The organism is Flavobacterium cheniae, from assembly GCF_004363695.1.
Lineage (GTDB): Bacteria > Bacteroidota > Bacteroidia > Flavobacteriales > Flavobacteriaceae > Flavobacterium > Flavobacterium cheniae.
The window spans coordinates 230,685-346,027 of the sequence record NZ_SNZC01000002.1; the positions used below are offsets into that span (position 1 = coordinate 230,685).

The 115,343-nt window shown below is 32.6% G+C and carries 108 protein-coding genes and 2 tRNA genes (2 of these 110 cut by a window edge); 34 read left to right on the plus strand and 76 right to left on the minus strand.

Annotated elements, in window-relative coordinates:
• The 20 genes from C8D80_RS06000 to C8D80_RS06095 form a co-directional block, all read right to left on the minus strand.
• A protein-coding gene (locus C8D80_RS06000; protein WP_133608401.1) for a gliding motility protein RemB crosses the window boundary here: on the minus strand, positions 1–1,542 show its 5' portion. 561 nt of this gene lie to the left of the window's left edge; 1,542 of the gene's 2,103 nt are visible here — the first part of the coding sequence; it begins with the start codon at positions 1,540–1,542; the stop codon falls past the left edge of the window.
• A gap of 9 nt (positions 1,543–1,551) precedes the next feature.
• Positions 1,552–2,295 (minus strand): deoxyribose-phosphate aldolase, encoded by a 744-nt coding sequence (gene deoC, locus C8D80_RS06005; RefSeq protein ID WP_133608403.1) that lies wholly within the window; start codon positions 2,293–2,295, stop codon positions 1,552–1,554.
• Between the two features lie 75 nt (positions 2,296–2,370).
• A complete protein-coding gene (locus tag C8D80_RS06010; protein ID WP_133608405.1) occupies positions 2,371–3,129 on the minus strand; it encodes an energy transducer TonB in 759 nt (252 codons plus the stop codon).
• Positions 3,130–3,219: 90 nt separating this feature from the next.
• A complete protein-coding gene (locus tag C8D80_RS06015) occupies positions 3,220–3,957 on the minus strand; it encodes an energy transducer TonB (protein WP_133608407.1) in 738 nt (245 codons plus the stop codon).
• Positions 3,958–4,001: 44 nt separating this feature from the next.
• Positions 4,002–4,394 carry a VanZ family protein gene (locus tag C8D80_RS06020; RefSeq protein WP_133608409.1) on the minus strand — a complete coding sequence of 131 codons (393 nt, stop codon included), beginning with the start codon at positions 4,392–4,394 and terminating at the stop codon, positions 4,002–4,004.
• Complete coding sequence (gene gcvH, locus C8D80_RS06025) at positions 4,363–4,743, minus strand: glycine cleavage system protein GcvH (protein ID WP_133608411.1); 381 nt, start codon at positions 4,741–4,743, stop codon at positions 4,363–4,365. The genes C8D80_RS06020 and gcvH overlap by 32 nt, the downstream gene beginning before the upstream one ends.
• A gap of 139 nt (positions 4,744–4,882) precedes the next feature.
• Complete coding sequence (gene sov, locus C8D80_RS06030; protein WP_394364577.1) at positions 4,883–12,097, minus strand: T9SS outer membrane translocon Sov/SprA; 7,215 nt, start codon at positions 12,095–12,097, stop codon at positions 4,883–4,885.
• Positions 12,098–12,100: 3 nt separating this feature from the next.
• Complete coding sequence (gene ruvA, locus C8D80_RS06035; protein WP_133608413.1) at positions 12,101–12,682, minus strand: Holliday junction branch migration protein RuvA; 582 nt, start codon at positions 12,680–12,682, stop codon at positions 12,101–12,103.
• A gap of 7 nt (positions 12,683–12,689) precedes the next feature.
• The gene (locus tag C8D80_RS06040; protein WP_133608415.1) at positions 12,690–14,972 is read right to left on the minus strand and encodes an NADP-dependent malic enzyme; all 2,283 of its coding nucleotides are present in this window, start codon (positions 14,970–14,972) and stop codon (positions 12,690–12,692) included.
• 108 nt (positions 14,973–15,080) lie between these two features.
• The gene (locus tag C8D80_RS06045; RefSeq protein ID WP_133608417.1) at positions 15,081–15,962 is read right to left on the minus strand and encodes a DUF808 domain-containing protein; all 882 of its coding nucleotides are present in this window, start codon (positions 15,960–15,962) and stop codon (positions 15,081–15,083) included.
• Between the two features lie 88 nt (positions 15,963–16,050).
• On the minus strand, positions 16,051–16,977 hold the full coding sequence (queG, locus tag C8D80_RS06050; RefSeq protein WP_133608419.1) for a tRNA epoxyqueuosine(34) reductase QueG: 927 nt from the start codon (positions 16,975–16,977) through the stop codon (positions 16,051–16,053).
• A 1-nt stretch (position 16,978) separates the two neighbouring features.
• Positions 16,979–18,001 (minus strand): Holliday junction branch migration DNA helicase RuvB, encoded by a 1,023-nt coding sequence (gene ruvB / locus C8D80_RS06055; protein WP_133608421.1) that lies wholly within the window; start codon positions 17,999–18,001, stop codon positions 16,979–16,981.
• A gap of 74 nt (positions 18,002–18,075) precedes the next feature.
• On the minus strand, positions 18,076–19,842 hold the full coding sequence (locus C8D80_RS06060) for a cytochrome c oxidase subunit I (RefSeq protein ID WP_133608423.1): 1,767 nt from the start codon (positions 19,840–19,842) through the stop codon (positions 18,076–18,078).
• A 31-nt stretch (positions 19,843–19,873) separates the two neighbouring features.
• Positions 19,874–21,034 carry a cytochrome c oxidase subunit II gene (locus tag C8D80_RS06065; protein WP_133608425.1) on the minus strand — a complete coding sequence of 387 codons (1,161 nt, stop codon included), beginning with the start codon at positions 21,032–21,034 and terminating at the stop codon, positions 19,874–19,876.
• 19 nt (positions 21,035–21,053) lie between these two features.
• Complete coding sequence (locus C8D80_RS06070; protein ID WP_133608427.1) at positions 21,054–22,562, minus strand: quinol:cytochrome C oxidoreductase; 1,509 nt, start codon at positions 22,560–22,562, stop codon at positions 21,054–21,056.
• A gap of 27 nt (positions 22,563–22,589) precedes the next feature.
• On the minus strand, positions 22,590–23,135 hold the full coding sequence (locus C8D80_RS06075; RefSeq protein WP_133608429.1) for a c-type cytochrome: 546 nt from the start codon (positions 23,133–23,135) through the stop codon (positions 22,590–22,592).
• A gap of 9 nt (positions 23,136–23,144) precedes the next feature.
• Positions 23,145–23,669, minus strand: a complete 525-nt coding sequence (locus C8D80_RS06080; RefSeq protein ID WP_133608431.1) for a DUF3341 domain-containing protein — start codon at positions 23,667–23,669, stop codon at positions 23,145–23,147.
• A 4-nt stretch (positions 23,670–23,673) separates the two neighbouring features.
• A complete protein-coding gene (gene nrfD / locus C8D80_RS06085) occupies positions 23,674–25,083 on the minus strand; it encodes an NrfD/PsrC family molybdoenzyme membrane anchor subunit (protein WP_133608433.1) in 1,410 nt (469 codons plus the stop codon).
• A gap of 31 nt (positions 25,084–25,114) precedes the next feature.
• Positions 25,115–28,150 carry a TAT-variant-translocated molybdopterin oxidoreductase gene (locus C8D80_RS06090; protein WP_133608436.1) on the minus strand — a complete coding sequence of 1,012 codons (3,036 nt, stop codon included), beginning with the start codon at positions 28,148–28,150 and terminating at the stop codon, positions 25,115–25,117.
• Between the two features lie 32 nt (positions 28,151–28,182).
• On the minus strand, positions 28,183–29,454 hold the full coding sequence (locus C8D80_RS06095; protein WP_133608438.1) for a c-type cytochrome: 1,272 nt from the start codon (positions 29,452–29,454) through the stop codon (positions 28,183–28,185).
• A 216-nt stretch (positions 29,455–29,670) separates the two neighbouring features.
• Here C8D80_RS06095 and C8D80_RS06100 point away from each other — a divergent pair, with 216 nt between their 5' ends.
• Positions 29,671–30,060, plus strand: coding sequence for an SPOR domain-containing protein (locus C8D80_RS06100; RefSeq protein ID WP_133608440.1), 390 nt, complete (start codon positions 29,671–29,673; stop codon positions 30,058–30,060).
• A 62-nt stretch (positions 30,061–30,122) separates the two neighbouring features.
• On the opposite strand, the gene infB is transcribed toward C8D80_RS06100, so the two are convergent.
• The 3 genes from infB to rimP are packed head-to-tail and all read right to left on the minus strand — an operon-like array spanning position 30,123 to position 34,726.
• Complete coding sequence (infB, locus tag C8D80_RS06105; RefSeq protein WP_133608442.1) at positions 30,123–32,954, minus strand: translation initiation factor IF-2; 2,832 nt, start codon at positions 32,952–32,954, stop codon at positions 30,123–30,125.
• Between the two features lie 48 nt (positions 32,955–33,002).
• A complete protein-coding gene (gene nusA / locus C8D80_RS06110; protein WP_133608444.1) occupies positions 33,003–34,244 on the minus strand; it encodes a transcription termination factor NusA in 1,242 nt (413 codons plus the stop codon).
• Between the two features lie 14 nt (positions 34,245–34,258).
• Positions 34,259–34,726: a ribosome assembly cofactor RimP gene (gene rimP / locus C8D80_RS06115; RefSeq protein ID WP_133609438.1), complete on the minus strand. Its 468-nt coding sequence runs from the start codon at positions 34,724–34,726 to the stop codon at positions 34,259–34,261.
• 169 nt (positions 34,727–34,895) lie between these two features.
• Between rimP and C8D80_RS06120 the strand changes: the two genes are divergently transcribed.
• Positions 34,896–35,720, plus strand: a complete 825-nt coding sequence (locus C8D80_RS06120; protein ID WP_133608446.1) for a universal stress protein — start codon at positions 34,896–34,898, stop codon at positions 35,718–35,720.
• Between the two features lie 122 nt (positions 35,721–35,842).
• On the opposite strand, the gene C8D80_RS06125 is transcribed toward C8D80_RS06120, so the two are convergent.
• A tRNA-Gln gene (locus tag C8D80_RS06125) sits at positions 35,843–35,913 on the minus strand.
• A gap of 156 nt (positions 35,914–36,069) precedes the next feature.
• Between C8D80_RS06125 and C8D80_RS06130 the strand changes: the two genes are divergently transcribed.
• On the plus strand, positions 36,070–39,270 hold the full coding sequence (locus tag C8D80_RS06130) for a glycosyltransferase family 117 protein (RefSeq protein WP_133608448.1): 3,201 nt from the start codon (positions 36,070–36,072) through the stop codon (positions 39,268–39,270).
• Positions 39,271–39,346: 76 nt separating this feature from the next.
• The gene (locus C8D80_RS06135; protein WP_133608450.1) at positions 39,347–39,985 is read left to right on the plus strand and encodes a polysaccharide deacetylase family protein; all 639 of its coding nucleotides are present in this window, start codon (positions 39,347–39,349) and stop codon (positions 39,983–39,985) included.
• Here C8D80_RS06135 and C8D80_RS06140 read toward each other — a convergent pair.
• The gene (locus tag C8D80_RS06140; RefSeq protein WP_026724375.1) at positions 39,982–40,278 is read right to left on the minus strand and encodes a thioredoxin family protein; all 297 of its coding nucleotides are present in this window, start codon (positions 40,276–40,278) and stop codon (positions 39,982–39,984) included. The genes C8D80_RS06135 and C8D80_RS06140 overlap by 4 nt on opposite strands.
• Before the next feature lie 73 nt (positions 40,279–40,351).
• On the minus strand, positions 40,352–41,581 hold the full coding sequence (locus tag C8D80_RS06145; protein ID WP_133608452.1) for a metallophosphoesterase: 1,230 nt from the start codon (positions 41,579–41,581) through the stop codon (positions 40,352–40,354).
• 124 nt (positions 41,582–41,705) lie between these two features.
• Here C8D80_RS06145 and polA point away from each other — a divergent pair, with 124 nt between their 5' ends.
• The 6 genes from polA to C8D80_RS06175 all read left to right on the plus strand — a co-directional run bounded on the left by polA (position 41,706) and on the right by C8D80_RS06175 (position 48,189).
• Positions 41,706–44,558 carry a DNA polymerase I gene (polA, locus tag C8D80_RS06150; RefSeq protein ID WP_133608454.1) on the plus strand — a complete coding sequence of 951 codons (2,853 nt, stop codon included), beginning with the start codon at positions 41,706–41,708 and terminating at the stop codon, positions 44,556–44,558.
• A 65-nt stretch (positions 44,559–44,623) separates the two neighbouring features.
• Positions 44,624–45,046 carry a hypothetical protein gene (locus tag C8D80_RS06155; protein WP_133608456.1) on the plus strand — a complete coding sequence of 141 codons (423 nt, stop codon included), beginning with the start codon at positions 44,624–44,626 and terminating at the stop codon, positions 45,044–45,046.
• 118 nt (positions 45,047–45,164) lie between these two features.
• Positions 45,165–45,419 carry an autorepressor SdpR family transcription factor gene (locus C8D80_RS06160; protein ID WP_008256034.1) on the plus strand — a complete coding sequence of 85 codons (255 nt, stop codon included), beginning with the start codon at positions 45,165–45,167 and terminating at the stop codon, positions 45,417–45,419.
• 3 nt (positions 45,420–45,422) lie between these two features.
• Complete coding sequence (locus tag C8D80_RS06165) at positions 45,423–46,064, plus strand: SdpI family protein (RefSeq protein WP_133608458.1); 642 nt, start codon at positions 45,423–45,425, stop codon at positions 46,062–46,064.
• 42 nt (positions 46,065–46,106) lie between these two features.
• Positions 46,107–47,477, plus strand: coding sequence for a serine hydrolase domain-containing protein (locus tag C8D80_RS06170; protein ID WP_133608460.1), 1,371 nt, complete (start codon positions 46,107–46,109; stop codon positions 47,475–47,477).
• A 1-nt stretch (position 47,478) separates the two neighbouring features.
• Positions 47,479–48,189, plus strand: coding sequence for a nicotinamide mononucleotide transporter family protein (locus C8D80_RS06175; protein ID WP_133608462.1), 711 nt, complete (start codon positions 47,479–47,481; stop codon positions 48,187–48,189).
• Here the strand turns inward: C8D80_RS06175 and C8D80_RS06180 are convergent.
• On the minus strand, positions 48,184–49,206 hold the full coding sequence (locus C8D80_RS06180) for a LacI family DNA-binding transcriptional regulator (protein ID WP_133608464.1): 1,023 nt from the start codon (positions 49,204–49,206) through the stop codon (positions 48,184–48,186). The two genes, C8D80_RS06175 and C8D80_RS06180, sit on opposite strands and share 6 nt — an antisense overlap.
• A 197-nt stretch (positions 49,207–49,403) precedes the next feature.
• Between C8D80_RS06180 and rplM the strand changes: the two genes are divergently transcribed.
• The 7 genes from rplM to C8D80_RS06215 all read left to right on the plus strand — a co-directional run bounded on the left by rplM (position 49,404) and on the right by C8D80_RS06215 (position 53,658).
• Positions 49,404–49,859, plus strand: coding sequence for a 50S ribosomal protein L13 (gene rplM, locus C8D80_RS06185; protein WP_133608466.1), 456 nt, complete (start codon positions 49,404–49,406; stop codon positions 49,857–49,859).
• Positions 49,859–50,245, plus strand: coding sequence for a 30S ribosomal protein S9 (rpsI, locus tag C8D80_RS06190; RefSeq protein ID WP_008256015.1), 387 nt, complete (start codon positions 49,859–49,861; stop codon positions 50,243–50,245). The genes rplM and rpsI overlap by 1 nt, the downstream gene beginning before the upstream one ends.
• Positions 50,246–50,420: 175 nt before the next feature.
• Positions 50,421–51,182, plus strand: coding sequence for a 30S ribosomal protein S2 (gene rpsB, locus C8D80_RS06195; protein ID WP_041124303.1), 762 nt, complete (start codon positions 50,421–50,423; stop codon positions 51,180–51,182).
• Between the two features lie 136 nt (positions 51,183–51,318).
• Positions 51,319–52,140: a translation elongation factor Ts gene (gene tsf / locus C8D80_RS06200; protein WP_133608468.1), complete on the plus strand. Its 822-nt coding sequence runs from the start codon at positions 51,319–51,321 to the stop codon at positions 52,138–52,140.
• 91 nt (positions 52,141–52,231) lie between these two features.
• Complete coding sequence (locus C8D80_RS06205; RefSeq protein WP_133608470.1) at positions 52,232–52,891, plus strand: queuosine precursor transporter; 660 nt, start codon at positions 52,232–52,234, stop codon at positions 52,889–52,891.
• Positions 52,881–53,441, plus strand: coding sequence for a DNA-3-methyladenine glycosylase I (locus C8D80_RS06210; RefSeq protein WP_133608472.1), 561 nt, complete (start codon positions 52,881–52,883; stop codon positions 53,439–53,441). The genes C8D80_RS06205 and C8D80_RS06210 overlap by 11 nt, the downstream gene beginning before the upstream one ends.
• A gap of 4 nt (positions 53,442–53,445) precedes the next feature.
• Positions 53,446–53,658 (plus strand): VF530 family protein, encoded by a 213-nt coding sequence (locus tag C8D80_RS06215; RefSeq protein ID WP_133608474.1) that lies wholly within the window; start codon positions 53,446–53,448, stop codon positions 53,656–53,658.
• Between the two features lie 125 nt (positions 53,659–53,783).
• On the opposite strand, the gene C8D80_RS06220 is transcribed toward C8D80_RS06215, so the two are convergent.
• From C8D80_RS06220 to C8D80_RS06245, 6 genes are all read right to left on the minus strand, one after another.
• Positions 53,784–57,599 (minus strand): LamG-like jellyroll fold domain-containing protein, encoded by a 3,816-nt coding sequence (locus C8D80_RS06220; RefSeq protein WP_133608476.1) that lies wholly within the window; start codon positions 57,597–57,599, stop codon positions 53,784–53,786.
• Between the two features lie 158 nt (positions 57,600–57,757).
• Positions 57,758–58,408 (minus strand): LytR/AlgR family response regulator transcription factor, encoded by a 651-nt coding sequence (locus C8D80_RS06225; protein WP_133608478.1) that lies wholly within the window; start codon positions 58,406–58,408, stop codon positions 57,758–57,760.
• Position 58,409: 1 nt separating this feature from the next.
• Entirely contained in the window at positions 58,410–60,074 is a 1,665-nt protein-coding gene (locus tag C8D80_RS06230) for a sensor histidine kinase (protein WP_133608480.1), read from the minus strand.
• 51 nt (positions 60,075–60,125) lie between these two features.
• Positions 60,126–60,767 carry a leucyl/phenylalanyl-tRNA--protein transferase gene (gene aat, locus C8D80_RS06235; protein WP_133608482.1) on the minus strand — a complete coding sequence of 214 codons (642 nt, stop codon included), beginning with the start codon at positions 60,765–60,767 and terminating at the stop codon, positions 60,126–60,128.
• Between the two features lie 103 nt (positions 60,768–60,870).
• Positions 60,871–61,248, minus strand: coding sequence for a DUF3127 domain-containing protein (locus tag C8D80_RS06240; RefSeq protein WP_133608484.1), 378 nt, complete (start codon positions 61,246–61,248; stop codon positions 60,871–60,873).
• Positions 61,249–61,259: 11 nt separating this feature from the next.
• The gene (locus tag C8D80_RS06245) at positions 61,260–62,135 is read right to left on the minus strand and encodes a flavin reductase family protein (protein ID WP_133608486.1); all 876 of its coding nucleotides are present in this window, start codon (positions 62,133–62,135) and stop codon (positions 61,260–61,262) included.
• A gap of 105 nt (positions 62,136–62,240) precedes the next feature.
• Between C8D80_RS06245 and C8D80_RS06250 the strand changes: the two genes are divergently transcribed.
• Positions 62,241–63,389, plus strand: coding sequence for a sensor histidine kinase (locus tag C8D80_RS06250; RefSeq protein ID WP_133608488.1), 1,149 nt, complete (start codon positions 62,241–62,243; stop codon positions 63,387–63,389).
• Between the two features lie 30 nt (positions 63,390–63,419).
• Here C8D80_RS06250 and C8D80_RS06255 read toward each other — a convergent pair whose 3' ends face one another.
• Together C8D80_RS06255 and greA are read right to left on the minus strand one after the other, a co-directional pair.
• Positions 63,420–63,809, minus strand: coding sequence for an HIT family protein (locus C8D80_RS06255; RefSeq protein WP_133608490.1), 390 nt, complete (start codon positions 63,807–63,809; stop codon positions 63,420–63,422).
• A 13-nt stretch (positions 63,810–63,822) separates the two neighbouring features.
• Positions 63,823–64,299, minus strand: a complete 477-nt coding sequence (greA, locus tag C8D80_RS06260) for a transcription elongation factor GreA (protein ID WP_008255985.1) — start codon at positions 64,297–64,299, stop codon at positions 63,823–63,825.
• A 153-nt stretch (positions 64,300–64,452) separates the two neighbouring features.
• Here greA and C8D80_RS06265 point away from each other — a divergent pair, with 153 nt between their 5' ends.
• Entirely contained in the window at positions 64,453–64,875 is a 423-nt protein-coding gene (locus C8D80_RS06265) for a Rieske (2Fe-2S) protein (RefSeq protein WP_133608492.1), read from the plus strand.
• Between the two features lie 55 nt (positions 64,876–64,930).
• On the opposite strand, the gene C8D80_RS06270 is transcribed toward C8D80_RS06265, so the two are convergent.
• The 6 genes from C8D80_RS06270 to C8D80_RS06295 all read right to left on the minus strand — a co-directional run bounded on the left by C8D80_RS06270 (position 64,931) and on the right by C8D80_RS06295 (position 71,193).
• Entirely contained in the window at positions 64,931–67,114 is a 2,184-nt protein-coding gene (locus C8D80_RS06270) for a TonB-dependent receptor (RefSeq protein ID WP_133608494.1), read from the minus strand.
• 221 nt (positions 67,115–67,335) lie between these two features.
• Entirely contained in the window at positions 67,336–67,737 is a 402-nt protein-coding gene (gene arfB / locus C8D80_RS06275) for an alternative ribosome rescue aminoacyl-tRNA hydrolase ArfB (RefSeq protein WP_133608496.1), read from the minus strand.
• Positions 67,730–69,265: a DUF4301 family protein gene (locus tag C8D80_RS06280; RefSeq protein ID WP_133608498.1), complete on the minus strand. Its 1,536-nt coding sequence runs from the start codon at positions 69,263–69,265 to the stop codon at positions 67,730–67,732. The genes arfB and C8D80_RS06280 overlap by 8 nt, the downstream gene beginning before the upstream one ends.
• On the minus strand, positions 69,235–69,849 hold the full coding sequence (gene pnuC, locus C8D80_RS06285) for a nicotinamide riboside transporter PnuC (protein ID WP_133608500.1): 615 nt from the start codon (positions 69,847–69,849) through the stop codon (positions 69,235–69,237). Before pnuC ends, C8D80_RS06280 begins: the two co-directional genes overlap by 31 nt.
• Positions 69,846–70,562, minus strand: a complete 717-nt coding sequence (locus C8D80_RS06290) for a phosphoglycerol geranylgeranyltransferase (RefSeq protein ID WP_133608502.1) — start codon at positions 70,560–70,562, stop codon at positions 69,846–69,848. The genes pnuC and C8D80_RS06290 overlap by 4 nt, the downstream gene beginning before the upstream one ends.
• A 1-nt stretch (position 70,563) precedes the next feature.
• Complete coding sequence (locus C8D80_RS06295; RefSeq protein ID WP_133608504.1) at positions 70,564–71,193, minus strand: 4'-phosphopantetheinyl transferase family protein; 630 nt, start codon at positions 71,191–71,193, stop codon at positions 70,564–70,566.
• Between the two features lie 130 nt (positions 71,194–71,323).
• Here C8D80_RS06295 and ahcY point away from each other — a divergent pair, with 130 nt between their 5' ends.
• Both ahcY and C8D80_RS06305 read left to right on the plus strand, forming a co-directional pair.
• Positions 71,324–72,640 carry an adenosylhomocysteinase gene (gene ahcY, locus C8D80_RS06300; RefSeq protein ID WP_133608506.1) on the plus strand — a complete coding sequence of 439 codons (1,317 nt, stop codon included), beginning with the start codon at positions 71,324–71,326 and terminating at the stop codon, positions 72,638–72,640.
• 171 nt (positions 72,641–72,811) lie between these two features.
• The gene (locus tag C8D80_RS06305; RefSeq protein WP_133608508.1) at positions 72,812–73,912 is read left to right on the plus strand and encodes a DUF4407 domain-containing protein; all 1,101 of its coding nucleotides are present in this window, start codon (positions 72,812–72,814) and stop codon (positions 73,910–73,912) included.
• Positions 73,913–73,954: 42 nt separating this feature from the next.
• Here C8D80_RS06305 and C8D80_RS06310 read toward each other — a convergent pair whose 3' ends face one another.
• The 5 genes from C8D80_RS06310 to C8D80_RS06330 all read right to left on the minus strand — a co-directional run bounded on the left by C8D80_RS06310 (position 73,955) and on the right by C8D80_RS06330 (position 77,717).
• The gene (locus tag C8D80_RS06310) at positions 73,955–75,157 is read right to left on the minus strand and encodes an NAD(P)/FAD-dependent oxidoreductase (protein WP_133608510.1); all 1,203 of its coding nucleotides are present in this window, start codon (positions 75,155–75,157) and stop codon (positions 73,955–73,957) included.
• A gap of 120 nt (positions 75,158–75,277) precedes the next feature.
• On the minus strand, positions 75,278–75,985 hold the full coding sequence (locus tag C8D80_RS06315) for a PH domain-containing protein (protein WP_133608512.1): 708 nt from the start codon (positions 75,983–75,985) through the stop codon (positions 75,278–75,280).
• Positions 75,986–76,019: 34 nt separating this feature from the next.
• Positions 76,020–76,511 (minus strand): hypothetical protein, encoded by a 492-nt coding sequence (locus C8D80_RS06320; protein WP_133608514.1) that lies wholly within the window; start codon positions 76,509–76,511, stop codon positions 76,020–76,022.
• 46 nt (positions 76,512–76,557) lie between these two features.
• The gene (locus tag C8D80_RS06325) at positions 76,558–76,929 is read right to left on the minus strand and encodes an MmcQ/YjbR family DNA-binding protein (RefSeq protein WP_133608516.1); all 372 of its coding nucleotides are present in this window, start codon (positions 76,927–76,929) and stop codon (positions 76,558–76,560) included.
• A gap of 8 nt (positions 76,930–76,937) precedes the next feature.
• Positions 76,938–77,717, minus strand: a complete 780-nt coding sequence (locus C8D80_RS06330; RefSeq protein ID WP_162845041.1) for a cyclase family protein — start codon at positions 77,715–77,717, stop codon at positions 76,938–76,940.
• Positions 77,718–77,769: 52 nt separating this feature from the next.
• On the opposite strand from C8D80_RS06330, the gene C8D80_RS06335 reads away from it, so the two are divergent.
• Positions 77,770–78,150: a hypothetical protein gene (locus C8D80_RS06335; RefSeq protein WP_133608518.1), complete on the plus strand. Its 381-nt coding sequence runs from the start codon at positions 77,770–77,772 to the stop codon at positions 78,148–78,150.
• 3 nt (positions 78,151–78,153) lie between these two features.
• Here C8D80_RS06335 and hemW read toward each other — a convergent pair whose 3' ends face one another.
• On the minus strand, positions 78,154–79,284 hold the full coding sequence (gene hemW / locus C8D80_RS06340; RefSeq protein ID WP_133608520.1) for a radical SAM family heme chaperone HemW: 1,131 nt from the start codon (positions 79,282–79,284) through the stop codon (positions 78,154–78,156).
• 54 nt (positions 79,285–79,338) lie between these two features.
• Between hemW and C8D80_RS06345 the strand changes: the two genes are divergently transcribed.
• Positions 79,339–79,869, plus strand: coding sequence for a hypothetical protein (locus C8D80_RS06345; RefSeq protein WP_133608522.1), 531 nt, complete (start codon positions 79,339–79,341; stop codon positions 79,867–79,869).
• 63 nt (positions 79,870–79,932) lie between these two features.
• On the opposite strand, the gene C8D80_RS06350 is transcribed toward C8D80_RS06345, so the two are convergent.
• Entirely contained in the window at positions 79,933–80,778 is an 846-nt protein-coding gene (locus C8D80_RS06350) for a hypothetical protein (protein ID WP_133608524.1), read from the minus strand.
• A 66-nt stretch (positions 80,779–80,844) separates the two neighbouring features.
• The gene (ruvC, locus tag C8D80_RS06355; RefSeq protein ID WP_133608526.1) at positions 80,845–81,399 is read right to left on the minus strand and encodes a crossover junction endodeoxyribonuclease RuvC; all 555 of its coding nucleotides are present in this window, start codon (positions 81,397–81,399) and stop codon (positions 80,845–80,847) included.
• Positions 81,400–81,430: 31 nt separating this feature from the next.
• Here ruvC and C8D80_RS06360 point away from each other — a divergent pair, with 31 nt between their 5' ends.
• Together C8D80_RS06360 and C8D80_RS06365 are read left to right on the plus strand one after the other, a co-directional pair.
• Positions 81,431–82,357 (plus strand): hypothetical protein, encoded by a 927-nt coding sequence (locus tag C8D80_RS06360; protein WP_162845057.1) that lies wholly within the window; start codon positions 81,431–81,433, stop codon positions 82,355–82,357.
• A 9-nt stretch (positions 82,358–82,366) separates the two neighbouring features.
• Entirely contained in the window at positions 82,367–83,470 is a 1,104-nt protein-coding gene (locus tag C8D80_RS06365; protein WP_133608531.1) for a glycosyltransferase family 2 protein, read from the plus strand.
• Positions 83,471–83,640: 170 nt separating this feature from the next.
• Here the strand turns inward: C8D80_RS06365 and C8D80_RS06370 are convergent, their stop codons facing one another.
• Together C8D80_RS06370 and C8D80_RS06375 are read right to left on the minus strand one after the other, a co-directional pair.
• Positions 83,641–84,126 carry a hypothetical protein gene (locus tag C8D80_RS06370; RefSeq protein WP_162845042.1) on the minus strand — a complete coding sequence of 162 codons (486 nt, stop codon included), beginning with the start codon at positions 84,124–84,126 and terminating at the stop codon, positions 83,641–83,643.
• 1 nt (position 84,127) lies between these two features.
• Complete coding sequence (locus C8D80_RS06375) at positions 84,128–84,673, minus strand: energy transducer TonB (RefSeq protein WP_158633789.1); 546 nt, start codon at positions 84,671–84,673, stop codon at positions 84,128–84,130.
• 134 nt (positions 84,674–84,807) lie between these two features.
• Between C8D80_RS06375 and C8D80_RS06380 the strand changes: the two genes are divergently transcribed.
• Positions 84,808–85,305 (plus strand): DUF456 domain-containing protein, encoded by a 498-nt coding sequence (locus C8D80_RS06380; protein ID WP_162845043.1) that lies wholly within the window; start codon positions 84,808–84,810, stop codon positions 85,303–85,305.
• Between the two features lie 7 nt (positions 85,306–85,312).
• Here the strand turns inward: C8D80_RS06380 and C8D80_RS06385 are convergent, their stop codons facing one another.
• The 6 genes from C8D80_RS06385 to C8D80_RS06410 form a co-directional block, all read right to left on the minus strand.
• Positions 85,313–85,792, minus strand: a complete 480-nt coding sequence (locus tag C8D80_RS06385) for a hypothetical protein (protein WP_144728176.1) — start codon at positions 85,790–85,792, stop codon at positions 85,313–85,315.
• 243 nt (positions 85,793–86,035) lie between these two features.
• A tRNA-Asp gene (locus C8D80_RS06390) sits at positions 86,036–86,112 on the minus strand.
• Between the two features lie 86 nt (positions 86,113–86,198).
• Positions 86,199–87,125: a DUF58 domain-containing protein gene (locus C8D80_RS06395; RefSeq protein WP_133608537.1), complete on the minus strand. Its 927-nt coding sequence runs from the start codon at positions 87,123–87,125 to the stop codon at positions 86,199–86,201.
• Between the two features lie 122 nt (positions 87,126–87,247).
• Entirely contained in the window at positions 87,248–87,604 is a 357-nt protein-coding gene (trxA, locus tag C8D80_RS06400) for a thioredoxin (RefSeq protein WP_262709737.1), read from the minus strand.
• Positions 87,605–87,677: 73 nt separating this feature from the next.
• Positions 87,678–92,201: a DNA polymerase III subunit alpha gene (dnaE, locus tag C8D80_RS06405; RefSeq protein ID WP_133608541.1), complete on the minus strand. Its 4,524-nt coding sequence runs from the start codon at positions 92,199–92,201 to the stop codon at positions 87,678–87,680.
• A gap of 154 nt (positions 92,202–92,355) precedes the next feature.
• The gene (locus C8D80_RS06410) at positions 92,356–93,051 is read right to left on the minus strand and encodes a DUF6252 family protein (protein ID WP_133608543.1); all 696 of its coding nucleotides are present in this window, start codon (positions 93,049–93,051) and stop codon (positions 92,356–92,358) included.
• A gap of 173 nt (positions 93,052–93,224) precedes the next feature.
• Between C8D80_RS06410 and C8D80_RS06415 the strand changes: the two genes are divergently transcribed.
• From C8D80_RS06415 to C8D80_RS06435, 5 genes are all read left to right on the plus strand, one after another.
• Positions 93,225–93,791 (plus strand): 30S ribosomal protein S16, encoded by a 567-nt coding sequence (locus C8D80_RS06415; RefSeq protein WP_133608545.1) that lies wholly within the window; start codon positions 93,225–93,227, stop codon positions 93,789–93,791.
• A 15-nt stretch (positions 93,792–93,806) separates the two neighbouring features.
• Positions 93,807–94,334, plus strand: coding sequence for a ribosome maturation factor RimM (rimM, locus tag C8D80_RS06420; RefSeq protein WP_133608547.1), 528 nt, complete (start codon positions 93,807–93,809; stop codon positions 94,332–94,334).
• Between the two features lie 53 nt (positions 94,335–94,387).
• Entirely contained in the window at positions 94,388–95,047 is a 660-nt protein-coding gene (locus tag C8D80_RS06425; protein WP_133608549.1) for a tRNA1(Val) (adenine(37)-N6)-methyltransferase, read from the plus strand.
• Between the two features lie 232 nt (positions 95,048–95,279).
• Complete coding sequence (locus C8D80_RS06430) at positions 95,280–96,458, plus strand: acyl-CoA dehydrogenase family protein (protein ID WP_133608551.1); 1,179 nt, start codon at positions 95,280–95,282, stop codon at positions 96,456–96,458.
• A gap of 124 nt (positions 96,459–96,582) precedes the next feature.
• Positions 96,583–97,365, plus strand: coding sequence for a DUF3050 domain-containing protein (locus tag C8D80_RS06435; RefSeq protein ID WP_133608553.1), 783 nt, complete (start codon positions 96,583–96,585; stop codon positions 97,363–97,365).
• 1 nt (position 97,366) lies between these two features.
• Here the strand turns inward: C8D80_RS06435 and C8D80_RS06440 are convergent, their stop codons facing one another.
• From C8D80_RS06440 to trmB, 17 genes are all read right to left on the minus strand, one after another.
• On the minus strand, positions 97,367–98,383 hold the full coding sequence (locus C8D80_RS06440; protein WP_133608555.1) for a hypothetical protein: 1,017 nt from the start codon (positions 98,381–98,383) through the stop codon (positions 97,367–97,369).
• The gene (locus C8D80_RS06445) at positions 98,361–99,989 is read right to left on the minus strand and encodes an FAD-dependent oxidoreductase (protein ID WP_133608557.1); all 1,629 of its coding nucleotides are present in this window, start codon (positions 99,987–99,989) and stop codon (positions 98,361–98,363) included. Before C8D80_RS06445 ends, C8D80_RS06440 begins: the two co-directional genes overlap by 23 nt.
• Complete coding sequence (locus C8D80_RS06450) at positions 99,967–101,481, minus strand: polyamine aminopropyltransferase (protein WP_133608559.1); 1,515 nt, start codon at positions 101,479–101,481, stop codon at positions 99,967–99,969. The genes C8D80_RS06445 and C8D80_RS06450 overlap by 23 nt, the downstream gene beginning before the upstream one ends.
• Positions 101,474–101,689 (minus strand): DUF350 domain-containing protein, encoded by a 216-nt coding sequence (locus C8D80_RS06455; RefSeq protein ID WP_133608561.1) that lies wholly within the window; start codon positions 101,687–101,689, stop codon positions 101,474–101,476. The genes C8D80_RS06450 and C8D80_RS06455 overlap by 8 nt, the downstream gene beginning before the upstream one ends.
• A gap of 6 nt (positions 101,690–101,695) precedes the next feature.
• Positions 101,696–101,872 (minus strand): hypothetical protein, encoded by a 177-nt coding sequence (locus tag C8D80_RS12765; protein ID WP_162845044.1) that lies wholly within the window; start codon positions 101,870–101,872, stop codon positions 101,696–101,698.
• A gap of 4 nt (positions 101,873–101,876) precedes the next feature.
• Positions 101,877–103,103, minus strand: a complete 1,227-nt coding sequence (locus C8D80_RS06460) for a DUF4178 domain-containing protein (RefSeq protein WP_133608563.1) — start codon at positions 103,101–103,103, stop codon at positions 101,877–101,879.
• A gap of 2 nt (positions 103,104–103,105) precedes the next feature.
• On the minus strand, positions 103,106–103,468 hold the full coding sequence (locus tag C8D80_RS06465) for an S-adenosylmethionine decarboxylase family protein (protein WP_133608565.1): 363 nt from the start codon (positions 103,466–103,468) through the stop codon (positions 103,106–103,108).
• A gap of 84 nt (positions 103,469–103,552) precedes the next feature.
• The gene (locus tag C8D80_RS06470; protein WP_133608567.1) at positions 103,553–103,885 is read right to left on the minus strand and encodes a 2Fe-2S iron-sulfur cluster-binding family protein; all 333 of its coding nucleotides are present in this window, start codon (positions 103,883–103,885) and stop codon (positions 103,553–103,555) included.
• A 1-nt stretch (position 103,886) separates the two neighbouring features.
• Positions 103,887–104,945, minus strand: coding sequence for an NAD(P)/FAD-dependent oxidoreductase (locus C8D80_RS06475; RefSeq protein ID WP_133608569.1), 1,059 nt, complete (start codon positions 104,943–104,945; stop codon positions 103,887–103,889).
• 117 nt (positions 104,946–105,062) lie between these two features.
• Positions 105,063–105,302 carry a NifU family protein gene (locus C8D80_RS06480; RefSeq protein ID WP_133608571.1) on the minus strand — a complete coding sequence of 80 codons (240 nt, stop codon included), beginning with the start codon at positions 105,300–105,302 and terminating at the stop codon, positions 105,063–105,065.
• A gap of 1 nt (position 105,303) precedes the next feature.
• Entirely contained in the window at positions 105,304–106,446 is a 1,143-nt protein-coding gene (locus C8D80_RS06485; protein WP_133608573.1) for an Mrp/NBP35 family ATP-binding protein, read from the minus strand.
• A 209-nt stretch (positions 106,447–106,655) separates the two neighbouring features.
• Positions 106,656–107,213 (minus strand): YceI family protein, encoded by a 558-nt coding sequence (locus C8D80_RS06490; RefSeq protein WP_133608575.1) that lies wholly within the window; start codon positions 107,211–107,213, stop codon positions 106,656–106,658.
• 56 nt (positions 107,214–107,269) lie between these two features.
• Positions 107,270–108,559: a hypothetical protein gene (locus C8D80_RS06495; RefSeq protein ID WP_133608577.1), complete on the minus strand. Its 1,290-nt coding sequence runs from the start codon at positions 108,557–108,559 to the stop codon at positions 107,270–107,272.
• A gap of 48 nt (positions 108,560–108,607) precedes the next feature.
• Positions 108,608–109,195 (minus strand): YceI family protein, encoded by a 588-nt coding sequence (locus C8D80_RS06500; RefSeq protein ID WP_133608579.1) that lies wholly within the window; start codon positions 109,193–109,195, stop codon positions 108,608–108,610.
• A 178-nt stretch (positions 109,196–109,373) separates the two neighbouring features.
• Positions 109,374–109,718, minus strand: a complete 345-nt coding sequence (locus tag C8D80_RS06505) for an MGMT family protein (RefSeq protein WP_133608581.1) — start codon at positions 109,716–109,718, stop codon at positions 109,374–109,376.
• 2 nt (positions 109,719–109,720) lie between these two features.
• The gene (locus C8D80_RS06510) at positions 109,721–110,347 is read right to left on the minus strand and encodes a LysE family transporter (RefSeq protein ID WP_133608583.1); all 627 of its coding nucleotides are present in this window, start codon (positions 110,345–110,347) and stop codon (positions 109,721–109,723) included.
• A 57-nt stretch (positions 110,348–110,404) separates the two neighbouring features.
• Positions 110,405–111,079 (minus strand): tRNA (guanosine(46)-N7)-methyltransferase TrmB, encoded by a 675-nt coding sequence (gene trmB, locus C8D80_RS06515; RefSeq protein WP_133608585.1) that lies wholly within the window; start codon positions 111,077–111,079, stop codon positions 110,405–110,407.
• Positions 111,080–111,196: 117 nt separating this feature from the next.
• On the opposite strand from trmB, the gene C8D80_RS06520 reads away from it, so the two are divergent.
• A complete protein-coding gene (locus C8D80_RS06520; protein ID WP_133608587.1) occupies positions 111,197–112,018 on the plus strand; it encodes a UDP-2,3-diacylglucosamine diphosphatase in 822 nt (273 codons plus the stop codon).
• Positions 112,018–113,073, plus strand: a complete 1,056-nt coding sequence (locus C8D80_RS06525) for a glycosyltransferase (RefSeq protein WP_133608589.1) — start codon at positions 112,018–112,020, stop codon at positions 113,071–113,073. The genes C8D80_RS06520 and C8D80_RS06525 overlap by 1 nt, the downstream gene beginning before the upstream one ends.
• Here C8D80_RS06525 and C8D80_RS06530 read toward each other — a convergent pair.
• Positions 113,047–114,090, minus strand: coding sequence for a sensor histidine kinase (locus tag C8D80_RS06530; protein ID WP_133608591.1), 1,044 nt, complete (start codon positions 114,088–114,090; stop codon positions 113,047–113,049). The two genes, C8D80_RS06525 and C8D80_RS06530, sit on opposite strands and share 27 nt — an antisense overlap.
• Positions 114,090–114,779, minus strand: coding sequence for a response regulator transcription factor (locus C8D80_RS06535; protein ID WP_133608593.1), 690 nt, complete (start codon positions 114,777–114,779; stop codon positions 114,090–114,092). The genes C8D80_RS06530 and C8D80_RS06535 overlap by 1 nt, the downstream gene beginning before the upstream one ends.
• Positions 114,780–114,956: 177 nt before the next feature.
• On the opposite strand from C8D80_RS06535, the gene C8D80_RS06540 reads away from it, so the two are divergent.
• Positions 114,957–115,343, plus strand: the beginning of a protein-coding gene (locus tag C8D80_RS06540; protein WP_133608595.1) for a TonB-dependent receptor. 2,376 nt of this gene lie beyond the right edge of the window; 387 of the gene's 2,763 nt are visible here — the first part of the coding sequence; its start codon is at positions 114,957–114,959; the stop codon falls past the right edge of the window.

Here is a 115,343-nt window from a genome sequence, read left to right on the forward strand (position 1 = left end):
ACTTTGATTACTTTCTTTTACATCTCCAATAGCAAATTCATCAATTAAGAACTGACCGTAAAAGTTAATACTGTTATTCCATTTGTACTTTGAAGAAACTCCTAATAAAGCATTTCCTGTTTTAGATGACGAACCAAACTCAACCGTTCTGTAAAAAATTAGTGGATTTACAAAGTTGAAATCGAAACCTCTTTCGTTAGTGTCAGTCCAAACCACATTTTCAAAGAAACCTAAATTCCATTTTTTGGTCACATTCCAACTCAAATAATGACTTGCCATGTATTTTGTAGCGTAAGTACCTTCAACTGTTGCTAAATCACGTACATCTTTTAACCACATGTAGGTATTCGTATATTTAATTTTCCAAAAAGTGGTATTGATTTTAAAATACGGATACGGACTAGCACCATCACTTTGCAATAAAGAACGATAACCATCACCTAAGAAATTTCTACCATAACCTAACTGAAGATTTACAAACTTACTAGGCTGGTATTTGATGTTTGCTTCCGCCAATGGAAAATCATAAGCGTCTTCTTTGAATCGTTTTGCTATTCCAATTCCCGGAATAATTGCCGGATTTCCTCCTGAAGGGCGAATACTTTCGGCATAAGCATTGTAATAATCTGCAAACCTTCCTTGACTTTCATAAATGGAAGTTGTAAAAGTTAATTGCGTTCCTAAACCTCCGTTTACGATTAAACCTCTTGTGTTTACAAATGTATTTGAAGCTTCGCTTTCTGTATCTTTTCCTACTCTAAAATCGAAAATTGGATTTAAAGTAAACCAATATTCCTCACCTTGAATGGCTACTAGATTTTCATTCCATATTTTTCTTCCCCACCAAGATTCTTTTTGCTTTAAAAAAGCTTTGTTTACGGTTTCAAAATCATAATATTTTGCTACTTCGTCATACGAATAAGGTTTTGAAGCAGTATGATTATTAGCTCCAACTTGATTCATTAAAGCATCAAAAACACCATAATTTTGATGTGAAAACGGCACAACTCCAGAACTTTTAAATTGTGGATTTTCGAATGGTTTATAAACTATATCATCATATTCAGATAATTCTTTTTTGTTATCAATTAAAACTGTATTCGTTTTAGCATATTTTGTTGCCAAATCTTCTTGTGCATTTGGCGCTATTAAAGGAATATTGATTTTAATCGAAAACTTTGAATACGTAGGCTTTCCTGAATAAGTAGCAGGTTTTATTTTTGGTAACGATTCAAAAACGCGGTTAGCCTCTTTTTTTAATGATTCGTGTGAAGCATCTGTATAGATAACTTTGAAATTCCCAATAGTATCTACTTCAAAAACTGCAATTACAGTTCCTTTAAAATTTTGCTCTTGAAGTTCTTGTGAAACTTTAAAATTATTGTAAAAATAATTCTGAATCGTATTGTAAAAACACGTCTCTTGTTGTTTTCCGACAGCATTTTCGCATTCTGAAAATACTGGAAATTGTTCGTTAGTTGAACTTTGAGCAAAAGTTGTAAATCCTAAAACTAACAACAGAAAACTATATATTTTTCTCATAAGATATTTTTAATAATCGCTATTTGAAATTTCGCCAGTTGCAATTGCTTTTGCTGCCGATGTACCAATTCTTTTGATACCTAATTGCACCATTTCAACCGCTTCTTCATACGTTCTGACTCCACCAGCTGCTTTTACAGGTAATGGAAATGAATTTTCTAGCATTAATTTTATCGTTGCAACAGTTGCTCCGTTTGGAACACCTTCTGGCGTTTTATAAAAACCTGTTGATGATTTAACAAATACTTTATCATATTCTTTTTCGGCAAAATTAGCAATTACCACATTCTTTATTAATGTAGAAAGCTGCACAATTTGATGATTATCTAAAGCTGCAACTTCAATAATCCATTTTACAATTTTATTATGTGCTAAACCTAATTTTGTTCCTTGTAAAACTTGCTCTTTCACTGCATCAACTTCACCTCTTTTGAATGCTTCATAATCTACCACGAAGTCTAAATCATCAGCACCATTTTCGATAGCTTGTTTGGCTTCAACTAATTTATCTTCTAAAGTTCCGTTTCCTAAAGGGAAATCGATAACTGTTCCAATGGTAACTTTAGATTTTGCATCTTGAATCATTTTTTTTGCCAAAGCTACTTTGTCTGGACGAATCATGATTAATTTAAAGTCATTATCGATGGCTTCTTGAATACAATTCACCACAACTTGGGTGTTCTCTTTTTCAGAAAGATTCGCCTGAGCTGCTGTTTTAAGATAAGTAGAGTCTAAATAGTGCTTAATGTTCATTTTACATTGGATTATGAAAGTGTAAAAATAAAAAAATCCCATCGAAATGGGACTTTTTATAGTAATAATATTTTATTATCTTATTTTGAAGACTACAGGGATTGAATATTTGATTTTTACTGCTTTATCTCCTTGCTTTGCAGGAATTAATTTAGGTATTCTTTTTACCGCTTTTTCCGCTGCTTTTTGCATTTCAATTGTAGCTCTTTTATTGTCTAAAGCTTTTACACTTGTTATAGTTCCTTTCTCATCAATAACAAAATCAACTTGCGCCACACCTTGTTTACCATCTTCTAAATCGCTTTCAGGATAAGTTAAATGTTTTACTATAGCTTTTGATAATTGCTCATCAAAACATGCTTTTTGTTCACTTCTACTTAATCCTTTACAAGCTTCAAACATTGGTAATTGCTCTACTGAAAAAACAGTTGGAGCTTCAGTAGTTCCTCCTCCATTACCACTATCTTTTGGATTATCTACTGGGGTTGTATCTGTTTTAGGGTTATCCGTTGGATTGTCTTGCGTTGCAATTGGCGCTTTATCTTCGTCTTTTTTGGGTTCGTCTTTAGTCGCTTTAAAAACATGAGCTACTTTAGGAACTTTAACCACCACAGGTTTTGTAGCTGACTGAGGTTTAGTTACTGGCGCAGGGTTATAAACAAATGTTGGCTCTGAACTAATTTCAATAGGAGGCACATAACCAATAGATTTTGATGTGTCTTTAAAATTAAATTCAAGAATAAAAAGCACCACTAACATAGTAGCAATTAAACCAACTTGGAAATAGATAAAACTATTTTTTACTCTTTTCGGAAAATCAACATTTGCTTTCATAATATATAGATTAATAGTTAACGCTTTGTTAATTAATCTATACAATTTATATGCCAAAAAAAATCCCAACTAAAAAGTTGGGATTAAATATTATTGTAACTTGAATGTAATTGGCTGACTGTATTTTACTTTTACAGGTTTACCTCTTTGCATACCAGGTTTAAACTTTGGTAATTTTTCGATTACTCTTTTTGCTTCTTTTTCTAAAAGTTCTCCACCTTTAGGACCTCTAACTTGTACATTTGAGATACCACCGTCTTTATCTATTACGAATAAAACAGAAACTCTACCTTGAATACCATCTTCCATGGCTCTTTCAGGATATTGTTGGTTTTTCTTGATGTGTTTAGCCATTTGCTCCATAAAACAATCTAAACGTTTGTTTTTTGCAACACCTTCACATCCAGGGAAAACAGGTACGTCTTCGATAACTGCAAAAGGTACTTCTTCATCAATTTCTTCAGCCGTACCACCTTCTTCACCGTAAGAAGATGCTGTATTAACCACAACTGCTTTATTTTCATCTACTTCAGTAGTTTCAATTTTTTTATCTTCAATAACTTGTTTGTTATCTACAATTTGAATTACTTCAGGAGCTGGTGGTGGTGGTGGTGGTAATTTTTGTACAGGAGGCATAGTTAAAATAACTTCTTCATCCTCTCCCATCATATTATCTGCAATCTCAAGTTTTTCAACTTCAACTCTTGGATCTTCCGATTTTAGCTCTATGCTGACGTAAGTTAACATTAAAACAGCTGTAAGACCTACAAGAAAATATAGAGAACTATTTCTTTTAGGGTCTACACTAGGATTTTTCTTTACTTCCATAATTTTAATTTTGAGGTGCTAATATAGTTAATATTAGAAATGTTTTAAAAAAATTTATTAAAAATTTTATCTTTTACACAGAACAAACCCAAAAATCCTACAATTGCCCCTAACGAATTAGCGACTACATCATAAAAATCAGCTTGTCTGGTTTTGGTCAATACGCCTTGTAAAATCTCAATAATTATGCCAAATACTATTGCTATAACAACAATTAACAAACTATAATTTATTTTAAAATAAGATTGTTTTTTTGCTAAGCTCCAGAATATAACAAATACTAAGTAAAATAAAAAGTGCACTACCTTATCGCTTCCGACTACTTTTACTTTTGGAACCGAATTAAAACTTACCAAACTTGCAACTGTAACAAAAATCGTCCAAGTTATAGCAAGAAATAAAAACTTACGCTCCGATAAGTGCTTTATAATCTTCACTTGATAAAAGTGTTTCTACTTCTGAAGCATCAGAAAATTTTACTTTTACCATCCAACCATCTCCGTAAGGATCAGTGTTTACTTTTTCTGGATCTGACTCTAAAGAATCGTTAAATTCGATAATTTCTCCTGATAATGGTAAAAATAAATCTGAAACTGTTTTAACTGCTTCAACCGTTCCAAACACTTCGTCTTTATCTAAAGTTTGATCTAAAGTTTCAACTTCAACATACACGATGTCACCCAATTCTTTTTGAGCAAAATCTGTAATCCCTACTGTTGCAACATCTCCTTCAATTGAAACCCACTCGTGGTCTTTAGTGTATTTTAAATTAGTTGGTATATTCATTTGGTTATAATTTTTTGACGTACAAATGTAATTGTATTTATTGAATTGAAAAAAAGGTTTTTGTTATTTTTTTGTATAAAAAAAACAACCGTACAATAATTGATTTTGGACGGTTGTTTTTACTTTCTTTTAGTATCTATTAGTTTCCGAAATTGTATCTTAAGGTAAATCCACTTCTAATATTTGTAATAGGGAAAGAAGTTGAAATAACTGCCTGAGAGAATTGATGATCGTAGAAGAAAATAGCAGTTAAATTTTTACTAAACGAATAATCGGCAGTTAATCTAATAGACCATAAATCTTGCCCTCCACCCAATTGATTGTTATCATAATCTAAATAACGTACAATTGTATTGTTTTTTCTAAGAGAAAAATCGGCTTTAATATTAATATCACTCTTTATAACTCCTGATACATTATCTGCTAATGCTGAATTTATAGTTACATCTTTAATTCGATACCCTAAACCAATTATATATTCATTACCACTAACTTCTGTAAGCAAGTTGTTATCAAAACTCATATTTAATGTTCTGTCTTTTTTAATTTCGGCAAGCACTTTAATTGAATTTTTCATTTCAAATTCAACTTTAACTAATGGATTAAACTGCTCAGCAAGATTAACATTTGAAATAATCTTAGAAGCAAAGAAATTTCCATTTGCATCTACAGGCGCTGTATTCAAATTAGAACGGAACGCATTTACGTTGTAACTTGCTCTGTAACCATGTTGTAATGAAAAACGTTTGAAATTATCTTTGAACCATTTATAACGCATAAGTCCAGTATACTTTAATGTCCAGTTTGGCAATGGTACATTTCTAAATACACCTGTTGAAACTTTTTCAGCATCTTGACCTGAATAGGCTGCTAAAAAAGAAGGCAACAATACTTGCTGACTGTTTTTACCAAAACCTACTGGATAACCCTCAGCATCTCTAAGAAATGGTCCTCCATTATAATAACCCTCTGCTAACCTATTAGCAACAAGTAGTCTATTGTCTCTAAAATCTTGAAATGTTTGAGAAAAATTAACATCACTTTGAGCAAATGCTGTTGATATTAAAATAGTTGAAATATTGAAATTGCCAAAATCATAAGGCGCTCTAGAATTATATTGCCCACCCGAAACATCAAATTGCTCAGAGAAATTATAGGCATATGTTCTGTCAGCAGTTAAATCAATTGTTAAATCAGGAAACACTTCAAGTTTAGCAGTTAAATTTAATTTCTTGTTTTCAACTTGAGTGAAATTTTGATTAAATTCCGGGAACGAAGTTAACCAACCATTTCTTGCTGCTTCATATCGAACATCTGACTGGCTTCCGAAAACAAATCCTAAAGTAGGTTTAGAAGAACCGAAGAACCCTAATCCAGGTAAATATCCAGGTAAAACAGTTCCGTTATTTTCTGAATAATTTATCTGAATATTTTTAACACTCGTAATTACTCCTATTAAGCCACTTGCAAAAATACTTCGTTCTGAAGTTATATTATTTTTTGGCGCTGTTATTTGCTGTCCTGGTTTTGGAGCAACACTTTTATCTTTATTTGCAACTGGTTTTTTCTTATTATTTTTTGTTTTGGTTAATCCAATATATTTATAAAACATATCCATATTTAAAGTTGTATTCAACTTATGTGAATTTGCGTTTTGAATTGTATTACCCAAAGCATAAATATTTCCATCTTCTCCTGTAATTGTTGAAAATGCATCTGAAGCACGTTGCCAATTATAATCTCCTGTGTAAGTATAAGTAGATTTTACAAAGCTTAGTATCGGAATTTTATTAATTGGCAAATCGTAATTAACAACTAATTGTTGGTTGTGTTGATTTGATTCTCCAACATTCCAATAATCATCCCAAATATCTAAACCATCAATTGGCAAATCATTTTCATCTAAATAATTACGCACAATATTATTAGACGAAGCCGTATAATTTAAACGAAGTGATTTTGTTAAATTGTAATTAAAGCCATACGTATAGTTAAAGAAATAATTTCTTCTATACAAATCACCTAAGCCAATTCCTTGCACTTCAACCAATCTAAAACGTTGACGATTGAACTGTCTAATAATATTAGAACTAAAGGAAACATTCGTTGGTAAAAAGTTGAAATTAAAATCGCTTAACATTTTATAATAACCACTTTTCTTAAATAATTTGGTGTTTTTAAAAGGCTCAACCGATTTTGGCTTAAATGTATAAGCGTAATCAACCGTTGTTCTGTTTTGTTTGTCAATTAAATTTTCGATTTCATAATCGTGATGTTCAGTTTCGTTTAATGAGTAAGACAACGTTAAATTCTCTACATCATAAAAATGAGTTTTCTTTTCTGGATTTTTTTCTTTTTTAACACCAATTAAATTAAAACTCGTTCTTTTCGTGTAATCGATAGCTCTTTGCTCAATATTTGCTCTTTCTGTAGCGTCAGTTGTAATATCTAATAACTGATCTAACTCGATATCTTGATAAAAAGGATCAAATCTTGGCGTGATAGTTTCTTCACCTACTGCATAGTTAAATGGTAAATTTATACCCCATTTTTTTGGCAATAACTTTCCTAAATTAAGATTAGTTACAATGTCATATTGAAAAACATCTTCTCTACTTCTTTCATTTGGACCTTGTTCTAACGCACCAAAACCAATAGTACTTACTCTTGTTGTCGCAGAAACATTTGCAAAGTCAGCAAAGTTGGTATCTAAATTAGCAACCGCTGCATAACCTCCTTTATTGTCCATGTCTGACATACGAAGTTCGTTAAACCAAACTTCTCCTCGTTGAATATCTCCTGATTTATTTTTAATACCAATCATTAAGGTACGAACCAATCCAAAGTTTGGATTACCTTTAATTCCAAGAGTTAATCTGTTGTCTGAAGAACCAATTGCTTCCTCTTCTACATATCCAATTCCATTTGGTTCAACTGTAATGATAGGGTCGTTTTGAAGATTTAAAATTTTTAACTTCGTTAACAAATCTAACGGAAGTTCAATTTCATTTTCTAAAGGCCATACTTCCTCTGGAGTTGAAGCACCATAAGGTGTAACTTTCAAAGGCATTTCAACTTGGTAAAAGTTATCTGTAAAGTCGTTTCCGAAACGAATGAAAGCAATTAATTCATCGTCTTGTAAATCATTATCTTGAACAGCTTCTGCGTGTAAAAACATACGAAGTTTTTTAAACTGACGCATATCAACATTCACATTTTTGAAAACTGCTCTCGCGTCATCTGACTCTAAACCATTAACTGTTCCACCTAATTTATCATAAACACGCAAAGAAAGTGATTGTTCATTTTGGTTGATTACGGTGTTGTTATTATACAATTGTTCTCTAACAACTCCAGGAGGTGTTACATATCTGATAGGACTTCTTTGTCCATTTTCTTGAATATTTAAAGCTACAACATCAAAACCAGTATTTTCATCATCAGGATCAGTATCTAATTCATCGAAATTACCTGTATAACGTCTCCATTCTCCTCTTACTAAATCTAGTGCTCCAAAACGTAAAGTTACTTCATCTTTAAATCCACTCATGTACATTCTCATGAAACGTATAGAACGAAAATCAGAAATTGGACCTACTTTATTTGCATCGGTAAACTCTAAAATTGGAATTTTATATAATATCCATCTAACCTTTCCAATATCTCCATTAGGTAAATCAACATTATTTACTTCTCTAACATCCGCTATATAATTTTGTCCCACAGGAACTCCGCCATCTGGATAAGGCTGAAATGGTACTTCAAATTTAAAATACGCATTAATGGTGTTCATCGTATTGTCACGATTTACATCTTCTACATCTGGAAAAGTCGTATTTCCTCTGTTATCGTTGGTAACCGTAACAGGTGAATTTCCTTCAAATCCATTATAATTTTTATATCGCGTAACTATATCACCTGAAGTCTCTAAATAGAATCGGTAATTATCAGCAGCAGGGTCAGGATACGATGCAAAATCGGTGAATTTAGCAATTTCTTCCGCATCAGTTAACCCATCAAAACCAGCATCTTGAACTGCTCTGTTTCCTTCGTTTGTATCAAATGCATAAATTAAAGATTGTGATGCTGGAACTTCACCCCAAGCAGTACTGATTGTAGGTTGTACCGAACCAACTTCTGGCAAACCATTTTCATATAATTTTCTACCATCTGGCAATATATCTTCCGATATTTCACCTAAATTGAAAACTAATTTTCCAGTATTGGTAGGATCTGTAACATCACCTGTATTTCCAAAATAGGGATCCATTACCCAAAACTGAATATATTCTACATTTGATTGTTCAAAATTGGTTGAATTAATCGAACGCATGATTCCTCCCCAAGTTTCGGGAGCTTCTAAATCGGAAAACTGATTGGTTGCACTTAGACTTGGATTAAAATTATAAGGACCCCTATCCTTAGGAAAATAACTTAAATCGAGTGTAGAAATAACAGATGTTTCTCCTTGAGCAATATCAGTAACAGGATACAATTCGCGACTAAAAACACGTCTAGTTTTGTTGAATGATAAATCATCATCATCAATTCCAGATGGAGTTTGCGTATAAAAAACAGGGTCAATTGTATACCAAGAAAGTTTACTTCTTTTATTTCCTACATTTAAATCATTCACTGGAGGTTCAACCGCACCAGTTGTTCCATCATAATTATCTTCTAATGGCACACTTGATAATGTCCAAGCTAACGGCGAACGCATATCAATAGTTGTTTGAGAACCTTCAAAATCATCTATATAAGTTGTAGCCTCTCCATTAAATTGATCTGCTTTAGAACTACCTGGTTTTAAATAAGCAATTTCTCCTCTAAATGATAAATTTGAAGGTACGTCAGTATCAATATTTGGTAACTTGTTTACTAATCTTGTAAAGAATGGTACTTCAGTTGAGTAGTTTGTATTAAACCCAAAAATAGTATTATTCACCGATTCCTGACCATAATTTGATTTGGTGGTAAATGGTCTTTCAGACATGTTTAAAATAGTGGCTCCCATTAAAAACTTGTCATTAAATTTATGCTCTACATTTAAACCCCAAAATCTTCTAGTTTGCTGACCAAAAACTGAATTATTTTCAACAGAAACCTCGATTGGAGTATTAGATGCTTGTAATGAAGGATCTAAAATATTCACCTTACCCATTTGGTAATTTACCGTATAATCTACTCCTTCTACTAAAACTCTTCCTCCAGCCGTTACCACAACAGAACCTTGAGGCACATTAAAGGCACCAATAGAAATTCCATCGCCACCCATAGATTTAAAACGTCCTTTTAACTGGAACTTATTTTTAGCGCTTTCTTGTAAAGCAGCCGCTTGGGTATTTTTATATAAGTTTCTAAAAACATATTTTACTTGATTCGTGTTATATGTTAATGGATCATCATAATTTTCTACTAAGGCTGGAACGTCTAATTTTTCAAATAAATGTTTACCAAAAGGTTCAACTTTTGGGAAAATAATTTTTCCACGTTGCGTATCCACTGTTAAACCTGGATAGAAATCAAAGAAACCGTCACCACCTTCTTGTGGGTCATTTGTATAATTTAACTGATCTAAATTAAATACTTTTAGCAAAGGTGTCTGCTCAACATCAGCTGGTAGTGGATCGATGCCTGATTGTGAAATATAGTTTAAAGGAGAAGGATCTGTGTAAAGAATGTTTAATTTAAAATCTTCTTGTTGCAATTGATACCCTCCAGGAATTTGATAAATATTTTTCATCATCAAGTTCCAAGTTGGCATAGTATAATCAACTCCTGCTAATTCATATTCATTAATAGTTAAATTACTTTTCAATAATTTTAATATTAGTGCTTGTGAATTTGGAATACCTGTTCCTCCAACATTTGTTGCATCAACTCCATCAGTACCAAATTCACCCACTTGATACACATCACTTCCAATGGTATATTGATAAGAAACCGCTAAAACTTCATCGTTTGCTAATCTTTGGTTTAACGAAATATATCCTAATTGTGGATGATACGTATATTCTGATGGGGTTAGTTTTCTTGCATTTTCAAGTTTTGCAAAATCAATTCCTTCAGAAGCACCAATAGTAGGACTAAAACCATTTGACGCTAAAGAAACATCTCTAATGGAACTATTTAAAAAATTACTTCCAATACCATTTGGATCATATTTATTGTTGGCATTATTAGAAGGTGTATTGGCCGGAACATTATAAAAGTTAGGATGAGACGTTAAATTTATATGAACCGTTTCTTGTGGTAAAACACCCGTTAATGGTGCTTCTCCTAAATCTTGAAGTGCCACGATGTTTCTAAGATTATTTTCTGTAGAATTTACGCGGTTTTGCTTATTGGTTATCCAAACTTCAATTCTATTAATTTGTACTCGAGAGTTAATGTACGGGAATGTTTCTAAAGCTTTATCATAGTTGTTTCTAAAATATTGCGATAAGAAATAGTGGCGATCAGCATCATAATCCAAAGCAAAAATTTCGAAATCTTGAAGTGTTCCTCCACCTTGAGCTGTTACTGATTTTGTTTGTGATTTTTGCTCCGAAAAAACTCCTGTAAATGTTGTTTTTCCAAACTGTAATTGTGCCTTAACTCCAAATAAACTTTGCGCACCACGAACTAACGAATTTGAAAGCGGAAAACTAACGTTACCAACTTCAATTTTTTGAATTATATCATCTTCTGTTGGTGTATATTCTAATTTTATTAAATTTTGAAACGCAAAAGTAGATTGTGTGTCATAATTTACGTTAACATTCAAACGCGTTCCTACTTTTCCTTGTAAACCAACACTAATTCGCTGATCAAAATCAAAACTGGTGGTTTGTCTGTTTCTTGGAGAAAAAGAAGGATTATCTTGTTTTGTAAAACGAACTCCTAAATCAATTTCTACCGAACCTGTTGGCTTTACATCAATAGTATTACCTCCAAAAACAGTTTCAAAAAACTTAGAATTCACATAATATCTTGGTAATAAATCTTTCTTCGCTTCTTCTGAACCTGCTTTTTTACCGTCCATAGCAGCCGATTTCTCTTGATAATACTTTCGCATTTGCTCACGCAAAACAAGTTCTTGGTACTGTTTTGGCGTAAGTATCAATGGATAATTTATATTAAATCCGTCTACAGAACTGGTATAAATATAACGATCAGAAGCAGCATCGTAGGTATATTTATCTAAAATACTCACAGGATTAGGCATTGTTAACTTACCTAAATCAACACCCGTTTTTACAGAATCTTGTGCTTCTTCATCTACTTGTGCTTGTAGCGAAAAAGAAAAGAGCACACATAATAATGCAAGACTATATTGTAATTTATTAATTGCTTTTATGTTGATATTTTTCAAGTTTTATAAATTTTTTAAAGCTTGTTTTATTAAGTTTTCTACAGAGGCATTTGGGGTTTCTCTAATAATTTTATCGATGACTTTTTCGGCAGCTTTTCTAGCAAAACCTAAAACTTCTAAAGCAGATAACGCTTCATCTTTATTTGTATTGCTTTCAATGACCGAAACTTCATCTAAATTGTACACTTTTAACACTTTTTCTTTTAAATCTAAGATAATTCGTTGGGCTGTTTTGGCTCCAATTCCTTTCATAGATTGCATCGTTCCAACATCATTTGAAGCAATTGCTTGAATAATTTGACTAGGCGCTAACGAAGACAACATAGTTCTAGCAGTACTAGCTCCAACTCCGGAAACCGAAAGTAATAATTTAAACAATTCACGTTCTTGTTTTTCTACAAAACCATACAACGTATGAGCGTCTTCTTTGATTTGTAAAAAAGTGAATAATTTCAGACTTTCAGAATCGGGTAATAATGAATAAGTGTGTAATGAAATATTGATATGATAGCCCACACCATTACAGTCAATAATGACTTCGGTAGGTGTCTTTTCAACTAATCTTCCTTGAATGTGCGCTATCATATTTGTATTATTTGTTAAGCTTTCTTCCTTTTTCTTGAGCGTCTACAACAGCTACTGCTGCCATATTTACCATTTCTTCCACGCTTGCTCCTAATTGAAATACGTGAACTGGTTTGTCTAATCCTAAAATAATTGGACCGATTGATTCAGCCTTATTCAGCTCTTTCAATAATTTGTAAGTAATATTTGCTGAATCTAAGTTTGGAAAAATAAGCGTATTCACTTTTTTATTTACCAATTTTGAAAATGGAAACTTGCTTTTTAGCATGTCTGGATTCAAAGCAAAGTCCGTTTGAATTTCTCCATCCACCACTAAATCTGGGAAATTTTCATGTAAATAGGCTACTGCTTGACTTACTTTACTTGGTCCTTCATTGTGTGATGAACCAAAATTGGAGTAAGACACCATTGCAATTACAGGATCCATTCCAAACATTTTTACGGTTTTAGCTGTCATTAAAGCAATTCTAGCTAAATCATCGGCAGAAGGATTTGGATTTATCGCTGTATCCGATAAGAAAATTGGACCTCTCGCGGTCATCATCATATTGGTTGTAGCAATTTTAGAAACACCTGGCGCTTTATCAATTAATTGAATAACAGGCTTAATCGTTGATGGATAACTCCTTGAATATCCAGTTACCAAAGCATCTGCTTCTCCTGTGTTTACCATCATTAAACCAAAATAGTTACGCTCACGCATCCATTTTTCAGCATCTAATAAGGTAATTCCTTTGCGCTTTCTGGTTTCCCAAAAATGCTTCGCATATTCTAATCTTTTAGCTTCAGATTCTTTAGTTTTTGGATCAAAAACTGGCACTTCAGTATCAAAACCTATTTCTTCTTTTAATTCTTTTATAATTTCTTGGTTTCCTAATAAAATTGGGAACCCAATACCTTCTTCATGTACAATTTGCGCTGCTTTTAACACATCTATTTGATCTGCTTCTGCGAAAATGATACGTTTTGGATTCGTTCTCGCTCTATTGGTTAACAAACGAATCATTTTGTTATCAGAACCCATTCGTTCTAATAATTCGTCTTTATATTTTTCCCAATCGGTAATTGGAGCTGTCGCTACACCTGAATCCATTGCTGCTTTTGCAACTGCTGGTGGTACTTCGGCAATTAATCTTGGGTCAAATGGTTTTGGAATAATATAATCGCGACCAAACGTTAATTTGGTTTCGCCATATGCAATATTTACTTGTTCTGGAACTGATGCTTTTGCCAAATTAGCTAAGGCAACTACAGCAGCTTTCTTCATTTCTTCATTGATTTTAGTCGCTCTAACGTCTAAAGCGCCTCTAAAAATAAACGGGAAACCAAGCACATTATTTACCTGATTAGGATGATCAGAACGGCCTGTTGCCATAATGATATCTTTTCTTGTATCGATAGCTAAATTATAATTGATTTCTGGAGTTGGATTTGCCATCGCAAAAACGATAGGATTATCCGCCATTCCTAACAACATTTCAGGTGTAACGATATCTCCTGATGACAATCCGATAAATACATCGGCACCTTTCATAGCGTGTGCTAAATCATCGTAATGTTTATCTGTTGCGTACACACGTTGCATGTCTGAAACTCTTGGGTCGTCTTTGCGTAATGCCCCTTTACTGTTGAACATCACTACGTTTTCAGGCTTAACCCCGAAAGAAACATATAAATTAGCACAAGCTATGGCAGCCGAACCAGCTCCAGAAATGACCATTTTCACATCTTCCATTTTCTTGCCTGCTAACTCTACTGCGTTCAATAAAGCGGCTGATGAAATAATAGCGGTTCCGTGTTGGTCATCGTGCATTACTGGAATATTCAATTCCTCAACCAAACGTCTTTCAATTTCGAAAGATTCTGGTGCTTTGATGTCTTCTAGGTTAATTCCTCCGAAAGTTGGAGAAATATTTTTTACCGTTGCAATGAATTCTTCAATGTCTTTTGTTCCAACTTCGATATCAAAAACATCAATATCAGCGAAGATTTTGAACAACAAACCTTTACCTTCCATTACAGGTTTTGAAGCTTCTGGACCAATATCTCCTAAACCTAAAACAGCGGTTCCGTTTGTTATTACGGCTACTAAATTTCCTTTTGCGGTATATTTATAAACGTTATTAACGTCTTTTTCAATTTCTAAACAAGGCTCTGCTACTCCTGGAGAATAAGCCAAAGCTAAATCTCTTTGTGTTGCATATTTTTTTGTGGGAACTACCTGAATTTTACCAGGTGTAGGTTTTGCGTGATATAATAAGGCTTCTCTACGTTTACTATCTTTATGCATGGTTTTTTATTTTACTAACTTACAAATATAAGGGTATACGTATAAAATGAGAAATTATTTTGGCATTCTTTTGAAAAAAGTTTTAAGAAATAAAACAGCCAAAAACAGTTAATTTTTAACCAAACCCTTCACCTTCTTAAAACCCGTCATCAATAAAACTGCTACTAATCCAAATGCAATTCCAACTCCAAATTCAGCTACCGTTGATGGAATACTATGAGGCACTAAATGATGAATATATTCGATATTATGAAGAAAAATACCTCCTGAAACTAAGATAAGTGCGATAGTTCCTACGACAGCAAGGAATTTAATAACAAGTGGTAATGCTTTAATCAAAATTCCACCTAAAGAAGATAAGAATCCTTTATCGTTGCCTTTTCTCATTAAATAAAAACCAGCATCGTCCATACGTACAATTAAAGCTACAATTCCGTAAACTCCAACGGTAGCAATAATGGCTACAAAAGTTACACTTAAAATTTGGGTAATCAATGGATGTTCTTTTTCCATTGCTGTTCCTAAAGCGATGATGACAATTTCAAGCGAAAGAATAAAATCGGTTTTAATAGCCGAACTTACTTTTGCTTTTTCAGAATTTTCGTTATCTTCCTCAAGCTTACTTTCTTTGATAACTTCTTCACCTTTTTTAGCACGATGAAAAAGATATTCGATAATTTTCTCCACACCTTCGTAGGCTAAGTAAACTCCTCCAATAATTAAAGCTGCTTTAATGGCTGGCGGATACAACCAATTCAAAACAAAAACTACTGGCAGAATAATTAGTTTATTGATAAACGAGCCTTTTGTAATCGCCCACAACACCGGAATTTCTCTTGAAGCTAAAAATCCAGTTGCTTTTTCGGCATTAACTGCTAAGTCGTCTCCTAAAATTCCTGCTGTTTTTTTGGTTGCTAATTTACTTGTCATTGCCACATCGTCCATCAATGCAGCGATATCGTCTAAGATTGCGAAAAATCCTGATGCCATAATTTTAAATTTTCTTTTTAATAACCCTCAAAGCTACGTCAAAGTTTTCTTTTGGAAAATATTTTTTGACTGAAAAAGTTTTACAATTTTATTTCTTCAAAAAATTGATATTACGAAGTAAGCCTTCGTATTTGGTTCGTTTCACAGCAGAATTTTTAAATACTTTCTGAAAAGTATCCACCGTAATTTCTTCCCAATCCGATTTTGAGAAATTTAAAATATCTGAATTCGCTTGAAAAAGCGGTTCATTATGTGGTTTTGAGAAACGATTCCAAGGACAAACGTCTTGGCAAACATCGCAACCGAACATCCAATCGTCAAATTTACCTTTCATTTCTTGTGGTAAATTATCTTTCAATTCAATGGTGAAATACGAAATACATTTACTTCCATCCACAACATACGGAGCCACAATAGCTTCTGTAGGACAAGCATCTAAACAAGCAGTGCAAGAACCACAATGGTCGGTTGTTGGTGTATCATAATCTAATTCTAAATCGATAATTAATTCGGCAATAAAATAAAACGAACCTACTTTCTGAGTAATAAGATTGCTGTTTTTTCCAATCCAACCCAAGCCACTTTTTGCCGCCCAAGCTTTATCTAAAACTGGTGCCGAATCTACAAACGCTCTGCCTGAAACTTCGCCAATTTCAGTTTGAATGAAATGTAATAATTCCTTTAACTTCTCCTTTATGACGTGATGATAATCTTGTCCATAAGCGTATTTAGAGATTTTATACGAATCTTGATTTTGAAGTTCGGAAGGATAATAATTCAACAACAAAGAAATGACACTTTTAGCATCATCTACCAATAAAGTTGGATTTAAACGTTTGTCAAAATGGTTTTCCATGTAACTCATTTGACCGTTCATTTGATTGTTTAACCAGTTTTCTAAACGAGGCGCTTCTTCTTCAAGAAAACCTGCTTTGGAAATACCACAAGACAAAAAGCCGAGGCGATGGGCTTCGGCTTTTATCAACTGTGTGTATTTTTCTTTATTGTTTATCAAACTAAAATAAACCTCCTTGAATATTATTTTTAATTTTGCCTAAATGTTTATAGGCTTTTTCAGTCACTTCTCGACCGCGAGGTGTTCTCATAATAAATCCTTCTTGAATTAAGAAAGGTTCGTATACCTCTTCAATAGTTTCACCACTTTCGGAAACAGCGGTAGCCAAGGTTGATAATCCAACTGGTCCGCCTTTGAATTTTTCGATTATGGTTAATAGAATTTTATTGTCCATCTCGTCTAAACCGTGTGCATCAACATTAAGTGCTTTTAATGCAAATCTTGCAATTTCAATATCAATTTTACCGTTTCCTTTGATTTGAGCAAAATCTCTAACACGACGCAATAAAGCATTAGCAATACGAGGTGTTCCTCTACTTCTGCCAGCGATTTCTATTGCAGCTTCCATTGTAATTGGCATCTTTAAAATAGATGAACTACGTTGGACAATTGTGGTTAATAATTCTGTGTTATAATATTGTAATCTACTCTGAATTCCGAAACGAGCACGCATTGGAGCCGTCAATAATCCAGAACGAGTGGTTGCCCCAACTAAAGTAAATGGATTTAAATTGATTTGAACCGTTCTTGCATTTGGACCCGATTCTATCATGATATCAATCTTGAAATCTTCCATTGCCGAATACAAATATTCTTCTACAATTGGACTTAAACGGTGAATTTCATCAATAAAAAGAACATCTCTTTCTTCCAAGTTTGTCAACAATCCAGCTAAATCTCCAGGTTTATCTAAAACAGGTCCTGAAGTAATTTTGATTCCCACTCCTAACTCGTTAGCCAAGATATTCGCTAAAGTTGTTTTTCCTAAACCTGGAGGTCCATGAAACAAAGTATGGTCTAAGGCTTCATTTCGTAAATTAGCAGCTTGAACAAAAACAATTAAATTTTCTAACACTTGGTCTTGACCAGCAAAATCATCAAAACTAAGCGGGCGTAATGCCTTTTCGATATCAATATCTTGCGGAGAATAGGATTCTTTATTCGGATTCAAATTATCGTTCATAAAAGCAAAGATAAGTAAAGTTATAAAACAAAAACCTCTCCGATTGGAGAGGTTTGTATATTGTGGAAAAAATCTTAGTGATGTAAAACTTCTTCTCCTTCTTTCATTGGTGTGATTTGAGTAACGAAGTCTTCATCATGACCTGGTTTACTGTAATCATAAGGCCATCTGTGTACTTCAGGAATTTCTCCAGGCCAGTTACCGTGAATATGTTCCACTGGTGTAGTCCATTCTAAAGTATTAGATCTCCATGGGTTTTGAGTTGCTTTCTTACCATAGAAAATACTATAGAAGAAGTTCCAGAAGAATACGATTTGAAATGCAGCTCCAACGATAGCAAAAATCGTAATTAAAACATTCACATCAGCTAATTCATCAAATAATGGGAAAGCTGAGTTTGTGTAGTAACGTCTTGGTAAACCAGCCATTCCAATAAAGTGCATTGGGAAGAAAACTCCGTAAGCACAAACAGCAGTTACCCAGAAGTGAACGTAACCTAAGTTTTTGTTCATCATTCTACCGAACATTTTAGGGAACCAGTGGTAAACACCAGCAAAGAATCCGTAAAGTGCAGAGATACCCATTACTAAGTGGAAGTGAGCTACTACGAAATACGTATCGTGAACGTTAATATCTAAAGTTGAATCTCCAAGAATAATACCTGTTAAACCTCCAGTGATGAAAGTAGATACTAATCCGATAGAGAATAACATTGCAGGATTTAATTGTAAGTTACCTTTCCAAAGTGTTGTAATGTAGTTGAACGCTTTTACAGCAGATGGAATTGCAATTAATAATGTTGTAAAGGTAAATACTGAACCTAAGAAAGGATTCATACCTGAAATAAACATGTGGTGACCCCAAACAATAGTTGATAAGAATGCAATTGCTAAGATAGAAGCAATCATTGCACGGTAACCAAAAATTGGTTTTCTAGAGTTGGTAGCAATAATTTCAGAAGTAATACCTAAAGCTGGTAATAAAACGATGTATACTTCAGGGTGACCTAAGAACCAGAATAAGTGCTCAAATAATACTGGAGAACCACCTTGGTAATGTAAAACTTCACCTTGAATGAAAATATCTGATAAGAAGAATGATGTTCCAAAACTTCTATCGAAAATTAATAATAAAGCAGCAGAGAATAATACTGGGAAAGATACAATACCGATAATAGCTGTTACGAAGAAAGCCCATACTGTTAAAGGCATTCTTGTCATTGTCATACCTTTAGTTCTTAAGTTGATAACTGTAACTACGTAGTTCAATGATCCCATTAATGAAGATGCAATGAAAATAGCCATAGAAGCCAACCATAAGGTCATACCTAAACCTGATCCAGGAATTGCTTGAGGTAATGCACTTAAAGGAGGATAAATTGTCCAACCTGCAGATGCTGGTCCTGATTCTACAAATAAAGAAGCAATCATGATAACACAAGAAATGAAGAACATCCAGAAAGAAAGCATGTTCATAAATCCAGAAGCCATATCACGTGCTCCAATTTGTAATGGAATTAACAAGTTACTAAATGTACCACTCAAACCAGCGGTAAGTACAAAGAATACCATAATTGTTCCGTGAATAGTTACCAAAGCAAGGTAAATATCATTACGCATTACTCCATCTGGCGCGAAATTATCGCCTAAGAATACTTTGAAAATTTCGAAAGATTCTTCTGGCCATGCAATTTGCATACGGAAGAATAAAGATAAAACAACTCCAACAATACCCATCAATAAACCTGAAATAAGGTATTGCTTCGCTATCATTTTGTGATCAAGACTAAAGATGTATTTAGTAATGAAAGTTTCTTTATGATGACCGTGATCGTGTGACATACTAATTCTATTATATTTAATATAAAATAACTTATTTAATAACTTGAGCTACAACTTTAGTTGAATCAACAGCTACTGCTGGAGTAGCTACAGCTGGTGCTACTGCAGGAGCAGGAGCATTAGCTTCTTTCCATTGTTGTGCTAATGTAGGTTTTTCTGCTAACCATGCTTTGAAATCAGCAGGTGTATCAACTACAATTTTCATTTGCATATTGTAGTGAGATGCACCACAAATTTTATTACATAATAATAAATAATCAAATGTATAAGGGTCTAAAGCTACACCACCTTCAGCAACAATTTTCTTACTGTTTTTAGTTCTGATTTTGTTGATTTTATCAACTTTAGCAATAATTGCTTCATCATTTCTCATATCAGCAGTTGTAACTGTTGGGATAAAAGAAAATTGTGTAATCATACCAGGAACACAGTTCATTTGTGCTCTAAAGTGAGGCATATAAGCAGAGTGTAAAACGTCTTGTGAACGCATTTTGAAAATCACTCTTTTTCCTTTAGGGATATGTAATTCAGTAACCACTTTATCATCTTGAGCTGCTGGGTCAGCTAAATCAACACCTAAAGTATTAATACCTTCAATTAATCTTACGTTTGCTTTTCCTAACGTTTTATCATCACCAGCATAACGTGCTTCCCAACCAAATTGTTTAGCATATAATTCGATAACAATAGCATCTTGTTCGTCTTCTTTATCAACAAACATAATGTCGTTCCAAGTATATAAACCATACATAATTAAACCTGCTAAAACGATAACTGGAATAATTGTCCAAATAGCTTCTAACTTATTATTGTCTGCAAAGTATAATGCTTTTTGACCTTCTTTACCTCTATATTTAAAAGCAAAGTAGTGTAATAAGAACTGAGTAATAGTTTGAACGAAGAAAATCAAAGCCATAGAAATAGCCATTAAATTATCTACGTCTTTACCATGCTCAGAAGCAGGAGTACCTAATACTAAATCACCCCAAGCATATAATGAATAAATAGTGAATACATAAATGAAACCAACAAAGGCAAACATTAAGTAACCATTAACACTATTATCTTTGTCATTAGCAATTTCGTCATTGTCTGAAGAACCGCCAATTTGGGTTAAATCAAAAATTTTAGTTAATTGCCAAACTGCAATACCGACTAGAACTAAAATTATAAATACCAAGAAACTTGTCATTTTTATTTCTTTTTAACTATTAATAATGAAAATGTTTACTTTCCTCAATGAAAGGATTTCCTTTTGGAACTAATGGAGCCTTAGTTAAAGCTGTAAATACAACGAAGATAAATAAACCTAAGAAGAACATTAAAGCTCCAATTTCAGGAATACCAATAAACCATTGATCACCAACTGTTGCAGGCATAATCATATTGAAGAAATCAATATAATGTCCAAATAATATTACGATACCTGCCATAACTACAATCCAAGTTAAACGTTTGAAATCTGTGTTGATTAAGATTAACAATGGGAAAATGAAGTTTAAAGCTAACATTCCGAAGAAAGGTAATTTGTAGTGTTCGATACGAGTTACGAAGTAAGTAACCTCTTCTGGGATATTTGAATACCAAATCAACATAAATTGAGAGAACCATAAGTATGTCCAGAAAATACTGATACCAAACATAAATTTAGCTAAATCGTGAATATGACTTGTATTAACATGCTCTAAATATCCTTTAGATTTTAAGTATAAAGTAATCATTGCAATTACAGTAATTCCACTTACGAAGAAACTAGCAAATACATACCATCCAAATAAAGTACTGTACCAGTGTGGATCAACAGACATAATCCAGTCCCAAGACATAATTGACTCAGAAACGATAAAGAATACTAGGAAAAATGCTGCTAACTTGAAGTTTTTCTTGTAAGGTGCATTATCTTCAGCGCTATCTTGTGCTAATGAATTTTGTCTGAATTTGAAACGAACAAAATTCCATACAACTAAAATAATTGCCGCAGTTGCTAAAAATCTTCCAACACTTAACCAACCTTTTTTAAGGAAAATAAGTTTGTCAAATTTAACTGATTCTGGGTTAACAACTTCAGGATCCATCCATACAAACAAATGATTGAAATGCATACCTGCCGCAACTAACAATACAAAGAAAATAATAGAACCTGGTAATAAATACGCAGTAATACCTTCCATAACTCTAAATAAGATTGGAGACCAACCTGCTTGAGCTGCATATTGGATAGCGTAGAAAGCTAAAACCCCAACCGAGATTAACATAAAGAAGATACAAGCAACATACAAGGCAGCCCAAGGCTTGTTTTGTAATTGGTGTAAAACATGTTCTAAATGTTCTTTATGATCATCGTGAGAATGAGCGTCAGCTTTAGCATGAGCATCGTGATTGTCTGCATGAGCAGGAGCTTCAGCAACAGCTACAACAGCAGTAGTATCTTCTGCATGTGCAGTAGAATCAACTGAAGTAGTATGAGCTTCGACATGTGTTGAATCTGCAGCATGAGCCTCAGCAACTTTTACAGTATCAGCTACAACATGAGTATCTGCAACATGTGGAGCAACTTTCTCTACATGAGCAGCTTCATGACCATGATGACTATCTGCTAATAATTTTTCTACATCCTCAATTGTTTTAGGAGCTGCCATGAAACCAATTCCAATACCAATTGCACCTAAAATCATTAGGACGAATGAAAAAGTTTTTAATTTACTTGAAAACGTGTACATATCTATTATTTTCAAAAAGTTTTACTATTATAATCCAGCTTTTAATTTTAAAACGTAGTCTGCGACTACCCAACGCTCTTCTTGAGACAATTGGTTAGCATGAGAACCCATAGAGTTTAATCCATAAGTAACTACGTGAAAAATACTTCCGTCTGTAATTTCTCTATCTTTATAACTTGGTACTCCAAGGAATTTTTCTTTAACCACTAAATTTCCTTTTCCATCACCTTTATCACCGTGGCAAATTGCACAATAAACAGTGTATAATTCTTTAGCTTTATCAGGATTGATTGCTGTAGAATCTAATGGAGATTTTAAAGTTGCTTTAGCTAAAGCATATCCTTCTGGTGTATTTGGAATTTCGTAAGGAACAAATCCTCTTTTAATTGATCCCTTTGCAGGCACTTGAGCTTCCACTCCTCCTTTAAAAACATTATGCTCAGAATAAGTCTCATAAGAAACCGCTTCGTACATATTAGGGAAAAACTGATAGTTTGGTTTTGCTTTATCGAAACATGAAGTTGCCATAAAAGACAAACCTACTACTGCTACTATTTTATATAAACTTTTCATAACTATCTATTAATGCTTTTCTACAACTTTAACTTCAACTGCACCAGTGTTTGTAAAGAAAGAAATTAATTCTTCTTCGTTACCGTGAATACCAACTTCCATTAAAAAATGGTCATCTGTAGTTCTCACATCTGGGTTTTCAGCTTGTTTAAAAGGCCATAATTTACTTCTCATATAAAAGGTAATAACCATTAAGTGAGCTGCAAAGAAAACCGTTAATTCGAACATAATAGGAACGAAAGCTGGCATGTTATCAATATAACTAAAACTTGGTTTACCTCCAATATCTTGCGGCCAATCTTGAATCATAATAAAATTCATCAATGTTGTAGCAACAGACAAACCAATAATTCCATAAATAAAAGCACAAATAGCAATTCTTGTTGGAGCTAATCCCATTGCTTTATCCAATCCGTGAACTGGAAAAGGCGTATAAACTTCTTCGATATGATGATGAGCTGCTCTAGTTTGTTTTACAGCATCCATTAAAACATCATCATCATTATATATAGCGTGTATTACTTTATTACTCATGATATTAATGATTATCTGAATGATTATGACCGTGTTGTTCTCTTTCTCTCTTGTAATTATCTCCAGAACCTTTTAAGATTGTTTTAACCTCTGCCTGAGCAATTACAGGGAAACTTCTAGAATATAATAAGAATAATACAAAGAAGAATCCAATAGTTCCAATATAAATACCAGCATCAACAAAAGTTGGTTGGAACATTGTCCATGAAGATGGTAAATAATCTCTGTGTAATGAAGTTACGATAATTACGAAACGCTCAAACCACATACCTACGTTTACTACGATAGAGATAATGAATGACGCCATAATGTTGGTTCTAATTTTCTTAGACCACATAACTTGCGGAGAAATTACGTTACAAGTCATCATTAACCAGTATGACCACCAGTAAGGGCCAGTTGCTCTGTTTAAGAATGCATATTGTTCGTACTCTACTCCAGAATACCAAGCTACGAATAACTCCGTAATATAAGCACAACCTACGATAGAACCTGTAATCATGATTACGATGTTCATTAATTCGATATGTTGTACTGTGATATAATCTTCTAAGTTAGATACTTTTCTCATAATAATAAGAAGAGTATTTACCATTGCGAATCCTGAGAAAATAGCTCCAGCAACGAAGTATGGAGGTAAGATTGTTGTATGCCATCCTGGGATTACAGAAGTAGCAAAGTCAAAGGATACAATAGTGTGTACAGAAAGTACAAGAGGTGTTGCTAAACCAGCTAATACAAGAGAAACCTCTTCAAAACGTTGCCAGTCTTTAGCTCTTCCAGACCATCCAAAAGAAAGAATAGAATATACTCTTTTAGTAAAAGGAGTTACAGCTCTATCACGTAGCATAGCAAAATCAGGTAATAAACCAGTCCACCAGAAAACTAATGATACTGATAAATATGTAGAAATTGCGAATACGTCCCATAATAATGGAGAGTTAAAGTTAACCCATAATGATCCGAATTGATTTGGAATTGGTAATACCCAGTAACCTAACCATGGACGACCCATGTGGATAATTGGGAATAAACCTGCTTGCATTACCGAGAAAATCGTCATTGCTTCTGCAGAACGGTTAATTGCCATTCTCCATTTTTGACGGAATAATAATAATACTGCAGAGATAAGAGTTCCGGCGTGACCGATACCTACCCACCAAACGAAATTGGTGATATCCCAAGCCCAACCTACTGTTTTATTTAATCCCCATGTTCCAATACCAGTGGTTACTGTATAAATCATACAACCTAATCCCCATAGGAAAGCGGCTAATGCGATTGAAAATACTGTCCACCATTGTTTGTTTGCTCTACCTTCTACAGGTCTAGCCACATCTACCGTTACATCGTGGTAAGATTTACTTCCTACTACTAAAGGTTTTCTAATGGGTGCTTCGTAATGAGACGACATAATCCTTTATATTGTTTCTATTAATTAATACTTATTTATCGTTTCTAACTTTCACGTGGTACATCACGTTTGGTTTTGTTCCGATGTGCTCTAATAAATGATACATTCTGTCTGATTCTACTAATTTAGCAACATCTGATGCTGAATCATTAATATCACCAAATTTCATAGCTCCACTTGAACAAGCAGCAGAACAAGCAGTTTGGAATTCATCCTTACCTACAGCTCTACCTTCACGTTTTGCTTTCAATTTAACAGCTTGAGTCATTTGGATACACATTGAACATTTTTCCATAACTCCACGAGAACGTACATTTACATCTGGATTGATAACCATACGACCTAAATCATCATTCATGTGATAATCAAACTCGCTATTTTTGTTATATAAGAACCAGTTGAAACGTCTTACTTTATATGGACAGTTGTTAGCACAGTAACGAGTACCAACACATCTGTTGTATGCCATGTGGTTTTGACCTTCTCTACCATGAGATGTAGCAGCTACAGGACAAACCGTCTCACAAGGAGCGTGATTACAGTGCTGACACATTACCGGTTGGAAAGCAATTTGAGGATTTTCTGAAGGATCTTCCATACTTGCGAAAGTATCAATAGAACTCATTAATCCACTTGCAGACTCTTTTAATTCAATATCACCAGCAAATGTTTCTTTAGAAGAATAATATCTATCGATACGTAACCAATGCATATCTCTACTTCTTCTAATTTCATCTTTACCTACAACTGGTACGTTGTTTTCTGCGTGACATGCGATAACACACGCTCCACATCCTGTACAAGCATTTAAGTCGATAGATAAATTAAAGTGGTGACCAACACTTCTATCAAATGAATCCCATAAGTCAACTTCTGTAGCAGCTGTTGGCTTGTGATCTAATGATACCATTGGAATTGGATTCCAAACTTTAGCGTCTTTAGTATTGAAAACTTCTAATGTAGTTTCTTTGATAATATCACCTCTACCCATTAATGTTTTTTGTAACTGAACACAAGCAAATTCATGCTCACCGTCAGCAACAGTAATAGTAGCCGATTGATTTGAGTTTAAGTTAGCGTATAAAGCATAAGCATTAACACCTACTTGCATCTCTTCTTTTAATCCTAGTTTTTTACCATATCCAAAAGCTAAACCTAAAGTTCCTTTTGCTTGACCTGGTTGGATAATTGCTGGAACATTCTCTAAAGTAGCATTTCCTACTTTAATTGTAACATAACTTCCGTTTAAACCTCCGTTAGCCACATTCCAGTTTTTAACACCAGCTGCTTCAGCATCTGCTTTTGAAATAGTTACGTAGTTATCCCAAGATACTCTAGTAATAGGATCTGGGAATTCTTGTAACCATGGGTTGTTTGCTTGTTGCCCATCTCCCATTCCAACTTTAGAATATAAAACTAAATCGAAGCTAGAAGATTTTGCTTGTGCTAAAGCTGAAGCTGCCGTAGCATAATCAGCAGAAGCTGCAGTTAACGGACTTGCTACAGAAGCAACAAAACCATCATGCACTGCTTGATTCCATGATTTTCCTGCCAACGATGCAACAGAGAAAGATTTTAAGAAATCGTAATAAGCAACTGTATTGTCTGTCCAAGTTAATAAAGCTTCTTGGAACTGTTTTGTATTGAATAAAGGACGAATCGTTGGTTGCATAATGCTGTAATTACCTCTAGTAATAGCAACATCTCCCCAAGACTCTAAATAATGTGGAGCCGCAGCAGCAATTGTAGTTAAAGTTGAAGTTTCATCTTCTTTCATAGAGAAAGAAACTGAAAGTTTAACTGATTTTAAAGCTGCAACGAAATCTTTTGAATTTGCTAGAGTATACGCTGGATTAACACCATTCATAATTAAAGTATGAACTTTACCAGCTTTCATATCTGCTACTAATTGAGCAACTGCTTTTGCATCACCTTTTCTTGTAAGGATAGCATCAGAAGTATTGAATGCCTCAGACTGTAATGCATTGTTAATAGCCAAAACTACTAATTGCGCATTAACATCATCTAAACCAGTTACAACAACACCTTTGTTTTTAGCATCTTTAAGTTGCTTAGCTGCTTTTGCAATTTGAGCATTTTTAGGTTGAGCACCACTTACAACAGCGTAATATAAATCAGCTAATGCTTGTTTTTGTTGCGCAACTGTCATTGGAATTCTAACATCTGCATTAGCACCTGCTAAAGACATGTTAGATTCAATTTGAATATGTTTAGACATCATTCCGTTTTTAGGAATACGACCTTGAGCATATCCTGCATCAAAACCTCCTCCTTGCCAATCTCCTAAGAAATCTGCACCAACAGAAACGATAACATCTGCTTTTGAAAAATCGTAATTAGCTAAAGCTCTAACACCATAAACTGCTTGAAAAGCATCTAAAGCGTTTGATTCAGAAACTGCATCATAAACAACATGTTTAGTTGTTGGATATTTAGCAACTAAAGAAGCAATTAAAGCATCTGTTGAAGGACTTGCCATGGTGTTTGTTAACACTACTACATTTCCACCTTTTGCTTTAGCATCTTCTAAACTAGATTTAACTTTAGTGTTTACGTCAGCCCAAGTTGCATCTTTTCCAGCAATTTTAGGTTGTTTTAAACGTAAACTATCATATAATGAAAGAACAGAAGCATGAACTCTTGCATTTGCTCCAGTTTTTGCTCCTTCTAAATTATTATTCTCTACTTTGATAGGACGACCCTCACGAGTTTTGATTAAAATATTAGCAAAATCAAAACCATCAGCCATCGTTGTTGCATAATAATCAGCAACACCAGGAATAATTTCTTCTGGTTGAACTACGTAAGGAATTGACTTTACAACAGGACCTTCACAAGCTGCTAATGAAGCTGCAGCCGTGCTAAATCCAACATATTTTAAAAAGTCACGACGAGTAGTTGACGAAGCAGACAAAGATTCTTTATCTCCTAAAAACTGGTCAACCGGAATTGGTTCCACAAACTCGTTGTTTCTTAGCGTCTCAACAATAGAACTATTTTCGTTTAGTTCTTCAACACTTTTCCAGTATTTTTTGTTTGATGCCATTGTATAGTATATTAGCTTCTTAAATTATTTTATTAATAGTGACATTTACCACATTCTAAACCTCCCATTTGAGCCGCAGTTAACTGAGATACTCCGTATTTTTTAGAAAGTTCTTCATGGATTTTTTTGTAGTAAGCATTATCTTCTACTTTCACATTTGTTTCTCTGTGACAGTTGATACACCATCCCATTGTTAATGGAGCATGTTGTTTCATGATTTCCATTTCTTCAACTGGACCGTGACAAGTTTGACACTCAACTCCTGCAACAGTTACGTGTTGAGAGTGATTGAAATAAACGTGATCTGGTAAATTATGAATTCTAACCCATTTAACTGGTTTAGTTTTTCCTGTATATTTTTGTAATGACTTATCCCATCCAACAGCATCGTATAATTTAGCAATTTCACCATCGTAAAATGCTTTAGAATGCTCTTCAGTTGCAGTAGTTTCAGCTACTTCACTAATGTTTTTGTGACAGTTCATACAAACATTCAACGAAGGAATATTAGAATGCTTACCAACTCTTGCAGCAGAGTGACAGTATTTACAGTCAATTCCGTTTTCACCAGCATGAATTCTGTGCGAATAGTGAATTGGCTGCACTGGCTCATATCCTTGGTCAACACCAATTTGCATCATCCATCCATATGCAAAGTAAGCAGAAACCAACAATAACAAGATTGCAGAAACTAATACTAAGAATTGATTTTTAGCATAAGCTTTAAAGATATTCATTATTGAACGATCTTTTTGAGCCACTTCTAACCCTTTAGCACCAGCGATTTTAGTCAACATATTGTTCACTAAGAACAACATAACAACTAACATCATCATTACTAACGAAAGCACTCCTAATATTACATTATTAGAAACACCAGAATCAGCAGTTACCTCACCCGCTACAGGAGCACCAGGTACAACTGCAGGAGCAGCAGGAGCTGGCTCAGAAGTATAAGCTAAAATATTGTCAATATCTTCATTTGACAATTGTGGAAATGCAGTCATTGGAACTTTGTTGTTCTCTTCAAACACTTTTACTGCTTGCGCATCTCCTGACTTGATTAATTCTCCACTATTCTTAATCCACTTATACAACCATTCTTTGTCGTATTTAGCAGCAACGTCACGAAGTGCAGGACCCGTAGCTTTTGCGTCTAATTTATGACAAGCAGCACAATTGGTATTAAATAGCTCTTTACCCTTAGCCGCATCCTGAGAGAATACTGATAAAGAAGTTACTAGCACGAATGCTAAACTGAAGAAAATCTTTGAAAACGATTTATGGTTACCCACCTTTTTCATATTTAAAATGATTATCGACTTAATTTGGTATACTTTTAGATATACCTTATCTAAAAACAACACGTTATTTTTTCAAAACTCCGACAAAAATACAATATTCGAACTATTATTAAAACCTTAATTTTGTCTTAAAATGTAATTTATATTTGTTCTAAATAATTTTCAACCTTCTAGATATCATCTTAAATTGTATTTTTGTATTAAAATCATTTGTATATGAAAAACTTATCAAAACATAACTTATTGTACTTCTTTATTCTATCTTCATTTTTCTGTTTGTCGTCAAGGGCTCAGGACGGAAAAACAAATGTTTCGGTAGACCCGAAAATTGACCAATTGTTAAAAGAAAAAAGAAAACTAAATACCGGTTTATTTTTAAATGAAGCCTATAAAATTCAAATTTTTTATGGCAACAGCGAAGAATCGAAAAAAAAATTACAAGAGTTTAAAAGGGAATTTAAAGACTTAGATGGCACAATTATCTTTAATAGCCCTAACTATAAAGTATGGATCGGAAACTTCAAAACAAGAATAGAAGTAGAACGCGCAATGGTAGATATTAAGAAAAAATACCCTACTGCGTTAATCATCAAACCATCTAATTAAAAATAGATAAAAACAAAAAAAGCCATTCAAATGAATGGCTTTTTTTATTGCTTATAATTGAATTATTTCAATTTTTTCTTCACTTCTACCTCATGGAATCCTTCAATTAAATCATACTCACGAATATCGTTGTAATTTTTAATCTGCATACCACAATCATATCCTTTAGAAACTTCTTTAACATCGTCTTTAAAACGTTTTAAAGTAGCTAACTCACCAGTGTAAATTACAACTCCTTCTCTAATTAAACGTATTTTAGAGTTTCTGAATACTTTACCATCGGTAACCATACATCCGGCAATTGTTCCCACTTTAGAAACTTTGAAAATTTCTCTAATTTCTGCTGTACCTGTAATTTCTTCTTTCATCTCTGGAGACAACATTCCTTCCATTGCATCTTTTAAGTCATCAATTGCATCGTAAATAATTGAATAGTTACGGATATCGATTTCTTCTTTTTCTGCTAATTGTTTTGCGTTTCCTTGAGGACGAACGTTAAATCCGATAATAATAGCATCAGAAGCAGAAGCTAACAATACGTCAGATTCAGTAATTGCTCCAACTCCTTTATGAATAATGTTGATTTGAATTTCTTCGGTAGATAATTTAGAGAATGAATCCGATAACGCTTCAACAGAACCATCCACGTCTCCTTTAAGGATAATATTCAATTCTTTAAATTGTCCTAATGCAATACGACGACCAATTTCGGCAAGCGTAATGTGTTTTTGCGTACGAACCGATTGCTCACGTTGTAACTGAGTACGTTTAGATGCAATTTGTTTTGCTTCTCTTTCGTCTTCGTAAACATTAAATTTATCACCCGCTGTTGGCGCACCATCTAAACCTAATACTGATACTGGAGTTGATGGTCCCGCTTCTTTGATTTGATGTCCTCTTTCGTCAAACATGGCTCTAATTTTACCATGATTTTTTCCAGCCAACACATAATCTCCAATACGAAGTGTTCCTGCTTGTACTAAAATAGTAGAAACATATCCTTTTCCTTTATCTAACTGAGCCTCAACAACTGTTCCAAGCGCAGGTTTTTTTGGATTTGCAGTAAGTTCTAAAACTTCTGCTTCCAATAATACTTTTTCTAATAATTCTGAAACTCCTGTTCCTTGTTTAGCCGAAATATCGTGAGATTGGTATTTTCCACCCCAATCTTCAACTAATAAATTCATTCCCGCTAACTGCTCTTTAATTTTTTCTGGATTAGCCGCTGGCTTATCTACTTTATTAATAGCAAAGATCATTGGAACACCAGCAGCTTGCGCGTGACTGATTGCTTCTTTTGTTTGTGGCATGATATCATCATCCGCCGCAATTACGATAATAGCGATATCGGTAACTTGAGCTCCACGCGCACGCATCGCGGTAAACGCCTCGTGACCTGGTGTATCTAAGAATGTGATTTTTTCGCCATTTTCTAAAATTACTCCGTAAGCTCCAATATGTTGTGTAATTCCTCCTGATTCACCCGCAATAACATTTGCCTTACGAATATAATCTAACAAAGAGGTTTTACCGTGGTCAACGTGACCCATTACGGTAACAATTGGTGCTCTGTGTACTAAATCTTCTGGATTATCTTGAACTACTTCTGCAGCTTCTTCAATATCAGTTGTAATGAATTCAACTTCAAAACCGAACTCATCTGCAACGATAGACAATGTTTCAGCATCTAAACGTTGGTTCATCGTAACCATGATTCCAAGCGACATACATGTTCCGATTACTTTTGTAATAGGCACATCCATTAAAGATGCAATTTCACCTACAGTAACAAATTCTGTTACTTTTAATGTTTTGCTTCCTTCTTCTTGTGCTTGTAATTCATCATCAACACGTTGACGGTGAGAATCTCTTTTATCTCTACGGTATTTTGCTGATTTCGATTTATTACCTTTTCCTTGTAATCTTTCAAGAGTTTCTTTAATTTGGTTTTTAACGTCTTCTTCAGAAGGCTCTACCTTTTGAATAATTGGTTTTTTACCTTTATTAAATCCACCTCCAGCTGCTCCACCTTTAACAAACTCTTTCTTAGGTCCACCCGCGTTATTGTTTGCTCCAGGAGCTCCAGGTCCGCCTGGTTTAATAATACGTTTACGTTTGTTTTTATTGTTATTATTAGCAGCATTTGCCCCACCAGCATTTGGTGCTTGAGGAGTACCTGGCTTTTTAATATCTTTTTTAGGATCTTCTTTTTTCTTTTTAGGTTTTTCAAATTGAGATAAATCAATTTTTTGACCTGTAAAAGTAGCTCCTGATAATTTTTGGTATTGTGTTTCGAATTTTATTTCTCCTGCTTCGTCAGTAGTTGGTTCGGTTTTTTCCTCTGCTTCTTTAGCTGGTTTAACCATTTCTACTTTTTTAGTAACAGGCGCTTCTTCCTTAGCTTCAGGCGTAACCAATTCTGGAGTTTTCTCCACAACAGGTTTTTCTTCAGCAACAACAGGCTTTTGCTCTGTTTTAACAACAGGTTTTTCTTCAGAAACTGGCTTTTCAGACTTAACTTCTTGTTTTTTAGGATCTAAATCGATTTTACCAACTGCTTTTGGAGCAGTTAAGACTGCTTTAGCTTTGATAATCTCTTGTCTTTGACGCTCTTCTTCCTGCAAACGCTTTGCTTCTTGTTCTTTTTCCAGTTCGCGTTTTAGCGCCTCCTTCTCTTTTCTTTTTTCTTCACTCACTTCAAGAGAGGCAACCTTATTCCCTTTGTCAGCAGAAAATTGACCGCATAAGACTTTGTATTCCTCTTGTGATATTTTAGCATTTGGACTTGACTCAATTTCATGACCCTTTTCTTTAAGAAAATCCACAGCTCTATCAAGAGAAATATTTAACTCCCTTAAAATTTTGTTTATTCTTATTACTCTTTCTTCAGACATATAACCTTTTTAAAATTCTTTGTATTGTTGTGTTGTTTGGTTAAAGAATTATCCTTCTAATTCTTCTTTTAATATATTCATTACATCTAAAATAGTTTCCTCTTCAAGATCAGTTCTTCTTACCAAGTCAGCAACATCTTGATTTAATACGCTTCTAGCTGTATCTAAACCGATTTTTTCAAATTCTTCAATCACCCACGCTTCGATTTCATCAGAGAACTCTCTTAATTCCACGTCATCTTCTTCCTGAGCGATACCTTCTCTAATAACATCAATTTCGTAACCTGTTAGTAAACTAGCTAATTTAATGTTATTTCCGCCTCTACCAATAGCTTTAGAAACTTCTTCAATTTTTAAGAATACTTCAGCCGTTTTAGCTTCTTCGTTAATTTTAACAGTTGAAACTTTCGCAGGACTCAAGGCTCTTGTAATATATAACTGAGCGTTAGCTGTATAATTAATTACGTCGATATTTTCGTTTCCTAATTCACGAACAATTCCATGAATACGAGAACCTTTCATACCTACACAAGCTCCAACAGGATCAATTCTATCATCATAAGAATCTACCGCTACTTTTGCTTTTTCACCAGGAATACGAACTACTTTTTTGATAGTAATTAAACCATCAAATACTTCAGGAATTTCTTGTTCGAATAATTTCTCAAGGAATTCCGGAGCAGTTCTTGACATGATGATTTGTGGTTTATTACCTTTCAATTCAACATTCTCAATCACACCTCTTACATTATCTCCTTTTTTGAAATAATCATTTGGAATTTGTTTTTCTTTTGGTAAAACAATTTCGTTTCCTTCATCATCCATCAAAATTACAGCTTTTGGACGAACATGATGCACTTCCGCTGTATAAATATCACCAATTAAATCTTTAAACTGTTTGTAAAGATTTGTATTATCGTGTTCATGAATCTTAGAAATCAAGTTTTGACGTAATGCCAAAATAGCTCTTCTTCCTAATTGAATTAATTTTACTTCTTCAGAAACGTCTTCACCTACTTCAAAATCAGGCTCAATTCTTCTTGCTTCTGACAAAGAAATCTCAGAATTTTCATCTTCTACTTCACCATCTTCAACTACTACACGATTTCTCCAAATCTCCATATCTCCTTTATCAGGATTAATGATAATGTCGAAATTATCGTCTGAACCATATTTCTTTTTCAATGCATTTCTAAACACATCTTCTAAAATTGCCATTAGTGTAACTCTATCGATGAGTTTGTCGTCTTTAAATTCTGAAAACGATTCGATTAATGCAATATTCTCCATGTCAACTCTTTATTTTAAAATGATATTATAACAATTGCTTCTTTTATATTCTCGTAAGGAATTTCTAGTTTTTTATCTACTGTTTCTTTCCCTTTACCAATCTTTTTAGGCTCGCGTGCCTGCCACTCTAAGGTTATTTTTTCATCATCAGCCATTGTTAATTTAGCTTCAATTTCTTCAGATGAAGTAGTTTTAACTTTTAGAGTTCTGCCAATATTTTTCTTGTATTGTCTTACTAATTTTAACGGACTTGAAACACCTGCCGAAGCCACTTCTAATGAAAAATCTTGCTCCTCTCTGTCTAAATTGTTCTCAACTGCTCTACTTATGTCGATACAATCTTGCAAATTTACACCTGAATCACCATCTAAAATTACACTAATTTTATTAGTTTCATTGATAGATAAATCAATCAAAAAAAGATGCTCACGTTCTGTCAATGCTGCATCCAATACCTCTTGAACTTTACTTTTAAATGTCATATTTTTATAAAAAGAGGCACGCTGTGCGTGCCTCATAATCCTTTGTCCTTTAATAACGTTGCAAATATACAAATTTTTTTGAATTAAAAAAACATTGTCAGTTTGGATATTTTTTGTACTTTTATAGTGTAATTCATTTTACACCATTAAAATAACCTAAAACAAACTTATGAAACGAATTTTAGTACCAACCGATTTTTCAAAACACGCCGAATACGCATTAAAAGTAGCTGCTCAAATCGCCAAAAAGAATGACGGTGAGATTTTTTTACTACACATGTTAGAATTACCAACAACTGGAAATGACGCTGTTTCAAGAGCTCACGACATACCAGAACTAATGTTTTTCAAAAACGCAGCTGTAGCTAAATTAGACGAATTAATGGACGCCGATTATTTAGACGGAGTTAAAATTTCAAGAATTATTCAATTTGAAATGGCTTTCGAAGGCATCATTAAAAACGGAGAAGCTCACAATGCTGATTTAATAGTTATGGGATCTCATGGCGCTAATGGCTTCCAAGAAATGTTTATTGGTTCTAACACAGAAAAAGTAGTAAGAAACTCAAACGTTCCTGTATTAGTTATTAAACGCGAAGAAGACACCTTCAATGCTTCTAAATTTGTATTTGCTTCTGATTTTTCAGACGAAATAAAAAAACCATTTGAAAAAGTAGTTGAATTTGTTAACAAATTTGGTTCTCACCTTTATTTAGCAAACATCAATACTCCAAACAACTTTAAGTCTACTAAAGTAGCTCAAAAACAAATGGACGAGTTTATTGCAAACTTTAAAATTGACAACTATTCTACTCACATTTACAATGATGTAAACGTAGAAAAAGGAATCTTACATTTTGCAAAAAGCATCGATGCAGATATTATCGGAATGAGCACACACGGAAGAAAAGGTTTATCTCACTTCTTCAATGGAAGCATTAGTGAAGATTTAGTAAACCATGCCAAAAGACCAGTTATTACATTTAAAATCTAATTTTTGAGATTTTTACCAATAAAAAAAAGACCACAATTGTGGTCTTTTTTTTATGTTAACTTATGATGAATTAGCGACTTACAAAAATAAAAAAACTCCACTTATTTCTAAGTGGAGTTCTGTTGGCCCACAAGGACTCGAACCTTGAATGACGGTACCAAAAACCGGAGTGTTACCATTACACCATGGGCCAATACCTAACAACCTTTTCGATTGCGAGTGCAAATGTAATGCATATTTTTTATTCTGCAAATTTTTCTAAAAAAAATATTAAAAAAATTATTAAACCGAAATCGTAAACAAAAAAATAGTTTCTTTGTAGGAGAATATAGAAAAATCAAAATACAATATGAATTCATTCAACTTTAAAAAGTGGAACACTATTTTAGGATGGTCTACTTTTATGGTAGCATTAATTACTTATTCATTAACTGTAGAACCTACTATGAGTTTTTGGGATTGTGGTGAGTACATCGCAACATCAGCAAACTTAGAAGTAGGTCACCCACCAGGAGCACCATTATTTCAAATGCTAGGTGCTTTCTTTGCTATGTTTGCCTTTAGTCCAGACAAAATAGCTTTGATGGTAAACTACCTTTCTGTTTTTTCGAGTGCTTTTACAGTTCTTTTCATGTTTTGGTCTTTGACAATATTGTTAAAAAAATTAATTATTGGTGAAAAAGAAATTTCTACAAACAACGCTATCATGATTTTAGGTAGTGCTGCAGTTGCAAGTTTATCATTCACTTTTACCGATAGTTTTTGGTATAATGCAGTAGAAGCCGAAGTTTATGCAATGGCAACTTTTCTAATTGCATTATTATTTTGGTTAGGATTACGTTGGGAACAAGAACTTAACACACCAAGAGGCAACAAATGGTTACTTATTATTTCATTAGTTATTGGACTTTCATTTGGTGTTCACTTTATGGCTTTATTAGCTTTTCCAGCAATTGGATTTCTATATTTCTTTAAAAAGTACCACAATGTAACTGTAAAAAGTTTCTTAATCGCTAATGTGGTTATTATCGCTATTTTACTTTTCATTTTTAAACTTTTACTTCCTTACACATTAGCTTTCTTTGGTAAAACGGAAATTTTCATGGTAAATAGCCTCGGAATGCCTTTTAACTCGGGAACTATTTTTGCTTTTATTTTAATTGTGGCTGCTTTTTATTTTGGATTAAATTATACCAAGAAAAAAGGACATGTTTTTTATAATACATTAATCTTGTCTACTCTTTTCATCTTGATTGGGTTTTCAACTTGGATGATGTTACCAATTAGAGCTAATGCCAACACTCCAATTAACGAAAACAAACCTTCAGATGCGGCAGAGGTTTTAGCTTACTATAATCGTGAGCAATATGGAGAACAAAAATTATTTTACGGACCTCAATTTTCAGACACTTATTCTGGATTAGATCCTGTAACTCCTTATTTAGATGATAAACCTAACTATGAGCGTGATTACAAAACAAAAAAATATGTTATTACTAACGATTATATCAACGCGAAACAAAACACAGATGATGCTCATAAAGCATTGTTACCAAGAATGTGGAGCAATGAACACAGAGAAAATTACATGATTTTTACTGAACCATTAGAGTTTAGAATTAATCCTGAATATGCTCACGAAGACGAATTGGTTCAAATTGTAACCCAATTTAGAAAAGCACACGCTGCTGGAGAAATTGACGAAGCCGATTATGATAAATTCTTAAAAGGATATGGTGAATATTTAATTGTAGACAAACCTACTTTCTTCAACAACATGAAGTTCATGATTCAATATCAATTTGGATATATGTATGTTCGTTATCTACTTTGGAATTTTGTAGGAAGACAAAGTGATGTTCAAGGAAAATATGACAACACTAACGGAAATTGGCTTAGTGGAATTAGTTTTATTGACGAAATGTTTATTGGGACTCAAAAAAACCTACCATCAGACATGCAAAACAACAAAGGAAGAAACACTTATTTCTTCTTGCCTTTTATTTTAGCAATTATTGGAATGGTTTTTCATGCCAAAAGAGATATTAAGAGTTTCTACGTTTTACTAGTTTTATTCTTATTTACTGGATTAGCATTAAAAATATACCTAAACGAAAGACCATTTGAACCAAGAGAAAGAGATTACGCGTTAGTAGGTTCGTTCTATGTATTTGCCATGTGGATTGGGTATGGAATTTATGCCATTTTCGATACTTTGAAAAAATACATTCAACCAAAAGTAGCAATTCCAATAGTTTTAGCAACTTCATTATTAGCTTCTCCAGTGGTTTTAGCAGCTCAAAACTGGGATGACCATGATCGTTCGAACAAAGACACTGCGTTAACAATGGCGAAAGCATATTTAGATTCTTGTGAGCCAAATGCCATTTTATTTACCATTGGTGATAACGATACTTTCCCATTATGGTACATGCAAGAAATTGAAGGCTATAGAACCGATATTCGAATCGTAAATACAAGCTTATTCATGACCGATTGGTATATTGATCAAATGAAAATGAAAACGCACAATTCAGAGCCTATTCCTAGTTCTTTTAATAGAGAACAATACAAAGGAAGTAATAGAGATTATAGTTTATTCGTAGAAAGAACTAAAGAGCCTCTATTGTTAGACGAAATGCTTAAATTTATTGCATTAGATGATGAAAGAGCTAAAATTGAATTAAATAATGGTCGTAAAATCAACTACTTCCCATCTAAAAAAGTAATTTACCCTATTGACAAAGCAGCGGTTATAAAAAACAAAGCTGTTTCAGAAAAATTCTATGATTCAATTGTTCCTGCTATCGAATTTGAAATTAAAGACGAAGCACTTTACAAAAATCGTTTAATGATGTTAGACATCGTAAATCAAAATAACTGGAAACGCCCTATCTATTTTACTGGTGGAAGTTTTGGTGAAGACGATTATCTTTGGATGAAAGACTACTTGCAGTTAGATGGAATGTGCTTTAAATTAGTTCCAATTAAAACGCCTGCAGAATCACCAAGTCCAATGAAAATGGGACAAATTGATGCTGATAAAATGTACAATATTGTAATGAAATGGGATTGGGGTAATAGTGGTAAATCAATTATCTATCACGATCCAGAAACACGCAAAAACAGCATTAGCTACAGAACGAATTTAGCTCGCTTAATGGAAGCTTTAATTATGGAAGGTAAAATGGATAAAGCAGAAAAAGTTATTGATTTGGCAATGGAAAAAATGCCTGTTCAATATTTTGAGTATTATTCAATGCTTGAGCCTTTTGCAATTGGTTATTACGAAGTAGGTAAAAAAGAAAAAGCTAGAGCTATTATTTCTGAAGTCATTAAAAAATACCAAGAAAATTTATCGTTCTATAACAGCTGGAAACCAAGTGAACAAAACTTTGGCGCTATGGATATTGTAAGTGATATTGAATACTACAGAAGTTTACTTCAAGTTGCAGAATCAGCAGAAGATTTAGAATTCTACAATAAAGAAAAAGTGAAGTTCAATAATTTCAACAAAATGTTTGAACGTTTTGGAAGAAAAATGGAATAACTAATTTTCAAAATATAAAATGTTCCAAATGAAAGAAATTTCGTTTGGAACATTTTTTTTATACTAATTTTACAAGATGAACTTCAATTGGGTAAAAACAAATAAATGGATTAAAAAGATTTTCAATAATCTGGTTTGGGAAATTCCTAATTCGGATAAAAAAATCTATTTAACTTTTGATGATGGCCCAATTCCTGAAGTAACCGAATGGGTTTTAGATATTTTAAAAACGGAAGATGTTAAAGCAACTTTCTTTTGTATTGGTGATAATATCCGAAAACATCCCGAAGTTTACAAAAGAATTTTGTCTGAAGGTCATCAAACCGGAAACCACACTTTTAATCATTTAAACGGTTGGAAAACCGAAACTAATCATTATATCGATAATTTCAAGTTGTGCGAAACTGAAATCTTGAAACTGAATGCTGAAAACTCGTTTTTATTTCGTCCTCCTTACGGAAAAATTAAACCAAGTCAATCAAAAGCAATTCGACAATTTGGTTACAAAATAATTATGTGGGATGTTTTGAGTTATGATTTTGACTCAACCATTTCTGCAGAAAAATGTTTAGAAAACGTAATTTCAAATACAGAACAAGGAAGCATTATCGTATTTCACGATAGCCTGAAAGCAGAAAAAAATCTGAAATATGCATTACCAAAAGTAATACAAATTTTAAAAGATAAGGGGTTTGTTTTTGATGTAATTTCTTAGGCTTGTTCTTGCACTAACGAAATTAAAGTGTTTGCATCAAGTTCGCCGCTTTGTCTCCATACCATTTGACCTTCTTTATAAATCATTAAAGTAGGCAAACCTTTAATACGAAGCGCTTCAGCTAATTCCTGATTTTTATCCACATCAATTTTAATTACACGTGCTTTATCTCCTAAAGCAGCCGCAACGTGACGAATTACTTCATTCATAGCTACTGAAGGTTCATTCCACTCTGTAAAGAAATCGATTAGTACAGGTACTTGAGCATCGATAAGTTCTCCAAATTTTGACATAAATTGAATTTATTAGTATCAAAAAAATAATTTTCACACGAAAATAATATACAAATGTAGCATTTTTACTGAATTACGCTACATTTTCTCCTTTTTTTAGTTCAATAACAGTTATTTCGGGCATAATTCCTACTCTACCAGGATAAGCATGGAAGCCAAAACCCCTATTTACATAAATATATCTTCCCGCATTTTCATACAATCCAGCCCATTGTTTGTAAACATATTGCACCGGACTCCATTTTACCCAACCCGGAATTTCTATCCCAAATTGAAACCCATGAGTATGACCCGAAAGCGTTAAATGATAATGATTATCATCGTGCTGAATTTTCTCATCCCAATGACTTGGATCGTGACTCATTACAATTTTAAAATCTTCTTTCGTTAGTCCTTTCGAAGCTAAATTCAAATCACCACGTTCACCAAATTTTCTTCCCCAGTTTTCAACACCTACAATAGCTAATTCTTGATTGTCTTTTTTGATTTTCACATGTTCATTCAACAACAATTTGAAATCAATTTTATCATGAATCGCTTTTATTCCTTCAAAATTAGCTTGTTTTTCAGCTTGAGATTTCCAATCTAAATATTCGCCATAATCGTGATTTCCTAAGACAGAAAACTTTCCAAATTTCGGATTATGAATTCCTTTGAACGTATCAATCCAAGGATCCATTTCGGTAGCGTGCGTATTTACGATATCTCCAGTAAACAAAACCATATCCGAATTTTGCTCATTAATCAAATCAATCGCATATTGGATTTTCTCTGCATCATCAAAACTTCCACTGTGAACATCCGAAATATGAGTAATCGTAGTTCCATCAAAAGCATCTGGTAAATCAGGAAAAAACAAGGTTTGTTTGATTACTTTATAATTGTATTTTCCAATGGTAATTCCATATAAAAATGAAGCAAACGGAATAGCAGCTATTCCTAACGCGATTTGACTCACAAAACGTCTTCTTTCAGGTAAAAATCCTTCAGAACCACTTTTCGTTATCACACCAAATAATCCAGCAAAAAAGCGAATAATGTCTTCTCCAAATAATATGACAGTCAATAATAATTTAGGAACATATAGTAGTAACAACAACCCAAAAGTCAACATAGTTTTTGGGGTTTGACCTACACTTCTATCAAAATGATACAGTTGGTAAACAATATAAAATAAAGCGATTGCAGATGTTACATAATAGAAAATAAAAAACCACTTCGATTTTATCAAAGTCTTAAACGCCTGAAAAGCATAGATTTCCAGAATGACAACAAATACTAAAAAAACAATCCAACGAATCATTAGCTCTTTTTTTTTGCAAAGTAAGCAACAAGTTAGGCAAATTGATACTGCATTAAATGAATTTTAACAAAGTTTTTTTAAGCAAAGAATTGTACTTTTACATTTTTAATGAAATTTCAGAACAATGTCACAAAAACGTCTTTTCCTTCTTGATGCTTACGCGCTTATCTTTCGTGGGTATTATGCTTTTATAAAAAATCCTCGTATCAATTCTAAAGGAATGGATACTTCTGCCATTATGGGATTCATGAATTCTCTAATGGACGTAATTAAGCGCGAAAAACCTGACCATTTAGCGGTGGCTTTTGATAAAGGCGGAAGCGATTATCGTTTTGAAATGTATCAAGAATACAAAGCGCACCGTGACGAAACGCCAGAAGCAATTAAAATTGCGGTTCCTTATATTCAAGAATTATTGAAGGCGATGCATATTCCAATTATCGAAAAAGCAGGTTTTGAAGCCGATGATTTAATTGGAACATTAGCGAAACAAGCCGAAAAAGAAGGATTTCAAGTATTCATGGTGACGCCAGATAAGGATTTTGCACAATTAGTTTCGGAAAATATTTTTATGTATAAACCCGCCCGAATGGGGAATGATATTGAGATTTGGGGAATTCCTGAAGTCTTAGCAAAATTTGAAATCGAGCGTCCTGATCAAGTAATTGATTTTTTAGGAATGATGGGCGATTCTGCCGATAATATTCCAGGATTACCTGGTGTGGGTGAAAAAACAGCGAAGAAATTCTTAGCCGAATATGGCACTTTAGAAAATTTATTGGCGAATACGCATCAGCTAAAAGGTGCAATGAAAGATAAAATCGAAGCTAATAAAGAATTGGGGATTTTATCCAAAAAATTAGCCACTATCCTACTCGATTGTCCGGTGACATTTGATGCTGACGATTACGAATTATCGAAACCAGATGTGGAGAAAACCGATGCTTTGTTTCAGGAATTAGAATTCCGTCAAATGAAAGCGCAGTTTGATAAATTATTTGGATCTGGGAAAGAATACGACGAAATTGATGCCAACGGAAATACTTCTGAAATTCCACAACCCATAAAAAAAGCGCCAGCTAAAAAATCAAACGAAGACCAATTCGATTTGTTTGGTTTTAGCGATGAATCGGTTGAACCAACAGCGAATCATTCGTATTATGCAACGTTAGAAAATACCACGCATTTTTACCAAATTATTCAAGGTGATTTGCCTGTAAAATTGTTGTTACAGAATTTATTAAATCAAACTTCGGTTTGTTTTGATACTGAAACTACTGGAATTGATGCTTTAAATGCAGAATTAGTAGGAATGTCGTTCTCTTTCGAAAAAGGAAAAGGATTTTATGTTCCGTTTCCCGAAAATCAGGAAGAAGCTCAAATTCTAATTGAAAAATTCAGACCATTCTTCGAAAATTCAACCATCGAAAAAATAGGTCAGAACATGAAATACGACTTGAAAATTCTTTCGAATTACAACATGCAAGTCAAAGGTAAATTATTCGACACCATGATTGCGCATTATCTGATTAATCCTGATATGCGTCATAACATGGATGTGTTGTCGGAAACGTATTTGAAATATGCGCCAAAATCGATTGAAACTTTAATTGGTAAAAAAGGCAAAAATCAATTGTCGATGCGCGATGTTCCATTAGAAGACATCAAAGAATATGCAACTGAAGATGCTGATATTACCTTCCAATTAAAAGAACATTTTCAACCGATTTTAGAAAAAGTAGGCACAAAAAAATTGTTTGACGAAATCGAAATTCCGTTAGTTCCAGTTTTAGCTGATATGGAAAAAGAAGGTATTCGCTTAGATGTAGAATTTCTAAAAAGTATGTCGGTTGACATGCAAAAAGAAATCAATGCGTTTGAACAACAAATTTATGAAACCGCTGGTGAGAAATTCAATTTGGCTTCTCCAAAACAGTTGGGTGATATTTTATTCGACAAACTAAAAATTGGTGGTGCAAAACAAAAGAAAACCAAAACCGGTCAGTATGCGACTGGTGAAGAAGTGTTGAGTTATTTGGCTAACGAACATCAAATTGTGCGCGATATTTTAGAATGGCGTCAAATGGTGAAATTGCAAAGTACGTATATTGATGCATTACCAAATCAAGTCGATAAAAAAACAGGAAGAGTGCATACCGATTATATGCAAACTGTGGCTGCAACTGGTCGTTTGAGCTCTACAAATCCAAACCTACAAAACATTCCTATTCGAACCGAAAAAGGACGATTAATAAGAAAAGCCTTCATTGCTCGCGATGAAAATTACACCTTACTTTCTGCCGATTATTCTCAAATTGAATTGCGTATTATTGCTGCTTTGTGTGGTGAAGAAAATATGATTAAAGCGTTTCAAAATCACGAAGACATTCACAAAAGTACGGCTGCAAAAGTATTCAATGTGCCTTTAGACGAAGTTACAAAAGAGCAAAGAAGTCATGCTAAAACCGTAAACTTTGGAATTATTTATGGCGTTTCGGCTTTTGGATTGAGCAACCAAACCAACTTATCTCGAAAAGAAAGCGCGGAATTAATTGAAGCGTATTATCAAACGTATCCAAAATTAAAATCGTTTATGACTTCGCAAGTGGATTTTGCTAGAGAAAACGGTTATGTGGAGACAATTTCAGGAAGAAGACGTTATTTGAAAGACATCAACTCAGCCAACGCAATTGTTCGTGGCGGTGCGGAACGAAATGCGGTAAATGCGCCCATTCAAGGTTCGGCTGCGGATATCATTAAAATTGCGATGATTAACATACACAAAAAACTTACGGCTGAAAATTGGAAATCAAAAATGCTATTGCAAGTACATGACGAATTAGTATTTGATGTACACAACTCCGAATTAGAAAAAATTCAACCAATGATCAAACACGAAATGGAAAACGCTTTCAAAATGGCCGTTCCGTTAGATGTGGAAATTGGTCTGGGTAAAAACTGGTTAGAAGCGCATTAGAAAAGTGGTCAGTGGACAGTCGCAGTTGGCAGTGTATATTAACAATTAAAAACAAATATTTAGAAATGAAGAAAATTTTATTAGTAGCCGTTTTAGCAATTTTAGCTTCATGTGATAACATAACAACAAAAAACAATGCTCCTGAAGATATTAAATTTGCTGAAGGATTAGCAACTAAATTTTATGAAGAATTGTCTAATAAAGATACAATCAAAATTAGCAGTTACTTAGACAAGTCTATTGCTAAAGAAGAACTTGGCAAATTAGTTAAGAAAAATTTACAAGACTATGGAGAAATAATTAAAGTTGACATCAATAAAACTCAAACTTCTAGTGTTACAAAAAATGATGTTAATGAGACAAAATATAGTATGGAAATAACAACTATTTACCAAAAAGGTAAAACTATTGATGAGATTTCATTTACAAAAGACAATAATAAAGAAATCACACTAAATTCATATTTAGTCCATGATGTAATTGAATAAGAAGTCTCAAATATTTATTACAAACCCGATAGGTTTTGAAACCTATCGGGTTTATTTTTTGAAAAGATTTTGCTATTTGAAATAATATTTAGATATTTGTCTAAATATATAAATTAATATGAACGCAATTTTCAAAGCCTTAAACGACGAAACCAGAAGAGATATTCTGGAATTGCTGCGCAAACAGGAAATGACGGCTGGCGATATTGCAGACCAATTTCATATTTCAAAACCTAGTATTTCGCATCATTTGGATATTTTAAAACGTGCCGATTTAGTCACGAGCGAGAAAAAAGGGCAATTTGTAGTCTATTCTTTAAACACTACAATTGTTGACGACATTTTACAATGGATTATTACTCTAAAAAAATAAAGTATGGAGAAGTTTAAAAAAGAAATTCCGTTTTTAGCAATTGCTTTAATTCCTTTTGTTTATCTAATTTACATTTGGAATCGGTTACCCGAAAAAGTTCCGATGCATTGGAATGGAGCTGGAGAAATTGACCGTTATGGCGATAAAAAAGAATTGTTTGTCATGCTATTTATGTTGGTAGGAATTACTTACATCATCTTTTTAGTGATTCCGTTCATAGATCCAAAGCAAAAATTACAAAACATGGGCAACAAACTGAATAATTTACGAATGATTCTTACTTTATTCATGTCGGGTTTAGCGGTTTTTATTTTGTACAGTGTGCAACAAAAAAGCAGTAATCCTGGCTTTGTGTTTGCAATTATTGGCTTGCTTTTTGCTTTCTTAGGTAATTATTTCAAAACCATAAAACCAAATTATTTCATTGGCATCAAAACCCCTTGGACATTAGAAAACGAAGAAGTTTGGAAAAAAACTCACATAATGGGTGGTAAACTTTGGTTCATTGGTGGACTTCTAATGGCATTGACATTTTTGTTACCAAACGAAATGCAATTGTATACTTTTTTAGGAATTACTGCCGTTATTAGTATTGTTCCGATTGTATATTCGTTTTTAGAATTCAAAAAAATCAAAAATCAGTAACGAAATCATACATTAGCTACTAATTAGTAAAAACAAAAAATCATGAAGAAATTACTATTACTTTTTGTATTTGCATTCACTACTTTCACTTTTGCTCAAGATAAATTCACACGAATTGATAGCTTGCTGAACTATTTGAATGAAAACAACAAATTCATGGGTTCGTTAACCATTCGCGAAGGTGAAAATGTGGTTTTCAACAAAGCCTATGGTTTTGCCGATGTAGAAAAGAACATCAAGGCTGATCGTTTTACACGTTACAAAATAGGTTCTATTTCTAAAACTTTCACGGCTGTAATGCTAATGCAATTGATTGAAGAGAAAAAATTAACACTTCAAACCAAATTGAATCGTTTTTATCCAAAAATGCCAAACGCTGAAAAGATTTCGATTTACGATTTATTGCATCATAGAACCGGAATTGTGGATTTTGTCAACCAAGATTCCACATTTCATAAAGTAATTGACAAAAAACATTCAAAAGAAGATATTTTAAAAGTAATAACATCTTATAAATCGAATTTTGAACCAGGAAGTAAATATGAATACAGCAATTCTAATTACTTCATTTTGGGATGTATCATCGAAAAATTGACAAAAAAATCATACGAGGAAAATTTACTAAATCGAATCGTAAAAAAAGTGGAACTAGGAACTTTTGAAGATAAAACCGAAATGACTGCTAAAGGCGCGGTTACCAATAAAGTTTTTGTTCCAACCACTTATTTCAGAGAAGAAGCTACAAATACAGCAAACAAAGAAAGTTATTCCTATTATTTTGATGGAACCAATTGGGTGAAATCGTATGAAAACCACAATTCCATAGCGTTTGCTTCTGGCGGAATTACTTCAACTCCAGCCGATTTAACGAAGTTTATTTATGCACTTTTCGATGGAAAATTAGTTAACCCGACTTCTTTAGACCAAATGAAAGAAATTAAAGAAGGTTATGGAAAAGCATTGATTCAGTTTCCTTTTGGCGAAAGACGTTTTTATGGTCATGGTGGAAGAATTGAAAATTTCAGTTCAATGCTAGGTTATTATCCAACGGAAAAAATGAGTTTTTCAATAATTTCAAATGGCGATAATTTTGTACAAAATGATATTATCATTGGAATCCTAAGTATTTATTACAAAATGCCATTTCCGTTTCCACAGTTCATGAAAATGGATAAAGGTGAATTAGCAAAATTTACTGGAACTTATGCTTCAAAAGAAATTCCTTTAAAAATTACCGTTTCAGAAAAGAATGGCGAATTATTTGCTCAAGCAACAGGACAAGGCGCATTTCCACTAACATTTAGAGAAGCAAAGACTTTCGTTTTTGCAGCTGCAGGAATTGAAATGGTTTTCGGAGACAACTCTTTTATATTAAATCAAGGCGGAACGAAATTCAACTTTACAAAAGAATAACATGCAGAACACCATCGCTACCATCAAAAGTATTACCAATAGTAAATATCTCGATATCATTGGAGTGGTTTTGGTGGTGAGCGTTTCAGTGTATTTAGAATATTATAAAACTACGTACGATTTTAGTTTCAGTGGAAAGAATTACTCGTTTTACTTAGGTTACTTTTCCATTTTAAACACGTGTCTATCGATGATGGCAACGCGATTGGTGACCAAGAAAAACAACATTGGGAACTTAATCAGTACTTGTAACACCTTATTAAGTGGAAGTATTGATTATCTTTTAGGAAATATTGGCGCCATTTTAACGTATCCTGTTTCGTTTTTTGGAAATTATTTTGCCTTTAGAATTTGGAAGAAAAAACAATATTTGAATGCGATTGATGGTATCTTTTTCCGAAATATGGCAATAGGCTTACTACTTTCATTAGTACTGAATTACATTGCTTTTACCACTTTCTCAGATAAAGCGATTGATTGGAAATTATTTTTCGCCATCGCTATTCCGGCCGGAATTAGTTTTGGTGGCACCTTTAATATAGGAAGAATGTATCCCGACAATTGGATTAATTGGCAAGTGTATAACTTATTCAAAATTGTACAGAATGTAATGCTAATGAACATTGCCAACACGGCAAAATATGTGTTTTATATGTTCAATGCGATTTTAGGTTACATTACTTGGAAGGATGATAAAGCGAAACAATTATGATTTACGTGTAGATTCTCTCTGACGCAACTCTGTTTTAATCACAACAGTTTGCGGTTGATAGAACTCGTCTTTTGAATTGAGTTTGTGAATTAACAATTCGGCTGCTTTGGCTCCAATTTCTGGTGCGTGTTGGCTCACGGTTGACAAACTCGGAGTTAATCGTCTTGACCAAACACCATCGGCAAAACCAATAATATTTAATTCTTCTGGAATTTTGATTCCTTGTTTTAGCGCCATTCGCATTGTCATGGTGGAACTATGTTCGTCTAAAGCAAAAACAGCATCCATCTTTTTTGAGGAAATCAACTCTTGCAATTTTACATCGAAATCTTCAATGGACGTTTCTTGAATAATCAGGTTTTCATCAATTGACATATTAGCATCTGTTAAGGCTTTTTTATATCCATCTAATCGTAATTTCCCAACACTTAAATTTTGAATCGTAGAAAGCAAGACTATTTTTTTACTCCCCAATTTTATCAAATGCGAAGTAGCATCATAAGCCGAGTCAAAATCATCTACCACCACTTTATCGCAATTGATACCATCGGCTACTCTATCAAACATAACGATAGGTGTTCCGCTATTCATAATGTCTTTAAAATGTTTGTATTCTTTTAAGGATTGCGTTTCTTCGGCAATAGCCACAATAAAACCATCAATAGTTCCATTGTTGAGCATATCCATAACTTGTTGCTCTTTATTGAAAGATTCGTTTGAAATTCCTGTAATCACATTATACCCTTTTGCCAAAGCTTCTTTCTCAATACCACTGAAAACTTTCGCGAAAAATGGATTTAGAATATTAGGAATAATTACACCTATAGTATTAGTACGCTGATTTTTTAAATTCTTGGCAATACTATTAGGTTTGTAATTCTGCAAAGCGGCATACTCTTGAATTTTTATTTTGGTAGCTTCACTAATTTCTGGACTATCACTTAATGCTTTAGAAACAGTAGATATTGATACGCCAAATTCGTGGGCTATTTGTTTTAGAGTTGCTTTTGCTTTCATATATAAAAGTTAAGAGGTAAAAATAGTGTATTTCTGTAATTTAAAAAAACAACTTCAATTGAAATTTATTTAATGACATGATGTTTAACAAATTAGAAAAAATAATATTTTCCATAAGTGGTTTGCAATTCTAATAAATAATTGTACTTTTGCACTCCCTTTATTGGGAATGGAATGTTTAATTTAAATTAATTATTGTGAACACATTAAGCTACAAAACAGTATCAGCCAACAAAGCAACTGCAGACAAGCAGTGGATTGTTGTGGACGCTGAAGGGCATAACTTAGGTCGTTTATCTACAAAAGTAGCAATGCTTTTAAGAGGTAAATACAAACCAAGTTATACACCGCACGTTGATTGTGGGGATAACGTAATTGTTATCAACGCAGAAAAAATCAACCTTACTGGTAACAAGTTAGATGACAAAACGTACATCAGACACACAGGTTACCCAGGAGGTCAAAGAACTTTAACTGCTAAAGTAATGCAACAAAAAAACCCTGCATTATTAGTAGAAAAAGCTATCAAAGGAATGTTACCTAAAAACAAATTAGGTGCTGAATTATTCCGTAATTTAAATGTATATGTAGGTTCTGAGCACAAACATGCTGCTCAAACACCTAAAACCGTTAACCTAAACGATCTTAAGTAATGGGAGTTATTCACAAAATCGGTAGAAGAAAATGCGCTGTTGCACGTGTTTATGTTTCAGAAGGAACAGGAAAAATCACTGTAAACAAAAGAGAATTCACTAACTACTTCCCAACTGCAACTTTACAGTACAAAGTTATGCAACCAATGTCTATGACAGAAAATGCATCAAACTTTGACGTTAAAGTAAACGTATATGGTGGTGGTTCAACAGGACAAGCAGAAGCTGTGAGAATGGCTATTGCTAGAGCAATGTGTGAAGTTGAGGCTGAAAACAGAGCTATCCTTAAACCAGAAGGATTATTAACAAGAGATCCTAGAATGGTTGAACGTAAAAAATTCGGTCAGAAAAAAGCGCGTAAGAGATTCCAATTCTCGAAACGTTAATATTCGATATTTATCAGAATATTTTTTCAGATACATTTTTACAATTAAAATTGAATTAAAAACAAAGTTGTCGATATTCCTTGTAAAAAGGGAATTAGTTTAGCATCTAAATTTTCAAGACCAACGCAAGTGACTACTTGAAAATTGCTAATCACGGAACGTAAACTATTACACAATGGCAAACAAAATTGACGTTAAAGAGTTATTAGAAGCAGGTGTACATTTCGGACACATGACTCGTAAATGGGATCCAAACATGGCTCCTTACATTTATATGGAGCGTAATGGTATTCATATCATTAACTTATATAAAACTGCAGCTAAAATTGAAGAAGCTAACGAAGCTTTGAAAAAAATTGCTGCATCTGGTAGAAAAGTATTATTCGTTGCTACCAAAAAACAAGCGAAAGATATCGTTGCTGAAAAAGCAGCAGCTTGTAACATGCCTTACATCACTGAAAGATGGCCTGGTGGTATGTTAACTAACTTCGTAACTATCCGTAAAGCTGTTAAGAAAATGGCTTCTATTGATAGAATGAAGAAAGACGGTACTTTCATGACTTTATCTAAAAAAGAAAGATTGCAAGTAGATCGTTTACGTGCAAAATTAGAGAAAAACTTAGGTTCTATTGCTGATATGTCTAGACTTCCAGCAGCTCTTTTTGTAGTAGACGTTAAAGCTGAGCATATCGCGATTAAAGAAGCTCAAAAATTAAACATTCCAGTTTTCGCAATGGTTGATACGAATTCGGATCCACGTCCAATTGATTTCGTTATCCCTGCAAATGACGATGCTTCTAAATCAATCGATAAAATTTTATCTTTAGTATCTGCTGCATTAGTAGAAGGTCTTTCTGATAGAAAAGTTGAAAAAGATGAATTACCAGCTAAAGAAGTAGAAGCTACTGAAGCTCCTGCTACTGAAACTGAAGCATAAATCAATTAATTCCAAGAATTAAATTCCAAATTCCAAACTTGTTGTAACTTTTAGTTAGCAATTTAGTAAAATTGGAATTTGGGATTTAGTAATTGGAATTTTTACTTTTATAAACAACAAATAAAAAACATACAAAATGGCAAATATTACTGCTGCAGACGTAAATAAATTAAGAACTATCACTGGTGCTGGAATGATGGATTGTAAAAAAGCATTAGTGGAAGCAGAAGGAGATTTCGATTTAGCTATCGAAAACTTAAGAAAAAAAGGTCAAAAAGTAGCTGCTAACCGTTCTGATAGAGAATCTACTGAAGGTGCTGCTATTGCTGTTATCAATGCTGACAAAACAGCTGGTGTAGCAATTACATTAAACTGTGAAACTGACTTCGTAGGTAAAAACGAATCTTTCGTAAAATTAGCTACAGATTTAGCTAACCAAGCATTAAACTATGCTACTAAAGAAGAATTATTAGCTTCTGACTTCGGTGGAATCACTGTTGCTGAGAAATTAATCGAGCAAACTGGAGTTATTGGAGAAAAAATTGAAGTAGGTTCTTTCGAAAGATTAGAAGGTGCTTTTGTTGGATCTTACATCCACGCTGGTAAAATTGCTACTTTAGTTGCTTTATCTGCAAATGTTGAAGGAGCTGACGAAGCTGCTAAAAACGTTGCAATGCAAGCTGCTGCAATGAACCCAATTGCTTTAAACGAAGCTGGTGTTGATGCTGCAATTATTGAAAAAGAAATCGAAATCGCTAAAGAGCAATTAAGAGCTGAAGGTAAACCAGAAGCAATGTTAGAAAACATTTCTAAAGGAAAAATCCAACGTTTTTACAAAGACAATACTTTAGTAAACCAAGATTATATCAAAGACGGTTCTATGAGTGTTGCTGCTTACATTAAATCTGTAGAAGCTAACTTAACTGTTTCTGGATTCAAAAGAGTTGCTTTAGGATAATTTTCCTAATTCAAAACATATAAAAACTTCAATCTTAGGGTTGAAGTTTTTTTTATGTTATAATTCTCCTACTTTTGATAAAACAATAGCAATGTTTCAAAGAAAAAAAGACATCATATACGTTGTATTAGCAGGTATTTTTATCACTAACGCTTTAGTAGCAGAGTTAATTGGCGGGAAATTAATTCATGTTGGAAATACCGTAATGAGTTTAGGAATTTTGCCTTGGCCCATTGTATTCATCACAACCGACTTAATCAACGAGTATTTTGGTGAAAAAGGCGTAAAAAAATTATCTTTCATAACCGCTGGATTAATTGCATACACATTTTTTCTTTTACTTATCGGACTTCAAATTCCGGCCGTAAAAGGAGATGGCTTAATTTCTGACGAACAATTTAATGCCGTTTTTGGTCAGAGCATGTGGATTATTGTAGGAAGCATCACAGCGTTCTTAGTTTCCCAATTAATTGATGTTACTATTTTTCATTTTGTAAAAAACAGAACGGGTAAAAAAATGATTTGGCTGAGAAGTACAGGTTCTACCGTGATTTCACAATTATTTGATAGCTTTATTGTTTTGGGTATTGCCTTTTGGTTGCCTGGAAAAATAAATGGCGAAACATTTGTAGCATCTGCATTTACAGGATATTCAGTTAAATTAGGAATAGCTATTTGCTTAACACCTTTAATTTATCTCGGACATTATTTAATTGATAACTATTTAGGAGCAGAAAAACATGGAAACTAAACAAAGATGCGCTTGGTGCGAAAAAGATGATTTATATCGAAATTATCACGATAACGAATGGGGAAAACCAGTCTATGATGATGAAACAATATTCGAATTTTTGATTTTAGAAACATTTCAGGCAGGATTAAGTTGGTATACTGTTTTAGCCAAAAGAGAAAACTTCAGAAAAGCATTTGATAATTTTAACCTGAAGAAAATAGCGAATTATTCAGAAGATAAAATGGCGGAATTAGCAGAAGATTCAGGAATTATTCGAAACAAATTAAAGATTAAAGCCACCGTTACCAATGCTCAAGCTTTTATAAAAGTGCAGGAAGAATTTGGAAGTTTCTCAAAATATATTTGGGGATTTGTTGATGGAAAACCAATTGACAACCAACCAAAAACATTAGGAGAAGTAAAAGCAACCACGCCAATTTCAGACGCATTAAGCAAAGATTTAAAAAAACGCGGATTCAAATTTGCAGGCTCAACAGTAATGTATGCCCACATGCAAGCTACTGGAATGGTGAATGACCATGTTGTAGATTGCCACACAAGAAAATAAAAATATGAGTAACGACCCACTTCACGGAAAACCTTTAAAGGAAATTGTAGAACAATTAGTAAATTTCTATGGCTTTGATACTTTAGCCGAATTAATCAACATCAAATGTTTTAAGGAAAATCCATCGGTAAAATCAAGCTTAACGTTCTTGAGAAAAACAGATTGGGCAAGAAAAAAAGTGGAAGAATTGTATGTGAGAACGTTACCAAAATTTTAAAACAAAAAAGACTGTCAAATGACAGCCTTTTTATTATAAACTATAAATATAAATACCGAGTAAAGTTAATAATACATAAAGTAATATTAATAAAAACTCAAACTTGTATTTATAAAATAACTTCATTAATTCTTAATTAATTTATGTGTTTGAGTATTACCATTACCATTTGTAACTTTTAATATGTAAACTCCAGTATTGAAGTTAGAAATATCAAAACTGTTTGTTCCAACTGATATTTTTTGATTTAATACTAACTTCCCTAATAAATCATATACTTCAACAGTAACATTTTGTTGAGAATCAATATTCAAAATTCCAGAAGTAGGATTTGGATATAATTCAATTACTGAATTTAATTCGAAATTAGAATTACCTAAAACAATACTTGCACATGTGTTTCCAGATGTTACTGGCGATCCAGAAGCCCAGTTTGATGTTGTTCCAGTTAAAATAAATCCAGACAAAGTTCCATTATAACTATTAGTTGTTGCATCTATAAGAGTTGTTACTCCCGCATTTGATGTGTTATTATTTCCTTGATTGAATTTGTAATAAGAAACTATATTATTTTGGGACGCTTGTAACTCACAATCTTTTGTGTTTAATATATCAGAATCTGTTAAAGCAATATTCCAAACTCTAAATTCTTCTAATCTACCGTTTAAATATTGACCTCCACCATCGCCTAACCAAGCTCCTAATGTAGTCGCTGTAACACTTAAATCGTTTGGCAAACTAAAATCCCCAGAAACCGTATTATCTAAAATACCATTTACAAAAAGCTTAGCCTGTGAATTTGTAAAAACAACTGCTAGATGATACCATTGACCAGTTGTTAAAGTTGCAGTACTTACCATACTACTTCCATTTTTAGCTTGATAAAAAACTTTCCCGTTTGCAGCTGCTCCACCGCCTATTGAAAAAATGGCGTAAGAATTTTCAGAATTACTTTGTTTTGCGCAAATGGTTTGATTATCTAATCCATTTACAAATACCCAAGCTTCAATGGTACCTTGAGGCAAATTATTCAATGCAGCAGTTGGTATAGTAACATAATCATTTGTTCCATCAAAATTTAAATTAGTTGCGGGAACTAAAGCATTTACCGTAACTACAACTTCTGTTCTTGCACTTTCACAACCATTTGCATTAGTAGAAGAAACCCAGTAAGATGTTGAACCAACAGTTGCTGTACTTGGCGTTGGAGCTGTACCACTACCCGAACCACCAGTAGAAACAGAATACCATAACAAACCTGTACCACCTGTTGTAGCCGTTAATGCTGTAGCAGTATCGCCTTGATTATAAATCACTGGTGTAGATACAGTTGCTACTGAAGGAATTACTGAACCTGTAGTTACAGGTGAACCTGCCAACCAGTTTGAAATTGATCCAGTTAGAGCAAAATTTGTCAATGTTCCATTTGCACCACCAGAAACTGAATTTGTTAATGTTGTTGCTGTAGGGTTAGCACTTGCATCATTTCCTTGATTAAATTTATAATAACCAACTAAACCAGTTTCTGTTCCCTGTAACTCACAATTTTTTCTACCATTAGCTTGTTCTGCAGTTATGGCAACATTGTAAACACGTAATTCATCAAAACTTGCATTTGCATTTCTACCAGCATTATTTGCGTATCTAACATCTTTCCCAATATGTAATTGCGCTGAAGCATTTGATCTTATTCCTGATGAAATACCAATTGCCGAACTAGCATTTAAAACACCATTTTTGTAAATTCTTACCCCAGTTGCATCTGCAACACAAGAATAATGTTGCCAAGTATTTAATGTCATTGCTGTTGAAATTACAGATCTCCAAGTTCCATTATCATTTACATAGAATCCAAATGTTCCATCACCTTGTCCGTGTACTAACCAAACATTGTTTGTCATATTATCTACTCCAGAAGTTCCTTGGCCAAAACCTGCCCCAACTGGTAAAGTAGCAGTTGGGTTTATCCAAAATTCAACACTTATGGCATTTGTGAAAGTTGTAAATGGTGTAGCAACTGAAACAAAATCATCTACTCCATCAAATTTTAAATGAGTTGCCGGTGTTTCAGCTAAATTATTAATCGTTATTGTAAATTGTTTTTCAAAAAATAAACTTCCTTGATCAGTTGTTCTAACACGAATTGAATATGACGATTTCGTTTCAAAATCAGGGCTAGCAGTAATTCTTAAATTATTTCCGCTGATATTAAACGAAGCATTGTCTGTACTTCCTGTTCCTGCAACTAATGTGTAAGTAAATGTATTCGCAGCATCTGCATCAGTAGTGCTTAATGCTCCAACTGTTGAATTGGCTGCTACGTTTTCGTTTATTGCTGTAGCTGAAAGTGAAATATCTGTTGGTGCTTCATTTACATTATTAATAGTAATGGTAAATTGCTTTTCAAAAGTTAAACTTCCTTGATCGGTAGTTCTAACACGAATTGCATAAGATGATTTCGTTTCAAAATCAGGGCTAGCAGTAATTCTTAAATTGTTTCCAGAAATATTAAAAGCACCATTATCAGTACTTCCTGTTCCTGCAACTAATGAATAAGTAAACGTATTTCCTGCATCAGGATCTGTAGAACTTAATGTTCCTACAGTTGAGTTTGCAGCTACGTTTTCATTAATTGATGTTGCTGAAAGTGATATATCTGTTGGCGAATCATTAGTGTCGATTATTGTTATTGTAAATGGTTCTTCATAAGATAAACCGCCTTGGTCTGTAGTTCTTAAACGGATATTATAAGACGATTTTGTTTCATAATCTGGACTAGCAGTAATTCTTAAATTGCTGCCAGAAATGTTAAAAGAAGCATTATCACTACTTCCAGTTCCTGCAACTAAAGTATATGTAAACGTATTTGCTGCATCTACATCCGTGGAACTTAATGTTCCAACGGTTGAATTGGCTGCTACATTTTCATTAATAAAAGTTGTCGAAAGCGCCATATCTGTTGGCGTTTCATTTACATTATTAATTGTGACTGTAAACTGTTTTTCATACGTTAAACTTCCTTGGTCTGTTGTTCTAAGACGAATTGCATAAGAATTTTTTGTTTCGAAATCAGGACTTGATGTAATTCTCAAATTACTTCCACTGATATTAAATGAAGCATTATCTGTACTACCTGCTCCTGCAACTAATGAATAAGTAAACGTATTTCCTGCATCAGGATCTGTAGAACTTAATGTTCCTACAGTTGAATTTGACGCAACGTTTTCATTAATTAAAGTAGTAGAAAGTGTTATGTTTGTTGGTGCTGCATTCATAGAAATACCTGTAACCAAAAAGTCGTCAACATAAGTTTGTCCGCTAGCTGAAGCAGTAGCTCCAGTAGGAGAAAAATTAGAAGTCATAATTACTCTTAAATGCACCACAGATTGGTTATCACAAGCAGAAGGTAATACAATATTTGAAATTGTATTAAAAGAAATAGATGAACTATTTGCTACACCAGCTGTAAAAACACCACCAGAAACATCAGTCCAACTTGTATTATCTAAACTGTATTGTAATTTAAAGTCTCTTGCACCCATAAACGAAGCAAAGGAAGTAGAACCAGCCATTTTACCAGAAAAATTTAAAGTTTGGTAATTTAAGGTACTAAAACTAAAGACATAGCCTTTAAGTCCAGTTCCATTTTCCCAACCTGTCCCGGGGTTTTCGTTAAAAATGATTTGATTACCAGTTCCATAAGCATCTGAAGCTGTAGCTGGAGAAACTCCGCCAAAAGTACTCATATATGAAATACCATTATTTGCAGCAATTCCTGTATTTGCATACGGATTTCTCCAATATGTTGAGTTGTTTGTGCTTTGATACGAAAAAAAGGACCCATTCCATCCTACAATATTGACTTGAGCATTTGCAATACTAATACCGAATACAAAAAGAAACAATATTAAAGTCTTTAATTTAGTAATTGTTTTGTACATATTTTTTACTTTAAATTTTAAAAATTTTATTAAAAATCTAATAAAAAGACAAATTATTAATCCACATAAATTAGATATCCAATTTACATATCAAAAATATAACTAATGTGAATGCGTTTTGATTTCTTGGGATAAACAGCAATAATTTGTGGACGAAATTAGAAATCAAATGAAAAATTTCTTGAAATCGGCAATTCGAAGTCGTTGACTTTTATGGAAGATGCTTTTTTTTGGGTAACTTTAGATTTATTTACAACATAAGAACGATGAACTCTACAAAACAAATCATCATCTAATTCTTTGCAAAAGTTATCCAATGTATTTCGTATTGTTATGGTTTTATTTACTAATTGAATATCAACGTAATTCTTGTCACTTTTTAGAAAAAGAATATCTTCATAGTTCACTTTGACTTCGTCAAAACCATTTTTTACAATTATATAATTAATCTTATTTTTAACGTTAGCCAACTCAATAGCAGCAATTAAATCAGATTCTTTAACTGGCTTAGTCAAATATGTTACCGGATTTACTTCAAAAGCTTTTAGCATGGTTTCTTTTTCCGTTTGACCAGTAATAAATATAATTTGCTTATTTTTTGCAAATTCTTTTGCCCATGAAATTCCAGTATCTTTACCATGAAGATTGATATCCAATAAAACAATATCTGGTTTGGTTAGATTCATTTTTTCCGTCGCTTCTTCAACTGTAAAAGCTAACTCAACATCATTTAAACCATTATCATTTAGTAAATTTTTGATGTAATTAGCAATTAAAACTTGATCTTCAACTATTAATATTTTAGTCATTTTATAATGATTTTTTAAAACTTAAATGAAACCCATTATTGATAATTATTTCAGGGTGTACTCCCATTTGTTGACATAATTGTTTTACCAAAATTGGATTTATTTCTTGAGATTTATTTTTTTGTCCATTATCAGAATAGCTAAATTCAAACTGATCTTGAATTTTTATTATTTCAATTGCAATATTTTTTATTTGGTCCTCTTTAAAAGCATATTTTATAGAGTTCATTATTAATTCTGTCACCATCAAACCCATATACATTGCAGAATCTGAATCACTAATAACACTGTCTACATTTAATTTTAAAATTATATTTTCATTAATGCAGATTTCAGAAAAACTCTCTTCAATTTTTGTAAAATACAATTGTAAATCTAGCGTTTTTTTATCTTTAGAAGCATACAATTCTCGATGTAATAAAGCAATAGACTGAATTTTGGATTGCAATCTAATTAAATCTTTATCTTCTTTATTCTGAGCTTTATTTTTTCGAATCGTTTCATTTATCAATAAACTAATTAATTGTAAGTTATTGTTAATACGGTGATTGGTTTCACTTATTAAAAACTCATTTTCTGTATTTAATTTTTCGAGCGTTTTTTTTGATTTTCTTATTTTGTTACTATAAAACCATAAAGTTGCCAAACCAGTAAATAAAAAAAGTAGAATAACAAACAATAATAATTGATTCTTTTTTGATGCAACAAGTTCTTTTTCTTTCTTTTGAATAATATAATTATTCTCTAAAAATTCATATTTTTTCCTATTTTCATATTCATTTAATAGAATATTAATCCCATTTAATGAATCTGAATAATGCATGGCGTTTTCATAATCTTTACTTAAAAAAGTAGTGTTTTTTAATTCATTATAAATCTGTTGCATTTGCCAAAGATTGTTTATTTCTTTAGCTTTCTTTAATCCTTTTTGATAATAATAAATTGCTTTTGAGAAATAGCCCTCTTTTTGTTGGTAATATCTACCTAAATTGATAGAAACGTCAACATATGCTATTTTTGTATCATATTTTTCGGCTACTTTAAAAGCTTTTAGAAAATAATAAAGAGCTGTTTTAGGCTCCTCAACAAAACTTAAAAAACCTATTTCATTTAAAGTATAAACAATAATTGATTTATCTTTTATTTTAACTTGATCGGCAAGAATTAAATTACTCAGTTTGTGTATTTTTACAACAGAATCTTGAATATTATTATAATATTGTGCCAAAATTGCTATTCGTCTATTTAAATAGTAATATTTATATTCCGAATTATTACTTTTTAAAAATAATTTTTCTGCCTTATAAATAAAATCATTTGCTAAATTTCTATTGCCTATATATCTCGAAATTTCAGCCTTTACAACAAAAATACGGAATAGTTCATTAGTATCATTTAATTTACTAAAAGTCTTTTCTGCACTTTCAAGATAATAAAAACAACTATCGGATTTTGCTAAGGATTTTAAAACTTCAGCATATCTAATTTTTATTGAAGCTTTTTTCTTGTAACTGATTTTTTCATTTCGAAGCTCACTAAGTATAATTACTCTCGCAGAATCATATTGAGAATTTTCTATGAAATACTGCAATCGTTGATCAAAATTATTTTGTGAAAAAATACTTTGAAGAACTAAGCAAAAAAATATTGTAGTTATTATTCTCAAATTTTATATGTTTTAAATTTTATAAACTTAATAAAATTAATTCAAATATGTTCAATATTCACTTTTCAACACCATCAAAAAATCTTCTCTGTCAATTTCTACACAACCTAAACTATCTAAATGGTCGTTATAGACTTGACAATCTAATAAATGATAGTTTGCTATTTCTAATTGTTTTGCTAACGCAATAAAAGCTAATTTACTAGCATTAGACACTTTTGAAAACATACTTTCACCACAAAAAACGTGACCTAAATCAACGCCATACAAACCGCCAACCAATTCGTCATTTTGCCAAACCTCAACACTTTTTGCGATTCCTAATTCGTGTAATTTACAATAGGCTTCCACCATATTGTCGGTAATCCAAGTTCCTGGCTGATCTTTTCTGGAAATCTTTTTGCAATTTAAAATTACGTCTCTAAAAGCAGTATTAAAAGTAACTTTGAATTTTCTTTGATTGATTATATTTCGCATGCTTTTCGAAATCTTCAAATCTTCGAAAAACAAGACCATTCGCTCAGGTGGACTCCACCATAAAATTGGTTCATCATCTTCAAACCATGGAAATATTCCCGATTTATATGCTAATACAAGTCGTTCTGGTGACAAATCTCCTCCAACCGCTACAATCCCTTCAGGAGAAGCCATTTCTACAGGCGGAAAATATAATTCTTTAGTTAAAAAATACATTCGGTAAAGTACAAGTTCAATATCAAATTTCAAGTTCAATAAAAAAGTCAGAAATTCAAGTATAACTTAAACTTCTGACTTCCATCCTACGACTTCTAACTTATTAGAAAGGTAAATCGTCGTGTTCTTCTTCTTTAAAGTTAGTTGCTGGTTCAAATGCTTCTGATGCAGGCATTGGAGGCATTTGCGGTGCACTTGGTGCTTCTGCTTGAACTTTTTCAATTCTCCAACCTTGGATAGAGTTAAAAAATTTAGTTTCTCCTTGTGGATTTACCCATTCTCTTCCTCTTAAATTGATAGACACTTTTACTTGTTCTCCAACATTATAATTGTTTAACAAATCTGTTTTATCTTGTGCAAACTCAATCAAAATGTGTTGAGGATATTGCTCTTCTGTAGTAACTACAAGTTCTCTTTTTTTGAAAGAAGCACTTACTTGTTGTACAGGATTAATTAATTTTACTCTTCCTAAAACTTCCATAATACTTAAATTTATTTTTTTGCTAATAACAATTTCCAAGCATCAATAGCCCTTCCATTATCTACATACTCTTTTGCTTTTTGAAATTTTGTATCCATATCATCGGCACTTAAAACCGCTTTGACTTCAAAATTTTCTTTTACAAATATAGCAATTTCTTCTTCGGTTGGAATATTTTCTATGTTTCCTAATTTTCCTAAATCATTACCCGTAAAATAGCCACTTTCTTTAATGAAATCAGGAATCATATCTACTCCAATTCCTAAAGTTGTCAATGGTTTTTCAACTTCAAACATCCCTACATTAGAACGGCTGTACCAGTTTCCTCCCATTCGTGCAACCAAATCAATTTTGTGTTGGTCAATCATTCCTGTTGCATCTAAAACGGCTTCATTGATGTGAATTTTTACCACTTCACAAATTACTAAATTTCCTGCTCCTCCTTGGTCGCCTAAAGCAATCACTTCGTTGATTTTACATTCAAATTGCACTGGACTTTCTGCTACACGAAATGGTTTTACTTTGTCTGATTTTAGCATCGTAAATCCTGCTTTTTCAAACTCATTTACACCATCTGGATATTCGGTACTTGATAACGACATTTGTTGTACGATATCATAATTCACAACATTAATTACGACTTCTTTAGTGTTTTGAGCGTTGATTAATGTATGTTTTGTAGTATTATCACGCACGCGTCTTGCTGGCGAAAAAATCAAAATCGGCGGATTAGAACTAAACACATTAAAGAAACTAAAGGGCGATAAATTTGGATTTCCATTACTATCCATAGTACTTGCAAAAGCGATAGGTCTTGGCGCTACTGCACTTTGTAAATATCCTTGTAATTTTGCTGGCGCTATTTCTTTTGGATCGATGCTTAACATACTGAAACTATTTTTTACAAAGATAACAAAGAATTACAAGTTCAATTACAAGAATAAACATCAAATTAAAAAGGATTTTAGTATTTTTACTTCAAATACGAATACATGCAGTTTTCAGAAAGGCGAAACATAACGCGCTGGTTTATTATATTAGCTTCCTTTTTCATAGTAATTTTAATACTTTGGAATACCTATAACTTTTTCCAAATTTTCAAAAACGAGGAACGAGCAAAAATGGAGTTTTGGGCAAGCGCTCTTACCACGATTGCTAATGCAAACGAAAATACCGACATAGAACTTCCTTTGCAAATTATTACAAAAAACACGACCATTCCTATTTTTATTACCGACAGTAAAGAAAATATCATTGATTTTAATAATATTGATGAAGAAATTTCTAAAGATAGTATAGCTTTAAAAAAATATTTCAATTCGGTAAAAAATGACAATCAGCCCATCAAAATGGAGCGCTCAAATAGTAAATATCAATTGGTTTATTATGGAGATTCGCCTTTGTTGAATAAATTAAAATATTATCCTATTGCTTTATTATTGATTATTATTTTGTTTGGAGCTGTTGTTTACAATTTTTATCGTGCTACTAAGATGGCAACTCAAAATAAACTTTGGGCCGGAATGGCAAAAGAAACCGCACATCAAATTGGAACACCTTTGTCGTCTTTAATTGGTTGGTTAGAAATTTTAAAATTAGACAATGTTGAAGAAAGTACCATTGTTGAAATTGAAAAAGATATTACGCGTTTACAAACTATTACCGATAGATTTTCAAAAATAGGAAGCGAACCTGTGTTAGAAAAACGCGATATTATCGAAGACACGAAAAACACAGTTGATTATCTACAAACTCGAGTTTCTCAGCAAATTGTTTTTACTTTTAAAGCTCCCGAACACCCTATTTATGTTGATATTAATCCCGCTTTGCATAGTTGGACGATTGAAAATTTAGTTAAAAATGCAATTGATGCGATGAAAGGAAAAGGTAGTTTGAATATTGTAATTTCGGAATTAGAAGATATTGTAAAAATCAGCATTACCGATACTGGAAAGGGAATTCCAAAAAACCAATTTTCAAAAGTTTTTGAACCCGGATTTACGACTAAAAAAAGAGGTTGGGGTTTAGGATTGTCTTTAACCAAAAGAATTGTTCAGGAATATCACAAAGGAAAAATTAAAGTAACGCATTCTGAAATTGGCAAAGGAACCACTATGCAGATTAGCTACAAAACGACATAAAAAAATCCCGATTGAATCGGGATTTTATTTTTATAAGTTTAAAGCGATTTGCTTGGCTAATTCTTGAAATTCTTCTGGTGATAAACTTGTTTTTCTTTGAAAACGCATATCATCCATATCTTGAAGCGGGATTAAATGTACGTGAACGTGCGGCACTTCTAATCCTACCACAGCAACACCAATTCGTTTACATTCAACTGATTTTTCAACAGCTTTTGCTACTTTTCTAGAAAACTTCATCAATCCTAAATAATGCTCTTCTTCCATATCAAAGATTTTATTAATCTCTTGTTTTGGAATACATAAGGTATGTCCTTTTGCATTAGGATTCACATCTAAAAAAGCCAAATAGTTATCGTCTTCGGCAATTTTATAACAAGGAATTTCTCCGTTTACTATTTTAGTGAAAATACTAGCCATTTTTAATGTATTATTAGTCTCTTGTAATTTCTAAAACATCAAATTTCAATACACCGTTTGGCACGATGATTTCCGCTACTTCGCCAACAGATTTTCCTAGTAATCCTTTTCCAATAGGAGAAGTTACCGAAATTTTTCCTGTTTTTAAATCGGCTTCACTTTCTGCTACTAATGTATATTTCATTTCCATACCATTAGCTTGATTTTTAATCTTTACAGTAGACAATACTAATGCTTTTGATAAATCTAATTGCGATTCATCAATTAAACGAGCGTTAGCCACTACTTCTTCCATTTTAGAAATTCTCATTTCTAATAATCCTTGCGCTTCTTTAGCGGCATCATATTCTGCATTCTCAGACAAATCACCTTTATCTCTTGCTTCTGCAATAGCTTGTGACGCTTTAGGGCGCTCTATACTTTTAAGTTGGTCTAACTCGTCTCTTAATTTTTTTAATCCTTCTGCGGTGTAATAAGATACTGTACTCATAACTTCATTGTTTATAAAATAGAAAGAATCCCACCTACATGGGATTCCTTTTCACAAAGATAGTAATTTATTTTTAATATTAATTTATGATACTAAGTAATGTTTTGTCAAAAGGAATTAATTAAATTTGTTTAATCATTCTTAGAAAAAAACATGAAAAAATATCTCTTACTTCTTTTATTACCATTAATTTTTAGTTGTGAAAAAGAAAGCTTTACAAACAATAATCCTTATTTACCAAATTATGGTTTTAATGTAAACATCAACATGAACTTACCACAATATAGCTCACTACAGTTTCCAAGTAATGCTGTTTATATTAGTGGTGCTGGAGTTGGGGTAAGAGGAATTTTTGTCTTTAATACTGGTGGAAATTACGTTGCTTTTGATGCGGCTTGTCCTAATCAAGCTTTGAGTTCATGTTCTACTATGACTTTAAGTGGCATTGATGCAATTTGCCCTTGTGATGATGTTCGATATAGTTTATTTTCGGGTCAAGCCCAAGGCATGCAATATCCAATGAAACAATATAGAGTGGAACAATTAGATGCGGTTTCACTTCGTGTTTACAACTAATAAAAAAGCCTGAAAAATAAAACTTTCAGGCTTTTTTCAACTTAACTTAATCTAACTAAAATTTTAAACTTATTCCAAGAAGGAAATTAATTCCCGCTTGTGGGTAAAATCCTGCTCCTCCATAAGTAATTATATCTCCTGAAGAGTCATCATCATAGGTGTAGAAATAACCGTTAGATTCGTATTCTACATCGAAAATATTATTTACTAACGCCGAAAAAACAATCGATTTTATTCCTTTATTAATTTGCCAATCGTATGAAGCATTAAAATCATTAATGAAATAGCTATCCAATTTCGAAACATCTGAATCGATATTTCCCATATATTGATCTCCAACAAATTTTGATAATACTGACAATTGCAATCCTTTAACCGGTAAATAAGAAAATCTATTTCCAAAAATAAAATTAGACGAATATGCGATATTAGTATTTCCTAAATTCTGAACTACTCCATTAATTTCATAATAAAAATCCTCATTCTTATTCTGACTTAATGTGAAATTCGGATTTAAAATTAACTTATCTGTTAAAGCAATTGTTGATTCTACTTCTAAACCTAATCGATAACTTTTTCCGCTATTTGTAAAAATTGGAGCACCAACATCATTCAAATCGCCTGTCAAAACCAATTGATCGTTATAGCGCATATAAAATGCATTTGCGTATAATTTTACTTTTTGTGTATTGTATTTCCAACCTAATTCATAATCAAATAAACGTTCTGGCTTTATAGCACCACTTTCGTAATCATCGCGTCTTGGTTCTTTGTTTGCAATTCCAAAATAACCATAGAATGAATTTTTAGTATTTAATTGGTAATTCAGACCTGCTTTTGGATTAAAGAATCTAAATGTATCATTTACATCATCAAATTTTACACTTGTGGCATCGTAAAACACCATTCTGTATTGTAAATCGGTAAATAAATTTAATTTACTTGTTACGTTATAGGATGCTTTCGTGTAGAAATTCACATCATCTTTATTTCCATAATCATCGTAATATCTATTTGGATTTGGAATATAATTCTGCGTCCAAACTACTTCTCCGTAATGCAATCCTAAATAGCGATTGGCCGCACCACCAAATAATAAATCGGTTTTCTCGTTTCTGTAATTTAAGGAAAAGGTTGCTCCGAAGAAATCATTATCTAACCATCTTTTTCTAACTAAATCAGAAATTGAATTTCCATTAAAATCAGGCAAATTATAATCGGTTAAATCTTCATCTTCTTTGTACTGTTCAAAGTAACCTTTCCCAATAGTGTAATGCAATGCAGCATTTGAAATCCAATTTTCAGACCACTTTTCTGTCCAGTGCAATTGAAAATGATTTTGCCAATAATTATCGGTTTCATTGTCGTAGAATTGCATATTTCCGAATTCATCGAAATACATCCCCGCAGGATTGAACGTTCTACTTCCATCTAAATCTTCTGTTCCGTACCACGCTTGATAGGTTTTTTCTTTTCCTCCAAATGCCATTAATTTTACTAAAGTTGTCTCTTTAACATAATTAATATTAAAAAAATACCCAATCATATTTGATGTTGCTCTATCGATAAATCCATCCGAAGCAATATTGGAAATTCTTCCATTCATTTCAAAATTATTATGCAAACCTGTACCAAAAGATAAGGTATGTTTTCTTGTATTAAAACTTCCGAAAGAATTTGAAATTTCGGCATATGCTTTTTCTTGATAGGATTTGGTTGCCATATTTAAACTTGCACCAAAAGCTCCAGCCCCGTTAGTTGAAGTTCCAACTCCTCTTTGCAACTGAACACTTTCTAATGACGAAGCAAAATCGGGTAAATTCACAAAGAAAGTTCCTTGACTTTCACTATCGTTAAAAGGGATTCCGTTTAGAGTAACGTTAATTCGAGAACCATCAGATCCACGAACACGCATAGAAGTATAACCTACTCCATTTCCAGCATCAGTTGTACTAACTACAGAAGGTAAATATTGCAACAAAACAGGAATGTCTTGCCCTAAATTTCTTGGCGCAATTTCTTCCTTGGAAACATTAGTAAACGTAATAGGATTTTTGTCTTTTGCTCTAACAGACGAAACCGTAACTTCTTTAAGTTCGGTAACTTTCGTGGTGTCTTTCTTAGTTTCTTGCGAAAAAGAAATAAAAGGCAAAAGGTAAAAGGCAAAAGGTAAAAGGCAACTAAAATAGCGACTTTTTGTTTTTGGCACTAAGCCATTTTTTTTGAATAAAGTTTTCATTCGTAAAATAAATACGAATAAAAGGGGCAATTATTCCTTGGTTAAAAATTAAATTTGATACTCTTCGACGCGAATAAACGTGCACATTTATTTTTGTCATTTCCCTAAACAGCATTATCTGTTCTAGGTTCTATGGGTATGATCTCAGCTCGTTATTTAGAGCACCCCTTTGAGACAAGGCAAAGATAGAACTCTTTAGTTTAAAGTTCCAAGTTTAACCTTTAAAAATTTGGTTTTTTTCTGTTTTGCTTTAAAGTACTCATTACTTTTTTAGCATTAAGTCGTTTTTCTTTTACGCTTCTTGGAATTTTAGTTTCTTTTCGTTCTTTTGGAACAACCGAAGCATTTTCAAGTAACTTAAAACATTTCTTAATGACTTTTTCTTTGTTCTTTAGCTGACTTCTGTCTTCTTCGCTAGTTAAAATTAAAATTCCATCTTGAGTAAGTTTAGTTGCAATTTTAGTTTGCAATAACATTTTTTCTTCTTCTGTTAAACCTTTAGAATTGACTAAATCGAAATTCAATACAACTTTAGAAGACACTTTATTTACATTTTGTCCTCCAGCTCCGCTACTTCTAACTGCTTTAAATGAAAATTCTGATGCAATAATTGATTTATCCATTATCGGGTTGGTGTGACGATTTTAGTAAATCATTTACGGTTTTCACTGGATTGAACGTTTCTAACGGAACCTCAACAAAAATAGTGGTCCATTTTGCCATAGCACCATTCCATAAACCCGGAAGTTCAAAGGCTTTAATTGGTTTTCCGTTTTTTGTTTTTTCAGTAATAAAAGCAGCATTTTGATCTATAAATTGATTTAAATCAAACTTCTCACCTTTAAAATTTTTCACACCACAAACAATATCAACTGGATTAAAATGGGTGGCTTCTTTAGCAATTCTTTTTTGAATTTTATTGTTTAAATCTATTTGTGATGATTCTACAATTTGAAGCGTTAATCTTCCTTTATCATCTTGCACCCAAAATGGTCCGCCACCCGGTTCGCCTTCATTTTTAACCATTCCACAAACACGAATTGGACGATTTAAAACTTTAATTAAATATTCAATTTTGTAAGCCGTTTGGAAAAAATTAAATTCTTCTGGTAATGGAAAAGCCGTTTTGTTTTCAGCAAAATCTCTTATTTCAGCGATTTCGGCTTCTGTTACGTTTCCTTCGGAAAGCTTTTTTAAATAATCGAATATTTGATATTGTATGCGGATTAAAACACCGCCTAAAACTTTTTTGTAAGTCGCAATAACCGATGTATGATTTTGCGAAACATTATCGATATTTTTAATGTAAATCAAATCCGATTGAAGCGCATTCAAATTCTCAATTAAAGCGCCATGTCCGCCAGGTCTGAAAAATAATTTATCATCTTCTACACGAAAAGGCGTATTATCTTCATTAACCGCTAAAGTATCCGAAGATTGATCTTGATAAGAAAAATTGATTTCGCAATCTGAAAACTGATTGGTTATTTTCTCAAAATCAGCTTGAAATTCTTTTGTAATGGTGAAATGAATTTTAGTTTTATCATTCTCATTTTTAAAGAAATCGGCCTCAAAAATATTCTCTTCAATTGGTGTAACAATCTTGTTGCCCTTTACATGAAAAGGTAAAATTCCTTTTGGTTTATGGGAAAAATGCAATCCTTCTTCACTCAATAAAGTTTTAATTAAAATATAGTATCGCTTATCATTTGACAAAGAATAATAATTAGGAAACAAGTCAATTGTTTTTTCTTTTAACTCTCTGTAAAAAGGGAAATTTTTTAATCCAAAAATAAAAATAGAAACATCTTTTGCGTTCTTTTTATTGATGTAACTATTTATGGTATCATTATCAGCATCAAATTCATTCAAAAATTCATTCAAAAACTTAAACATACGAGTTGCAGCTCCTGAAGCAGGAACGAATTTTTCAATCGTATATTGATTTTTGTGTTTATCGAAATAAGATACCAACGGAAGAATTTCTTCTTCAGAAAAACGCCAAATTCCATCGCCAATAGTGGCCGACTTCACTAGATTTATCTTTGGAATTCCTTTGATGAAAAAATCCAGCTGTTGTTGCACTTTTTCTAGAGAATTTCCTCTTTCGTTAATAAATTTTATATCTGCTTCTGTAAAAGTCTTTTCCATTCTAAATAGCCTAAAATAGCAATAATTGTAAATAATAAAAACTGCATACTGGAGAATGTCAATCCTTTATAATAATACAAAGGCACCGAAATAATATCGGCTACAATCCAAATAATCCAGTTCTCAATCTTTCGTTTGGCCATGAGCCACATTCCTACAAAAAACAAAGCAGTTGTAAGTGTGTCTACATAAGCTGTCCAATCTGTAAATTTATCAAAAAATTGGTAAACAAATGCAACAAATAGTAAGGTTATTGTAAAAATTAGGCTCGAAATGAAATAATCTTTTCCATTCATAATTGATATTGGAAATTCATCTGCTCCGTTTTTCTTTCTTGTCCATAAATACCAACCTAAAACACTCATTATGGAATAGTAAATATTGATGATAAAATCACCAAACAATTTCCATTCCAACAAAATATATACAAAAATCAGTGTGCTAACTAACCCTGTTGGATACACTAAAATATTATTCTTTCTAGCAAATAAAACACTAACAATTCCAAACAAAACAGCTGTTAATTCAAGAAAAATAAAAAGATTAGAATAGTCTTTATATTGAGAAAAAAGTAACTCTATCATAATGAAAAGAAATTACTATCATTTTCAAAAGCGGTTCCAATCACAACCAAATCAGCTCCAGCATTATACACTTCTTGAATCGTTTTCATGAAACGAATGCCTCCACCAACAATCAATGGAATCTCGATATTTTGAGCGACATAGCGAATCATTTCTAACGAAACGTGTTGGTTTGCGCCGCTTCCCGCTTCTAAATAAATCAACTTTTTCCCAAGAAATTCGCCTGCTTTTGCCGTTTTATAGGCCAATTCGATATTGTTTTGTTCAATAGGCTGGGTTTGACTTACACGTTGCACAGCCGTTTCTTTTCCTCCATCGATTAACAAATAACCTGTTGGGATAATTTCCAAATTGGATTTCGCCAATATATCTACTGAATTTATATGATGTTCAATTAAATATTCTGGATTTCTGCCTGAAAGCAAACTCAAAAATAAAATCCCATCGGCTTCATTTGAAATTTGCGAAGGATGGCCTGGAAAAATTAATACTGGTAATTGAGTAGTTGTTTTAATAACGGAAATCAATTCGTCTAAATGCGTTCCATTGAAAGTACTTCCACCCACAAAAATATGTGTGGCAGGCGATTTTTTAATTTTCTCACCCAACACCACCGCTTGTTCAATTGAAACCTTTTCAGGATCAATTAAAACAGCTAATAGCTTCTGACGATTCTTTTTGGCTAGAAGTATATTTGAATATAGATTTTGCATTTTATTTTTTTGGGAAAGCACACACAAAGATATATGCTTCTACGTTATAAAAATGAATCTTGAACTTTTCTATTTGGTTATTAAATTGCAAAATAGCTGAACATTTCCCATCAATTAAATTAAATTCATCTTCAAAAATATGTTCTGGAAAACTAATTCCAACTTCATTTTTAATTTTAAAAATAGACTCTTTTACTCCCCAAATGACTGTTGCTTTTGCAATTTTATCTGGAGTAGAAAGATTTTCCAAATGTTTTATCTCTAAAAACCTTGGCGCTATTTTAAGTGTTTTTTCTTTTAGTTTTTCAATATCTATTCCCATTAATTCTGTGCTTATACAAATACACGAAAATTCATGAGAATGCGAAATAGAGATATGTTTGCCATCGCTTAAATGAGGTTTTCCAGCTTCATCATAAGTTAAATCATAATCGGTATAACCCAAATGTTGTAGTAACATTCGAACAGCTAAAAATCCTCTTTGATGTTCTTCAGATTTCATCCCTTCTAAACGAAAAAGCGAAGTATCACGTAACGAAACCGCTCTAAATAAAGAAGTTACGTCTTCTGTAATGTGCCAGAAGTACGCAGTAGTATTTTCGTTGATATGTATAATTTTATGTAGCGGCATTTATATTTTGTTGTTTTTCAAATCGTTAGAAAATTAAACAATTCACAAATTAATAGAAATCTTTGAAAAAATAAAAAGTTATTTTGTAATTTTGCACTCTAATTTTAGAATATACAAATATACATAATAGATGAGTACACAAACATTACCTTATGTAGCTTATAAAGTGAAAGATATTTCACTTGCAGCTTGGGGAAGAAAAGAGATTGAATTAGCTGAAGCAGAAATGCCAGGTTTAATGGCATTAAGAGCAGAATACGGAGCAACTCAACCTTTAAAAGGAGCTAGAATTGCTGGATGTCTTCACATGACAATTCAAACTGCTGTTTTAATTGAAACTTTAATTGCTTTAGGTGCAGAAGTTACTTGGTCTTCTTGTAACATTTTCTCAACTCAAGATCAGGCTGCTGCTGCTATTGCTGCTGCTGGAATTCAAGTGTATGCTTGGAAAGGGTTAAATGAAGAAGATTTCGATTGGTGTATTGAGCAAACTTTATTCTTTGGTGAAGACAGAAAACCATTGAACATGATTTTAGATGATGGTGGAGATTTAACTAATATGGTTATTGACCGTTACCCAGAATTAGTTGCTGGAATCAAAGGTTTATCGGAAGAAACTACAACTGGAGTTCACCGTTTATACGAAAGAGTAAAAGCTGGAACTTTACCAATGCCTGCAATTAACGTAAATGATTCAGTTACTAAATCTAAATTTGACAACAAATACGGTTGTAAAGAATCAGCTGTTGATGCAGTAAGAAGAGCTACAGATATTATGCTAGCTGGAAAAAGAGTAGTTGTTTGTGGTTACGGTGATGTTGGAAAAGGAACTGCGGCTTCTTTCCGTGGTGCTGGTTCTATTGTAACAGTTACTGAAATTGATCCAATTTGTGCGTTACAAGCAGCTATGGACGGTTTTGAAGTTAAAAAATTAGATACAGTTATCAAAACTGCTGATATTATTATTACTACAACTGGAAATAAAGACATCGTTTTAGGTTCTCACTTTGAGCAAATGAAAGATAAAACTATCGTTTGTAACATTGGACACTTCGATAACGAAATTGATATGGCTTGGTTAAACAAAAACCATGGTGCATCTAAAATCGAAATTAAACCACAAGTTGATAAATATACAATCAATGGAAATGACATTATCATTTTAGCTGAAGGTCGTTTAGTGAACTTAGGTTGTGCTACAGGTCACCCAAGTTTTGTAATGAGTAATTCATTTACTAACCAAACGTTAGCTCAAATTGAATTATGGAACAACAGTGCTGCTTATAACAATGACGTTTATATGTTACCAAAACATTTAGATGAAAAAGTAGCGATGTTACACTTAGCTAAATTAGGAGTTGAATTAGAAACGTTACGTCCAGACCAAGCAGAATATATTGGTGTAGAAGTACAAGGTCCATTCAAACCAGAATATTACAGATACTAATATTTAGTAAATAGTGAAAAGTGATTAGTAAATAGTCACTTAAAACATATTAAAACCCTTGCAGCAATGTGAGGGTTTTTCTTTTACCAACTATTTTTCAACAAATTAGCAACAACTTGAAACTTTTGGCGTTAAATTTGTACTAATCATCATCAATCAAAATCAATCATCATGTTAAAACGTTTTTTTATGTTATGCTCGGGCGTAGATTCCGACATAATTAATGGCTGTTCTAATGGCGAGCAAAACAAATATGCCGGAATTGGAGCTACTGTTTTCTTCACCGCCGTAATGGCTTTTATTGCTAGTGCTTATGCGCTTTTTACCGTTTTCGATAATGCATTTATTGCCATAGCTTTCGGTTTAGTTTGGGGTTTGCTTATTTTTAATTTGGATCGATTTATTGTTTCTACTATTAAAAAAAGAGATAGCTTTTTAGACGAATTCATTCAGGCAACACCACGAATTGCTTTAGCGATTATTATTGCTATCGTAATTTCAAAACCTTTAGAAATTAAAATCTTTGAGAAAGAGATCAATACGGTTTTATTGAAAGAAAAAAATGAAATGATGTTGGCCAACAAAAAACAAGTAGCCAATTATTTTCAATCGGATTTAGACAAAAACAAAGCCCAAATTGATAGTTTGAAATCGGATATTCTTAAAAAAGAAAAAGAAGTAAATGATTTGTATTCGGTTTACATCACCGAAGCTGAAGGAACCGCTGGAACTAAAAAGTTAGGAAAAGGTCCGGTTTATAAAGAAAAACGTGAAAAACACGATACAGCACTACAAGACCTAGCCACTTTAAAAGCTGCAAACCAAGCAAAAATTACCGATTTAGAAGCCAAATCCAAAACATTACAAACCGATTTAGATAAAAAAGTAACCGAAACCCAACCTATTATTGAAGGTTTCGACGGTTTAATGGCTCGAATAAATGCTTTGAATAAATTGCCTTTCTTACCATCTTTTTTCATTATGCTATTGTTTTTAGCGATTGAAACTTCGCCCATTATTGCCAAATTATTATCGCCAAAAAGCGAATACGATTTCAAACAGGAAGACAACGAAATGGGCATCAAAAATATGCTAGCTCAAAATCGTTACCAAAGCGAATTACAAAAGAAAACCGATGCTGAGATTTACGATAAAGTCTATGCCGATATCAAAGAAGATAAAGAACTGTACAACTACAAAAAGAAAAGTGCATTGGAATTATTAAAACTCCAAGCTGACGGATTTGTGGAAAAGCAGAAGAAGTCAATGTAAAAAAGAAACCCGATAATTAGTTATCGGGTTTTTAGTTAAATTTTATGGTAAATAAGAATATCCATTTCTACTTTTCCAAAGGAAATATTTTTCTAAAATTACTTTATTGAAATCATAAATTACATTCGGAATCATGATGGCAAAAGTTCTTGGTTTGAAAAGACTTGTTGATAATAACAATACTTCTTTTTTACCGGCATCCATTACACATAATCCAGGAATTCTGCCCCAAGCTTTTTCTTTAAGTTTGGCTTTACCTTCTGTTACTCTGATGATGTTTTCGGCTACGATTTTTCCGGTTTCATCACTTGGATAACCTGTTTTTGGAGATGCAAATGGTACTTTTCCAGGAGTAAATGGTAGCGGAACATTAACCGCTATTCCAGCAGCCCAAACATTTGGATAATCTATGTGTTGGTAACTGTCTTTAACTGGAATATAGCCTGTTGGTGTTGCGTGTAATTCAGGAGAATTCGTCACAAATTCAACTCCAATAAACGGAGGCATTAACATAGAGAATTTGAATGGTAATTCTTCACCATTAGTCAATTTGATTTTATCTTCGGTAACTTCTTCTACTCCAACTTGTGTTTTATAATGAATATTAAACATACTCATGAACGATTTTAGCATAGTTTCACCCATTGGCATTCCATCTATTCCAAAATGTCCCAAATAATCTTCAGGCGTAATCCAATATAAATCTACTTTTTTGCGAATATTTTGCTCGCGAAGCCATTTTTCTACATTGAATAAAAACTCATAAGCTGCACCCATACAACCAGCATTTTGCGTAGCTCCGATTACAATTGGACCCGGATTTTTCTTGAATTCTTCCAAAGCTTTTCTTGCTTTCATTGCTCCGTTTGGCGTTCCAATATAATGGGTATGTTCAGCAACACCTGGTGCTACATCGTATTTTACTTTTGGACCCGTTGCTACTACTAAATGATCGTATTTATAATCACCTTTATCTGTTGTTACTACTTGATTTTTTACATCTACTTTTAACGCTTCTGCATTAACAAAATCAACACCTTTTTTAGCTAAAATAGTATCTTTTCTGAATGAAATATCTTTGATCTCTCTTCTTCCAAAAGGCACCCAAATTAATGATGGAATAAACAAAAACAAAGGTGATTTATCAATTAATATTACTTTATGTTGGTCTTTACCTTTTCTCTTTATCTCTAGGGCTGCAGTCATTCCTGCGAAACTTCCTCCTATAACTACTGTTGTTGTCATCATGTTCTAATTTTATAGTGTAAAGTTACCTCATAATCAAAACATTATCTGTTACAAAAGTTACACAAACAAAAAAGCCTGAAACGTGAATTTCAGGCTTAAAGTTGTATTACTATTTTATTATAGATATTTTAAAATCTCCGATTTTAATCGGTCATATTCTCCTTGAAGGATTAATCCGTTGTCTAATAATTTTTTATAATTCTGAAGTTTGGCAAACAATTCGTCTTGTGTTAAATGCGCTAACCCTTTTTCCTCCGAAATAGGAGCTTCTACTTCCGTATCACGAATAACGTCATTTGGTGTAGGCATTAACTCTGCAAAATGAGTTACTTCTTCCGCTTGAATTTCCTCAATAACTTCTTCTTGAACTGGCGATTCAATTGGAGCTTCTGCTTTAACTTCTTCTACAATTGGAGTTGCTGCTTTTGGATTTTTCAATAAATCCAACTGCTCTTTAGCGTAAGTGTATAATTTTCTCGCTTGATTTTTTGGTAAATAATCAACTGTGTGTGTTAAATCTGAATTAGTTGTAAAGGTGAAATCTGCTCCTAAAATACCTTCTTTTACAAACGAACCTGCGATATCATCCCAATCGTAATCAATGAATTCCATTGATAATCCTAAATTTTTAGGCTTACACAAAATGATGCGTTTGTTTGTCACCACAATGCTGTCTGGAAAAATTGTTACCGCTGGTTTTTTCTGAACGGCAATGTAGCCTACTTCTTCGTTCGACATTAAAAGATTCTCCAATTTAGCCGTGATTTTCTCAATAGCTTTTGGATCTTGATCTTCGTTTAATATTTTTTTTAAGTTGTCTATCATTTTTTTAATTTTAAAATTGTTAAAATAATTTAGATTAAAGCTTATTTATTATTTCAACTTCGTATTTCATTTTAAGTTTCTCACTTATCTCTAATGCTACTTTTTCATCTTTAGTAAAATAAAGAGTTGTAGGTTTACCATTTTCAGGAAATAAATTTATCAAGATTGCCTTTTCTGAAATTCTTGCAGAAGCTGTTGAACTCATTCCAATTCCTCCAACTTTAGTTGAAATATTACTTCTGAACACAGAAATGGACTCCATTTTAGGGAAATTCTTCCAATGACCTATATTCAAACCTAAGATCGAAAAAACATTTCTATATTGATTATTTTTTAAATCTAACTCTATTCCGTTGTTAGATAATATTACAAAACCTCCAATTATCAAAGCTATCCAAACTAAAACGAAAGCAGGTCCAAAAGTCACATTAAAAAAAAGCAATAGAAACAATCCTGAAATCCAAAGTAAATTTCCAAGTATTAAACTTTTTAAAGATATTTTTTCAAGATAAAGAAACTTTTCCACTTACAAATTTACTTTTACGGCTTAATTATCATTACAAAAGTAATGCCTAATTTTCTAATTCTTGAATTTCTTGTTGGACTTTTTTCGTTAAACTTTTGAAAACAAGTTCGTAGGAATGATTAATCAAATCGCACATCATTTTATCGGAAACATCGCCATGAAAACGAACCGTATTCCAATGTATTTTACTCATGTGATATCCTGGCTCAATAGCTTCATATTCCGATCGAAGTTCCAAAGCACGTTCTGGATCACATTTTAAATTTAACGATGGTGTTCCTTTTTCCCATTCGGATAATGATGTTAAGCAAAACATTTTTCCTCCTACTTTAAACACCAAAGTATCTTCATCAAATGGAAAATGTTCGGTGACGCCTTTTTTAGATTGACAGAATTCGTAGAGTTGTTGAATGTCCATTTTGTTAATTACTTTTCAATTTTATACAAAACTGGTTTAGATGGAGAAGCATCATTTTCAAACGAAGCGAATTGTAAATTTAGCATATAACTTCCGTCTTGAACATCTTTGTTGACGTAAATCATTTCGGTAATTGTACAACTAAATCGTGCGTCTTCGTTGACATCTTTTACATCTTTTACATTCCAAAATGCTTTGTGTGCTAGTAATTTCCCTTCATCATGTTCTTTGTCGACACTTGGTAAATCGATTAATAAATGTTGAATGCCTTTTTCTCTAATAAAAATCGCAGCTGCTTCTTCCAAGTAAGGCGGATTTGTATTGGAATAATTCAAATGTTTTTTACTTTCTGGATTTGGTAATGTTCTGATGATAATAGCTTCAATTGAATCGTTATTTGTCTTATCGAGCGCAGTCGAGATATGTTCTTTTGTAATAACTAAATCTTCTCCAACCTTTTTTGGTTCCACTGAAATCAATTCTGCAGTAAAGAAAAACTGTTTCAAACATTGATTTATGGAATAAAAATCGCGTGTAATATGTCCTAAACATTCTGTATGAGTACCATGCGCATGTGGATTGAAGAAAATATTATTGAAATTCGTAGATGATTTCCCTTCTGAAACTTTACCAATCCAATCACCCATAGTTACAGGATCAATTTCAGGTGCATTTTGATACCACGCAATTGGATTTTGTTCGTTGTTAGTTAATGGAATGGAAATATCAACGGGCTTTGATAAGTCGATTTGGTATGTAGAATTATTATATAGGATTGTTGTTTTCAAAACAATAAATGATTAAATTTACGAGACTGTTCAGATTTTAAAGATAATCAAAATGAAGAAATATTTTATTATTCTATTCCTAATATTCCATTTTAGTTTGTTTTCACAAATTCAAAAGGATACTATTCAACTGACAACTCCTTTAGCTGCAATTAAAGTTGACTTAAACAACAATAAGCAGCGTATTTTTTTTAATCAATTAAATTTATATACAAATAACGATTTTTCAATATTTAATCGAACAACAATGTTAAACGATAATTTTTCGGTTTACAAAGGTAATTTTGAATATAAAAATTCTGTGTTAATTCCTGAAAACATGTTGTTTAACAACAAAATTGATTCGTTCAACCCTAGTGGGCTTTGTGATTTTAAAAGTGCCGTTTTAACAGGAATAATCAATTTAACGATAAGTTTATTTCAAACTGATTAAATTTTATAAATTCAGTAAAAACAGATCACTAGCAATTCCGTCGGAAAGAAATTTACCTTTTTTTGTAGTTCTTAGGATATTATCATCCACAAACAACAAATGGTCTTCTATGAATTTTGCTGCTTGTTGGTTCAAATAATCCAAATAGGTTTTCCCAAATTCTTGTTCGATTCTATGTAAGGAAACTCCCCAAATCGTTCTCAAGCCCGTCATGATATATTCGTTATAGCGGTCGGTTTTGGTTAAGGTTTCGATTTCAATTGGTAATTTATTTTCTTGAATAGATTTGATATAAAGTGAATTATTTGACACATTCCAACCACGATTTTTCCCATCATAACTATGTGCCGACGGACCAATTCCGATGTATTTTTTGCCTAACCAATAACTCGAATTGTTTTTGGAAAAATATTTTTCTTTTCCAAAATTCGATAATTCATAATGAATGAAACCGTTTTCTGAAAGTTTATCGACTAAAATTTGAAAATGCTCTTGTGCGACTTCATCATCTGGTTGTGGAATAATTCCTTTTTGGATGAACGAATGCAAAGCGGTTTTGGGTTCAACCGTTAAGGCGTAACTCGAAATATGTGGCACACCAAAAGACAAAGCAGTTTCAATGTTTTGCAACCATTTTTCATTGGACATTTCTGGAACTCCGTAAATTAAATCAATAGAAATGTTATCGAAATATTGAGTGGCAATTTCTAAACATTTTTTAGCTTCTTCTAAATTGTGCGCGCGATTCATCAACTTCAAATCGTCTTCAAAAAACGATTGAATTCCGATTGATAAACGGTTGACTTTATTTTTTGATAGTTCAATTATTCGCTTCTCTGTTAAATCATCTGGATTGGCTTCTACAGTAATTTCTGGATTTTCGACTACTTTATAGTTTCTATATACTTCATCAATCAAAAATTTCAAATCTGCAATCTGCAATATTGAAGGTGTTCCACCACCAAAATAAATCGTTTCTACAATCTCATTTTGAAATTCACTTTTACGCATTTGAATTTCTTTCGCTAATGCCAAAACCATTTCATCCTTCTTCTTCAATGAAGTAGAAAAATGAAAATCACAATAATGACAAGCCTGTTTGCAAAAAGGGATATGGATATAGATTCCTGACATTTGTTTGTTGTTGTAATATTTTTAATATAGATTTGTTTAATTAAAATTTTTAAAATGAAAAAACTTAAATTCTTATTGTTTTCTCTACCATTTATTCTATTTGCCTGTTCCTCAGACGATAGTGATAGCAACAACAATAACCAGTTTGCAATGACCGCTGAAATTAATGGTGTAACATTTGAAGCAAACAACCCTTATGGAACAAATCTTTATTCATCTACAAATATATGGGATTATTTTCCATTAGAAGACTTTGTAATGTTACAAGGAAGACAAGGAGGTTTATTAGGAAATCCTGAAATTAATATTTGGTTAAAAAGAACCGATATGGCTGTAGGAACTTATGGTTTTAGATCAGAAACTTATGACACACAACCATCTCATTTCATTGACTTAATTGATAATAGCAATGAAGAAATGGAAGAAACAATTGGAGGAACTATAACAATTACAGAAGTAAATACTTCTTCAAAAATTGTTAAAGGTACATTTCAATTTACAGCTTCTGATAATGTAGAAAATCCAGTTCCTGTAGTTAACAAGACTGTGACAAATGGTACATTTAGATACCAATATGAAGATTAAATATTAATAACAAAAGCCAGTGAAAAATCCTGGCTTTTGTTATTTTTAAAAATAGGTTAAAGATTAATATGATTCTTTAAAAACTCCCTGTGTAACGTTAATAATAGCACCTGAAGTAGGATGCGTAGCAGTTAAACTAAAAGTTCCTTTTACATAATAATTTGTACATTCTGTAAAATTTACTGATCCAGACACATTATAGTTTATTATTTCATGAGTATTTACATCATATTCATAAAAGCGAATTCCTCTAATAGCAGTATTATTTGAAAATGAATAATTCCCTACAATAGGGTTTCCTGATTCATAAACAATATCAAAGAAATATTTCCCACTACTTAAAACGTGTAATTCAGTAACAGTATTATCATCAGATGTATCAAAACTCATTCCATCCCAATCGTTCCCATTTATTTTGGCTGTTGTTCCAAATCCTGCCAGTAATGTATCTTGATTAGTAAATTCAACATTAAAAGAACCTGATACAGTTGAAAAATCAGAAGTATGATCATATTCATTATCATACACTTTTCCGCTGAAATTAACTGACACACGTCTTGTATTTGCATCGTAACTCACTAAATCAAAATTGAACGTATTTTCATTATAATATTCAAAAGTTGATTTTGGACCAAAAGGATTCTCAGAATCTATTGAAAAAACAAAAGCATCATATAAACTTCCTGCTGTACTAAATTTAAAGTCAATAGATTTTCCATTTGAACCATAGCCTGCAACTTCCATCCAATTGTCAAATCTGTAAGCTTGAACAGACGTTACGTTTATAGTTTCGCCATCAATAATTAAAGTAAAACCTTCAGGAACTGAACTAGAAGAACTTTCATCTGATGAACACGAAAAAAACATTGGCATTATTGCCAAGAATAAAAAAAAATTAAAAAATTTCATTTGATATAAATTTTAGTTGATATCCAAATTTAAAATAATTTAATATTTATAATATATTTTTTACAATTATTTTTTTACTCTATCTTCATTATTCTTCACAAAAGCATCCCAACCCGAATAACTTTTTTCACCAACCACTTTTCCAGAATTGAAAAAATGACAAACTGCAGCTGCCAAACCATCGGTAGAATCGAGGTTTTTTGGTAATTCTTTCAACCCTAATAATTGTTGGAGCATTTTAGCTACTTGTTCTTTACTGGCGTTTCCGTTACCGGTGATGGCCATTTTAATTTTTTTAGGTTCGTATTCTGTAATGGGAATATCTCTTGAAAGTCCGGCTGCCATGGCAACGCCTTGCGCTCTTCCTAATTTCAGCATCGATTGCACGTTTTTCCCAAAGAAAGGTGCTTCAATAGCAATTTCATCTGGATTATGCGTGTCGATTAATTCTATGGTACGTTCAAAAATGACTTTTAATTTCTGATAATGGTTATCGTATTTGGACAAAATAAGTTCGTTCAACTGCAGAAATTCCATTTTCTTGTTGACTACTTTGATTAATCCAAAACCCATAATCGTCGTTCCTGGGTCAATTCCTAATATGATGCGTTCGTTTGCCAATTTTAGTGTAAAGTTTCGTTTCTTTGTACCAATGATTACAATTCCTCACAAAGCTAAGCAATTCCTTGTTTTTACCATCAAACTTTTGATTGTAATTGGTGCGTTTTATTTTATTTACGACCAAATTGCTGGAAATTCGAAATTAGAATGGAGTAAATTCCAAACTTTAGTTTTAGAAAAAACTTCCGTTTTGACCATCATTTTCATTTTATTGTTTAGTGTTGCGAATCGCTATTTCGAAATTTTAAAATGGCAGAATTTGGTTGCTTTTATCAAACCAATTTCGGTTGGAGAGGCAAGTAAACAAGTTTTAGGCGCCTTAACAGCTGGTATTTTTACACCAAATGGTTTAGGAGAATATGCTGGAAAAGCGATGTTTTTCAAAAAAGAACAAACTAAAAAAGTGGTGTTTTTAAACTTGATTTGCAACGGAATCCAAATGATTTTGACCATTATTTTCGGAACAATTGGATTAATTTTAATTGGATATTGGAAATGGGCTTTAGCGATTATTGGAATTGCAATTGTATTATTTTTTGCTTCTATTCTTTCAAAAAACATCACCATAAAAGGGTATTCGATTCAAAAATTACTTCATAAAATAAACGAAATCCCAAAAAAGATTCACCGAAAAAATATTTTGCTTGGCGTTTGTCGTTACTTGGTTTTTTCGCATCAATATTATGTTTTGTTTTTAGTTTTTGATGTAGATTTACCTTATCTGACTTTGATTAGTTCAATTGCTGCTGTTTACTTTTTAGCTTCTTCGTTACCAAGTTTCCAATTTTTAGATTTTGCAGTAAAAGGAAGTGTAGCTATGTTTTTCTTTGGAAAATACGGAGTTAACGAATGGATTGTGATATTCATTAGTACCTTGATGTGGTTTTTAAACGTAGTTTTACCCGTAGTAATTGGAAGTTATTACGTAATGCGATTTAAGTTGAATACTTCAAAATAGATTATTCGTATGTTGGAATTAATTCTCGGAACCGTTTTTCTAATTTACATCCTATTCATCGGGCAACTGATTTATGGATTTAATCGAATGAGACGTTTTTCGAAAACAAAATTCACTCCAAAAACATCTTTTACCATTGTAGTTCCATTTCGAAATGAAAAAGAGAATCTTCCGAATTTATTGCATTCGATTGCGCTATTGAATTATCCGAAGGAATTAGTGGAAGTGATTTTAGTGGATGATGATTCTGATGACGAATTTAGAATTCAGAATTTAGAATTTAGAATTCAAATGATAAAGAATGTTCGTAAATCAAATTCACCTAAAAAAGATGCGATTGAAACCGCGATTCAAATAGCTAAACACGATTGGATTATTACTACTGATGCCGATTGTTTGGTTCAGAAAGATTGGTTGACGATTTATGATCAATATATTCAGAAAAATGAAGTTGAAATGGTAGCTTCTGGCGTTTGTTATGTTCCAAAAAATGGTTTTTTATCCGCCTTTCAGAATTTAGATTTCTTGAGTTTACAAGGTGCTACGATTGGAAGTTTTGGAATCAACCAACCTTTTATGTGTAATGGCGCTAATTTTGCCTATTCAAAATCATTCTTCAAGGAATTAAACGGTTTTCAAGGAAATGAAACCATTGCCAGTGGTGACGATGTTTTTCTACTTCAAAAAGCCGTTTCATTTGCTCCGAAGAAAGTTGGGTTTTTATTGGCTAAAGAAAGTATTGTTGCCACAAAACCAGTTGCAACTTGGTCTGAATTGTTTCAGCAACGGGTGCGCTGGGCTTCGAAAAGCACGGGTTATTCTTCAGTTTATGGAAAGCTGTTAGCGCTTGTGGTTTTTGGCGGGAATTTGGCTTGGATAGTGAGTTTTCTACTTTGGTTGGTAGGTTTATTGGACCAAAACATTTTTATGCTTTTTGTTGCTTTAAAATTTCTAATTGATTTTATCTTGATTTACAAAACCGCTAATTTCTTCGAATCGAAATTACAATATGTGTTCGCGAGTAGTTTGTTGTATCCGTTTTTTAGTGTTTCGGTGGCGGTGTATTCTTTGTTTGGGAAATACTCTTGGAAAGGAAGAAATTTCAAGAAATAATTTTAAATACGAATTTCACGAATTAGCACGAACTATTTTAACATATAAGTCATGTAAGTTTTTTGAAATGGATATTTTTTGCGAATTAAGTTCATTTAAGATTTTAAAAATTAATGTAATTCCTTAAATCTGTGTTCCCTACTTGAACTTGTACTTGATTTTGCCCTTGCTTATTTCTCCATTTTTATAATCACTGGAAGTACAAATTGCGTTTTTACTTTCACGCCTCTTTTAATCGCCGGTTCTACCTTTGGAAAATCGGATAATCTTGAAGTTAGAATGCTATCGATTTTTGTTTTGTCTGCTAAAGCGATGCTATCGTTTGGATATTGGGTTTCGAATTGTAAACTCGAATCGGGATTTACGGTAATTTTCACGTTGATAGTGTCAATTTCTGGATATTCAAAACGCAAAGTATCAATTCCTATTCGTTCTTGTATGGTTTGCGCCATATAATCGAAGAAACATTGCCTTTTTATTTCCGCATCTTTTATCGTATCACATTGCAAAACCGATGGAAATTCATCCACTTCATCCCAATTGATTTTTTTCAATTCTTGTTCTAACAATTCTTGCTCATCAGGAACTTGTTTTTCGAAGTACTGGCAAGATTGAATAGCTAAAAGCAAAAAAAGCAGTTGAATTATCTTTTTCATATTATTCTTCCATCTGAAACATTATAGGAATCGCATAGGAAATATTAATCGGTTTTCCATCACAATTAGCAGGAATGGCTGTTGGTAACGATTTAATAATTCGAGCTGCCTCTTCTTCTAAAATTAGACCATTTTTTGGACCAACAGCATCATTAATTTGCGGATTTCCTTCTTTATCAATAATAAAATACACTAAAACTCTTCCTTGTATTTCGTGATCCATTGCAAATTCGGGATATCTAAACTTTTTATAAATATGCTTTCTTATGTAATCATTAAATGACACTTGTTCTTCAAGTCCTGTAGTCAGATTTTTTACTTTATAGTAAGGTAATTCTTGAGAAGTACATTTTGTAAAACCTAAATCATCTTTAACAACTGTAGTTGTAACTTTAGATTTCTCAATAGAATCAGCTTGCTTTTTTTGTTGTTTGGCAATTTTACTCTCCTCAACACGAACCAAATAAGCATCCCATTCTTTCTTTTTTTGTTCGTCAGACTCTTTTTTAATTCTTGCCAATTCTTTTAAACGATCTTGGGTTGACATGTTTTTGTCTTGAGCAACCGCTAGATTAACAAACAGAAAAGAAATAAAAAGTAAAAAAACAAATCTCATAGAATCAAATAATTAAAAAAGTATGAAACAAAGTTATAAATTTGTTAGACAATAACTAAAATCTTATGGAATACTTTTTACTGATTCTGGGTTTACTTTTAATGATAGTTGGAATTATTGGCAGTTTACTTCCTGCTTTACCGGGACCACCTATTAGTTGGGTTGGGATTTTATTGCTTTATTTTTGTCCTGGAATGGAAACCAATTATTGGTTGCTGGGTATTACTTTAGTAATTGCGGTTGTAATTGGCATTTTAGATTATGTGATTCCTGCAAAAGGGACAAAGTATTTTGGCGGAAGTAAATACGGAATTTGGGGAACGAATATAGGTTTGGTTGTTGGCTTATTCTTTCCTCCGTTTGGATTTTTGATTGGACCGTTCTTAGGTGCTTTAATAGGCGAACTTATTTACAACTCAAACGAAGGAAAGCGTGCTTTTAAAGCTGCTACTGGTTCGTTCTTAGGTTTCTTAGCGGGAACGTTTATTAAGTTCTTAGTGAGTTTGCTTTTCTTAGGAGTATTCTTTGTTGTGGTTTGGCAGAATAGTGAAGTTTGGTTTTGATAATTTTTTAATTAAGAGCTTGAGCTCTTTTAACTAGTCTTTTGTTTTTTCTTATCTTACTCTTATCCATGGAAATTAATAGTATTTCTCCTAATCCAAAATCGAAATAATAATTTTCTTTTCCAGATATATAAATATCCTCACCATATAACTTAATCACTTTATTTTTTCCTTTTTTTGAATAATAATTTATATCAAAATAATTGACCTTATCTAAGTAGTCAATTTCAGGGAAACTAATTAAATGACGTCCAGCTTCAAGAAAATAAATATTATTTTTAGTGTCCAAATTTTGTTTAAAAATAATATCTCCTTCTAAATCTAATATTTTTATTGAATCCGTATTTTTATTAAAAGCTATCAATCTAACCTTATTAATTAATATTTCATTTTCATAAAAATATATTTTTAATGAATCCGAAATATTTTGGGAATAGCAATTTGAATTAACCAACAAAATAAATACAAGACATTTCAAAAAATTCATCATACTTTATTAAAAATATTAAACCTTGCAATTTCAATTATTCTGAGCTTCACAAAGCTACTTAAAAACATACTAAAATGATTCCCAAAAGTATAAAAATCAAAAAAGCTCTGCATAAATGCAAAGCTTTCCATTGGTCTAACTACTAAACCTTTTGGTACTTTCGTACCTAAACAACACAACTATTTTAAATATTTTAAGAGGGCAAAAAAGCCTTTCTTTTACGAAAGGCTTCCTCTTTACTGGCGGTCTGGACGGGACTCGAACCCGCGACCCCATGCGTGACAGGCATGTATTCTAACCAACTGAACTACCAAACCAGTGCTTGATTGCGAGTGCAAATATACTACGCTTTTTCATTCCTGCAAATATTTTTTATAAAAATATTAAACTTTTTTTATCCCTTTTAGCCAAACTTTTGTTTTTCAACCAAATACGTAGTCATAATTTTTTCGAATTTTTCATCAACAGAAACCGGAACATACTTAATTTGGTACTGCATACAGGTTGTTTCAACTGTTTTGAAAAATTCTTCTACCTTTTTTTGATACGATTCTTGTGTGTTTTCGGCAAATAAATTAATCTCTTCTCCTGTTTCTACATCGATAAATTTTCTTGGCGTGTTGTCAAAACTGAAATTTAATTCGGTTTTTTTATCATAGACATGAAAAACTACCACTTTATGTTTGTTGTGTTTTAGATGTTGAAGTGCTTTGAAGATTTTGTCGTTATCTTCGTTTTGAAACATATCGGTAAACAAAATCACCATAGAACGTCGGTGAATATTTTCGGCGATTTGATGTAAAAAAGTGACTGTATCTGTTTTTTTGGTTTGATTATTATTTTCTAAAATACCTTCCAGCTTGTTCAAAATCATGCGATGATGACGGTCGCTTCCTTTTTCTGGCGAATAATATTCGTAAGTATCCGAATAAACACTCAAACCAACAGCGTCACGCTGCTTTTTAAGTAAATTCATTAAAACCGCAGAAGCCAATACCGAAAATCCTATTTTACTCTCATAAAATGGCTGATTATCCTTCAATTTAGGATAATGCATCGAAGATGAATTATCTAAAATCAAATGGCAACGTAAATTGGTTTCATCTTCGTAACGCTTGGTATATAATCTATCGGTTTTGGCGAACAACTTCCAATCGATATGTTTTGTACTTTCTCCTGGATTGTAGATTTTATGTTCGGCAAACTCTGCTGAAAATCCATGAAAAGGTGATTTGTGCATACCCGAAATAAATCCTTCGACAATTTGGTTAGCCAAAAGTTCCAAGTGCTCAAAACTGGATATTTTTTCTATTTGCTGTTCTAAATTCATATTCCCAAAGATAGGAAAAGATTTTAAATTTCAGGCGAAAGGTTATGGGATAAGGGTGAAAGGTTGTGGTTAAAAAAAAGGCTCAACTTTCGTTGAACCTTTTCCTTTTTCTTTTTCAAATATTATAGTAATGCGTCAATTGCATCAGTATAGGTTTTCTTAGGAGCTACACCCACTTGTCTTCCTACTACTTCTCCATTTTGGAAAATTAATACTGTTGGGATGTTTCTAACACCATATTTTGCCGCAAATTCTTGGTTTGCATCTACGTCCACTTTTCCTACTACCGCTTTTCCTTCATACTCACTGTGAATTTCGTCGATAACTGGTCCAACCATTCTACATGGCCCACACCAAGCTGCCCAAAAATCTACTACTACTGGTTTGTCTGATTTTAATACTACTTCGTCAAAAGTAGCATCTGTTATTGCTAATGCCATATTTATCTTTTTAGTTTTATACTTATTTGAATTGCAAATTTAGGAATTAATTACGAATGAAAGTGTGTTTTAAAATTACTTTTGATTATACTCTCATTTGAAGAATTTATACTTAATTCAATTTGAAATTTACTTGCATGCGTTCCAATTCTTGAAGCAACTCAGACGAAATCTTTACTTTCAATTTTCGGCTTGGCATAGAAAGTTTTGTTTTTACGATAATTTCTTCTTTTTCTGCTGGAACCTCTATTTCCATTTCCGTTATTTCACCCGACTCATCCACAATTTCCTCTTCCACATCTACTGGAGCAGCAACCGGAATATCTTCTACTACTTTTTTAATTCGTTCCAATTCCATTACTTCAAAAGTCACTGAATTATCACCCGTATTTGCAGCAAAAAGTTCGTTCAATTCAGTAACAAAATTGGAATGCAAATCTTTAATATCTAAATGAATAAATAGTTTTTTGGCAAACGTTGGCAACACATCCGCTAACATTTTTGCGTCTAAAAACTGAATTCTTGGGTCTGATTTTTTACCGGTTTCGCGATTCACCCAACCTTCTTTTACATTGATTTTAAAATACACAAACTGATTTTGCAACAAGAAATGACGGTATTTTAAATATTCTTCATCAAAAATTCGGAACTCATAACTTTCATCATACCCTTCTAATACAAAGGTTGCCCAGCCTTTTCCGTTTTTGGCGGTTCGATGTTGGACATTAGTTACAATTCCTCCAAAAGAAAGATTTTTACCCAAATGCTGCTCCAAATTTTTAAGCGATTCCAATTTAGCCGAGCAGAAATATTTCATTTCAAACTTATAATCATCTAACGGATGTCCAGAAATATAAATTCCAACGACTTCTTTTTCCTTGGCTAATTTTTCCATTGTGCTCCAATCTTCACAAGGAGGTACAATCGGTTCCGCAATTTGCACTTCTGAAGCATCGCCAAACAAACTTACTTGCGATGAATTTTCGTTTTCTTGGAATTTCGAACCATAACGAATCGCTTTTTCTAAAAATGTAATTCCGTCGCCGTCATGATGAAAATATTGAGCACGATGTGTTTCTGTAAAACCATCAAAACCACCTGCTAATGCTAAATTTTCGAATGCTTTTTTATTCGCAGCACGTAAATCAATTCGTTTGGCTAAGTCAAAAATAGATTTGTAATTTCCATCTTTTCTGTTCTCAACAATGGTTTGAACTGCTCCTGCGCCAACTCCTTTAACAGCACCTATTCCAAAACGAACTGCATAATTTTCGTTTACTGTAAATTTATAGAACGATTCATTCACATCTGGACCCAAAACGGCCAATCCCATACGTTTACATTCTTCCATAAAGAACGAAACTTGCTTGATATCGTTCATGTTATTAGAAAGTACCGCAGCCATATATTCTGCAGGATAATGCGCTTTTAAATAAGCCGTTTGATAAGCAATCCAAGCATAACAAGTAGAGTGCGATTTATTAAACGCATAACTTGCAAACGCCTCCCAGTCTTTCCAAATCTTCTCTAAAATAACTGGATCGTGACCTTTTTCTGCGGCTTGATTGATAAATTGAGGTTTCATTTTGTTCAAAACGTCAATTTGTTTTTTACCCATCGCCTTACGCAAAACGTCGGCATCACCTTTTGAGAATCCGGCTAATTTTTGCGACAAAAGCATTACCTGCTCTTGGTAAACGGTAATTCCGTAAGTTTCAGCTAAGTATTCTTCACAGGCTTCTAAATCGTATTTGATTTCTTCTTCGCCGTTTTTTCTACGAACGAAAGAAGGAATATATTCCAATGGTCCCGGACGATATAATGCGTTCATGGCAATTAAATCGGCAAAAACAGTTGGCTTTAAGTCCTTCATATATTTTTGCATTCCAGGCGATTCGTATTGGAAAACCCCAACTGTTTCACCTCTTTGGAATAACTCATATGTTTTTGTATCGTCAATTGGAAAATTATCAGGATCTAAGTCGATTCCTAAACGATATTTTACCAATTTAACCGTGTCTTTAATTAAGGTTAGGGTTTTTAATCCTAAGAAGTCCATCTTCAACAAACCAGCGCTTTCCGCTACCGAGTTGTCAAATTGCGTTACATATAAATCGGAATCTTTTGCCGTAGTAACGGGAACGAAATTCGTAATATCACTTGGCGTGATGATTACACCACAAGCGTGAATTCCAGTGTTTCGCATGGAACCTTCTAATACTTTTGCTTGCTGAATGGTTTCTCCTGCTAAATCTTCTGAGTTGGCAATCCCAATTAATTCTTTGACTTTATCAAATTCTTCCGAACGCAATGCTTTTTTGACTTCGCTTTCGTCCTCTGCTAAAAATCGGGCTAAATTCCATTTGGAAGGCATCATTCCTGGAATCAATTTGGCAATTCTATCGGCTTCAAAAAGTGGCAAATCCAAAACACGAGCCGTATCTCGAATCGCAGACTTTGTAGCCATTTTACCATAGGTAATAATTTGCGCCACCTGATTTGAACCATATTTATTGATTACATAATCCATCACACGACCACGACCTTCATCATCAAAGTCGATATCAATATCGGGCATGGAAACACGGTCGGGATTTAAGAAACGCTCAAAAAGCAAATCGTACTTAATTGGGTCGATATTTGTAATTCCTAAACAATATGCTACAGCAGAACCCGCCGCAGAACCACGACCAGGACCAACGGAAACATCCATTTTTCGGGCTTCTGCAATGAAATCTTGTACAATTAAGAAATAACCTGGATAACCTGAATTGGAAATCGTAAGCAATTCAAAATCCAAACGTTCTTTAATGTCATCGGTTAATTCGGGATAACGTTTTTCAGCTCCTTTGTAAGTTAAATGTCTTAAATAATTATTTTCGCCTCGTACGCCACCGTCTTCGGCATCTTCAGGAACTTCAAATTCATCAGGAATTTTGAATTTTGGAAGTAATACATCTCTATATAAAGAATACGCTTCCACTTTATCTATAATTTCCTGAATATTAATAATTGCTTCGGGTAAATCAGCAAAAAGTTGCTTCATTTCGTCACCCGATTTAAAATAATATTCTTGATTTGGCATCCCATAACGATAACCACGACCGCGACCAATTGGTGTAGCTTGTTTTTCACCATCTTTCACACACAATAAAATATCGTGCGCATTAGCGTCTTCTTTATTAACGTAATAGGTATTATTGGTCGCAACCAACTTTACATTGTGCTTTTTCGCGAAAGCAATTAATGTTTGATTAACGCGATTTTCGTCTTCTTGTTTGTGACGCATTAATTCCAGATAGAAATCAGAACCAAATTGCTCTTTCCACCAAATTAAAGCTTCTTCCGCTTGACTTTCGCCTACATTTAGAATTTTACTCGGAATTTCTCCGTATAAATTTCCCGATAAAACAATGATGTCTTCTTTGTATTGTTCCACTACTTTTCTGTCGATACGAGGTACGTAATAGAAACCATCGGTATATGCAATAGAAGACATTTTGGCTAAATTGTGATAGCCTTTTTTATTTTTTGCCAATAAGACTACTTGATATCCGTTGTCTTTTTTGGTCTTATCTTTATGATCATCACAGATATTGAATTCGCAACCAACGATAGGTTTGATTTCGGTTTCTGTTGGTTCTTCTCCTGCTTCAATTGCTGCTTCAATTTTTGCTTTAGCTGCTTTATTATGATTCATAACGGCACTTACAAAATGGAAAGCGCCCATCATGTTACCAGTATCGGTCATAGCAACCGCTGGCATTTTAAATTTTGCTGAAGCTTTTACTAAATCATTAATTGCAATGGTAGATTGTAAAACCGAAAACTGTGTGTGATTGTGTAAATGTGCAAAAGCAGCATCTTTTAAATCTGATTTTACTTCGTCTGAAATTGTAGTTTGAACTTCCTCTTGTTCGATTTTTTTCAAACGCGCTCTAATTTCGTCAGAGGCTTGTTTCAGATTAATATGTTTTAATCCGATTAATTGGATTTCTCCCAGATTTTTCTCTCTAAAGCTTCTGAAATATTCTGGTGTTACATCTAATTCTTCTTTAGTAAAAACTTCTCTTTTGATTAACTCTAAAAAACAACGAGTAGTTGCTTCCACATCGGCAGTAGCATTGTGCGCTTCTGCAAAAGGTTGATTGAAAAGATATTGATGTAATTCGGTTAATGTTGGTAATTTGAACCTTCCGCCACGACCACCTGGTAATTTTAATAAGTTGGCTGTAATTTCGGTACACGTATCTAAAACAGGCATTTTAGACATATCGGAACCAATATTCATACGATGAAATTCGCAACCCATAATATTAACATCAAATCCTACATTTTGCCCTACAATAAATTTTGTTTTGGAAAGCGCAATGTTGAATTTCTCTAAAACCTCCGATAAGAGAATTCCTTGCTCCATTGCCAACTCAGTAGAAATACCATGAATTCTTTCGGCATCATATGGAATATTGAAACCTTCGGGCTTTACCAAATAATCTTGGTGCTCGATAAGATTACCCATTTCGTCATGCAACTGCCATGCAATTTGTATACAACGAGGCCAGTTATCGGTATCGGTAATGGGTGCCGACCAACTGCGAGGTAATCCTGTGGTTTCTGTATCGAAAATTAAGTACATCTATCTGATAATTAAGCTTTAGAAAAATTTAGAAGCTGATTTTGAATAAAAACAAAAATACATTTTAAGTTATTGAATGCCAATTTAAGTTATCAACAAAAACAAAAAACCACCTGAATTACTCCAGATGGTTTTAATATTTTTAAATTGTTTTTTAGAATGTTGAGATTGGAATCTTATAAAAAACACCTTCTGAGAAAGTAATTACTTCACCTTCTGCATTAACTGCATTAAACTTGTATTTTCCTGTAAACAATCCGTTTTCAACTTCTTCAATTTCGATTTCTCCATTACTTTGTTGAATATTGATAACTCTAAAAGTCGCGTTATTATTTCCTCCAACAATAGTAACAATGTCGCCAGGTCTATATCCAACCCCTCTAGCTACAACAGTAATTGCTGTTACAGTACCATTTGTGGTTTGAGTAGCTACTCTTAATCCAGAACCAGAACCTCCAGTTGTTTGAGCACCAGCTGAATTAGCTTGATAAGCCGTTCCTCTATTAATCATTGCAGAAACTTTAAATGCTGGTCCATAATACAAACCAGTATCATAATAATCTGAAAATCCATCAACATCATTAGAGTAAGTTGCGAAATTTTCTTGATTAGTTGTGCCTAAAACATAAATTCCAGGATCAGTACTTGCAGTTTCTAATGTAACTGTTTCAAATTGGTTATAGGCTGTAATAATCATTCTACCATCCTCATCAATACTAACTCTTGCATCATTTGCTCTCCAGTAAACATCATTTTGTTTGGCTTGAAAAGCTGGATTATTAGTTTGAAGATCCTCTTGACACGAAGAAAATGCAACAACAATCGCAAATAAAGAAACTATTTTTTTCATCTTAAATTAAGTTCGTTATAATATGTAGGTAACAAAAATAACTTTTTTATTGAAATAAACACATTTTCAACGAAAAAATATTTTACACTAACTTATACATTTGTATTGCAAAGTTTTATATATTTGCACCCTTAAATAACCGAGGTCGAGAACCTCAAATTAATCACAAGATTATGTCAGTAAAAATTAGATTACAAAGACACGGAAAAAAAGGGAAACCTTTTTATTGGGTTGTTGCAGCAGATGCAAGATCAAAAAGAGATGGTAAATTCTTAGAGAAAATCGGAACTTACAATCCAAACACTAACCCTGCTACTATCGATTTAAATATCGAAAAAGCAGCACAATGGTTACACAATGGTGCTCAGCCAACTGACACTGCAAGAGCAATTTTATCTTACACTGGTGCTTTATTAAAACACCACTTAGATGGAGGAGTTCGTAAAGGTGCTTTAACTCAAGAACAAGCTGATGCTAAATTAGCAACTTGGTTAGACGAGAAAGCTGGTAAAGTTGATGCAAAAAAATCTGGTTTATCTAAAGCAGAGGCTGATGCAAAAGCAAAAGCATTTAAAGCTGAACAAGAAGCAAACGCAAAACGTATTGCTGCTCAAGCTGAAGCTGCGAAAGCAGAAGAAGTAGCTGAAGAAGCTGCAGCAGAAGTAACCGAAGAAGTAGTAGAAGCTGCTGCTGAAGAAACTCCAGCTGTTGAAGAAAACAACGAAGAAACTCAAGCATAATTTTATAGCGATTCCATGCGTAAAGAAGATTGTTTCTATTTAGGTAAAATCGCAAAAAAATTTAGTTTCAAAGGGGAAGTATTGGCGTATTTAGACACCGACGAACCCGAATTGTATCAAAATTTGGAATCAGTTTTTGTTGAAATCAACAAAAGTCTGGTTCCATTTTTTATTGAAAGTAGTTCGCTTCACAAAGAAAAATTCTTACGTGTTCGTTTTGAAGACATTCAAACCGAAGAAGAAGCAGACGAAATTATGGGAAGTGAAATCTATCTTCCACTTTCAATGTTACCAAAATTAGAAGGAACTCAATTTTATTACCACGAAGTAATTGGATTTGATGTTATCGACCTAATGAGAGGAAACATCGGAAAAATTGTTGCTATTAATGATAGTGGTGCTCAACCACTTTTTGAAATTGATAAAAACGGAACTGAAATTTTAATTCCGCTTATTGATGATTTTATCATTGCACTTGACAGAGCAAACAAAACCATTACTTTAGAAACGCCTGAAGGATTGGTTGACCTTTATCTTGGATAATTCCAATGACTTTTACATTCAAACAATTTCAAGTTAATCAAGATCGTTGTGCTATGAAAATTGGCACGGATGGTGTTTTGCTTGGTGCTTGGACTCCACTAATCAACAATCCGTACAATGTTTTAGATATTGGTGCTGGAACTGGAATTTTGTCTTTGATGTTAGCCCAAAGAAGTAACGCCGAACAAATTGATGCGATTGAAATTGACGAAGATGCTTACGAACAATGCGTAGAAAATTTTGAAGCATCTCCTTGGGGTGATAAATTATTTTGTTTTCATGCAGGTTTAGATGAATTTGTGGACGAACCTGAGGATGAATACGATTTAATTATTTCCAATCCTCCTTTTTATACAGACGATTATAAAACTGATAATACTTCGAGAGATTTAGCACGTTTTGAAGACGCTTTGCCTTTTGAAGAATTAATTGAAGCGGCTGCGTTATTACTTTCGGATAACGGGATTTTTTCTGTGATTATTCCTTTTAAAGAAGAAGAGCGATTTGTTTCTATGTGTAAAGAATTGGATTTATTTCCATTAAAAATTACTCGTGTAAAAGGCACACCAACATCAGAAATCAAAAGAAGTTTATTGGCTTTTTGCCGAATAGAACAAACTGCATTGATTGATGAGTTAGTCATTGAAATTTCTAGACATAATTACACTCCTGAATACATCGAATTGACGAAGGATTTCTACTTGAAGATGTAACCCTAGCCCAGATGGTAGCGGCATCCTTTTTGTTTTTTCTTACTCTTCTTTTAAAACAAAATAACGAAATGTTCTTAGAATTCGACAAAACAAAAAGATATAGTGGACAGCTGGACACGAGCTCCTAAATGAGCGAACTGACGAAGTAAAAAGCTTCTTAAAAAATTATAACACTTGTTCATTGATTTGTTAAAAATCTTTACTTACTTTTGTGACTTTCAAATCAAAAACTATGAGACCAGACTTATTTCAATCTCCAGATTATTATTTATTAGACGAATTATTATCTGACGAACATAAAATGGTGCGTGATGCTGCACGTGCTTGGGTAAAAAAAGAAGTATCTCCAATTATTGAAGAATACGCACAAAGAGCAGAATTTCCACATCAAATCGTAAAAGGTTTAGGAGAAATTGGTGGATTTGGCCCTTATATTCCAGTGGAATATGGTGGAGCTGGATTAGATCAAATTTCTTATGGATTAATCATGCAAGAAATTGAAAGAGGAGATTCGGGTGTACGTTCGACTTCTTCAGTTCAATCTTCATTGGTTATGTATCCAATTTGGAAATACGGAAACGAAGAACAAAGAATGAAATATTTACCAAAATTAGCCACTGGAGAATTCATTGGTTGTTTTGGTTTAACTGAGCCAGATTTTGGTTCAAATCCAGGTGGAATGGTAACTAATTTTAAAGATATGGGTGATCATTATCTTTTAAATGGTGCTAAAATGTGGATATCGAATGCTCCTTTCGCTGACATTGCAGTAGTTTGGGCAAAAAATGAAGAAGGAAGAATTCACGGATTAATCGTGGAAAGAGGAATGGAAGGTTTCTCAACTCCTGAAACACATAACAAATGGTCGTTAAGAGCTTCAGCTACTGGAGAGCTTATTTTTGACAACGTAAAAGTTCCAAAAGAAAACTTATTGCCAAACAAATCTGGATTAGGAGCGCCTCTAGGATGTTTAGATTCGGCACGTTATGGAATTGCTTGGGGAGCGATTGGAGCAGCTATGGATTGTTATGATACTGCTTTGAGATATTCAAAAGAGCGTATTCAATTTGACAAACCAATTGGAGCAACGCAATTACAACAAAAGAAATTAGCTGAAATGATTACTGAAATTACGAAAGCACAATTATTAACTTGGAGATTGGGTGTTTTAAGAAACGAAGGAAAAGCTACAACAGCTCAAATTTCTATGGCGAAAAGAAACAATGTTGATATGGCATTAACAATTGCTCGCGATGCACGTCAAATGCTAGGCGGAATGGGAATTACAGGTGAATATTCAATCATGAGACACATGATGAATTTAGAATCTGTAGTAACTTATGAAGGAACTCACGACATTCACTTGTTAATTACAGGTATGGATGTTACAGGTTTCCCAGCATTCAAATAATTAAACAATAGATAAAATTGATATAAAATGCTTCTCTTTTTAGGGAAGCATTTTTACTTTTGTAGTGTACAGATTCAAAACCAAAAGAAGTCAGAATTTCGTATACAGAAATAAAAATTGCCCTATGAACATTCAAACCATAAACCAATCGATTCAAAATCAGAAAGAACAATTATTAAATCATTCGTTATACAACAAAGTAAAAACGATTGACGATTTACATTGTTTTTTAGAAAACCACATTTATGCGGTTTGGGATTTTATGTCGTTATTAAAAGCCTTGCAGAATAAATTAACTTGTACTACAACTCCGTGGTTACCCATTGGAAATCCAGAAATTCGTTATTTAATTAACGAGATAGTTGTAGCAGAAGAAACCGATTTAACATTGGACGGAACTCGTCAAAGTCATTTTGAAATGTATTTAGATGCGATGACACAATGTGGCGCTTCTACAACTCAAATCAATGCTTTTTTGAAAAATGTGGAAGAAACGAAAAACATTTTTGTATCGATAAAACAAAGTGATTTACATCCGAATGTGAAAGCGTTTTTAGATTTCACTTTTAGAGTAATTGAACAAGGAAAACCACACGAAATTGCAGCAGCTTTTACTTTTGGAAGAGAAGATCTAATTCCGAATATGTTTACCGAAATATTGAAAAACTTTCAGCAAAATTTTCCAGAAACCGATTTGTCAAAACTAATTTACTATTTCGAAAGACATATTGAATTAGATGCCGATGAACACGGACCAATGGCGATGCAAATGATTGCAGAACTTTGTGGCGATTCAGAACAAAATTGGAAAGAAGTAGAAGAAGTTTCGATTACAGCTTTAGAAAAGAGAATCGGGCTTTGGAATGCTATAGAAGAGCAAGTGGAATTGAAACATGAATTGGTTTAGTTTATTTGTTGGTTTTCCAAATAAAACCATCTAATAGATAATGTGTAAATTGTGGAACCGTAAGTAATGGAACTAAAAGGAATTGCCATTTAAAAGCATCTATTCCAATGTTAATATTTTCGTTCCATACAAAAATTTCCCACAAATATTCTTCGGTGAAAGCAATTCCGATTAGAATTAAAACAAAGAAAAGAATTCCTTTGCTGCTTTTAAAATGAAATAATTCGCCCATTTCTTCTTTAGGTTTTGAATCGATTTCTTTTAAATATATTAATGCCATGTAAGGTATTCCGTGAGAAACCACGTTTAAAAGTGTGAAAACTAAATCATTATTAAAATATACTATTCCAAAAAACCACGATAGTAAAGTTCCAATAATTATCAGGTTTTTTGGAATATTAAAATAGCTGGTTTTCAAATAAAGATAAAGTGTTCGACATAAGTAATATGCCACAACAAGAACATAAATTACAGTTGAAACTTGGATTAAAAACTGGCTTTCGTATCTTAAAAACTCTTTTTCAACAAACCAATTAAAAGCTCTTGGCGAAGAAAAAAACCAATATAACATTGGATAAATGGTTGCTGTGTAAATTATTAATGCATCTGAGTATCGATTGATTTTTGATTTTTCTTCCTTTCTTGCATACAACCTAACAAACCCATATTGCTGTCTAATAAAATGGAAAACAGCTACATAAGCTAAAACTGACCAAAAAACAGAACTCCCAAAACCAAATAAAAATAAACCTATTAAAAAACAAATTATTGGCAATCCAATGTACAGTTTTTTTCTCCTTTGAAATTCTGATTTTACAAAGTAAGTTTTGAAAAGAGTCGCATAAACGTGAGCCACATCAATAAAAACAATCAAAAATAACCAAGTGTAAAAGGAATAATCTTCTTGGATTTGCGATAACCAATCCTGAAAAATAAATACAATTCCCAAAACAAAAAATGCTGGAAAAAGTATCAACCAAAAATCGGTTTTTGATTTATGAATCCAAGGTTGTTCCATCTACAATTTTATTAACTACATTAATTCCTTGGTGAAAAGCTTCTTCAAAAATAGAAATTCCAGCTAAATCGCTGTGTGCGAAAAAGATTTTATTTTCAATACTTTTTGAAGCTTCTTTGAGCGATTTACTTTTTAAAAAATTTGGAACAGGACTTATCATTCCGTGACCAATTCTATGAATTTCAATCGCACTTATATATTGATCAATATCTGGATGTGCTATTTTTAAATCGGATAACACTAATTCTTTCCAATGCTCAATTGGTTTTTTTAACAACTCTTTTCTGTCTTTCTTTATATCACTTGAACTAAAGCTATAATAATACGTAATAACCTTTTTATCAATTATTTGCTCCAAATTTTGATGCTGATTATAAACGTATCCAAGACCTTTTGCTTTGTAAATTACATTATCCCATGACAGTGGAAAACTTCCATTATCAGGAATGTCGGTTAATGTGATGGAAGCTGTAAACCAAGGAGCGTAATGAAAATTATTTGCCGTATTTTTTCTTTCCGAAACCAAATACTTTGTGATATATTGTGGTGTGGCAAGAATTACTTTTTCGGCTAAAATAGTTATTGATTCATTAGATTTAGCATTAAAAACCAACACTTTAACTCCATCTGAATTAAGTTGAATATCATATACTAAATGATTTTTCAACACTTTATTTTCAACAGCTGATTTTAATTTTTTTACCAATCTACCATTACCTTCTGGCCAGGTTAAAACCGTATCGTCATATTTGTTGTTCTCGTGTTTCCTTGCAGCAAAATAATGAATTCCGGCCCAAGCCGAAACAAATTCGATTCCTAGACCAAAATCATCTTTACAACAATAATCTACGTATTCTAAAATTTCTTCAGCCGTGAAATTATTGTCTAACAACCATTTTTTCATGGTTATTTCATCCAGTGAATTTAAAGATTCATCTGATGAACAGAATGATTTTGGAATATCAAAAAAGTACTTTTTATCATTACCTTTTTTCTCACGAAATTCAGTCATTTTTTGAAGAAAAAAATCCATTTGATTATCAACTTCTTTGGAGTTTCCATATCTCGGAATTAAATCCGTCTGCCAAGAATTACGAATAAATAATCGCTCGTTTGGATCAAAACACAATTGCGTTTCATCAAAAACAGGTAAATTATCTTTGTAATCTACTATGATTTTTGATTCTTCTAAAAAGTTTAAAAGTTCTTTATCTCTTACATTAGGTAAAGGCAAATAATGTGCTGCTAAAGGAAATTTAGAATACTGATTTTTACCATTTGCAGAATTTCCACCTAATTTATTTTCTAATTCTAAAACTAAAAAATCTTCAATTCCTATTTTCTTGAATTGACGTGCTGCTGATAGTCCGGAAATTCCACCGCCAACAATTAAATAAGGTATTTTAATTTCTTTGGTTGGTTTGGGAAAGTTCTTCAACCACAATCGATGCCCTAAAATATGATTGGTTCCGGTAAGTTTTAATGCAATTTCAATTAGTTTATCTTTGCAAGAAACCAACAAACTGGGTACGCCAGCTATAATAGATAAAGCGGCTATTTTTTTTATGAAAGTTCTTCGTGAATTATAATTTTCCCCACTCTTCATCAAAATAGCGTACTAAAATTTGGTTATCTAATCGATTTACTTCAACATTACTTGCCTTCATATCACTAGTAAATTGATTTAGTGTATTGTATTTATAATTATAAAATCGAAGATTTTCAACTTTTCTATTTACTATATTAAAATCATAACTCGGATTGTTTGAGGTTATGGTAAAACCCCATTCGCCAAAAGATGGTACATAAACATGATAAGCATCTGTATTAGAAAAAGAAGTTTTTACAGTTTTATTGATACACCAAAATGATTTAGGTGCAAAATAAGGCGAAGTTGTTTGAATAACTACAACTGCATTTGACGCTAAAATTTTAGAAAGCGATTGATAAAAATTAACCGAATATAATTTCCCTAAACTATAATTGGAAGGATCAGGAAAATCTATGATGACCACATTATATTTTTTTTGAGCTTCTTTTACCCAAAGAAATGCATCTTGGTTAAAAACGCTTAGTTTCTTATTCTCAAAGGAATTATTATTCAAACTTTTTAGTACTGGATTTGTTGTAAATAACTTCGTCATTCCTCCATCTAAATCTACTAACGTAATTTTTTTTACGGCATCGTACTTTAAAATTTCTCTAACTGCTAAACCATCACCACCACCAAGAACTAAAACTTCATCCACTGAATTTGCGCTTGACATAGCTGGATGTACCAGTGCTTCATGATAACGATATTCATCGGCTGAGCTGAATTGTAAATTGTTATTCAAATACAATTTATAATCATTTTTTAAATGCGTCAACACGATTCGTTGATAAGAAGTAGTTTTTGTAAAAACGATATTTTCACCATATAATTTCTCTTCCGAAAAAGAGAGAATTTTTTCGGAAAAAATAAAAAAGCCAACTAAAATTAGAAAAGAGATTATCGCTTTAGCTTTCAAAAAATACACTTTCTTGATTTCTTTTTCTAATATAAAACAAAGTGCAATAGCAACACTTAGATTAATCATTCCAAAAAACAAGGAAGTTCTTATAATTCCTAATTGCGGAATAAAAACCAAAGGAAACAATACTGAAGCAAGCAAAGCACCAATGTAATCAAAGGTAAACACATTAGAAACTAAGTCGCTAAACTTAACCTTGTCTTTTAGAATATTCATTAAAAGCGGAATTTCTAATCCGACTAAACAACCTGTAATGAATACTAAAAAATAAAGGATGAACTGAAAATAGGCTACTTTTTCAAAAAGCAAGAATAGTATAACCGAACTTAATCCGCCAATAATTCCAACCACAATTTCAATTTCAATAAATGTATTGAGTTGATTTCTTTTGATAAATTTTGCAAAATAAGATCCTATTCCCATAGAAAATAAGTATACTCCTATGATGAATGAAAATTGTTTTACAGAATCTCCTAAAAGATAACTCGCTAACGTTCCCGCGACTAATTCATAGATTAAGCCACAAGTTGCGATAACAAAAACTGCAAATAATAATAGGTATTCAAACCTAAAAAATTTACCCATGAATTGCTGCGCTAATAATAAGAGAAATTCCGATAATTAATGCTGCAAAAACAATAGCTAATGCTGTGTTTTTATTTTGAACAATTTCTTTCCAAGTATTTTCAGGTGTAATTTTTTCAATTATATAATAACTTATAATTAAAACTACAACCCCAATCACTGAAAAAATTAACGCATTTACTATGCCTTTTAATGCAATATATTCCATATTAAATTATTTATGATAAAATCTATTTACTGTGCTGTACCCTCTAGAACCGCCTGAATTTGACTTTTCAGTAGATTCGCAATCGCAAATTCTACTTCCGGTAAAGGAATAACCTAAAAACAATGTATAGACTAAAAGTCCAAATACAATTGCCCATTTATTATTAATGATAAACTGCTTCATATTACTACTCGGTGTAAGGTGTAAAATCACTATTCTCCCATCTTCTTTGTTCGAAGTTTTTCTTTAAAAAGAAAATTATTGCAAAAATCCCACCCAGAAAAACTAAACTTAACATAAAATTCCAAACCGATGATTCATTCCAAACTGCTTTTATATTCATGGTTTGATTAGAAGTGTCTGTATCTTGTTTTGAAGGTATTATTACCAAGTGATATTTTCCTTGTGCCACACCACAAAAATTAAAGGTTGTACTTGTACTTCCTTCTGTCCAACTTTCTCCATCGGTATAACCACTGTAATACTCAATATCTTTTTGAGCATATTCTTCTTCATTTGTAGCTTCATTAACCAATGAAACTTGTGCATTTGCCCATGAATTGTTAACATCTGAACTAGCTGAAACAACCAAAGGAGCAGGACTTCCTTTCAAATCAAATGAAGACGAAATGAATTCCTTATTTTTATATTCATCAAAATTTAATGACGTATACAATACGTTTTTCTCTGTTCTACCCATATTAAAAAAGATATAGGTAGCTAAAATTAATATAGCAAATGATATAAAAACAAGAAGGGTGTTAAAGATATTAAATAAAAATGGCTGAACGAGTCCTACTCCAGATTTAGATGGAAGTTGACTAACATTAAATATTTTTTTTACTTCACTTGAAGAAATATGCTTTCCTAAATAAGTTGTATCATCATTATCAAATTCTTCGATAGAAATTATAAATGGTGGATTAATATATTCTACCATTTTTACTGGCCTACCACTTATTTCAAACTCATAAAAACCATAGATTCTTGCAATGAAAGTATCTGTATATTCATAAAGATTGTATGATATTTCTTTGTGTGTGAGTTTCTTGTATTTACGTGATACATCATACGATTCTGGAACTTCTTCTAATAAAATCCAATGTCCGTCAGTTTCAGAAAGATATTTTACTTTGCCCGATTTTGACATTAAAGTATATTCACGCCAATAATATATAGCATGAGCTTTTTTAATGATTAATCCAACTATTTCATAGGTTTCTCCATCAATTATTCCTTTTGTCCCGATTTTTAGAATGGCATCTTTTGGAGAATAATCGTATGCTTTTTCGAATTTTAACTTCGAATTATTATAGGTAAAAAAACTATTACAATGAGAACAACCAAAGCTTTTTACTTCAAAACTTGATTCAATAGCAGTATTTTGATTGCATTTAGGACAAGTTAACTCCATATTTATCTTTCAACTTCTATTTGTTTAACAATATTTGCTTCAAAATAAGCTATAAAATCTTTTGCAATACTTCTAACTCTATTAGAATTATCTTGAGAATAATTACAAAGATAAACATCCATAGTTAACGTATTAATTTCTGGCCAGGTATGGATACAAATATGAGATTCTTTTAAACAATAAGCAATCGTAAAACTTCCGTTTTCAAAAACAAATGAAGTATTTCCTACTTTTTCTAATTGATTTTCAACCAGAAGATTGTCGGTAAAAGACACAAAACCTAATAAATCTATTAATTTATTACTATTTGAAACTTCGAGCGTTAATAATTGATGTAATCCTAAAAGATTGCTTTGTTTTTCCATTATTTAAAAGTAAACATATTCTTTATACGTTTTATTTCTACAAATGTTACAATAAAAAATAAAAAAAGCGAGAAAAATCTCGCTTTATTGTTCTGGTGCTATTTCAATTTCTAAACCTTCTAAATCTACCGTGATTGGAATTTGACAACCTAACCTCGAATTATCCTTTACGTGATAAGCTTCCCAAAGCATTGCTTCTTCATCTGGATTGCGCTCTAATGAGATTACATCATTTAAAATATAACACTGACAAGAAGCGCACATGGCCATACCGCCACAAACTCCAACAGTTCCTTCTTCGGCTAATTCATAAGAACGAATTAACTCCATGATGTTCATGTTCATGTCGGTTGGGGCTAACACTTCGTGTTTAACTCCGTTTCTGTCGGTTATGAAAATGGTTACGTCTTGGCTCATATTAATCAATCGATTTTACAACGGCTTTTTCAGCTTCTTTTCTTGTTCCGTCAAAACCATCTACTCCAGAAACGGTTGTATATTTTAATACATAACGTTTTCCTGGATTGATTCTGTTGTAGACACTTTGGCACATTAAAGTCGCTTCGTGAAAACCACATAAAATCAATTTCAATTTCCCTGGATAAATGTTTACGTCACCGATAGCGTAAATTCCGTCGATATTGGTTTGATAATCTAATGCGTTATTTACTTTAATGGCGTTCTTTTCGATTTCTAATCCCCAGTTAGCAATTGGACCTAACTTTGGTGTTAATCCGAAAAGCGGAATGAAATAATCACATTCTACTTTCATTCTAGCTCCGTTAACTTCAATATCAACAGCGGTTATTCTTTCACTTCCATTAAATCCAACAACTTCTGCAGGAGTAACTAATTTAATCTTTCCAGCGTTTTTCAACTCTTGCACTTTTTCAACCGAATCTAAAGCGCCTCTAAATTCGTTTCTTCTATGAACTAAAGTCACTGAATTCGCAACATTCGACAAGAAAATACTCCAATCTAAAGCAGAGTCACCTCCACCTGCGATTACGATATTTTTTCCACGATATTTTTCTGGATCTTTTACAAAATAATCAACTCCACGGTCTTCCTTTTCGTAAAATTCGATATCTTTAAGAATCGGTTTTCTTGGTTCAAATGTCCCTAAACCACCTGCAATTGCAATCGCTTTGGCTTGGTGTTTTGTGCCTTCATTAGTGGTTACGATGAAAGTTCCGTCTTCTAATTTTTGAATGGTTTCAGCAGTTTCCCCTAACGTAAATCCAGGTTGAAACTGTTTGATTTGTTCCATCAAATTGGTTACCAAATCTCCAGCTAGTACTGATGGATAACCTGGAATATCGAAGATTGGTTTTTTTGGATACAACTCCGCTAACTGTCCGCCTGGCTGAGGCAAGGCATCAATAATATGACATTTTAACTGTAATAATCCGGCTTCGAAAACGGCAAAAAGTCCCGTAGGACCTGCGCCAATAATTAATATATCCGTTTGAATCATGTTTTAAAATCTTTTAGTGTTGTAAAGTTACAAATACTAAAATTTGCTATACGTTACAATAGTTACAAAGAGGCAAAATTGAAGAATTGAAATATAACATAATATGATAATAATCAGTTATGCAATATTTTCAACTGTTTCAATTTGTGGAACATACTTTTTGATGGTAGTTTCTACACCTGCTTTCATAGTACTGATGCTTAAACTACAATTCGTACAAGCACCTTCTAAACGGACTTTTACGTGTTTATCATCAATAATTTCTACTAGTGAAATATTGCCACCATCAGAATTCAAAAACGGACGAATTTCCTCTAATGCTTTTTCAACATTATCTTTTATTTCTATTGTAGTCATATTATTTTCCTTTAACAGCAGAGCATCCTGCCATTGTTGTTATTTTGATAGCTTCTGTAGGAGGCAAAGTTTCATTACGATTTACCGTTTCTTGTACTACGTTTCTTGTAATCGTTTCAAAAACACCTTCTAAAACTGAAGCCGTTTGTAACGCTGCTGGGCGACCGTAATCTCCTGCTTCACGAATGCTTTGTACTAATGGCACTTCGCCTAACAAAGGCACTTGCAAATCTTCTGCTAAGTTTTTAGCACCTTCTTTACCAAAGATATAATATTTGTTTTCAGGAAGTTCTTCTGGTGTGAAATACGCCATGTTTTCGATAATTCCTAAAACAGGCACATTGATAGATTCCGACATAAACATCGAAACTCCTTTTTTAGCATCGGCTAACGCAACTGCTTGAGGTGTACTTACTACAACAGCTCCTGTAATAGGTAACGATTGCATGATTGACAAATGAATATCACCCGTTCCTGGTGGCAAATCGATTAACATAAAATCTAATTCACCCCAGTTGGCATCAAAAATCATTTGATTTAAAGCTTTGGCAGCCATTGGACCTCTCCAAATAACCGCTTGGTCAGGTTTTGTGAAAAATCCGATAGACAAAATTTCTACACCATAACTTGAAACAGGTTGCATTTTTGATTTTCCATCAACCTCAACTGAAATGGGTTTCGAATTTTCAACATCAAACATAATTGGCATTGAAGGTCCGTAAATATCGGCATCTAAAACTCCAACTTTGAATCCCATTTTAGCTAATGTTACCGCAAGATTTGCTGTAATAGTAGATTTCCCTACACCACCTTTTCCTGAAGCAACTGCAATGATATTTGAAATTCCAGGAATTTGTTTTCCCTTAATTAAGTTAGGATTTTCTGGTTTCTCTGGTGCTTCCACCTTAATATTTACTTTTACTTTGGCTTTTTCGTACACTTTCTCGTGGATTACTTTAATGATATCCACTTCTGTACGTTTCTTAATATGTAGTGCTGGAGTTGATAAAAGCACGTCAACTACTACCTCATCTCCAAAAGTGATTACATTTTGAATGGCGCCACTTTCGACCATATTTTTCCCTTCACCAGCTACCGAAATGGTTTCTAATGCAGTTAAAATTTCTTTTCTATCTAATTTCATCTGTTTGAGTTTTTTCGTAATCAGTCTAATTGAAATAAAATTGCATTTTTATTCAGACTGATTTTAGATTGCAAAGATAATAAGAAGTTTAGGAGTTTAAAAGTAACAAGGTTTAAAGTTTTTATAATTTGATAGTTATAATCTATTGTAAATAACAAAAAAGCAACCTTTTACAAGATTGCTTTCTAAACTAACTGAAAATAGAATTACTAATACTGTAAAAACAAATTGAAATTTATCTCAACATTGTCATTAACTACCACCATGCCTAATAATTTTTTAGGAGATTTTAATTTAAAATCTTTGATATTCAACTTCAATTGTCCTTTTACATTATTTGTTGTTTGATTATATGTTACAGGAACTAAATATTCTTTTTCAATTCCGGCAATTTTTACATTTAATTTGGCTGTAATATTTTCTTTAACTGCATTTAATTCTTTTACATTGATTACAATGTGAGGATATTCTTCTGCTTTAAGTATGGATTTAAAATCTTTTGTGATCATTTTATGTGCACAATCGAAACCAGTACTTTTAATGGAAAGCTTTGCACCTTCTAACAGTATTTTGTTGTTATTTCTAGCTATTGAAACTTGCAAATCATTCTCAATAAAATCAGAATTGTATTTACATTCGAAACTATTAACATTTGATTTTCCTTTAATTGTTACTTCACTTTTGTTCGTGATTTTAACTTTAGTTTGATTTTTAGCAAAACCAAAACTCAAAAGAATTAAAACTGTTATAATACCTATTGCTTTCATAACCTTAAAATAAAGTGAAAAGCAATTGTGCTTCTCACTTTATTAAATTTAATTTATTAGAAACTAATTACTGCCTCTGCAACAAATCCACTAAATTTACCACCATCTAATACATTTCCTGTTGCAAAACCGTCATACTTTTGAGTAACATATTCAACTTTAGCAACAATATTTTTGGTCATAAACCAACCACCACCAATATTAAATCTTGTAATATCAATATCTACTCCAGAAACGTCTTCTGCTGAAACAGAATTATATCTTCCTCCAACATAAAATTTCTCATCTGAACCAAATCTATACAATAACTCTGCTCCTAGTTGAGTTGCATTTCTTCTGTCAACCTCGTTAGCATTTCTACCATTTGTAAACTCAAGTAATCCAAAAAATTCTAAACCTTGATATTTAACAAAAGGATTAATCATAATTGCAGTTAGCTTTCTATTAAAATTAGGATTGTATCTACCTGTTGTATAATTATTAGTAGCTGTTGTCGCAGCACCATTAGTAAGAGGTGGCGCCATAACTAAATAATATCTAGCACCTGCTCTATCACCTGCATATAAGTAAGTTCTATTAGCATAAGCTGTATTATATAATGATCCAGTTAATCTAAATCTTAAGTCAGAGTTTATTTGTTTATCATATCCTAATTTGGCAACAAAAGAAGGACTTGGATTTCCATTTACCACATCGTCTTTAACATCTTGATTTAACTTAGTGTTAGTTACTCCTAACATTGCCAAAAATCCATTTTTTCTATAATATGCTTCAGCTCCAACTTCTGTTGTAAATGAATCCATTAAATAATTACCAACAAATGGATTATACAAAGCTTGTGCATTATCAGATCTTCTAAAATGTGCATCACCATAATTAATTTCCATGTGACCAAACATAATCGTTACATTTTTCATTAAATCTGAAGCTAAACCTTCTTTTATAAAATCTAAGTTATCAATTTGAAGATAACCACCTTTAACATAAGGCTCTGGATGGTGACGTGATGACAAATAAGTTCTTAAATGCATTCTAAGACCTTTAGCTAAAGCAACATCTAAGTCTAAGTTTGCAGTTGCTAAATTAAAATTATTTGTGATTGGAAGTAATGCCGCAGCTCCTGTAGCATTTTCATGATCAATAGCTTGATATTGCAATGTTGAAGCACCACCAACTCTCACTTTTACTCCATCAAAAGTGGAAGCTGTATCTTTTGGACTTTCAAAAACATTAACACCTCTTTTATCAGGTTGTCTGTAATTATCCAAATCTCTATTCTGAGCCTGTATACCTGTACTTAAGCCTAAGGCTGCAATTACTAACGAAAATTTAATAAATGTTCTCATGATTTTTAAAATTTAATATGTGTGTTTTAGTTATAAGTTCGTATTTATTTAATTGTATGTCACTTTAAAATCAACTGTTACGTCTTTACCTGTTTTAATAGTTCCCATTAATGCTTTTGGAGGTTCAACACCATAAACAGTCATGTCTATTTTTTGTTTACCTGTAAAAACCATTTTTTTACCAATAAGTTTAGTTGTGAAAGATTGATTGATTCTTTTAGTAACTCCTGCAATAGTTAAATCACCTTGTGTTTCTATAGTGTAATTATTATCTGAGATTGTTGTGATTTTAATCACTTTCACCAATTTGAATGTGATATTTTTATGCGAAGTGCTTTTTAAAGCTTTAAAAGTGTTTTTGTCCATTCCACTTTTTCCACTTTTTAATTGCTCAACCTCAACCGAAAAATCTAAACTTTTTATTGCTTTTAAATCGCCAGCATCTAAAGTAACTGAAGCTTTTCCACTCATTGCTTTTGCCTCTATTGTCCAATCGTGTACATTTGAAGTTCCGTTAACATCTAATTTACTTTCGGCTAAAACCACTTTCGAATCTTGTCCAAAAACAGTATATATTGGCGCAATAACCATTAGAAGTAAAAACCAATTTTTGAAGTGTATTTTTAAAGTGTCCATTTGTATTATCTTTTAAATTATAGTACAAATTTCAGCCGAAAAAAAAACTATTTATATGATATATGTCACGTTTGTTACTAAAAGAATGAAGTATATTTTAAAAAATGAAAACGAAAACGTTATAATAAAACAAGGTTTTTTAGTAAGAAGAGTAAAGAAAATAGGAATGTAACATTTGTTACATATCACTCATAGTTGGTTCCCAAAAATACTTTTCAAAATCTATAATTTGATTATCTACAACTTTAATTCCTTCGTTTTCTAGAAGTTGTTGCATTAAATTAGTTCCTTCAAAATGATGCTTACCAGAAAGCAGTCCTTTTCTGTTAACAACTCGGTGCGCTGGAACATCTTCTAAGTTATGAGATGCATTCATTGCCCAACCTACCATTCTAGCAGAACGTGCGGTTCCTAATGCTTTTGCAATAGCGCCATAAGAAGTGACTTTCCCTTCGGGAATTTGGCGAACAATGATATAAACACGTTCAAAAAAATTATCATTATTTGAATCGGTGCTTTTCAAGATTAAACCGTTAGAATTTTATAGATTGAAGAAAGTGCTACCAATCCTGTAATAGCAGCTATTAGAAAATTAATGTTGTTAGAGATAAATCCTACTTTATGCTCTACTTTTTTGAATAAGATAGCATACAAATAAAATATGGAATACGTTCCTAATGCCGCAGCAATAGAAAAAACTACAATAGATACTAATTCGAAATCAAAAACATCTTTGGAAGCTAAAGTTAAACTAATGAATGCATAATAAGGAATTGCAAACATGTTTAAAGAAGAAAGGGTTGCTCCGTAAACAAATCGGTTTTTTTTGTTTTTAATCTTTACTTCTAATTTGGGTTTTTTAGCTCTTATTCCATTATAAATAAAAAAGAAAGTTAGCAGAACAAAAATAACAGTTCCAAATTTCTTTAAATTTTCACTTATACTTGGATTAGCATCAATAAACTTTGCAAAATAAACACCTACAAAACACTGAATTAAAACAATAACAACTGCTCCAAAAGCAAACAAAAGGGCTTCTTTTTTATTTTCGCTTACACTAATTTTAGCTATGGTCATGTTCAACATACCTGGCGCTACAATTCCAACAGCTGCAATGAAAAAACCTAATAAAAAAGAAACTACTAATGTCATAAAATTTGTTTTATTTTCAAAAATAAACGATTTATATTCATCTATTGGTAACAAAGATTACTTAATTCTGAACTGAATGTAAGTAATTGGCTTGTTTACTTCTAAATATTGACTTTCGTAAAACGTTTGAATTCCAGTTACTTCTGCCGGAGCTCCTTCGTTTTTATAGATATTATGGTTGGCATAAATTACTTCATGACCTTCACCATGTAATAATCCTAACGTATAACCGTGCATAAACTCTGAATCGGTTTTTAAATGCATCAAACCATTTGGTTTCAGAATTTTTTTATAGTTATTCAAAAACTCAGAATTGGTCATTCTGTGCTTGGTTCTTTTGTATTTAATTTGTGGATCTGGAAAAGTAATCCAAATTTCAGAAACTTCGTTTTCGGTAAAAATGTGATTAATTAATTCAATTTGAGTTCTCACAAATGCTACATTATTCATACCTGATTCAACCGCAGTTTTAGCACCACGCCAAAATCTTGCTCCTTTGATATCAATTCCAATGAAGTTTTTATTTGGAAATCTTTCTGCTAAACCAACAGAGTATTCGCCTTTTCCACAACCTAATTCTAATACGATTGGATTATCATTTTTAAAGAATTCACTATTCCATTTACCTCTTAACGGAAATTCATTTCCTACAACTTCTTCTCTTGTTGGCTGAAAAACATTAGAAAACGTTTCGTTCTCACTGAATCTTTTTAATTTATTTTTACTTCCCACTTCTAATTTATTTTGGGCAAAATTAAGCAAATAATTAGCACCACAAATAAACTTTTAATAATGTTTCAATAACCTTAACATTAGATATGTTTTCGTTTTTTGCATAAAATCTTTATTTTGAAAAAAAGAAAAGTTGAAGTTGTAGTTATTTCCGATGTTCATCTTGGAACATATGGTTGTCATGCTAAAGAATTATTGGATTATTTATCTTCGATAAAACCTAAAATTTTAGTTCTAAATGGCGATATTATTGATATTTGGCAATTTAGAAAATCCTATTTCCCTTCCAAACACTTAGAGGTAATTAAGAAAATTATTTCGATGAGTACCAAAGGTACCAAAGTGTACTACATTACTGGAAATCACGATGAATTTCTTAGAAAATTTACCGATTTACACATGGGAAATATCAGTTTAATCGACAAACTCGTATTAGAATTAGACCACAAAAGAGCTTGGATTTTTCATGGTGATGTTTTTGATGCTTCGATTACACAAGCCAAATGGTTAGCAAAATTAGGCGGTTGGGGTTACGATATCCTAATTTTAATTAACCGATTTATTAATTGGGTTTTAGCCCAATTTAACAAAGAACCGTATTCGCTTTCCAAAAAAATTAAAAACAATGTAAAATCTGCTGTTAAATTTATCACTAACTTTGAAAATGTTTGTGTAGAATTAGCCATTGAAAAAGGGTACGACTATGTCATTTGCGGTCATATTCACGAACCAAAAATTGAGTTTATGGAAAATGAAAATGGTGAGACTTTTTATTTGAATTCAGGCGATTGGGTAGAAAATTTAACCGCTTTAGAATACAACAACAAAAAGTGGAAATTATATAAACATGATCGAAATTTGAGTTCCGATGAGAACGAGTATAATTTTGAACATGAAAACAAACTAGCCGAGCAATTTATTGCTGTTTTAAAAAAGTAATGAAGAAAAAAATACTCATAGCACCATTAAACTGGGGTTTAGGACATGCCACAAGATGTATTCCTATTATTAAAGCATTAGAAGAAAATGGTTTTGAACCTATAATTGCTTCCGATGGTGTTGCACTAGCTTTATTGAAAAAGGAATTTCCAAAACTTATTAGTATTGAATTACCGGCTTATAACATTCAATATGCCGAAAATGGCAAAAACTTTAAATGGAAATTAGTTGCTCAATTACCCAAAATGGTAATTGCTATTAAAAAAGAGAAAGCAAAAATTAGAAAAATTGTAGAAAATTATGAAATAGAAGGCATCATAAGCGATAATCGTTTGGGTGTTTACTCATCTAGAGTACCTTCGGTTTTTATAACACATCAATTAAATGTGCTTTCGGGTAAAACATCATGGTTAACAACAAAACTTCATTTGCGTTACCTTTTAAAATTTAATTCTTGTTGGGTTCCTGATGTTTCGGGTGCAGAGAATTTATCTGGTAAATTAGGTCATCCTGAAAAAATAGTAGAGAAAATCAATTACATCGGTCCGTTAAGCCGAATTGAAAAGAAATCACTTCCTATTAAATACGATATCATGGTGTTATTATCGGGACCTGAACCGCAACGTACTTTGTTGGAAAAAAAACTTACTAAAGAATTAAAAAACAGTTCGAAGGAAATTCTTTTCGTAAAAGGAATTGTGGAATCGCAACAACAAATTGAGCAAGTTAATTCGATTACGTATTACAATTTTATGAACTCAGAAGAGTTAAGTACCGCTTTTAACGAAAGTGAATTTGTAGTATGTCGTTCGGGTTATACTACAGTTATGGATTTGGCAAAATTGGAGAAAAAAGCGTTTTTTATTCCAACACCAGGGCAATACGAACAAGAATATTTAGCTAAAAAATTTAAGTCAGAAATTGTAGCTCCAAGTTGCAAGCAAGAAAAATTCAAAGCTTCCAAGTTAGAAAAAATTCACTTTTACAAAGGATTTAAAGATTTTTCGGTTGACCCGAATTGGAACGAATTATTTAGCCTTTTCCAAGGTAAATGAAAACTCTGAGCCTACACCTATTTGACTTTCTACATAGATTTTTTCATCATGTCCTTCAATAATGTGTTTTACGATTGCTAATCCTAAACCAGAACCACCTTCACTTCTTGCACCACTTTTATCTACACGGTAAAAACGCTCAAATAAACGTGAAATATTTTGCTTTTCGATACCTTCACCGTTATCAGTAATTCTTACGATGACTTTATTTTTGGTTAAATCTTCGATTCCTACTTCAGTTGTGCCGCCTTTTTTTCCGTACTTGATAGAGTTTACGACTAAATTCGTAACAACTTGTTGTATTTTCTCTTGATCGGCCATAACCCAAATTGGTTTGGCATATTTATTATCGAAAGTCAAGGTAATATTCTTATTTGCAGCTTTCATCTCAAACAAATCAAACACATTTTGAACAACCTCAACAATATCAAATTTAGTAACATCTAAATTAATTTCACCAACTTCTAATTTGGTAATCATATCCAAATCTTTCACGATGTAAATCAAGCGTTCAACCCCTTTTTCAGCACGTTCTAAATACTTTTTACGAATGTTTTTATCCTCCATTGCACCATCAAGAAGCGTAAGTAAATAGCCTTGAATTGTGAAAAGAGGTGTTTTTAATTCGTGTGAAACGTTTCCTAAAAATTCTTTTCGGTATTCTTCTCTAATTTTTAAGGTTTCGATTTCTAATTTTTTATCTCGGGCAAACTTTTTTACTTCTTTAGTAAGAGTTGCCATATCAGTTGTTACGGGTTGATTTACATAAGAAGTTGTTTCCAAAAGCGAAACATCGTCATAGATTTTCTTAACGCGTTTATATATAAAATGCTCTACCCTAAATTGAATTAAAAAGAATGTTGCCGCATAAAAAACAACCGAAAAGGCCAAAACGACAAGTAAATTTAATGACTGAACAAAATAATGATATAAAAAAATAGTCGCTAAAAAGAACAACGTTACGTATACCGATGACTTTAAAGCGAACTTATAAGATTTTTTAAATTTTAATTGCATTAAAATTCGATTTTATATCCCACTCCTTTTATGGTTTTAAAGAAGTTATCTCCAATTTTTTCTCTTAATTTTCTAATATGAACATCGATTGTTCTTCCTCCAACTACTACTTCATTACCCCAAACCTTATCTAAGATTTCTTCGCGGGTAAACACTTTTCCAGGTTTTGTTGCTAAAAGATAAAACAATTCAAATTCTTTTCTTGGTAAAACAATCTCTTTTCCTTCGTTAACGATTTTGTATTCTTCTCTATTAATTTCAATATTGCCAACGTTTAATGTTGTACTTGAAGAAACACCTTCAATACCTTTTAATCTTCTTAATAAAGCTTGCACTTTACTAACTAAAACTTTAGGTTTGATAGGTTTTGCAATATAATCATCAGCACCAGCATCAAAACCAGCAACTTGTGAATAATCTTCGGAACGAGCAGTTAAAAAAGTGATAATAGTATCTTGAAGTTCTGGAATTTTTCTAATGTTTTCGCAAGCTTCCATTCCATCCATTTCGGGCATCATAACATCCATAATAATTAATTGAGGATGTTCTTTTTTTGCTTTCGCAATGGCTTCTTTTCCATTTGAAGCTGTTACAATTTGATAGCCTTCTTGAGAAAGATTATAACCTACAATTTCTAGGATATCTTGCTCATCATCAACCAATAAGATCTTAATGTCTTTTTTTTTCATTACAAAAATTGTTATGTTTTGGTTTGTAAAGGTAAAGATAAAATAAAATGTTTAAAGGAGTTTACAATTATTTAATCTATTAACAATTCGATAACACATTGGCAACTAATTCATAACAGGCAAGTAACTTTACTATAACACTTCAGCAGTTCCTTTGCACAAAATTAATAACACAACATGAAACTACGTTTTTTATTATTGTCATTATTCTTTGCAGCTACAATGTTTGCACAAAATGGAACTGTAACCGGAACTATTTTAGACAAAGAATTTAACAACGAACCTTTACCTTTTGCTAATATAGTAATTAAAGGTACAAAACAAGGAACTTCTACAGACGAAAATGGTAAATATTCCATTTCTTTAAAACCTGGAAATTATACTTTAGTAATTGGATACTTAGGATATGAAACTAAAGAAATTCCATTTACAATTAAAGCAAATGAGAAAAAAATTATCAACCACACTTTAGAAGCTAGTGGAGTTCAATTAGCAGATATTGAAATTATCCAAGTGGTTTCAAAAGAAAAAGAAAGCGCTTTATTGCAAGAACAACAAAAAGCT

What these genes read in the sequence shown, in the direction of transcription:
- deoC (WP_133608403.1), bottom strand. Translation starts at nt 2,295, where the DNA reads ATGAACATTAAGCACTATTTAGACTCTACTTATCTTAAAACAGCAGCT.
- C8D80_RS06010 (WP_133608405.1), bottom strand. Translation starts at nt 3,129, where the DNA reads ATGAAAGCAAATGTTGATTTTCCGAAAAGAGTAAAAAATAGTTTTATC.
- C8D80_RS06015 (WP_133608407.1), bottom strand. Translation starts at nt 3,957, where the DNA reads ATGGAAGTAAAGAAAAATCCTAGTGTAGACCCTAAAAGAAATAGTTCT.
- gcvH (WP_133608411.1), bottom strand. Translation starts at nt 4,743, where the DNA reads ATGAATATACCAACTAATTTAAAATACACTAAAGACCACGAGTGGGTT.
- ruvA (WP_133608413.1), bottom strand. Translation starts at nt 12,682, where the DNA reads ATGATAGCGCACATTCAAGGAAGATTAGTTGAAAAGACACCTACCGAA.
- C8D80_RS06040 (WP_133608415.1), bottom strand. Translation starts at nt 14,972, where the DNA reads ATGCATAAAGATAGTAAACGTAGAGAAGCCTTATTATATCACGCAAAA.
- C8D80_RS06045 (WP_133608417.1), bottom strand. Translation starts at nt 15,962, where the DNA reads ATGGCATCAGGATTTTTCGCAATCTTAGACGATATCGCTGCATTGATG.
- ruvB (WP_133608421.1), bottom strand. Translation starts at nt 18,001, where the DNA reads ATGAACGATAATTTGAATCCGAATAAAGAATCCTATTCTCCGCAAGAT.
- C8D80_RS06060 (WP_133608423.1), bottom strand. Translation starts at nt 19,842, where the DNA reads ATGTCACACGATCACGGTCATCATAAAGAAACTTTCATTACTAAATAC.
- C8D80_RS06065 (WP_133608425.1), bottom strand. Translation starts at nt 21,034, where the DNA reads ATGACAAGTTTCTTGGTATTTATAATTTTAGTTCTAGTCGGTATTGCA.
- C8D80_RS06070 (WP_133608427.1), bottom strand. Translation starts at nt 22,562, where the DNA reads ATGTACACGTTTTCAAGTAAATTAAAAACTTTTTCATTCGTCCTAATG.
- C8D80_RS06075 (WP_133608429.1), bottom strand. Translation starts at nt 23,135, where the DNA reads ATGAAAAGTTTATATAAAATAGTAGCAGTAGTAGGTTTGTCTTTTATG.
- C8D80_RS06080 (WP_133608431.1), bottom strand. Translation starts at nt 23,669, where the DNA reads ATGAGTAATAAAGTAATACACGCTATATATAATGATGATGATGTTTTA.
- nrfD (WP_133608433.1), bottom strand. Translation starts at nt 25,083, where the DNA reads ATGTCGTCTCATTACGAAGCACCCATTAGAAAACCTTTAGTAGTAGGA.
- C8D80_RS06090 (WP_133608436.1), bottom strand. Translation starts at nt 28,150, where the DNA reads ATGGCATCAAACAAAAAATACTGGAAAAGTGTTGAAGAACTAAACGAA.
- C8D80_RS06095 (WP_133608438.1), bottom strand. Translation starts at nt 29,454, where the DNA reads ATGAAAAAGGTGGGTAACCATAAATCGTTTTCAAAGATTTTCTTCAGT.
- C8D80_RS06100 (WP_133608440.1), top strand. Translation starts at nt 29,671, where the DNA reads ATGAAAAACTTATCAAAACATAACTTATTGTACTTCTTTATTCTATCT.
- infB (WP_133608442.1), bottom strand. Translation starts at nt 32,954, where the DNA reads ATGTCTGAAGAAAGAGTAATAAGAATAAACAAAATTTTAAGGGAGTTA.
- nusA (WP_133608444.1), bottom strand. Translation starts at nt 34,244, where the DNA reads ATGGAGAATATTGCATTAATCGAATCGTTTTCAGAATTTAAAGACGAC.
- rimP (WP_133609438.1), bottom strand. Translation starts at nt 34,726, where the DNA reads ATGACATTTAAAAGTAAAGTTCAAGAGGTATTGGATGCAGCATTGACA.
- C8D80_RS06120 (WP_133608446.1), top strand. Translation starts at nt 34,896, where the DNA reads ATGAAACGAATTTTAGTACCAACCGATTTTTCAAAACACGCCGAATAC.
- C8D80_RS06130 (WP_133608448.1), top strand. Translation starts at nt 36,070, where the DNA reads ATGAATTCATTCAACTTTAAAAAGTGGAACACTATTTTAGGATGGTCT.
- C8D80_RS06135 (WP_133608450.1), top strand. Translation starts at nt 39,347, where the DNA reads ATGAACTTCAATTGGGTAAAAACAAATAAATGGATTAAAAAGATTTTC.
- C8D80_RS06140 (WP_026724375.1), bottom strand. Translation starts at nt 40,278, where the DNA reads ATGTCAAAATTTGGAGAACTTATCGATGCTCAAGTACCTGTACTAATC.
- C8D80_RS06145 (WP_133608452.1), bottom strand. Translation starts at nt 41,581, where the DNA reads ATGATTCGTTGGATTGTTTTTTTAGTATTTGTTGTCATTCTGGAAATC.
- polA (WP_133608454.1), top strand. Translation starts at nt 41,706, where the DNA reads ATGTCACAAAAACGTCTTTTCCTTCTTGATGCTTACGCGCTTATCTTT.
- C8D80_RS06155 (WP_133608456.1), top strand. Translation starts at nt 44,624, where the DNA reads ATGAAGAAAATTTTATTAGTAGCCGTTTTAGCAATTTTAGCTTCATGT.
- C8D80_RS06160 (WP_008256034.1), top strand. Translation starts at nt 45,165, where the DNA reads ATGAACGCAATTTTCAAAGCCTTAAACGACGAAACCAGAAGAGATATT.
- C8D80_RS06165 (WP_133608458.1), top strand. Translation starts at nt 45,423, where the DNA reads ATGGAGAAGTTTAAAAAAGAAATTCCGTTTTTAGCAATTGCTTTAATT.
- C8D80_RS06170 (WP_133608460.1), top strand. Translation starts at nt 46,107, where the DNA reads ATGAAGAAATTACTATTACTTTTTGTATTTGCATTCACTACTTTCACT.
- C8D80_RS06175 (WP_133608462.1), top strand. Translation starts at nt 47,479, where the DNA reads ATGCAGAACACCATCGCTACCATCAAAAGTATTACCAATAGTAAATAT.
- C8D80_RS06180 (WP_133608464.1), bottom strand. Translation starts at nt 49,206, where the DNA reads ATGAAAGCAAAAGCAACTCTAAAACAAATAGCCCACGAATTTGGCGTA.
- rpsI (WP_008256015.1), top strand. Translation starts at nt 49,859, where the DNA reads ATGGGAGTTATTCACAAAATCGGTAGAAGAAAATGCGCTGTTGCACGT.
- rpsB (WP_041124303.1), top strand. Translation starts at nt 50,421, where the DNA reads ATGGCAAACAAAATTGACGTTAAAGAGTTATTAGAAGCAGGTGTACAT.
- tsf (WP_133608468.1), top strand. Translation starts at nt 51,319, where the DNA reads ATGGCAAATATTACTGCTGCAGACGTAAATAAATTAAGAACTATCACT.
- C8D80_RS06205 (WP_133608470.1), top strand. Translation starts at nt 52,232, where the DNA reads ATGTTTCAAAGAAAAAAAGACATCATATACGTTGTATTAGCAGGTATT.
- C8D80_RS06210 (WP_133608472.1), top strand. Translation starts at nt 52,881, where the DNA reads ATGGAAACTAAACAAAGATGCGCTTGGTGCGAAAAAGATGATTTATAT.
- C8D80_RS06215 (WP_133608474.1), top strand. Translation starts at nt 53,446, where the DNA reads ATGAGTAACGACCCACTTCACGGAAAACCTTTAAAGGAAATTGTAGAA.
- C8D80_RS06220 (WP_133608476.1), bottom strand. Translation starts at nt 57,599, where the DNA reads ATGTACAAAACAATTACTAAATTAAAGACTTTAATATTGTTTCTTTTT.
- C8D80_RS06225 (WP_133608478.1), bottom strand. Translation starts at nt 58,408, where the DNA reads ATGACTAAAATATTAATAGTTGAAGATCAAGTTTTAATTGCTAATTAC.
- aat (WP_133608482.1), bottom strand. Translation starts at nt 60,767, where the DNA reads ATGTATTTTTTAACTAAAGAATTATATTTTCCGCCTGTAGAAATGGCT.
- C8D80_RS06240 (WP_133608484.1), bottom strand. Translation starts at nt 61,248, where the DNA reads ATGGAAGTTTTAGGAAGAGTAAAATTAATTAATCCTGTACAACAAGTA.
- C8D80_RS06245 (WP_133608486.1), bottom strand. Translation starts at nt 62,135, where the DNA reads ATGTTAAGCATCGATCCAAAAGAAATAGCGCCAGCAAAATTACAAGGA.
- C8D80_RS06250 (WP_133608488.1), top strand. Translation starts at nt 62,241, where the DNA reads ATGCAGTTTTCAGAAAGGCGAAACATAACGCGCTGGTTTATTATATTA.
- C8D80_RS06255 (WP_133608490.1), bottom strand. Translation starts at nt 63,809, where the DNA reads ATGGCTAGTATTTTCACTAAAATAGTAAACGGAGAAATTCCTTGTTAT.
- greA (WP_008255985.1), bottom strand. Translation starts at nt 64,299, where the DNA reads ATGAGTACAGTATCTTATTACACCGCAGAAGGATTAAAAAAATTAAGA.
- C8D80_RS06265 (WP_133608492.1), top strand. Translation starts at nt 64,453, where the DNA reads ATGAAAAAATATCTCTTACTTCTTTTATTACCATTAATTTTTAGTTGT.
- C8D80_RS06270 (WP_133608494.1), bottom strand. Translation starts at nt 67,114, where the DNA reads ATGAAAACTTTATTCAAAAAAAATGGCTTAGTGCCAAAAACAAAAAGT.
- arfB (WP_133608496.1), bottom strand. Translation starts at nt 67,737, where the DNA reads ATGGATAAATCAATTATTGCATCAGAATTTTCATTTAAAGCAGTTAGA.
- C8D80_RS06280 (WP_133608498.1), bottom strand. Translation starts at nt 69,265, where the DNA reads ATGGAAAAGACTTTTACAGAAGCAGATATAAAATTTATTAACGAAAGA.
- pnuC (WP_133608500.1), bottom strand. Translation starts at nt 69,849, where the DNA reads ATGATAGAGTTACTTTTTTCTCAATATAAAGACTATTCTAATCTTTTT.
- C8D80_RS06290 (WP_133608502.1), bottom strand. Translation starts at nt 70,562, where the DNA reads ATGCAAAATCTATATTCAAATATACTTCTAGCCAAAAAGAATCGTCAG.
- C8D80_RS06295 (WP_133608504.1), bottom strand. Translation starts at nt 71,193, where the DNA reads ATGCCGCTACATAAAATTATACATATCAACGAAAATACTACTGCGTAC.
- ahcY (WP_133608506.1), top strand. Translation starts at nt 71,324, where the DNA reads ATGAGTACACAAACATTACCTTATGTAGCTTATAAAGTGAAAGATATT.
- C8D80_RS06305 (WP_133608508.1), top strand. Translation starts at nt 72,812, where the DNA reads ATGTTAAAACGTTTTTTTATGTTATGCTCGGGCGTAGATTCCGACATA.
- C8D80_RS06310 (WP_133608510.1), bottom strand. Translation starts at nt 75,157, where the DNA reads ATGACAACAACAGTAGTTATAGGAGGAAGTTTCGCAGGAATGACTGCA.
- C8D80_RS06315 (WP_133608512.1), bottom strand. Translation starts at nt 75,985, where the DNA reads ATGATAGACAACTTAAAAAAAATATTAAACGAAGATCAAGATCCAAAA.
- C8D80_RS06325 (WP_133608516.1), bottom strand. Translation starts at nt 76,929, where the DNA reads ATGGACATTCAACAACTCTACGAATTCTGTCAATCTAAAAAAGGCGTC.
- C8D80_RS06335 (WP_133608518.1), top strand. Translation starts at nt 77,770, where the DNA reads ATGAAGAAATATTTTATTATTCTATTCCTAATATTCCATTTTAGTTTG.
- hemW (WP_133608520.1), bottom strand. Translation starts at nt 79,284, where the DNA reads ATGTCAGGAATCTATATCCATATCCCTTTTTGCAAACAGGCTTGTCAT.
- C8D80_RS06345 (WP_133608522.1), top strand. Translation starts at nt 79,339, where the DNA reads ATGAAAAAACTTAAATTCTTATTGTTTTCTCTACCATTTATTCTATTT.
- C8D80_RS06350 (WP_133608524.1), bottom strand. Translation starts at nt 80,778, where the DNA reads ATGAAATTTTTTAATTTTTTTTTATTCTTGGCAATAATGCCAATGTTT.
- C8D80_RS06360 (WP_162845057.1), top strand. Translation starts at nt 81,431, where the DNA reads ATGATTACAATTCCTCACAAAGCTAAGCAATTCCTTGTTTTTACCATC.
- C8D80_RS06365 (WP_133608531.1), top strand. Translation starts at nt 82,367, where the DNA reads ATGTTGGAATTAATTCTCGGAACCGTTTTTCTAATTTACATCCTATTC.
- C8D80_RS06370 (WP_162845042.1), bottom strand. Translation starts at nt 84,126, where the DNA reads ATGAAAAAGATAATTCAACTGCTTTTTTTGCTTTTAGCTATTCAATCT.
- C8D80_RS06375 (WP_158633789.1), bottom strand. Translation starts at nt 84,673, where the DNA reads ATGTCAACCCAAGATCGTTTAAAAGAATTGGCAAGAATTAAAAAAGAG.
- C8D80_RS06380 (WP_162845043.1), top strand. Translation starts at nt 84,808, where the DNA reads ATGGAATACTTTTTACTGATTCTGGGTTTACTTTTAATGATAGTTGGA.
- C8D80_RS06385 (WP_144728176.1), bottom strand. Translation starts at nt 85,792, where the DNA reads ATGAATTTTTTGAAATGTCTTGTATTTATTTTGTTGGTTAATTCAAAT.
- C8D80_RS06395 (WP_133608537.1), bottom strand. Translation starts at nt 87,125, where the DNA reads ATGAATTTAGAACAGCAAATAGAAAAAATATCCAGTTTTGAGCACTTG.
- dnaE (WP_133608541.1), bottom strand. Translation starts at nt 92,201, where the DNA reads ATGTACTTAATTTTCGATACAGAAACCACAGGATTACCTCGCAGTTGG.
- C8D80_RS06410 (WP_133608543.1), bottom strand. Translation starts at nt 93,051, where the DNA reads ATGAAAAAAATAGTTTCTTTATTTGCGATTGTTGTTGCATTTTCTTCG.
- C8D80_RS06415 (WP_133608545.1), top strand. Translation starts at nt 93,225, where the DNA reads ATGTCAGTAAAAATTAGATTACAAAGACACGGAAAAAAAGGGAAACCT.
- rimM (WP_133608547.1), top strand. Translation starts at nt 93,807, where the DNA reads ATGCGTAAAGAAGATTGTTTCTATTTAGGTAAAATCGCAAAAAAATTT.
- C8D80_RS06425 (WP_133608549.1), top strand. Translation starts at nt 94,388, where the DNA reads ATGAAAATTGGCACGGATGGTGTTTTGCTTGGTGCTTGGACTCCACTA.
- C8D80_RS06430 (WP_133608551.1), top strand. Translation starts at nt 95,280, where the DNA reads ATGAGACCAGACTTATTTCAATCTCCAGATTATTATTTATTAGACGAA.
- C8D80_RS06435 (WP_133608553.1), top strand. Translation starts at nt 96,583, where the DNA reads ATGAACATTCAAACCATAAACCAATCGATTCAAAATCAGAAAGAACAA.
- C8D80_RS06440 (WP_133608555.1), bottom strand. Translation starts at nt 98,383, where the DNA reads ATGGAACAACCTTGGATTCATAAATCAAAAACCGATTTTTGGTTGATA.
- C8D80_RS06445 (WP_133608557.1), bottom strand. Translation starts at nt 99,989, where the DNA reads ATGAAGAGTGGGGAAAATTATAATTCACGAAGAACTTTCATAAAAAAA.
- C8D80_RS06450 (WP_133608559.1), bottom strand. Translation starts at nt 101,481, where the DNA reads ATGGGTAAATTTTTTAGGTTTGAATACCTATTATTATTTGCAGTTTTT.
- C8D80_RS06455 (WP_133608561.1), bottom strand. Translation starts at nt 101,689, where the DNA reads ATGGAATATATTGCATTAAAAGGCATAGTAAATGCGTTAATTTTTTCA.
- C8D80_RS12765 (WP_162845044.1), bottom strand. Translation starts at nt 101,872, where the DNA reads ATGAAGCAGTTTATCATTAATAATAAATGGGCAATTGTATTTGGACTT.
- C8D80_RS06460 (WP_133608563.1), bottom strand. Translation starts at nt 103,103, where the DNA reads ATGGAGTTAACTTGTCCTAAATGCAATCAAAATACTGCTATTGAATCA.
- C8D80_RS06465 (WP_133608565.1), bottom strand. Translation starts at nt 103,468, where the DNA reads ATGGAAAAACAAAGCAATCTTTTAGGATTACATCAATTATTAACGCTC.
- C8D80_RS06470 (WP_133608567.1), bottom strand. Translation starts at nt 103,885, where the DNA reads ATGAGCCAAGACGTAACCATTTTCATAACCGACAGAAACGGAGTTAAA.
- C8D80_RS06475 (WP_133608569.1), bottom strand. Translation starts at nt 104,945, where the DNA reads ATGATTCAAACGGATATATTAATTATTGGCGCAGGTCCTACGGGACTT.
- C8D80_RS06480 (WP_133608571.1), bottom strand. Translation starts at nt 105,302, where the DNA reads ATGACTACAATAGAAATAAAAGATAATGTTGAAAAAGCATTAGAGGAA.
- C8D80_RS06485 (WP_133608573.1), bottom strand. Translation starts at nt 106,446, where the DNA reads ATGAAATTAGATAGAAAAGAAATTTTAACTGCATTAGAAACCATTTCG.
- C8D80_RS06490 (WP_133608575.1), bottom strand. Translation starts at nt 107,213, where the DNA reads ATGAAAGCAATAGGTATTATAACAGTTTTAATTCTTTTGAGTTTTGGT.
- C8D80_RS06495 (WP_133608577.1), bottom strand. Translation starts at nt 108,559, where the DNA reads ATGAGAACATTTATTAAATTTTCGTTAGTAATTGCAGCCTTAGGCTTA.
- C8D80_RS06500 (WP_133608579.1), bottom strand. Translation starts at nt 109,195, where the DNA reads ATGGACACTTTAAAAATACACTTCAAAAATTGGTTTTTACTTCTAATG.
- C8D80_RS06510 (WP_133608583.1), bottom strand. Translation starts at nt 110,347, where the DNA reads ATGACATTAGTAGTTTCTTTTTTATTAGGTTTTTTCATTGCAGCTGTT.
- C8D80_RS06525 (WP_133608589.1), top strand. Translation starts at nt 112,018, where the DNA reads ATGAAGAAAAAAATACTCATAGCACCATTAAACTGGGGTTTAGGACAT.
- C8D80_RS06530 (WP_133608591.1), bottom strand. Translation starts at nt 114,090, where the DNA reads ATGCAATTAAAATTTAAAAAATCTTATAAGTTCGCTTTAAAGTCATCG.
- C8D80_RS06535 (WP_133608593.1), bottom strand. Translation starts at nt 114,779, where the DNA reads ATGAAAAAAAAAGACATTAAGATCTTATTGGTTGATGATGAGCAAGAT.